Consider the following 92,379-nt stretch of genomic DNA (forward strand, 5'->3'; position numbering starts at 1 on the left):
CTGGTCACCGCCCGCCGCCGCTGGCCCGCCGTCCGGTTCGCCGTCCACCACAGCCTCGTGCAGGGGCCCTCGGCAGCGTCGTCGGTCATCGAGGGCCTGCAGCGGCTGGACCGGGACCCGGAGGTCGAGGTCATCGTCGTCGCCCGCGGCGGCGGCTCGGTCGAGGACCTGCTGCCCTTCTCCGACGAGGGGCTGGTCCGGGCGATCGCCGCGTGCCGCACACCCGTGGTGACCGCCGTCGGCCACGAGACCGACACGACGCTGGTCGACCACGCAGCCGACGTCCGGGCCGCCACCCCCACCGACGCCGCGCACCGCGTGGTGCCCGAGATCGGCGAGCAGCGCCGGCTGGTCGACGGGCTGCGTGCCCGGGCCCGCCACCTGGTCGGTGCCCGGCTGGAGCAGCAGGAGCGGTGGCTGGAGAGCGTCCGCAGCCGGCCGGTGCTGGCCGATCCGCAGCGGCTGCTGCACGGCCGGGGCGACGACGTCGAGCAGCTGCGCACCCGGGCCCGGCGGAGCCTGACCCACCGGCTGGAGGGCGCCGAGCGCGACCTGGAGCACGCGCGTGCCCGGGTCGCCGCGCTCTCCCCCGCCGCGACGCTGGAGCGCGGCTACGCCGTCGTGCAGCGGGCCGACGGCTCGCTGGTCCGCGAGCCGGGCGAGGTGGCCGACGGCGAGCGGCTGTCGGTGCGGGTGGCGGGTGGCCGGCTGCCGGTGCGCGTCGCCAGGGAGGATGGGCGCCCGTGAGCGGACAGGAACGTGAGCACCGCAGCGAGGAGCGGGGCGATCCGCGGCAGCAGCGAACCGAGGACACCATGAGCGAGAAGCCGGACGAGCAGCCGACGACCACCTACGAGCAGGCCCGCGAGGAGCTCGCCGACGTCGTCCGGCGGCTGGAGGCCGGCGGGCTGACCCTCGAGGAGTCGCTCGCCCTCTGGGAGCGCGGGGAGCAGCTGGCCGAGCTGTGCCGGCACTGGCTGGACCGGGCCCGCGAGCGCCTCGCCGCCGCGACCCCCGGCGATCAGCCCGAGTAGGGCCGCACCGCTCCGGCGACGGCCTCGAGCTCCTCGTCGGTCGCCGAGCCGGTGACCAGCACGGTGACGTCGCCATCGGTGCCGGAGAGCACGGTCTCGCCGCGCTCCGTCGTCCCCCGGGTCCAGGCCTGGCCGCCGAGGTCGACGGTGCCCTGCTCCTGCGCGCCGTCCAGGACGTCGTCCACCGCGCTCGCCCGGGCGTCGTCGCTGATCACGAAGCCGGCGTACTCCGACGAGGGCGTCAGGTAACCGATCTCCAGGGTGACCGGGTCGCCGGCCTCCGCGTCACCGGCGTCGGTGCGGGCACTCGTCGGGCGGTAGCCGTCGGGCAGGCCCGCCGGGGCGACCACCGGGTAGCCCGCACGGGCGGCGGCCAGCTGCACGGTGCTGGCCGGGTCGACCTCGCGGACGGTGTCGACGTCGGACTGCTTGAACGCCATCCAGCCCACCAGCGCCAGGCAGATCAGCACCAGCGGGAGCAGCGAGCGCAGCATGTTGGCCGCGCTCATCCGGTTGGCCCGCTCGATCGCCGGCGAGGGTGCCTGCGCGGGAGGCTGACTGGTCGGGCCGGCAGAGGTCACCCCCCTAGGATGACAGGACTGTCGCCCCACCCCGCCGCCCAGCGTCCGTGCGGCGGAACCAGGAGGTCCGCGTGTCCCTGCCCCTGCCCGACGGCTCCGCGACCCACGCCGGAGGCAGCTTCAGCCCCGACCGCCCGGCACCCGACCGCAACCTCGCCATGGAGCTGGTGCGGGTCACCGAGGCCGGCGCCATGGCCGCCGGTCTCTGGGTCGGTCGGGGCGACAAGAACGGTGGCGACGGCGCGGCGGTCGACGCGATGCGCTCGCTGATCGGCACGGTGAGCATGCGCGGCGTCGTCGTCATCGGGGAGGGCGAGAAGGACGAGGCCCCGATGCTGTTCAACGGCGAGGAGGTCGGCGACGGGACGGGCCCGGAGTGCGACGTCGCCGTGGACCCCGTCGACGGCACCACGCTGATGGCCAAGGGCATGCCCAACGCGATCGCGGTGATGGCGGTCGCCAACCGGGGCGCCATGTACGACCCGTCCGCGGTCTTCTACATGGACAAGATCGCGACGGGCCCGGCCGCAGCCGACGCCATCGACATCGCCGCACCGGTCGCCGAGAACATCCGCCGGGTGGCCAAGGCCAAGAAAAGCTCGGTCAGCGAGGTCACCGTCTGCATCCTCGACCGGCCGCGACACGATCAACTGGTCCAGGAGGTGCGCGAGGCCGGCGCCCGGATCAAGTTCATCACCGACGGCGACGTGGCCGGCGCGATCGCCGCCGCCCGGGAGGGCACCGGCGTCGACCTGCTGATGGGCATCGGCGGTACGCCGGAGGGGATCATCACCGCCTGCGCGCTCAAGTGCATGGGCGGTGCGCTGCAGGGCCGGCTGTGGCCCAAGGACGACGACGAGCGGCAGAAGGCGATCGACGCCGGCCACGACCTCGACCGGGTGCTGGGGATCGACGACCTCGTGCGTGGCGACGTCTTCTTCGTGGCCACCGGCATCACCGACGGCGAGCTGCTGCGCGGTGTGCAGTACCGGTCCGGCGGGTGCACGACCCAGTCGCTGGTGATGCGCTCGAAGTCGGGCACGATCCGGCTGATCGACAGCCTGCACTCGCTCGAGAAGCTGCGCGCCTACTCCGCGGTGCCGTTGGACCGCTGAGAGGACCGGATTCCTGCGGTCCTCCGGACCGCACCGCCCGACGGCGTCAGCGGATCGGCGGAGGCGGGGGGATCGGCGGCAGGGGCGGTGGAGGCGGCGGCAGGGGCCGGACGGCGAGGCGGTCGATCATCGCCCGCCACCGGCTCGCCGACTCCCCCGGCGCCAGGCTGCGCAGCCGCAGGTCGCCGAACACGCTGCGCGCGTGGACGACGATCCGCGGGGTCCCCGCCAGCCGCGGGACCGGCGCGAGCTGGGTCTTCCGGTCGCCGAAGACCGTCCGGCCGCGCAGCTCGGCGTCCACCCCCTCGGCGATGACCACGTCGACGTCGCCGAACACGGTGCCCAGGGTGATCTCGATGCGGTCGGCGTCGGTTCGCAGGCCGCGCAGGTCCAGCCGGACGTCGCCGAAGACGGTGGTGACCCGCTGCGGCGCGGTCGGCCCGGCGAGCTTCACGTCGCCGAACACGGTGCTGAGCTCCTCGGGGGCACGCGTGCCGACGATCTCGACCGGTGGCCGGGCGTCCGGGGGCAGGTCGGCGACGAGGGCGGCCAGGTCGTCGAGCGTGCCGGCGGCGTAGGCGGCCTCGACCCGGTCACCGAACTCCGACAGGTCGATCCGTCCCTCGGCGACGGCCCGCTGCAGGCGGGTCACGGTGGCCTCGCGGTCGGCGTCCGAGGCGCGCACGGCCGGTGGCCGGTCGGGGGCGGCGTCGGGGTCCACGCGGCCGACCGTAGTGGAGCCACTGCCTCCGGGCCCCGTCCCGGGACCGCCCCTCATCCGACCAGGACGGACGCCCCGTGCTGGGCCCACCGCGTTCGTCCGGGCCCCTCCTATCTCAGAGCGGTCCGGACCGTGACCCCGCGGGCATCTAGGGTCCTGAGTCGGAGCCCTGTCACCAACCACCACACCGGGAGCTGCAGCAATGCCCGCTGAGACCCAAGCCGCACAGCAGGACGGCACCGACTACCGCATCGAGCACGACTCCATGGGCGAGGTCCGGGTCCCCGCGTGGGCGAAGTGGCGGGCGCAGACCCAGCGCGCCGTCGAGAACTTCCCGATCTCCGGCACGCCGATCGAGCGGGAGCTGATCGGCGCGCTGGCCGCGATCAAGGGTGCCGCCGCCGCGGTGAACGCCTCCCTGGGCGTGCTGCCGCAGGAGACCGCCGACGCGATCGGCACCGCGGCCGCGTCCGTGGGCCGCGGTGAGTGGGACGAGCACTTCCCCATCGACGTCTTCCAGACCGGGTCCGGGACGTCGAGCAACATGAACACCAACGAGGTGATCGCCTCCCTCGCCACCGAGGCGCTCGGCTCGCCGGTGCACCCCAACGACCACGTCAACGCCTCGCAGTCGTCCAACGACGTCTTCCCGTCGGCCATCCACGTGGCCGCGACGCGGGCGATCGTCCGCGACCTGATCCCCGCGCTGCAGCACCTCGAGGCCTCGCTCTCCCGCAAGGCCGAGGAGTTCGCCGAGGTCGTGAAGAGCGGCCGCACCCACCTGATGGACGCCACCCCGGTCACCCTCGGCCAGGAGTTCGGCGGGTACGCCGCGGCAGTGCGCTACGGCGTCGAGCGGCTGCAGGCGTCGCTGCCGCGGATCGGCGAGCTGCCGCTGGGCGGCACCGCGGTCGGCACGGGCATCAACACCCCGCCCGGGTTCGCCGCCGCGATCATCGAGCGGCTGGCCGCCGAGCTGGACCTGCCGCTGTCCGAGGCGCGCGACCACTTCGAGGCGCAGAGCTCGCGCGACGCCCTGGTCGAGGGCTCCGGCCAGCTGAAGACGATCGCCGTCGGCCTGGTGAAGATCGCCAACGACCTGCGCTGGATGGGTTCCGGCCCGCGCACCGGCCTGGCCGAGATCCAGCTGCCCGACCTGCAGCCCGGCAGCTCGATCATGCCGGGCAAGGTGAACCCGGTGATCCCGGAGGCGGTCATCCAGGTGGGCGCCCAGGTGATCGGGAACGACGCCGCGGTGACCTTCGCCGGCACCACCGGCGTCTTCGAGCTCAACGTCACGCTGCCGCTGATGGCCCGCAACGTCCTCGAGTCCATCCGGCTGCTGGCCAACGTCAGCCGGATCCTGGCCGACCGCTGCGTCGACGGGATCGTCGCCAACGTCGACCGGTGCCGGGAGTACGCCGAGTCCTCGCCGTCCATCGTGACGCCGCTGAACAAGTACATCGGCTACGAGGAGGCGGCCAAGGTCGCCAAGCAGTCGCTGGCCGAGCAGAAGACGATCCGCCAGGTCGTGGTGGAGCGGGGCTTCGTCGAGCAGGGCAAGCTCACCGAGCAGCAGCTCGACGAGGCCCTCGACGTCCTCTCGATGACCCACCCGTGACGTCCGGCCGGGGCGTCTCCGGCAACGGATCCGCCCCGCTGATGGACGGGGGCGTGGTGCTACCCCCGGGAACATGAGTAGCGTCCCGAGTGATGAGCGAGACAGCGAGCGCACCCGCGGCCGGCAACGGCGACGTGGCCCTGCGCTATCCCGGTGGAGAACTGCCCCTGCGCGTGGTACCCGCCACGGAGGGGTCCGACGGACTCGACACGAGCAAGCTGCTGTCGACGACCGGACAGGTCGCGCTGGACATCGGCTTCGTCAACACCGCCGCGTGCACCTCGGCGATCACCTACATCGACGGTGACGCCGGGATCCTGCGCTACCGCGGCTATCCGATCGACCAGCTCGCCGGCAAGGCCAGCTTCGTCGAGGTCAGTTACCTGCTGATCTACGGCGAGCTGCCGACCGCCGACCAGCTGGCCGAGTTCGACGCCCGGCTGCGGCGGCACACGCTGCTGCACGAGGACCTCAAGCAGTTCTTCAGGGGTTTCCCCCGCGACGCGCACCCCATGCCGGTGCTCTCCTCCGCGGTCAGCGCCCTGTCGACCTTCTACCAGGACTCCCTCGACCCGTTCGACGAGCGGCACGTCGAGATCTCCACGGTGCGGCTGCTGGCCAAGTTGCCCACCATCGCCGCTTACGCGTACAAGAAGTCGGCGGGACAGCCGTTCCTCTACCCCGACAACTCGCTGGGCCTGACCGACAACTTCCTCCGGATGACCTTCGGCTTCCCCGCCGAGCCCTACGAGGTCGACCCGGACCTGGCCGCGGCGCTGGACATGCTGTTCGTGCTGCACGCCGACCACGAGCAGAACTGCTCGACGTCGACGGTGCGGCTGGTGGGCTCCTCCCAGGCCAACCTGTTCGCCTCCATCTCGGCCGGCATCAACGCGTTGTTCGGCCCGCTGCACGGTGGGGCGAACCAGTCGGTGCTGGAGATGCTCGAGTCCATCCAGCGCGAGGGCGGCGACATCCCGTCGTTCGTGAACCGGGTCAAGAACAGGGAGCCCGGCGTCAAGCTGATGGGCTTCGGGCACCGGGTCTACAAGAACTACGACCCCCGGGCGGCGATCGTGAAGCAGACCGCCGACACCGTGCTCGACAAGCTCGGCGGCGACAACGAGCTGCTGGACCTGGCCCGCCAGCTCGAGGAGATCGCGCTCTCCGACGACTACTTCGTCGAGCGCAAGCTCTACCCGAACGTCGACTTCTACACCGGGCTTATCTACCGGGCGATGGGCTTCCCGACACGGATGTTCACCGTGCTCTTCGCCCTCGGCCGGCTGCCCGGCTGGATCGCCCAGTGGCGCGAGATGATCAACGACCCGGCCACCAAGATCGGCCGACCGCGGCAGGTCTACACCGGGGCCACCGAGCGCCAATTCGTGCCGGTCGGCGACCGCTGATCCCGGCCCTGCAGGAGGGCCCGGCACCGACGGCCCTCCTGCAGGGTCCCGCCGCGAGCCTGCGAACGGTGGGGGCAGGAGGGTCCGTTCTGCCGTCGTCCGCCCCGGACGACGGGACCTCGGCGTCTCCGGCAGCATGGGTCCCGCCACGTCCGTCCGCGCGACCGCTCCGGGAGGGAGTCCCGTGTCCGAGTCCCCCTCCGAGGACGACCTGGTGCTGCCGCCCGTGCCGTTGGCGACGGGGGGCGTGGTCCAGGTCGACGGCACCGGCCGCCGGGTGAGCCAGATGGAGCTGGTCGTCTCCACCGAGGACGGCGCGGAGCTGCGCATCCCGCTCGAGCACCACCACGGCGCCTGGTGGCCGCCGACCGAGCGCACCGCACCCCCGGCGGGCGTGTCCGCCGATCGGGTGCCACCTGCGGATCACCCTCACCCGGAGGGGTGAGACCCCCTCCCCCCTCCCTCCGGGCGCCCCCGGCACCCGTCGATACGAGGTCTGAACGCACCGCGGAACACCGCGGCGCCGGCCACGTACGACGAGACCGCCCGGGGGACCCGCAGTGCCCGCACCACGCACGTCGGTCCGCACCGCCGCTGCCCGTCCCGTCCGGACCACCACTGCCCGGACCACCACTGCCCGGACCACCACCGCCCGCCCCCGCACCGCCGGCGTCCGCGCCGCCACCCAGCGCCCGCCGCTCACCGCGCAGGAGGCCCAGGCGCTGCGCGCCGTGCTGGCCGCCCGCGCCGCCGCGACCCTGGACCACACGAACGAGCCGTCCCGCCGCGTCTCCACCGGCCGGCCCTCCTCGGGACGCCGTCCGGCTCCCGGCACCCGGGCGCGCACCAGCCGGAAGCGCCGCCCGGCATCCGCCCGGCGGGCTCCGCTCCGCCGCTGGCTGCCCACCGCCGACGGCCGCCGCTGGCGGGTGCGGCTGTCCCTGGCCGCCCTCGGTCTCGTGCTGCCCGTGCTCGCCGGCCTGATGGCTCCCGGGACCCAGGCGACCAGCACCGCGGCCGAGCCGACCGACGCGACCGGTCTCGCCCTCGCGGCGCAGGGTTCGCTGCTCGACGCCGCGACCCGCTACCGCACCCTCGAGCGGGACCTCGCCGCCCGGCACGCCGAGCTGGCGTCGGCCCGTGCCGCCGAGCAGTCCGCGCAGCAGCAGGTGACGGCCGCGCGTACGACGGTCGGCACCGGCGCTGCTGACCTGTACCGGGCGTCGGCCGAGGCGCGGCACCCGCTGCTGCAGCTCGACGTCCGGGCGGCCGGCGCCACCGCCGACGTCCTCCACGGAACCGCGCTCGCCGAGCGGGCCGCGCAGCAACTCGAGGTCGACGTCGTGCAGGCCGAGCGCGGCGCGGTCGACCTGACCCTCGCCACCCGCCGCGTGGCGGTGGCCGAGGCCGCCCTCGGGACCGTGCAGGCGCAGGCCGCCGCCGTCCTGGACGAGGTGCGCGCCGAGGTGGGCGGACTGCGGACCGACGTCGCTGCCCAGCTAGCCGCGCTCGGCACCGCCCGGGCCGCGGCGGCGCAGCAGGACGCCAACCAGGCGGCGCTGCGCCGCTGGCAGGAGCACCTCGGCGTGCTGGCGGTCGCCGGCATCGAGTCGCCGACGGCGGCCGACCTCGCCGACCCCACGGCGCTGCCGGCCGGCCTCTCCCCCGCGCTGGACGGTGCGGGGCAGCCGATCCCGGGCGTCGCCTGGGCCGTGGCGGGCAACCGACCGGTCACCGTGCTGCCGGCCGAGACGGTGGTCGCGGTGAGCTCCGCGCTGGCCCAGGTCGGCAAGCCCTACGTGCCCGGCGGCACCGGCCCGGACGCCTACGACTGCGGCGGCCTGGCGGCTGCCTCCTGGCTGCTGGCCGGGTACGCGATCCCGACCGACGCCGGCGACCAGTGGACGCACGGCGCCGCCGTTCCGCTGTCGCAGCTGCAGATCGGCGACCTCGTCCTCGCCGACGGCGGGATCGACGTGGGCGTCTACGTGGGTGAGGGTCAGGTCGTGGCCGCGTCGGCCGCCGGCTACCAGGTCGGCGTCCACCCGGTCGGCGACGCGTCCGCCGCCGTGCGGGTCACCCTGCCCGCCCCGGCGCAACCGAACGCCGCACTGCCGGCCGGTACCGCCGGCCGCGGCGCCTGTGGCGCGCCGCCGGCGCCGGTCGGCCCGGTCAGCCCGGCCTGGGGCGGCTGGTCGAACGGCACCATCCCCGCGACCGCGCTGTGCTCGATCACCCGGGGCCACGCCCTGCGCTGCGACGCCGCTGCCGGCTACGCGGCCCTGGCCGACGCCTACCGCACGGCGTTCGGCGGCCCGCTGTGCATCACGGACTCCTACCGGTCGTTGGGTGCGCAGGTCACCGCCTTCCGCGCCAAGCCGGCGCTCGCCGCGGTGCCCGGGACGTCGAACCACGGGTGGGCCCTGGCGGTCGACCTGTGCGGCGGCATCAACATCGCGGGCACCGTGCAGTCGGCGTGGATGGCGGCCAACGCCGGTCGGTTCGGCTTCGTGCAGCCGGACTGGGCCCGGCAGGGCGGCGAGAAGCCGGAGCCCTGGCACTGGGAGTTCGGCCACCTGGCCTGAACCGGCGGTTGCGGCGGGCCATGATCAGGTGACCTGATCCCAGCGTGTCCTCCCCTACCGCGGAACGCGAGGGAGGACGCGCGATGATCAGGTCAGCTGATCATCGCGGCGCGGAAGCTCAGATCCAGCGCAGGCGGGCGAGCTGCCGCCAGGGCAGTCGCTGGCACGCCTCGCCGGTCTCCCCGGCGAGCCGCGCGGCCACGCCGGCGTCGGCGCAGGCCAGCGGCGAGGAGGGCGTGACGACGACGTGCGGGTCGTGCAGGTCGAGCCCGGCCGCGGCGATGCGGTCGAGCAGCAGCCCGGGGGCGACGAGGACGGCGGAGGCGAGCAGCGGCACCTCGGGGTGCGCCCACAGCGCCACCGGGCCCTCCACCCGCAGGGAGCCCCCGACCGCGGCGGCCCGCTCTCCGGCGACTGCGCGCACCCGGTCCACGGCGCGCCGGTCCAGCGCGGCCGACGGCGTCCACGGCAGTGCCCGGTCGCCGCGGCGGACGACGACCCGCCAGCCGACGGCGGTCTCGGTCCGGTCGGTCCAGTCGAGCACCGCGACGCCGTCCTCGGCGGCCACCGCGTCGGGAACAGGGCGGTCGTGCACCCAGGCCGTCAGCGCGGCCGCCAGCTCCTCGGGCGTCGAGCCGACGCGGGCGTCGGTCATGTCCTCGGCCAGGTCGCGCAACGGTGTGCGCACCCGCCGCTCGTGCTCCTCGAGAACCACGACGGGACCGTCGACCCGGTCCTCGACCAGGGAGATCTGCAGCCGCCCGGTCTCCAGCGGGGGCAGCACCTCCTCGGCGACCCGGCGCAGGTCGGCCACGCTGACGGGCACGGACCGCAGCCGCTGCAGCAACCCGGCGGCGCCGAACAGGCCGCCGCTCACGGACGGTCCTGGCACAGCGCGGTGCGCAGCCTCGGCGCGAGCTCGGGCAGGGTCAGCACGCTGGTCAGCTCCCGGGCGGAGAGCCGCACGGGCAGCACGTCGGCGCCCCAGCCGGTCACCCGGCGCACCCGCGCCGCCGAGCCCGGCCACATGGCCTCGCGGGCCGTGGCCACGTGCAGCTCGGTGAGCACGTCGGAGAGGTGGATGGCGGCCACCGGGTGCACCTCTTCGTCCTCCAGGGCACAGCGCACGAGCGCGCTCAGCTCCTCCCGCTCGGCGGCGGTCAGCCAGTGCGGGACCAGGACGTCGGGCGCGGGTCCGCCCGGGGCGAGGGCGCTCACCACGCACCCGCGGCGGCCGGGACGAGCGCCGCACCGCGGCTGCGGCGGGCTCCCGTGCGCTCTCTCACGACCTGGATATCGGCAGGCCGGAGCCGCGATGGACCCGTATCACGGCTGTTTCCCGCAGCTGGAACCGGTCAGTCGGCCAGCTCGGTCAGCCGCTGCTTGAGCGCGCGCTCGACCCGGTCGGCGTGCACGTTCATGTTCCGCACGGAGGTGCCCAGGTCGGCCGAGAGCTGCGTCTTGGTCCGGCCGCCCCAGGTGGTCAGGTACCAGGTCGCCCAGCCCAGGACGTTGGGCTGACCCGCCCGCTGGTCCGGCCGCGCGTCCGGGTCCGGCGCGCACGCCGCCGTCAGCGCGTGCGACAGCAGGGTCTGCTCCGCCTCACCCATGATCTCGTCCGGCGCCTCGTGCGCGTCCGGCAGCATGATCTCGGTCGCGTCCGGTCCGACGCCGTCCAGGGACTGCAGGTTGCGCAGCCCGTTGAGCGTGGCCACCGTCTGCGAGTTGCGCCGCAGCGTCGCGACGCTCTGCCCCATGTACGCGGCCAGCTCCTTCTCGCTGGGCCGCCGCTGGTGCTCGGCGAGGAACGCCGCGACCGCTTTCTGCTGCTTGTTCTCGGTGTCGGCGGCGGTGCGGCCGTGGGCGTTGCGGCCCAGGTCGTGCACCCACTTCGACAGCTGGGTGGCGAGGAAGGCGCCGAACGGGACGCCCTTGCCCTCGTCGAACTGCCCGACCGCCTTGAGGATCCACTCGCTGACCTGCTGGGTGAGGTCGTCGGGGTCGGGCACGTGCAGGCGCAGGGTGCTCGAGTTCCGCTGCAGCCGCTTGAGGCTGACCGGGAGGTAGTGCCGGCAGAGCTCGTCGAGGAACGCCGGCGGCAGGTCCCGCGGCGCCCGGCGACGGACGTCGGTCTCCGCCCGCAGCCCGACGGTCGCCGTCCCGTGCCGGGCGCACCACGCCTTGACCCACTCGGCGAGCACGGAGGCGGTGCCGCAGGCGCCGTCGACGCGGTACAGGCCCTCGCCCTCGTCGTAGCTGACCGTTCCGCCGTCGGGCAGCTCGCGGCGGAACTCCTCGAGCGGCAGCTCGCGGTCGGTCCGGAAGTGCACCCGGTCGCGCGGCGTGATGGGCGCGAGGACCCAGCCCTCGGCCTCGGGGATGCCGCCGAAGACCAGCGGCTCACGGCCGCGGGCGGCGCGGGTGTCGTCGACGGGGGTGGGGGTGGAGTGGTTCACCGGAACTCCTCGGCGCTGTGGGGAAGACGGCGCGGTGCGGTCGACGTGACCGCGACGGATGGCGGGGGTGGCCCCGTTCAGAGGCTCGCCGCGAGCGTGCGAGCGGTGAGGGGGACGGGGTCCTCCTCGTGCTCGACCCGAGCGGACGAACGGGGCGCGGGGACGACGAGCTCGGTCGCCGGGCCGGCCGCGAGGCCGGCCACGAGGTCGGCGGCCGCGGCGCGCTCGGCCTCGCCCGGCTCCACGGTGTAGACCGGCATGTGGTCGTACAGCGTGGTGAACACCGAGCTGACGAACGCGTAGGCGGCCTGCGCCTGCGGCGAGAAACGGGCGACGGCGGCCCGCGGGCCGAGCTCGACACCGACGGTCACGCGCACGACCCGGTCGTCCTTGCTCAGCCCGGTGAGGGTGACGGACACCGCGGGGTGCGCGCCGGCCAGCTCGGCCAGCGCCGCGAGGCACCGGCGGGTGGACCCGCGGCGCGGCCGCAGCTGCACGTGCACGACGACGGTGTCGGGCTCCGCGCCGGAGCCGATGACCGTGGCGACCTGGTCGCCGGACTCGGTGGTAACGGTGTGCTGCATCGTGATTGCCCCCTGTGACGTGCTTGGGGCAACTCTCGCGCATCTCCGACCCGGCGACCGCCACAACTCTCGCTGTGCCATACGCAATGTCAGGGCATCTCTTCGGCAGGTCTTGCCTGTGTCGATCGATGCCCGAACCCATCCGGTGCGGTGCTGGGCAGGAATTCACAAGGACCGAGGGGGTCACCCCGGTCAGTTCTGTCAGCCGGCGGAGCCCTCCGTGACCTGGCCGTGACCGACCGGGGCGGCGACCGGCTCGGCGGCCGGCTGCTGCGCGGCGGTTGCGGACTCCTCGGCGGCTGTGGGGGCGAAGGCGGCCAGCGCGCCGAGCGTGTCGGCGGTGACCTGAGCCGCCAGCAGGTTGGCCTCGGCGATCTGCCGGTAGACCTCCTCGCGGTGGATCGTCACCTCCCGCGGGGCCTTGAAACCGAGACGGACGGTGCCGCCGCGGACCTCGACGACGTGGACCTCGATGTCGTCGCCGATGCGGATGGTCTCGCCAACGCTGCGGGTGAGAGTGAGCACGGGTACCCCTCCATGGGTGTGTGGTGGCCGTCCTTGGCGGATGGGCGGGCAGCTCGTCGCTGCGCGCCGGGTGGCGGACTCGCGTCCACCGGTTCAGTTATCGGCGCAGGGGACGCCGGATGGGATGGGATCCGTCGAGCAGCACGACCTGGCTGGACCGCCAGTTGGCCGGGTTGACCACCAGCGGGGCCCGCAGGTTGGCCGTGGCCGCGGCCGGCCCCTCGGCCGGCACCGTCACCAGGCAGTACAGACGCGCCTGCGTGGGGTCGTCGAGCTCCAGGTCGGCGCACACCGCGGGGGGCAGCGCGGGTGCGTAGTCCGGGAAGTACCGGCCCGGGTCGATGGCGAGGAAGCGCGGACCCTCCGGCGCCATCGACTGCAGCCAGAACAGCCGGCCGTCCCCGTCGGCGGTGACCAGCACGTAGTCGCGGTGACCCGGGAACCCGGGCAGCGCCTCGGTCATCGACAGCAGGGGCAGGGTCGCGACGGCGGAGAGCGTCATCGCAGGAAGTCCACGAGCGTTGGCTGGATGACCTTGGCGGTGGCCTGCAGCGCCGCCTTGTAGCCGACCTCGGCCTGGCTGAGCTCCATGATCGTCCTGGCCAGGTCGATGTCCTCGACGTCCACGAGCTGGGAGGCCAGGGTCAGCTGCATGTCGGTGTTCACCTGGCCGGCGGCCTGCATCCGGGCCGAGCGGGCACCGACGGAGGAAGCGGCGCCGAGCAGCCGGTCGATCGCCACGTCGAGCTCCGCCAGGTCGTCCGACAGCGCGCCGGGGTTGCCCTGCACGTCAGCGGCGATCCGCCCGATGAGCGCGAACAGGCCGTCGGGGCCCGTGCCGAACGCCTCGGGGCCGGTGACGTCGATGCGGACCCGGTCGGCGTTCGACACGCGCCGGGTGATCCCCTCCCCCACGGGCGGCGCGCCGACGTAGCTGCCGTCGGCGTCGTACGCGGCCGAGCCCTGGGTCACGCCGCCGAACAGGGCGCGGTCGTTGATGCTCGAGTTCGCCACCCCCAGCAGGCTCTCGCGCAGCGCCGCCACCTCCACGGAGACGGCCTGCTGCGCGCTGGTCGAGGTGGCACCGGTGTTCAGCGCCTGCACGGTCAGCGCCCGGACCCGCTGGACCTGGTCGAGCGCCGTCGTCAGCGCGGTGTCGGTCGCGTCGAGCCAGCTCTGCCCGTCGGAGATGTTCTTCGCGAACTGCTCGACGGCGCTCTGGTCCTGACGGATCTGCAGAGCCTTGTTGGTGCCGGTCGGCGAGTCCGACGGCGAGCTGATCAGCTTTCCGGAGGTCAACTGCTGCTGCAGCTTCGCCACGGACGAGAGGTTGCTGTTCAGGCCGAGGAGCGCGGTCTGCGTGACGGCCCGGTGGGTGATCCGCATCAGGTCACCGCCCCACGACGCCGGTGCGGTTGATCAGGGTGTCCAGTGCCTCGTCGATGGCGGTCACCATGCGGGCGGCGGCGCTGTAGGCGTGCTGGAAGGACAGCATGTTGGTCATCTCCTCGTCGAGGTTGACGCCGGACACGGACTCGCGGGCGGCGTCCACCTGGGTGGAGATCACCTTCTGCACCTCGACGTCGCGGGCCGCGACAGAGGCCTCGACGCCGAGCGCGACGACCAGCGCCCGGTAGGTGGCGTCGACGCCACCGGCCTCGAGGCTGAGGTCGAAGAACGCGTCGGCGTTGCCACCGTCCGCCGAGGGTGCGCCGAGGACGCCGGGGGCGGTCGCCGCCGCGGCGATGAGCTCGGGCCTGGTGACGCGGACCCTGATGTTGCCGGCGTCGACGTTGGCCAGGTCCACGACGGGGTTGCCCGAGCCGTCGTCCATGAGCGGCTGGGCCGCCCCCGACGCGCCGGAGACGTCGTAGCCCTGGGCCTGGACCGCGTTGATCTTGCCCACCAGGTCGCGGGCGAGCCCGTCGAGCGCGTTCCGGTAGCTCGGCAGGGTCGTCGACAGCACGGCCACCTGGCCGCCGGCGGTGCCGCCGACCGCGAGGGTCGTCCCGCCCGGGGCCGTCACCAGCCGCGGGTCGTTGCCGGCGCCGACACCGTCCGGGTCGTCGACGCCGGCGACGCGCAGCCCCAGCGCGGAGCCGCCGGCGACGAGCGTCGTACCGCCGACGAGGACGTCGACCATGCCGTCCGACGCCGCCACGGACGTGGCGCCGACCTTCTCGGCCAGCTGCACGACCAGCAGGTCCCGGCGGTCGGAGAGCTCGTTGGTGGGCAGCCCCGACCGGGTGGCCTGGCGGATCTGGGTGTTGAGGTTCGCGATGGACGACGCCGTCGTGCTCACCTCGGCGGCGAGCGCCACGACGTTGTCGCGGGTCTGCTCCCACTGCTGGTCGAGGGTGGCCCGCGTGGTCCGCATGCCCGAGGCCAGGATGTCCAGCCGCTCCAGCACCTGGCTGCGCACCGCCGGCTCGGTCGGGTCCTGGGCGTTGGCCAGGGCGCTGAAGCCCGCCCACACGTCGTCCAGCATGCTGCGGATGCCGGTCTCCCCCGGCTCGCGGAAGGCGGCCTCGACCTGGGCCAGCGCCTCGTTACCGACGGTCAGCTGCGCGGTGCGCGCCGTCTCCACCTGGCCGCGCCGCTCCAGGAACACGTCGCGGATCCGGTTGACCTGGCTGGCGTCCACGCCGTTGCCGACCGGACTGCTCACCGAGTGGATCGCGGGGACGGCAGTGCCCCCCATGGCGCGCAGCTCGACCCGCTGCCGCGAGTAGCCGTCGGTGTTGATGTTGGCGATGTTCTGGCCGGTGACGTCCAGCCCGCGTTGCGACGCCCACAGCGCCGTCCGGGCCGTGTTCAGCCCGCCGAAGGTGGAACTCACTTGTACTCCTCGCTGACGCTCGTCGTCCGCGTTCGCGGCACGCCGGCTCCCCGCTGTGACCTCGCGAGCCCGGTCACAGAGCACCGTCCAGGGTGACCGCGCGGTGCGCGCGCTGGTCGCTGCGCCCGGTCGCCCCGTAGGTGCCGGCCGACGGCGCCTTGACCGACAGCAACGCGTCGCCGAAGGCGGCGAGACCGCCCTCGATCAGCTCGCGGTTGGCGTCGGACAGGCCGCGCAGTTCCGTCACGAGCACCAACAGCGTCTCGTGGTGCTTGGCGTACAGGTCGTTCCACGGGGCCGGGGCGGCCTCGGCGAGCTTGCGCAGCGACGGGTTCACGCCCACGCCCAGCCGCTCGGCGATGACCTCGGTGGCCGCCGCACGCTCCACCTCGATGGTGCGCAGCTGGTCGAGCACGACCTCGATCTCGTGCGCGATGCGTGACAGCCAGCGGGTCTTGCCCGTGACGATCAGGTACTGCTTCTCCTCCGCCTTGAACAGCAGCAGGTCCAGCAGCTCCTGCTCGCGCCACAGCAACGTCGACAGGTGCTGGTAGTCCACGCCCCTCACCGTCCCTCCGTACTCCCCGGGGCAGGCGTCGGTGCTGCCCGCGGGTTCTCAGGAGCAGCTTCGGCACCATCCGGGGGGCCTTGAGCCGAGGTGCTCAAGTCGGGACGCGTCCGTGCCGATCAGGGGGTGCCATCGGGGCCCGAGGCTGCCGAGAAGGGGGACGTGAGCCCATCGCGTGCACAGGCGACCCTGCGGTCCAGTGCCTCAGCCTCGCGCCTCCCCGTCGCCCCGGACGCCGGCCCCCCCGCCCGGCCACGCGCGGCCCGGGACACCTCGGCCCGGGACACCTCGACCCGCGACACCTCGACCCGCGACACCTCGACCCGCGACACCTCGACCCGCGACACCTCGACCCGCGACACCTCGACCCGGGACACCTCGACCCGGGACGTCGACGCCCTGGTGACCGAGCACCTGCCGCTGGCCGCCTTCGCGGTCAACGCGGTCGCGTCGCGCATCTCGCTGCCCGCGCACGTCAGCCGCGAGGACCTGCTGTCCTGCGCGCGCGTGGCGCTGGTCGAGGTCGCCCGGCGCTTCGACCCGTCCGCGGGGGCGTCGTTCGCCACGTACGCCCTGGCCCGGCTGCAGGGCGCCGTCCTCGACGAGTTGCGCTCCGGTGACTGGGCCAGCCGCTCCGTGCGGGCTGCCGCCCGGCGCACCGACGCGGCGGCCGACGCGCTGGCCATCCAGCTGGGCCGCCCGCCGACGCGCGGGGAGCTCGCCGCCAGCCTCGGCATGGCCACCAGTGACCTCGACTCCCTCCAGGTCGACGTCCACCGGGCGGTCATGGTGAGCATCGACGCCGAGACCGGTCCGGACGGCACCTCGCTCGACCTGCCCGACACGGGGGAGTCGCCGGAGCGGGCACTGCTGCGCAGCGAACGGTCCCGGTACCTGCACGAGGCGATCCGCCAGCTGCCCGACCGGCTCGACGAGGTCGTGGAGCGCAACTTCTTCGGAGGCGAGTCCCTCACCGACATCGCCGCCGACCTCGGCGTCACCCTCTCCCGCGTCTCGCAGATGCGCGCCCGCGCGCTCACCCTGCTGCACGCGGCGATGAGCGAGGTGTGGGAGGGCAAGGCCGTGCCGGCCGACGGCGGGGTGCGCGCCCGCAACCAGCAGCGCTCCTACGTCGACCGGGTGGCCGGCCGCAACGCCCCGCCGGCTGCGGCCCCGCCGCTCCCCCACTCGCGTCCCGTGACCGTTCCGCCGCACCGCAACCCGTGGGTGACGGCGACCGGCCGGAGCGCCTGAGCCCGGCCGGCCCGACCGACCGACCGACCGACCGCCGAGAGGGGACCACAGCAGACATGAGGTACTTCAACCTCACCCACCGGACCAGCGACTGGACGGTGCCCGCGTTCATGGAGCGGGTCTCCACGGTGCCCGTCGGCGAGGGCGTGACCGACCTCAGCGAGCGGTACCCCCACCTCCGCGACCGAGGTCCGGAGCTCAGTGAGTACGCCACCCTCTTCGCGATCCGACGCCTGCTCCAGGAGTCCTGGCCGGACGGCACCGCGCCGGAGGACGAGCCCATGGTGGGCATCTCCCACTACCGTCGCTACGCGGTCACCGAGCCCGTGGGCAAGCCCTCGTTCGTCTACGGCCTGGTGACCGCTGAGGAGTTCGAGCAGCTCCCGAACCAGCTCTTCGTCCCCCCGCCGAAGACGATCCTGATGCCGGCCCCGTTCGACCTCGGCATGCCGGTCGTCACCCAGTACGGCGTCGCACACGTGACCCGCGACCTGCTGCACTTCATGGGCATCGCCGTCGACCTCGGGGTCGTCGACGGCCGCGCCGTCAGCCACTTCCTGGGCCAGAACGTCATGATCGCCGCGCCGACCACCGGGGTCTTCCCGGCGGAGTGGCTCGTGCTGGTGCTCGAGGCGCTGGAGAGCGTGGTCGACGCGTTCGAGGCGACGGTCGCCGTTCCTCACGAGGGTTATCAGCGACGGGCTCTCGGCTTCTGTTGCGAGCGCCTGCACTCCCTGCTGACCGCCTCGCTGGTCGCCCGCTGGCCGGAGGACAAGCTCATCGCCACCCGCCCCGTCGTGGTGAGCGAGGAGGAGACCTACACCGACGGCGGCTGACGGGCCGGCCGCGCGGGTCAGGCCATCTGTGCGAGGACGGCGGCCAGTCCCTCGCGGAGGTCGACCGACGGCCGCCAGTCCGGCAGCGGCGGCGAGTACCGCCACGGCACCATCATCTCCCGCGGCCGGTAGGGACGGGCGCCCCACTGGACCGGCACCGCGGCGCCCAGCAGGTCGCCGACCAGCGCCACGAACTCCCGCAACGGCAGGGCCGTCCCGCTGACGGAGTAGGCCGGAGCGTCCGGGCCCGCCAGGTCGGGAGCCCGGAGCAGCGCCGACACCACGTCCGCGACGTGGGTGAGGTCGATCCACTGCTCCCCCGGCGAGAGGGACAGCAGCTCAGCGGTCCGGTGCGCCCGTACCAGCAGCTGGAGGAGCTTGGTCCGCCGGTCGTCGGGGCCGTAGGTGTCCGACAGTTCCAGGGTGACCACCCGAAGGGGCGTGCACTCGGCATAGAACTGCAGCACGTCGGCGAACGCCTGCTTGGTGGCCGCGTACAGGGAGGTGGGACCGTAGCGCCGGCTCTCGTGGTGCTGCCAGATGGTGCCGACGTTGACGAACGTGGCCCCGCGCTGCGCCGACAGGGCCTCGGCCAGCAGCGTCCCGAGCGTGAGGTTGGCGGCGATCAGCGGGTGGATGTCGGCGAGGTCGTGCACGCCCACGAAGTGGGTCGCGAGGTGGAAGCAGGTCCCAGGGGCGAACGCCTGGACGGCGTCGGTGAACGCCGCGGCCCCGGCGTCCGCGTGGAGGAGCGCAGTCCGGGGCAGGAGGTCCTCGGGCACCCGGGACGTCGACCGGGCGACGAGGGCGACCTCCCAGCCGTCGGCGAGGAGCCGACGGACGAGGTGCGGGGCGATGAACCCGCTCGCCCCGGTGACCAGTGCGCGCCGGTTCATGCCGTGAAGGGCGTGCGGTACTCGCCGAGCGGGGGGAGTTCCGCGTCGCGGGTCGAGACGACGGGGGCGTCGACCGGCCAGTCGACGCCGGCCGAGTCCCACCGGATCCCGCCGTCCGTGCCCGGCGCGTACTCGGCGGTGGCGAGGTAGGCCATGGTCGCCTGCTCGGAGACCGCGGCGAAGCCGTGGGCCAGGCCGACCGGGACGTAGAGCAGCTGCCAGGTCTCGGCGGTCAACGAGAAGGAGGCGTGTCGCCCGTACGTGGGCGAGCCCGCACGCAGGTCGACGACCACGTCGAAGACCTCGCCGGCGACGCAGCACACGAGCTTGTCCTGGGCGGCCGGCGGCAGCTGGACGTGCAGGCCACGCACCACGCCTCGACGCGAGCGGCTGTAGAACTGCTCCGGGAAGTGCGTCGGCAACCCTCGGTCCGCGAACGCCGACTCCAGGTAGGTCTTGACCAGCACCCCCCGGTCGTCGGCGTGCACGGTGGGGACGACGAGGTGGCACCCGGCGATCCCGGTCTCCCGGAACTCCACGGTCAGGCGGCCTCGGCCACGCGGGTGGTCCGATCGGCGAAGGCCAGCACCTGCTCGAGCGACACGTTCCGGACCGGCTCGCCGGCGGCCGTGCGCCGGGCCCAGTCGACGGTCCAGGCCAACGTCTCGTCGAGGTCCAGCAGGTTCCGCCAGCCGAGCTGGGTTCCCGCCTTGGCGGCGTCCAACGTCAGCGTCCCCGTCTCGACGGGGTGGTCGGTCTGCCCGTCCTGCTGCCAGGGAGCGCTGCCCTCCCACAGCGCCGCGACCGTGGAGGCGACGGTGCCGACGGACACGGCACTGGACGGCGGCGGGCCGAAGTTGAACGCCTCGCCGGAGGCCCGGCCGTCCAGCAGGGCGTCGACCAGCACGAGATAGCCGTGCAGGCAGTCGAGGACGTGCTGCCACGGGCGGATCGCCCCGGGGTTGCGCAACTGCGGCCGGACCCCGGCGGAGAAGCCGGCGATGAGGTCGACCAGGAGCCGGTCGGCACACACGTCACCGCCGCCGACGACGTTGCCGGCTCGCGCGATCGCGGTGGGGACGGCGCCGGGTGTGCTGACCATCCACGACTGGGTGACGATGTCGGCCGCGGCCTTCGACGCCGAGTAGGGGTCCCGGCCGCCGAGCGGGTCGTCCTCGTGGTAGCCCCTCGCCTGGTCGACGTCCCGGTAGACCTTGTCCGTCGTCACCACGACCTGGGCGCGGACGCTGCCGGTGGCCTGGGCCGCCTCGAGGACGTTGTAGGTACCCAGCACGTTGGTCTCGATGGTGAACCGGGGCTCGCGGTAGGACTCGCGGACCAGTGGCTGCGCGGCGAGGTGCAGGACCACGTCCGGCGCGGTACGAGCGACTGCCTGGCGGACGGCGTCCGCGTCGCGGACGTCGGCGCGCACGTCGCGAGCCACGAGCTCGGCGACCCGCGCCCGCTCGTAGAGCGACCCGGGCGCCGGGTCCAGGGCCAGACCGTGCACCTCGTGCCCCTGGGCCACGAGTCCGAGGACCAACCAGGCTCCCTTGAACCCGGTGTGCCCGGTGACGAGGAAGCGCACGTCAGGCCTTCCCGGCGCGGTCGCGCAGGTAACCGGTGAGGGTCTCGGCGACGTACTCGAGCATCGGCTCGGTGAGCCCCGGGTACACGCCGAGCCAGAACGAGCGGGTCATCACGACGTCGGAGGCGCGGAGGTCGCCCACCACGCGCGCCTCGATCCCCCGGTAGGCCGGTTGCCGCAGCAGATTGCCGGCGAAGACCAACCGAGTGCCGATCTTCTTGGCGTCCAGGTACCGCAGCAGGTCCTCGCGGTCGACCGGGTAGCCGGGTTCGAGGGTGATCGGGAAGCCGAACCACGAGGGCTGTGAGTGCTCCGTGGCACGCGGCAGGATCAACCCCTCCACGCCGTCGAGGAGCTTGTGCAGCAGCTCGAAGTTCTGGTTGCGCCGTTCGACGAACGTGTCGATCTTGCGCAGCTGGCTCACCCCGAGGGCGGCCTGCATGTCGGTGGCCTTGAGGTTGTAACCGATGTGGCTGTACGTGTACTTGTGGTCGTACCCCTCCGGGAGGTCCCCCAGCTGCCACTGGAAGCGCTTGCCGCAGGTGTCGTCCTTGCCCGTCTCGCAGTAGCAGTCCCGTCCCCAGTCCCGGAAGGACTCCACCTGTCGCCGGATCAGGGGCGACTTGGTGAAGACCGCACCGCCCTCCCCCGTCGTGATGTGGTGGGCGGGGTAGAACGACACCGTCGCGGTGTCCCCGAAGCTGCCCGTGCGCCGGCCCCGGTAGGTCGAGCCCAGGGCGTCGCAGCTGTCCTCCACCAGCCACAGGTCGTGCTCGCGGCAGAGTTCGGTGACGGTGTCGAGGTCGAACGGGTTGCCCAGCGTGTGCGCCATCATGATCGCCCGGGTGCGGGGACCGACGGCCTCACGCAGCTGCTCGGCGACGGCGTCGTAGGTGCCGATCTCGACGTCGACGAAGACCGGCTCGAGCCCGTTTTGCAGGATCGGGTTGACGGTGGTGGGGAACCCCGCGGCCACGGTGAGCACCTCGTCACCGGGACGCAGCCGGCGGAGCCCGATCTTGGGGCTGGTGAGCGCGGACAGCGCCGCCAGGTTGGCCGAGGAGCCGCTGTTGACGAACGTCGCCGACCGGGCGCCGACGTACTGCGCGAGAGCACGCTGGAACTCCGCCGTGAACCGGCCCGAGGTCAGCCACCCGTCGAGGGACGAGTCGACCAGGGAGGCGATGTCCTCGGCATCGAGCACCTTGCCCGACACGGGGATGGTGGTCTCGCCCGGCACGAAGGGCGCCGGGGCGAGGGACCCCTGCGCGTAGCCGCGCACCGCGGCCAGGATGTCGTCTCTGCTCACGGGTGCGTCGACGCTCAACGTTCTCCTCGGGTTCGGGGTGGCCCGCCGGCACGCGTGGCCGGCGACCGCGGTGCAGGAGGTCCTGCGCCGGGGGCGATGCGACTCGACCTCGAGCGCAGCTGGGACGAGCGGACTCGTGCCGCAGCGTGATGGTTCGCCCACTCACGATAACGGGAGTTCCCCGGCAACCCGCGACCCGGCGAGAACCCAGGGGCTGCCGTGACCAGCGGGACGCAGGCAGCGGCACGAGGCGCCGACGCGGCGGGGCGTACGGCCGGGAGCCAGGAGTCCCGTCCCGCGTCGGTACGTTGCGTCGCGAGGGCTCACCGCCCCTGTGACGGGTCCGCCGCGGTCGGCACACGACGCGGCCCCGCGCTCTCCTCAGTCACACCCTCGGGAAGAGGTGTCCACGTCATGAAGGTCGTGCTGCTCGCCGGCGGCTTGGGAACCCGGCTCAGGGAGGAGACGGAGTTCCGACCGAAGCCCATGGTCGAGATCGGCGGCAAGCCGGTGCTCTGGCACCTGATGAAGATCTTCGCGTCCCACGGACTGACCGACTTCGTGATCTGCGCGGGGTACAAGGGCGAGCACATCAAGGAGTACTTCCTCAACTACGCCGCCCACAACAACGACTTCACGGTCAACCTGGGCCGCCCGGAGGAGATCGTCTTCCACGACGCCCACCACGAGAGCGACTGGACGGTCACGGTCGCCGACACCGGGCCGACCACCATGACCGCAGGCCGCGTGGCGCGCATCGAGCGGTTCGTGCGGGGCGAGCGTTTCCTCGTGACCTACGGTGACGGCCTGGCCGACATCGAGGTCCCCGCGCTGCTCGACTTCCACACCGGGCACGGACTCGAGGCGACGTTGACCACCGTCCGGCCGATGTCCCGCTTCGGCCTGGTCGACACCAGCGCGAGCGGGGTCGTGACCCGCTTCCGCGAGAAGCCGCAGATGGACGGTCGCGTCAACGCCGGCTTCTTCGTCTTCGAGCCCTCGGTCTTCCGGTTCCTGCGGGACAGCGACCACCTGATGCTCGAGCAGGAGCCCCTGACGGCGATCGCCGCAGAGGGCCAGCTGGCCGCCTACCGTCACGACGGGTTCTGGCAGCCGATGGACACCTCCCGTGAGCACGTCCTGCTCAACCAGCTCTGGGACGCAGGCAGGGCTCCGTGGGCGGTGTGGGACCGCTCCCCCGACCCCGGCGGGTCCACCGACATCCCCGCGCCCCGCTCCGAGCGGGAGCAGCCGGCCCCCGTGCACTGACCTGGCTGTACGACACCAGACGGCGGAGGGGGCAGGACCAGCTGGTCCTGCCCCCTCCGCCGTCGCTGCGGTCAGGCGCCGAGGCGGTCGGCGCGCGTCCGGATGTCGCGCGCCCGCCGCCACGCCGCGGCCCAGAGCTCGGCGGTGTGCTCGGTGAGGTGGCGCGCGAGCACCTGCTCGCGGTTGGCCGCGGCCTGCTCGCGACGCCAGTCGGCGTCCTCGATGGCGCGGGTGAGCGCCGTGGCCCAGTCCCGGGGCCGCTTGGCGCGACAGCCCAGACCGAGCCGCTCGTACTCCGCACTGGGTGAGCGGACGGCGAACACCCCGCGCGCGGAGTACTCCAGCACCTTCAGCCAGCTCTTGCAGTTGTTGAACGTGTCGATGCGCAGCGGCGCGACACCGATGTCGAACCGCTCCCCGATCGCCGCGGCATAACCGTCGACGTCCAGGATCCAGGGGATCTCCACCGGGTCCTCGGCCAGCCGCAGCAGCTCGCGCGCGTTCGCGCCCTGCCCCAGGATCGCGAACCGGCTCCGGCCCCGGGTCCGGTCCAGCGCCTGCGGCAGCCCGGTGCCCATCTCCTGCAGGTCGTACGGGTGGGTGCCGACCGTGCCGGTCCAGCCGATGGTGAGCACCTCGGGGTCCCGCTCGTAGGCCGGCGGCAGCTCGGCGATCCGGCGGGGGATCGCGTTCGGGACCAGCATCCCGTGGCCTCCCCTCCCGTACAGCGCGAGCAGGTTGGGGGTGGACACCGTCACGAGGTCGGCCTCCCGGACGCACGCCTCGGCGATCCGCCCGACACCCTTCCGGACGAGGGCGTCGTGCCCCTGGTGGCCGGGCGGGAGGGCGGTCAGGTGGTCGTCGACCTCGACGACCACGGCGACGCCCTGGGCCTGCAGCAGCCGCAGGCAGGCGAGCATCTCCCGGGTCTTGGGCAGCTGGAGGACGACGACGTCGGCGCCCTGGGCATCGACCTCCCGGACGACGAGGGGACCGGCCGGGTCGTCCGGGTCGGGGGCCATGATCGTCTTGAGGCCGTGCTGGACGGTCACCTCGATGCCGAGGCCGGCCTCGGTGACCGCCCGCGCGGGCTCGGCGATGCGGTGGAACAGCGAGCCGGTGAACATCGTGTGGGACAGGAGCACGTTCATGGCAGCAGACGTCCTCACGGCGCTCGGACGGCGAGCGCCAGGTGCGTCGCCCTGCGGGATTGCCGCACGGGCGGTGGGATCAGGGGCGGGGGGGTGGGGTCAGCGGACGCTCCACCCGTCGGCTCACCATCCCGGCCGGCACCGGTCCCCGCCGTCCACCTGCCGGGGACACGCCGCCCCGCACCCCGTGCGCCCCAGGCGCCAGTCCCGCCCCAACGGCCGTGGGTGACCCGTCCGGCGGGGATCTGCGAGAAACATCCGCGGTTCGCCTCAAGATCGGCTCACGAGCGGCCGTAGACCCCTGTGCAAGGCCGCAGCACGGATGCAGCGGTTATCAGGAACGACCCGATTCCAAGGAGGAACACCATGGGTCTGCGCGTCAACAACAACATCGCCGCGTTCAACGCCTACCGCAACCTGAACGTGACCGATGGTGCGATGGGCAAGTCGCTGGAGAAGCTGTCCAGCGGTCTGCGCATCAACCGGGCCGCCGACGACGCCGCCGGCCTGGCCATCTCGGAGGGCCTGCGGGCGCAGATCGGTGGCCTCAAGGTCGCCGTCCGCAACGCGCAGGACGGCATCTCGGTCGTCCAGACCGCTGAGGGTGCCCTCACCGAGACGCACTCGATCCTGCAGCGCATGCGCGACCTCGCGGTGCAGGCGGCCAACGACGGTGCCCTGACGGACACCGACAAGGCCAAGGCCAACGAGGAGTTCCAGGCGCTGCAGTCCGAGCTGGACGACATCGCCGACCTCACCACGTTCAACGGCACCAACCTGCTGAGCGGCGGCTACACGGGGACGTTCCAGGTCGGGTCGAACGCCGGCGAGACGCTGTCCGTCAGCATCTCGAGCATGGCGGCGTCGTCCCTGGGCGCCAGCGGGAGCATCTCGTCCCTGGCGACCGCCTCCGCGGCGATCTCGGCGGTCAACGACGCCATCGGCAAGGTCTCCGAGCAGCGCGCCAAGCTCGGTGCGGTGCAGAACCGGCTCGAGCACAAGATCAACAACCTGAACGCCACCGTCGAGAACCTGACCGCGTCGGAGAGCCGCATCCGCGACACCGACATGGCCCAGGAGATGGTGTCCTTCACCCGGTCGCAGATCCTGTCGCAGGCCGGTACGGCGATGCTGGCCCAGGCGAACCAGAGCTCGCAGGGCGTCCTGCAGCTCCTCCGGTGACCTCGGTCCCTGAGCGCCTGAACCGCTAGCACCACCCGGTGAGGGGGGAGGCCCAGCCTCCCCCCTCACTGGCGTCCCCACCCCTGACCCCGCCTGGAGGAACCCATGGTCAGCCTGAGCGTCGACGGCCTGATCTCCGGCCTGGACACGACATCGCTCGTCTCCCAGCTCGTCGCGGCCGAGGCGCTGCCGCAGACCCGGCTGAAGACGCAGATGAGCGCCGCCCAGAAGGCGGCCGACGCCTACCGCGAGGTCAACACCAAGATCGACGCCGTGCGCACGGCCGCCGCGGCACTCACCGCTGACGGTCTCGCCGCGGCCCGGACGGCGAAGAGCAGCGCCACCTCGGTGACCGCGAGCGCCACGTCGACGTCCGTCCCCGGCAGCCGGTTGAGCTTCACGGTCCGCTCCCTCGCCTCGACCGCCAGTTTCGTCAGCGGCGTCACCTGGGAGTCGGCCAGCACGCCGGTCCGCACCGCCACCACCTCCGGCGGCACGGTCGCCGACCCGTGGCCGCTGACGATCAGCCGGCCGGACGGCACCGAGACGGTCCTGACCCCGCCCGCCGGCGCGACGCTGGCGCAGACGGTCGCGTACATCAACGGCCTGGAGGGCGCCGGCGTCCGCGCCACGGCCCTGAACACCGGCGACGGCTACCGTCTCCAGCTCACCAGCGCCGTCTCCGGCGAGGACGGCGACTTCTCCGTCCAGCCGACGGCGGGTGCCGCCTTCTCCCAGGTCTCCATCGCGGCGGACGCCGTGCTCGACCTGGGCGGCGACAACGTCACGGTCAGGTCGGCGACGAACACCTTCGCCGAGGTGATGACCGGCGTCTCGGTCACGGTCACGGAGAAGAACGCCAGCGGCGTCGTGGAGGTGGGCGAGGACCCGAAGTCCGTCGCCACCAAGATCAAGACGTTCGTCGACGCGGTGAACTCCGCGCTGAGCACCATCACGAAGCACGGCAACTCCGACAAGGGCAGCACCGCGGCGCTCAAGGGCGACTTCCAACTGCGCGCGCTGACCGGCCGGCTGCTGCAGAGCGTCTCCGACGCGGTGCGCGGTGCCGGTCCGAACGGCGCTGCCGGCTCACCCGGCGCCGTCGGCATCGAGCTGACCCGCAACGGCACCGTCACCTTCGACGAGACCACCTTCCTCGCGAAGCTCGCCGCCGACCCCGCCACGGTGCAGCGGGTGCTCGCCGGGGCGTCCGCCGACAACACGACGACGCCGCCCACCCCGGCCGTCGAGGGGATCAGCCAGCGCCTGGAGGCCCTGACCAAGCGGGTGACGAACTCGACCACGGGGACGCTGACCCTGCTGGCACAGGGCCGGGAGGCCCTGGTGAAGGACTTCCAGTCGCGGATCGCGGACTGGGACCAGCGCCTCGCCGTCCGCAAGGAGGCGCTGACCCGGCAGTTCAGCGCCATGGAGACCGCGCTCAGCTCGCTGAAGAACCAGTCCAGCTGGCTGGCCGGCCAGCTCGGTTCGCTGTCCGGCTGAAGCCGGGGCCCGCCCGGCCGATCCTGCTAGTACCCCCCGCTTCCCCCAGGAGACGCACCTGATGAGCACCGCCTCCCTCCGTTCCCGCTACCTCGGCGACTCCGTCGCGACGGCGTCCCCGCAGCGGATCCTCGTGATGCTCTACGACCGCCTCGTGCTCGACCTCGAGCGGGCCGAGGTCGCCCTGGACGCCGGGGACCGCACCGAGGCCGCCGCGCAGATCCAGCACGCGCAGGACATCGTCTTCGAGCTCCGCGAGAGCCTGCGGGTCGACGCCTGGGAGGGCGGGCCGCGCCTGGCCGCCCTCTACACCTGGATGATCACCGAGCTGGTCCAGGCCGGCGTCAAGCGCGACCGCAACCGCGTGTCCGCCTGCCGGCAGATCGCCGAGCCGCTCCGGGACGCGTGGCGGCAGGCCGCCGCCACGCTCACCGCCTCCCCCGCATGACCCCCGGTCGCCCCTCGTCGGCCGGCGGCGAGGCGTCCCGCGACTGGGCCGCGGTCCTCGACGAGCTCGAGGGCGAGGTGCTCGCCGCCGAGTCCGTCCTCCGGTCGGACCGGGAGGAACAGATCGCCGCCTGGGGTCGCCGGGCCGAGGACTGGGTCCCGCCCTCGTCGGCGCTGGGCCCGGTGCCCGAGGACCTCCGCGAGCGCGCCGCCCGGCTGCTCCAGCACCAGCTGGCGGTCGCCGAGGAGCTGGTCGAGCGGATCATCCAGTCCCGCAGGCAGCGCGACGTCGCCGCCCGGATGTCCTACGGCCCGCCCCGCCCGGTCGCCTCCTACATCGACCGGGCCCTGTAGCCCGGCCCCGTCCCCCACACCCCCGCCCCCCGCGGCGCCGCACCGGCGCCCCGGGGGGCGGCTGCGTTCCCGGGACCGTGACCCGCAGGGACGCACCGCGAGTCACAGTCGGCACGTCCACCCCACCGACGCACAGCCACCACTCCCGTGAGGTCCCACCGGTCAGGGGCCGCCGGGCCGGTGCCGATGACTGCAGAGCACGGAAAGCGCACCTCTCGCCACGGATCGGCGAACCACTCACTCGCTCGCGAGTGTCTCCTGCGTACCCGGAGGCCGATCGTGTCCTGCTGCCCTGCCCGAGGAACCGCCCTGTGATCGGGGACGTCACCTCGTCGGCCCTGCACTCCGCCCTGGGCGGGCTCGCCCAGCGGCAGCGGGTCACCGCCGACAACATCGCGAACCTGCAGACGCCTGGCTTCCTGGCCGGCCGCGTCGACTTCGAGACCGGCCTCCGCGGCGCCCTGAGCAGTGGCTCGACGCCGACCGCCACGACCGGCACGGTCCACCGCTCCCTGGAGCCGACCCGGATGGACGGGAACAACGTGAACCTCGACGCCGAGACGGTCATCGCCACCGAGACGGGGCTGCGCTACCAGCTGGCCCTCAACGCCCTCGACGGGAAGTACAACGTCATGCGCACCGCGCTGCGGACGGCGTGACCATGAGCGAGCTCGCGAGCGAATCGATGGACGGTGCCACCGTGCGAGTGCGGCCGACGAGCGCCAGCGAGGAGGAGGCATGAGCACGTTCGACTCCCTCGGCATCTCCGGCTCCGGGCTGCTCGTCCACCGCAAGTGGCTGGACGCCGTCTCGGACAACATCGCCAACATCAACAACGTCACCTCGACCGACCAGGACGCGTTCCAGGAGCGGCTGATCGTGGCGCAGGCCGTCGACTACGGCTCCGGCGAGGGCGGGGTCCGCGTGGCCCGGGCCGAGTACGGCAGCGCGGAGGGCCGGATGGTCCACGAGCCCGACCACCCGCTCGCCGATGCCAACGGCTACGTGCGGTACCCGGACATCGACCTGGGCGACCAGATGACCCAGCTGATCATGGCGCAGCGCGGCTACCAGGCGAACCTCGCCGTCGTCGAGCGCGCCACCACCGCCTACCAGGCCGCACTCCAGCTCGGGAAGGGCTGACCATGACGTCTCCGATCGGCGGCATCTCGTTCCCTCCGGCCATCACCGGCCTGTCCGGCGTCACCGGGGCGGCGGCTCCGCCGGACGTCGCGCCGACCACCGGGGCCGGCGACAACGGCTTCGCCTCGGTCCTGGTGTCCTCGGTGGAGGAGCTGCAGGCCAAGCAGTCGACCTCCGACGGTCTCGCCGTCCAGGCCGCCACCGGCGACCTGCGCGACGTGCACGACTACATGATCGCGGCCAATGAGGCCAAGCTCGCCACCGAGATGGTCGTGACCATCAAGAACAAGGCCGTCGAGGCCTTCAACGAGATCCTGAGGATGCCGGTCTGATGCCTGCTGCCCTCGCCGGTCCGCTGGAGCGGATCCGGTCCGCGCTCTCCACGATCAGCCTGGGCCAGAAGGTCGTCATCGGCCTGCTCGCCGCCGGGCTGGTCCTGGGCGGGTTCTTCTTCTACCGGTGGATCACCGCCCCCACCTACGCGCCGCTGTTCTCCAACCTGGCCTCGACCGACGCGTCGGCGATCGTCGACGAGCTCAACGCGGCCGGCGTCGCCTACGAGCTCGCCGACGGCGGTGGGACGATCATGGTCCCGAACGAGCAGGTCTACGACCTGCGGCTGTCGATGAGCGGCAAGGGCCTGCCCGCGGGCAACGACACCGGCTACACGCTGCTCGACGAGCAGGGCATCACCACCAGCGAGTTCCAGCAGCAGGTCACCTACCAGCGCGCCCTGCAGGACGAGCTGGCCCGGACCCTGGAGTCGCTGGAGGGCGTACGCACCGCCGTGGTGCACCTGGCGCTGCCCGAGGAGGAGGTGTTCGCCTCCGACGAGGCCGAGCCCACCGCCTCGGTGCTGCTGGACCTGGCGCCGGGCACCGCGCTGGACAGCGGCCAGGTCCAGGCGGTGACCAACCTGGTCTCCTCGAGCATCGAGGGCATGGACCCCGAGCAGGTCACCGTGGCCGACGCCAGCGGCGCGGTGCTCTCGGCGCCCGGCCAGGGCGTGACCACCGCCGCCGGCGACGCCCGCTCGCAGCTGGAGCAGGACTACGAGGACCGGCTGGCCGCCAACGCGCAGGCCGTCCTCGACCCCATCCTCGGCCCCGGCCGCGCCACGGTGTCGGTGCGGGCCGACGTGGACCTCGACCAGCGCAGCACCACCTCGGAGACGCACACCTACGACGAGGGCACCCCGCCGATCTCGGAGAGCACGACGACCGAGGAGTACACCGGCACCGGCGCCGCCGTCGGGGGCATCCTCGGCCCGGAGAACCAGGCCGACGCCGGGGCCGGCAACGGGGACTCCACGTACAACAAGGAGTCGACGACCGCGAACAACGCCGTCGGGACGACCGTCGAGACCGTCGAGGGCGCGCCCGGGCGGATCAACCGGCTCACCGTCTCCGTCGTCATGGACGACGCCGTCGCCGGCAACCTCAACCAGGCGCAGGTCCAGCAGCTCGTCGGCAACGCCGTCGGCCTCGACGTCGCGCGCGGCGACGACATCACCGTCGCCTCCATGGCCTTCGACACGACCGCCGCCGACGCCGCGGCCGCCGAGCTCGAGGCCGCCCGGGAGGCCGAGGAGCAGGCCCAGATGTGGTCGCTGATCCGCACCGGCGGCATCGCCCTCGGCATCGCCCTGCTGGTCCTCGTCGTCTGGCTGCGGTCGCGACGGCGTGGGGAGGACGAGGAGGAGGACTACGAGGCCCTCGAGCTCGCCGATGACGTGATGGCCGAGCTGGACCGGATCCGCATCGAGAGCACGCGGGCGGTGCCGGTCGTCGACAACGAGGCCCTGGAGCTGGAGGCCGCCGAGCGGGCCCGGGTCCGTGGCGAGATCGCCACGATGGTCAGTGAGAAGCCGGATGAGGTGGCCGCCATGCTGCGCGGCTGGCTGAGCGAGAGCGGTGCGAAGTGACACTGGCGTCCGTCGAGCAGATGGTCGGCATGGCCCCCGCGGCCGCGCAGACCGCCGTCCTCCCCGCCGTGCGGGAACGGTCGGACATGCCGGGCCTGCGCAAGGCCGCCGTCTTCCTCGCCCAGCTGTCCAAGGAGGAAGCCGGCGCGCTGCTGGCCAAGATGCGCCCGCGCGAGGTCGAGATGGTGACCCGCGAGCTGATGAAGATCGGCTCGGTCCAGCCCGCCGACGTCGACGGCGTCCTCGAGGAGTTCCACCACCTGATGACCGCCCAGCGGTTCGTGGGGCGCGGCGGTGTCGAGTTCGCCCGCGAGATCCTCGCGGCCGGCCTCGGCGAGGACAAGGCCGACGGCATCCTGTCCCGGCTGAACGTCGTCTACACCGAGGTGCCGTTCGCCTCGCTGCGCAACGCCGACGTCCGCCAGCTGGTCACCTTCCTCAAGGACGAGCACCCCCAGGTCATCGCCCTGGTGCTCGCCCACCTGACCGCCGCGCAGTCGGCCGAGGTGCTCTCCGGGTTCGCCCCCGAGCAGCAGGCCGCCGTCGCGCACCGCATCGCCACCATGGACCGCACCTCCCCGGAGATGGTCCGCCTGGTCGAGGAGGAGCTCGGCCGCCGGATGGGGTCGCTGCTGGCCAACCAGGACATGAGCACCGTCGGCGGCGTCGAGACCCTCGTCGAGATCATCAACCGCTCGCCGCGGCCGACCGAGCGCTCGATCCTCGAGTGGCTCGACAGCACCGACCCGGAGCTGGCCGAGCAGGTGCGCGCGCAGATGTTCGTCTTCGAGGACATCGTCACGATCGACGACCGCTCGGTGCAGCTGGTGCTGCGCGAGGTCGAGGCCAACGACCTGGCCACCGCGCTCAAGGGCGTGCGCCCCGACGTCCGCGACAAGGTCGTCCGGAACCTCTCCGAGCGCGCCGCGGAGAACCTCGCCGAGGAGATCGAGCTGCTCGGCCCGGTCCGCACCCGCACGGTCGAGGAGGCGCAGGCCAAGGTCGTCGGTGTCATCCGCACCCTTGAGGAGCAGGGCGTGCTGACCATCTCGCGGGGCGGTGAGGACGATTTCGTCGCGTGACGACAGCGCCGGGAGCATCGCAGCGAGGAACGAGCGAGGAGCGGACCGGCGCGCGGAGTCGCGCCAATGGACGTCGCCTGAGCGCACCGCACGGGAGTCCGCGCTGCTGCGGGGCGGCACCGCCGCGCAGGCCGCCCCGCGGGCGCCGTACACCCGCGCGGTACCGGTCCCGCCGCAGCCGACCGGCGAGCGACGGGCGACCGGCGAGCGGCGGTCGGCGGTGCGCCGGGCGGCCGACGTGCCGGTGGCCGGGAGCAGGCCGTCGTTCCGGCTCGGCGACGTCTACGCCGAGGAGCTGGCCCGGCTGCGCGAGCAGGCCCGCCAGGAGGGCTACGCCGTCGGCCACGCCGAGGGCTGCGAGGCCGCCGAGGCCGTGGTCGCCGAGGCCGAGCGGGCCGCCGAGGCGCGCCTGGCCGAGGTGCAGGCCCGCTGGGAGCGGCGGATGGTCTCGGCCACCGCTGCCCTCGGCGCGGCCGTCGCCCAGCTCGAGCAGGCCGCCCTCCCGGTCGCCGAGGACGTCCGCGACTCGGTCATCACGATCGTGCTCACGCTGGTCGAGGACGTGCTGTGCCGTGAGCTCGCGCTCGCCGGCACCCCCGTGGTGGACGCCGTCCGCCGCGCGCTGACGCTGTGCCCGGCCGACGCGCCCACCGTCGTCCGGCTGCACCCAGACGACCTCGCCGAGCTGCCCCCCGGGGCGCTGGCCGAGCTGCCGGACACGGTGCGCGTCGTCGGCGACCTCTCCGTCGAGCGCGCCGGGGCCGTCGCCGAGACCGGCCCCACCCGCGTCGACGCCCAGCTGGGCGCGGCCCTCGAGCGGGTCCGGGCGGTGCTCGCCCCGTGACGATGGGTCTGCTCGACCGCGCCCGCGCGGCGGCCCGCCCGCAGGTGACCGGCTCGGTCGTCGGCGCGATGGGCCTGACGCTCTCCGTCGAGGGGGTCCCCGCTGCCGTCGGCGACCTGGTGGAGGTCAACCCGTCGCCGCAGGGAGGGCTGCTGGCCGAGGTCGTCGCCGTCGCCCGCGAGCGGCTCACCTGCATGCCGCTCGGCGAGCTCTCCGGCGTGCACGCCGGCGCGCGCGTGCGTGCCACGGGCATGCCGCTGCAGGTGCCGGTGGGCGAGGCGCTGCTCGGCCGGGTGCTCGACGGCCTGGGCCGGCCGGTGGACGGCGGCCCGCCGCTGGACCCGCAGTCGCTGGAGTTCGTCGACCTGGCCAGCGAGACCCCGCACGCCCTCACCCGGACCCGCGTGGCGGAGCCGCTGACCTCCGGCGTCCGGGTGCTGGACACGATGGTTCCGCTCGGCAGGGGCCAGCGGCTCGGCATCTTCGCCGGCTCCGGCGTGGGCAAGTCGACGCTGCTGGCGCAGATCACCCGCGGCACCGACGCCGACGTCCGGGTCATCGGGCTGATCGGCGAGCGTGGCCGCGAGGTGCGCGAGTTCCTCGAGGAGAACCTCGGGGAGGAGGGGATGGCGCGCACCGTCGTCGTCGTCGCCACCTCCGACGAGCCGCCGCTGGTGCGGCTGAAGGCGGCGTTCGTCGCCACCCGCATCGCCGAGGGCTTCCGCGACCAGGGCCGCGACGTGCTGCTGACGATGGACTCGATCACCCGCACCGCGATGGCCCAGCGCGAGGTGGGCCTCTCGGCGGGCGAGCCCCCGGCGACCCGCGGTTACCCGCCGAGCGTCTTCGCGATGATGCCCAAGCTGCTGGAGAAGGCCGGGACGGCGTCGGTCGGGTCGATCACCGGCCTCTACACGGTGCTGGTCGACGGCGACGACCACAACGAGCCGATCGCCGACACCGCCCGCTCCATCCTCGACGGCCACGTGGTGCTGACCCGCAAGCTCGCCACCGCCGGCCACTTCCCGGCCATCGACGTGCTGGAGTCGATCTCCCGGGTGGCCACCGCGGTCGTGCCGCCGGCGCAGATGGCCGACGCCCGCGAGGTGCGCCGGCTCATGGGCGCGCTGCGCGACGTCAAGGAGCTCATCGAGATCGGCGCCTACCAGGCCGGCACCGACCCGCTGGTCGACCGCGCCCGCCAGCTGGCGCCGGCGATCGAGTCGTTCCTGCAGCAGCCGACCGGCGAGCTGACCCCGGCCGGCGACTCCTGGGCGTGGCTCAACCGGATCGTCCGCTCGTGAGGCGCGCCGCCTTCCGGCTGCAACCGGTCCTCGAGGTGCGCCGCACCGAGGAGCGGGCGGCCGCGCTCGCCGCCGCCGAGGCCGCCCGGGCCGCCGCCGACGCCGATCGCCGCGCCACCGAGGCCGAGGCCGCGGTCGCCGCCGTCCTGCCCACCGGCCCGGTCTCGCCCGGCGCCTTCGCCGCCGCGATGGTGCTCGGCCGGCTGGCCGCCGAGGACGCCGCCGCGGCCCGGTCGCTGGCGACCGCGTCGGCCGAGCAGGCCGAGCTGGTCCGCGCGGCGTGGACCGCGGCCGCGCAGCGCACCAAGGGCCTGGACCGGTTGCGAGAACGACACCTGCAGGCGGTGCGACTGGCCGAGCAGGCTGCCGAGGAGAGGACCGTGGACGACCTCGTCACCGGCCGCTCCGGCCGCCGCCGCACCCGCACCGACGGGGAGGCGGCGTGGACGGACTGACCGCGGTGCAGTCCCGGATCAGCGAGATCCAGGCCCGCTTCCTCACCGTGCCCCGCCCGGCGGTCTCCGCCGACTGGACCGCGGCCGCCAGCGCCGCCGGGCTCACCGGCACCGGCGCGACCTCCGCCGCGGCGGGCACCGCCCCCGCCGGCAGCGCCTCGGAGGCCGCCGTCGTCGCCGAGGCCCGCAAGTTCCTCGGCGTCCCGTACCTGTGGGGCGGCACCGACCCGGCCAAGGGCCTGGACTGCTCCGGCTTCACCAAGCTCGTGTACGGCAACCTCGGCATCGAGCTGCCGCGCACCTCCTCGCAGCAGGCCACCGCCGGCACCGCGGTCGCCTCGCTGGCCGACGCCCGCCCCGGCGACCTGGTGTTCTTCGACCACTCCCCCGGCCGCCCCGGGATCGACCACGTCGGTATCTACGTCGGCGACGGCAAGATGATCGCCGCCCCGCAGGCCGGCGAGGTGGTCAAGGTGCAGGACGTCGGCAACCCGGCGGTCATCCGGCGGGTGCTGCCCGCGGAGTCGGCGTCCGCCGTGCCTGCAACGGCGGCCGGCGCGTCGCTGTCCGGGGTTCCGTACGCCGACCTGTTCAGCCGGGCCGGCAGCCGGCACGGCGTCGACCCGGCGCTGCTCGCCGCCGTCGCGCAGCAGGAGTCCGGGTTCAACGCCTCCGCGGTCTCCCCCGCCGGCGCCCAGGGCCTCATGCAGTTCATGCCCGCCACCGCCCGGGGCCTCGGCGTCGACCCGCTCGACCCCGCCTCGGCCGTCGACGGCGCGGCCCGCTACCTGGCCGACCTGACCGAGCAGTTCGGCTCCACCGAGCTGGGCCTGGCCGCCTACAACGCCGGGCCCGGCACCGTCCGCCGCTACGGCGGCATCCCGCCGTACGCCGAGACGCAGAACTACGTCCGCAGCGTGATGAGCAAGGCGGAGGCCCTCAGGTGACCGAGCTCGCGTGGGAACCCCGGGACACAGCACAGCCTGTCGTGGGAACGACGAGCGTCAGCGAGGAGAGACCATGACAGCTCCCCTGGCACCGGCCGCGCCGGCGCCCGCCCCGGCCGCCGCGAGCCCGGCCGCGACCGATTCGCCCGGCGGGGCCGAGCGCTTCGCGTCCGCCCTGGACGACGCGGTCGCCGGCGAGCAGAGCGGCCCCCGTGGCCAGGAACGGGCCGCGGAGACCGACGGCGCCCCGGCCGGGCCGGCTCCGGAGGTCCCGGCCGGTGACCAGCCCCCCGCCGAGCAGCCCGTCGCCGGACAGCCCGCCCTCTCCGGCGCCGGCATGCCACCGGGCCTGTGGGCGCTGCTCACCGGCATCGGCCCGGCAGCGGCCGGACCGGCGATCGCCGTCGACCCCGCGGCCGCCGGCTCGGCGGTCGGAACGGTGGCCTCCGCCGTCGCGACCGGCACCGCGGTCCTGCCGTCCGTCGCGCTGCCCGTCGTCCCGGACGGCGTCCCCGCGGCGGTGCCGCCCGCCGGCATCCCCGCGCCCGCTCCCACCGGGCTCCCCGCGGGCGCGGTCCCCGTCCCGGACGCGCCGGCAGCCGACGCCGTCCTGCCCACCACCCCCGGACCGGTCCCGGCGACCGCCACGGTCGACCCGCTCCCCGGGATCACCGTCGTGCTCGCCGGTGCGGACGCGCCCGGCACCCCGACGGCGCCGGAGCTCGTGACCCCGGACAGCGTCGTACCGCTCCCCCGGCCGGCCGCCGCCCCGGCTCCGGCGCAGGGCCCGGGCGCCGATCCCGGCTCCGCCCCCGACCAGGACGCCCCGGTGCCTGCCCTGGCTCCGGCCGCGGGCGGGAACCCCGCCGTGGTCGCCGCGCCCGCCGTCCCGACGACGGCACCGGCGCCGACCGCCGGTCCGGCCGCTCCGGCCGCTCCGGCACCGCCGGTCTCCGGTCAGGTCGCGCAGCAGGTCGCCGTCCTGCGCTCCGCCCCGGACGGCACGCACACCATGACCCTGGTGCTCACCCCCGAGACCCTCGGACCGGTCGAGGTCCAGGTGACCCTGAGCCAGGGCTCGGTCGACCTCGCCCTGAAGAGCGCCACGGAGGCCGGCCGCGCCGCCCTGCTCGAGGCCCTGCCGGACCTCCGTCGCGACCTGGCGAGCGCCGGGCTCACCTGCACCAACGCCTCGGTGGACCGCGATGCCGGCGGCGCCTGGGCGTCGACCCAGCAGCAGGCGACCGGCGACCGCGCCGGCCAGCAGGGGCAGCCCGACGGCCGCAGCCGGCCGTGGCTGCGCGGCGCCGACGCCGACCCGGGCCGCCCCGACCCCACCGCCACCCCGTCGTCCGGCCTGGACGTCCGGGTCTGAGAGGAGCGACCGATGACCAGTCCCGTCTCCGGGGTGGGCGGCGCCGCCGCCACCTCCGCCACCAGCACGGTGACCCGCGCCGACCAGATGGGCAAGGACGTGTTCCTGCAGCTGCTGGTCGCCCAGATGCGCTACCAGGACCCGAACAGCCCGGCCAGCACCACCGAGTTCATGTCGCAGACCGCGACGTTCACCCAGGTGGAGAAGCTGGAGGAGATCGCCGCGCAGAACGCCTCCCTGGTGGCACTGCAGCGCTCGCTCTCCGCCGGCGCGCTCGTCGGCCACACGGTGAGCTACACCGACGAGAAGGGTGCCACCGTCACCGGCACCGTCGGCTCGGTGAAGATCACCGGCGACGAGCCCAGCGCCGTCGTCGACGGCGTCGACGTCCCGATGGGCCGGCTCACCGAGGTCTCGCTGCCCGGCACGCGCTGAGTAAGGACCCCCTTGCCCCCCACCGTTCGCACGCTCACGGCGGGGCCCTGCAAGGGGGCCACCCCTGATCACCCTGTTGAGAGGAGCACCCCGTGCTGCGTTCCATGAACTCCGCGATCTCCGGTCTGCGCGCGCACCAGACCAAGCTCGACGTCACCGGCAACAACATCGCCAACGTCAACACCGTCGGTTACAAGGCCTCCCAGACCGTCTTCGAGGACACGCTGTCCCAGGTCATGCGCAACGGCTCGGCGCCGACGGCGCAGTCGGGTGGCACCAACCCGGCCCAGGTGGGCCTCGGCGTGAAGGTCGCCGGCATCACCACGAACTTCGAGCAGGGCTCGGCCCAGAACACCGGCCGCTCGACCGACTTCATGATCAGCGGCGACGGCTTCTTCGTCACCCGTGCCGGTAACGAGCAGCTCTACACGCGCGCCGGGTCGTTCAACTACGACGCGTTCGGGAACCTGGTGACCCCGGACGGCGCCCAGCTGCAGGGCTGGATGGCGACCGCCGGCGTCGTCGACACGAACCGGCCGATCGGCCCCCTGTCCGTCCCCTTCGGCGGGGTCATGCAGCCGACGCGCACCGAGAACGGGCAGGTCGCGGGCAACCTGTCCAGCGGCGCGGCGGTCGGCACCGGCTCGGCGGTCCAGACGCAGTTCACGGTGTACGACGCCCTGGGGACCGCGCAGCAGATCAACGTCACGTTCACCAAGACCGGCGCCAACCAGTGGGACGTCGTCACCCGCGACGGCAACGGCGCCACCCTGACCACCGGGCTGACCTTCAGCACGGCCCCGGGCAGCGAGGGTCAGCCCACGGCGGGCGGGACGGTCTCCTTCACCCCGTCGACCGGCACCTGGCCCGGGCCGATCACCATCGACCTCACCGAGATGCGCCAGTTCGGCGGGGCCTCCGCGCCCGTGCCGGGTGACGTCGACGGCAACGCGATGGGCACCCTGCAGTCCATCTCGCTCAGCGGCGACGGCACCGTCATGGGCGTCTACTCGAACAACCTGCGCGAGCCGATCGGCAAGCTGGCCCTGGCCACCTTCGCCAACCCGGGCGGCCTGGCGAAGGCCGGCAACAGCTCCTTCCGGATCGGCGACAACTCCGGGCAGCCGGCGATCGGCGAGCCCGGTGCCGGTGGCCGCGGCACCCTCATCGCCGGCGCGCTGGAGATGTCCAACGTCGACCTGGCCGAGGAGTTCACCGGGCTGATCGTCGCCCAGCGCGGCTTCCAGGCCAACAGCCGCGTCATCTCCAGCTCCGACGAGGTCCTGCAGGACCTGGTCAACCTCAAGCGGTAAAGGACCTCTCCGTCCGCGGCCCTGCCGCAGGGGCCCGCCGCGAGCCTGCGAGTGGCGGGGGGCGGCGGGGTCCTTCCCCGTTCCAGCACGTCACCGTGGCCCGGTTCCTCGTCCGCGAGGGGCCGGGCCGCCGTCGTCCGGGCACCTCGGCGTCTCCGCAGGTCACCCCCCTCACCCGCGGGGGTGAGGGGGCCTGTTCGGCTCAAGGCGGGCCCGCGCCACGCCGATGACAACTGCAGACCGGCAGCCTGCGCGAGCGGTCGCCGCCACCCCTCCCCGATCGAGCAAGAGGACCCCTCGTGATCCGTGTGACGCGCCTGAACGGAGAGCGGTTCGCGCTCAACCCCGACCTCGTCGAACGGGTCGAGGGCCACCCCGACACCGTCGTCTTCCTGGTCGACGGCACCAAGTACATCGTCTCGGAGAGCGTGGACGACGTGCTCGTGGAGATCCGCGAGTACCGCGCCAGCATCCTCGCCACCGCCTACGAGATGGACCGTGGCACCTACCGCTCGCCGTCCCGGACGGAGGAGGTCGACGGGAACGCCGCCGTCGTCCCCTTCCCGGCCCGCGAGGAGCGCTGACCCGTGGACCCCGCCACCCTGATCGGGTTCGTCGTCTCGATGGTCGCCCTGCTGATCTTCATGGTCATGGAGGGCGCCGACCCGACGTCGCTGCTCTTCATCCCCGCCATCATCCTGGTCATCGTCGCCACCTTCGGCGCGGCGATGTCCGGCCAGACGATGGACGACCTGAAGAAGATGCCCGGCTGGTTCAAGCTGGCCCTCACGCCGGCCAAGGTGCCGCCGGCGACCGAGCAGATCGCGACCCTGGTGAGCCTGGCGGAGAAGGCCCGCAAGGAGGGCCTGCTCGCGCTCGAGGCCCAGGTCAAGACCATCGAGGACCCGTTCCTCAAGCGCGGCCTGCAGATGGGCATCGACGGCACCGACCCCGAGGACCTGCGCGCCGTCCTGGAGAGCGAGATCGCCGCTCGGAAGGCGGAGGACAAGGTCGCCGCCAAGTTCATGACCACGATGGGTGGCTACGCGCCGACCATCGGCATCGTCGGCTGCATCGTCGGCCTGATGAACGTGATGGGCAACCTCAGCAACCCGGAGGCGCTGGGCCCGATGATCGCCGCGGCGTTCGTGGCCACGCTGTGGGGCGTCATGGCCGCCAACTTCTGGTTCCTGCCGATGGGCGCCAAGATCCTGCGGGTCAGCGAGCTGCAGGCCGCGCAGATGGAGCTGCTGGTCGAGGGCATCGCCGAGATCCAGGCCGGCACCAGCCCGCGTGCCGTCCGGCTCAAGCTCACCTCCCTCATCCCGCCCAGCGAGCTCGCCAAGGAAGCGGCATGAGCGAGCCGGCGCACCTCTCCGTGGGGGTGCTGTGAGTTCCGGCGGCCACGGCGGCCGCCGGCGCGGCAAGAAGCACGAGGAGGAGGAGCACGAGAACCACGAGCGGTGGCTGGTGTCCTACGCGGACATGATGACGCTGCTCCTCGTGCTGTTCGTGGTGCTCTTCGCGATGAGCCAGGTGGACAAGGACAAGTTCGCCGCCCTGGCCAAGGGTCTGTCCGCGAGCTTCGGCGGGCCGATCACCGTGCAACCCGGACCGACGCCGGAGGGCTCGGTGCTCGACGGGCTCCCCGGCGCGGTCGACATCGCCTCGGCCATCGTCCCGGAGCAGACCGTGGAGCAGGCGGAGGTGGACGCCGCCGCCGCGCAGGCCGCGCTCGCCGAGGCTCGGCAGGTCGCCGCGGAGGCCCGGGCCGAGTACGAGGACCTCTCCGAGGTGCGGGCGCAGATCGAGGCCGCGCTGGCCGCCGCCGGCCACGCCGGTGCGGCCCGCTTCGAGATCGACGAGCGCGGCCTGGTCGTGCACATCGTGGCCGACCAGGTCCTGTTCGACGCCGAGCAGGCGGTGCTGCGACCCGAGGGCCGGCAGATCCTCACCGCGATCGCCCCCACGCTGCGCGGGCTGCCCAACTCCCTCGGGGTCGAGGGCCACGCCAACCACCTGCCGGTCACGCCGGGCGGGATCTGGCCGTCGAACTGGGAGCTGTCGGCCTACCGCGCGACGACCGTCGTCCGGTACCTGACGACCGACGGGGTCCCGGGCGCCCGGATGGTCGCCAACGGCTACTCCGACACCCGGCCGCTGGTCCCGACGACGGACCCGAACTCCATCTCCGTCAACCGCCGCGTGGACGTGGTGGTCCTGTCCGATGCCTCCGCGGAGGCCAAGGAACTGCTCCCCGGCCTCGACGCCGGGACGACCGCCGCCGGCACCCCCCAGGAGGACACCCATGGCTGACAAGAAGAGCACGAAGGACGAGACGCCCGAGGGCGACGTGGCGAAGGGCGGCGGCAAGAAGAAGCTGCTCGTCGTCGGCCTCGTGGCGGTGCTCGCGCTCGCCGGCGCGGCGTACTTCTTCCTGTTCGCGAGCAGCGGCGAGGCCGAGGCGGCCCCCGAGCCCGAGCACGGCGGGTACACCGCCCTGGAGCCGATCGCGGTCAACCTCGCCGGCGGCGGCTTCCTGAAGATCGGTATCACCCTGGAGTACACCGCGGCGGCCGCCGCCGGCGGGCACGGCAGCGGCGGCGTCGACGGCGCCAAGGCCCTCGACCTGGTGATCGCCACCTACTCGCAGGCCCAGCCGGCGGACGTCGTGGGCGCCCGGGACGCGCTCAAGGAGGCCCTGGAGCACAAGATCGTCGAGGCCTACACCGAGGACGGCGTGCCGATGGTCATGCACGTCTACCTCACGGAGTACGTCACCCAGTGACCATGGGGGGCGAACCGTCGGGGAGCCCCTCGCGCACCACCCGTCACACCCGTCCGCCCTGACCGGCCGCGCCCCGCGCCGCCGGTCAGGGCGGACCCGTTCCCCGCCGATGAACCAGTGCGTGACCCGCCCCGAGAACGGACCCGCCCGCACCGGGCGCAGCCGCCGCGGCGAACCCCGCACCTACGACTTCCGCCGCCCCACCAAGCTCTCCCGGGAGCACGTGCGGGTCCTGCAGATCGCCCAGGAGGCGTTCGCCCGGCAGACGACGACGGTCCTCACGACGATGCTGCGGGCCGGCGCGCGGCTGGACCTGCTGGGCATCGAGCAGCACTCCTACGACGACTACGTCGCCTCCCTCCCGGACCCCTGCTTCCTCGCGACCTTCACCATCGAGCCGCTGGCCGGCAAGGGCGTGCTGGCGTACCCGCTGGACATCGCGATGGCCGCCGTCGACCACATGCTCGGCGGCTCCGGCTCCGCCGACCAACCGGACCGGCCGATGACGGTCATGGAGACGGCGATCACCAACCACCTGCTCGGCCGCCTGCTGCAGGAGTTCGCCGGCTCCTTCTCGCACATCATCGAGCTGCAGCCCGAACTCAGCGAGATCGAGTACAACCCGCAGCTGGCCCAGGCCGCGTCCGGCTCGGACACCGTGATGGTGGCCTCGTTCACCATCGGGATCGGCGGCCGCAGCGGCGAGGCCACGTTGGTGCTGCCCTTCTCCTCCTTCCAGGTGCCGCTGAACAACGCCGCCTCCCCGCAGCTGTCGGAGTCCGCGCAGGCCAAGCGCCGCCGCGCGTTCGAGGCGCTCAACGAGCGGCTCACCCAGGTGCCGGTCGACGTCGGCGTGCGGTTCGCCCCGCTCGAGGTGTCGTCGGAGGACCTGCTCTCCCTCGCCGTCGGTGACGTGCTGCTGCTGCGCCACCCGCAGGACGCGCCGCTCGAGGTCACCACCAACGAGGTCACCTTCGCCTACGCGATCGCCAGCAACCACCGACGCCGGCTCGCCGCCGCCATCGTCCCGACCCCGGCCACTCCGCAGAACCGAGCCCAGAAGGACACCGCATGACCGCCACCGTGGAGCACTCCCAGGCCTCCGAGACCGTGATCGCCGTCGTGGCCTCCGCCGCCCGGGCCGCGGCCGCGCTGGTGCCGGCGACGGCCGAGCTCGTCCCCGGCGTCCCGGTCAGCGACCCCGACGCCGTCCTCGTCCCGGCCACGGCCGCCACCGCGGTCGCGGCGAGGCTCTCCGGCGAGGTGAGCGGCGACGTCGTCCTCGTCGTCTCCGCCGAGGTCGTCGACGCCCTCGCCAACTCCCCCGTCGGCCCGATGGACGTCGCCACGGCGCTGCGCCCGGCCCTCGAGGCCGCCGCGGCCACGCTGGGCCGGGTGCGCGTCGACGCCGAGCGCACCGAGGACCCGGACACCGCGATGGACGGCCTGCGGGACAAGGGCATGTTCGTCGCCGTCCCGCTGCTGGCCGACGGCGCCACCGTCGAGGCGGTCCTCGCCCTGCAGGTGACGCTGCCGCAGGCCCGCATCCAGCGCGGCAGCCTGGACCTGCTGCGGCACGTGGCCATGGAGGTCACCGTCGAGATCGGCCGCACCCGGATGACCGTCGGTGAGCTGCTCTCGCTGCACCCCGGCGAGGTGGTCGAGCTCGACCGCGCCGCCAGCGCCCCGGCCGACCTGCTGGTCAACGGCACGCTGATCGCCCGGGGCGAGGTCGTCGTCGTCGACGAGGACTTCGGCCTGCGGATCAGCGAGATCATCACCGACGCCGCTGCGTCCGAGATCGGGGCGCAGCAGCGGTGAGCGAGGTGGCGGGCCCCGCCATGAGCGGAGCGACGTACGTCGTGCGGTCACCGGGCGCCGGCGAGGTGACGGCATGACGTGGATGGTCATCCGGCTGGTGCTCTCGCTGGTCTTCATCGGCGGCGTCCTGTGGTTCGCCGCGCGGGTCGCGAAGAAACGCGGCATCGGTCAGGGCAACGGCCTCATCGAGGTGGTCGCCCGGCAGCGCATGGGCCGGGCCAGCAGCGTCAGCGTCGTCCGCATCGCCGACCGCGTGCTGGTGGTCGGCTCCACCGAGGAGCAGGTCACCCTGCTCGCCGAGGTGGACGGCGACGTCGTCGAGGAGGCCATCGCCGAGCGGCGGCTGGCCGCCGCCCAGCCCGCGCTGAGCGGCGGGCCCGCTGGGCCCGGCGCGCTCGCCGGCTCGGTGTTCGACCGCAACGGCTGGACGACGTTCGTCAGCCAGCTGCGGGAGCGGACGGTCCGCCGCTGATGACCTCCTCCCCCGCTCCCGTCCGGGGCGTCCCGGTCGCCCGGCGCGTGGGGCTGGTCCTGCTGCTCGCGGCGCTGCTCGGTGTGGTGCTCGCGCTGCTGGCCGGCCCGGCGTCCGCCGCCCCCACCGCGCCCGTCGAGCCCACGGCCCCGACCGCTCCCGTCGTCCCCGGCGTCGACGGCGGTGTGGACATCTCGATCGGCGGCGGCAGCCCCAGCACGTCGATCACGCTGATCCTCGCGATCACCGTGCTCTCGGTCGCGCCGGCGGTGCTGCTGCTGGCCACCTCGTTCACCAAGATCATCGTGGTGCTGTCGCTGACCAGGAACGCGCTGGGCATGCAGATGTCGCCGCCGAACACGGTGCTCACCGGCATCGCCCTGTTCCTGACGCTGTTCGTCATGGGGCCGGTGTTCTCCGAGATCAACGGGATCGCCGTCCAGCCGTACCTCAACGGCGCCATGACGGTGTCGCAGGCCTACGACGTCGGCGTCGTCCCGCTGCGGGAGTTCCTGCTCGACAACACCCGCGAGGACGAGCTGTCGCTCATGGTCGGGCTCTCCGGCGAGGAGGCCCCGACCGACGCCGCGGCGGTGAGCATGACGACGCTCGTCCCGGCCTTCGTGCTGTCCGAGCTGAAGAGCGCGTTCATCATCGGGCTGGTCGTCTTCATCCCGTTCCTGGTGCTGGACATGCTGGTCAGCGCCGCGCTCATGTCGATGGGCATGATGATGGTGCCGCCGGTGATCGTGTCCCTGCCGTTCAAGCTGCTGCTGTTCGTGGTGGTCGACGGGTGGGCGCTGATCACGACGGCGCTGGTGGGGAGCTACGGATGAGCGAGCTCGCGAGCTCGTCGATGAGCACAGCAGCGCCGCGAACGGCCGCGACGGGCGCCGGCGAGGAGTCCTCGTGAGCGACGCCGACGTCACCGAGATCGCCGTCGCGACCATGCTGGTCGCCGCCAAGGTCGCCGCACCCGTGCTGCTGACCGCGCTGCTGGTCGGGTTCCTCATCTCGCTGTTCCAGGCGGCGACGCAGATCCAGGAGCCGACCCTCTCCTTCGTGCCGAAGATCATCGCGGTCGCGATCGCGCTGCTGGTCACGGGCAACTGGGTGCTCTCCGAGCTGGTCACCTTCACCCAGGGCCTGTTCGACTCGCTGCCCCGCCTGCTCGACCGGACGTAGCGGCCGTGGACCTCGAGGTCCCGGCGGGCACGATGGCGGCGCTGCTCCTCGGCACCGCCCGCGCCACCGGCTTCGTCCTGCTGGCCCCGCCGTTCAACTCCAGGAGCATCCCGGCCCCGGTGAAGGGGGCGCTGGCGCTGGCGCTGTCGGTCGCGCTGATGACCCGCATCGCCCCGGAGCTGCCGGACCCGACCACCGGCTTCCTGGTCGTCGGCGCGGTCACCGAGGTCGCCATCGGCGCGGCGCTGGGCTTCGTCGTCCACGTGCTGTTCGCCGCCGTCCAGTACGCCGGCGACCTCATCGACCTCACCGGCGGCTTCTCGCTGCAGCCGGCCTACGACCCGCTGTCGATGACGACCAGCTCCTCGGTCGGCCGGCTGCACTACCTGCTGGCGACCACGCTGCTGTTCACCAGCGGCGGCCACCTGCTCGTCGTGCGCGGCTTCGCCACCTCCTACGAGGGGCTGCCGGTCGGCGGGTCGGTGCCCACCGAGCAGCTGGCCTCGGTGCTCATCACCGCGCTGTCGATGATGTTCCTGGCCGCGCTGCAGATCGCCGGGCCGATGGTGGCGGTGCTGCTGCTCGCCGACGTCGCGCTCGCCCTGCTGTCGCGCGCCGCACCCGCGCTCAACATCTTCTCCTTCGGCTTCCCGGTGAAGATCATGCTGACGATGGCCCTGCTCGGCCTGACCTTCCCGCTGCTGCCCCCCGCCCTGGACGCGCTGCTCGAGCACGCGGTCCGGGCGATGGTCTCCCTGCGGAGCGGGTGATGGGCGAGACGACGTCCCCCCGGCACGGAGGGGGGTGAGCGGTGGCCAAGGACGGGCCGGGTGGGGAGAAGACAGAGGATCCCACCCCGCAGCGCCTCAAGAAGGCGCGCAAGGAAGGCCAGATCCCTCGGACCCAGGAACTGGGCACCTGGGTCGGTGCCGCGGTGGCCAGCTTCCTGCTGCCGATGCTGGTGCGCAACGCGTTCGACGAGGTCGGCGCGATGTTCGTGCAGGTCGGCGTCGTCGTCGAGACCCCCGAGGTGGAGGCGGTCACGGCCCTGCTCGGGCAGGCGCTGAGCACCTTCGTCACCGTCGCGCTGCCGATGGCGGTGGCCCTCATGGTCGTCGGCGTCGCCGCGTCCGCCGCGCAGGGCGGGGTCGCGGTCAGCGGCAAGCCGATGAAGCCGACGCTGAAGAAGCTCAACCCGTTCCCGGGGATGAAACGGATGTTCGGCGGCCAGGGGCTGTGGGAGGCGGCCAAGGCGGTCATCAAGACCGCGGCGCTGGGCACCGTCGTCGTCGTGACCAGCGACCGCGCCCAGCAGCTGGTGTCGTCCTCCGGCGCGCTGCCGCTGTCGGCGATCACCGCGACGTTCACCGACTCCGCCGTCCTGATGTTCCGCGTCGTCGCGGTCACCGGCCTGGTCATCGCGGTCGCGGACTACGTCATCGTCCGCAAGCGGACGATGAAGGAGCTGAAGATGAGCAAGTACGAGATCCAGCAGGAGCACAAGAACTCCGAGGGCGACCCGCACGTGAAGGCCCAGCGCCGGGCCACGCAGATGGCGATGTCGCGCAACCGGATGATGGCCGAGGTCGCCGACGCCGACGTCCTGCTGGTCAACCCCACCCACGTCGCCGTCGCGCTGAAGTACGAGCCCGACCGCGGCGCGCCCCGCGTCGTCGCGAAGGGCGCCGACGAGGTCGCCGCCAAGCTCCGCGAGCGCGCCGCCGAGGCGCGGGTGCCGATGGTGCAGGACGTGCCGCTGGCCCGGGCGCTGCACGCCTCCTGCGAGATCGGCCAGGAGGTGCCCGCGCAGCTGTTCACCGCCGTGGCGCGGGTGCTGGCGTTCGTGATGCAGCTGTCGGCCCGCGGCGTGCGCGGCGGCTTCCACCGGCCCGGCTTCGCCGCACCGGACGTCGAGGACCTGCCCCGGGCGGGTGCCCGCCGCTGAAAGAGGACCCTCCTGCCCCCGCGCCTCGGCCCCCTCGCAGGTAGGGGGACCCCGTCCTCCTCACCGTGGAAGGACCCCGTCCTCCCCACCCTTCGCAGGCTCAGGGCGGGTCCCGGGACGGGGCCTGCGGCGAGCCTCTGGACGGGGCCTGGCGCGAGCTTGCGAGTGGCGGGGGCAAGGGGGTCCTTCCCCTGCAGGAGGGCCGGCGGTGCCGCTGGGACGCCAGTGACGGCTGGGGTGGACGGCGGTGCCCCGGGGGAGGCGCTCTGCCGATGAGTCCTCCGTGCAGAAGCTGACGAAGGCCGCCGTCCCCGTCGGCGTGGTGGCCATCGTCCTCATGCTGGTCGTGCCACTGCCGGCCGCGGTGCTGGACCTGCTGCTGGGGCTGAACATCACCGCGTCGCTGCTGATCCTGCTGGTCGCCATGCAGATCAGGCGGCCGCTGGACTTCGCCGTCTTCCCCTCGCTGCTCCTCATCGCGACGCTGTTCCGGCTGGCGCTCAACGTCTCCTCGACGCGGCTGGTGCTGAGCGACGGCTACGCCGGCAAGGTCATCGAGGCCTTCGGGCACTTCGTGATCGGCGGCTCGCTGATCGTCGGTCTGGTCGTCTTCCTGATCCTGACGATCGTCCAGTTCGTCGTCATCACCAACGGCGCCGGTCGCGTCGCCGAGGTCGGCGCCCGCTTCACCCTCGACGCGATGCCCGGCAAGCAGATGGCCATCGACGCCGACCTCAACGCCGGGCTGATCAACGAGAAGCAGGCCCGCAGGCGGCGGACCGAGGTCACCGCCGAGGCCGACTTCTACGGCTCGATGGACGGCGCCTCGAAGTTCGTCAAGGGCGACGCCATCGCGGGCATCATCGTCACGCTGGTCAACCTGATCGGCGGGATGGCGATCGGCGTCATGCAGATGGGCATGGCCCCGGGCGACGCCGTCTCGACCTACTCGCTGCTGACCGTCGGCGACGGACTGGTCTCGATGATCCCGGCCCTGCTGCTGTCCACCGCGACCGGCATCATCGTCACCCGCTCGGCGTCCGACGGGGACATGGGCAGCGACCTTATCGCCCAGCTCGGCCGCTTCAAGCAGCCGGTGCGGATCGCCGGCGGCGCCGCTCTGGCGCTGTGCCTGATCCCCGGCCTGCCCAAGCTGCCGTTCCTGGTCATCGGCGGGCTCTTCCTGCTCATGGCCGCCCGCATGCAGGAGACCCCGGACGTCGACGAGGACGCCGACCCGCAGGCCACCGCGGACGACGAGCCCAAGCCCGACTCCCCCGAGGCGATCGCCGACAAGATGCGCGTCGACCCGCTGGAGCTCGAGGTGGCCTTCGACCTGGTCGACCTGGTGGACGCCTCCCGCGGCGGCGACCTGCTCGACCGCGTGAAGGCGCTGCGCCGGAAGGTCGCCATGGAGACCGGCCTGGTCATCCCGCTGGTGCGCACCCGCGACAACCTCGACCTGCCCGCCTCCCAGTACGTCATCTGGCTCAACGGCGTCCCCGCGGCCAAGGGCACCTCGCCTGCCGGCACCGTCCTGGCGATCGGCGACATGCTCGACGGGCTGCCCGGCCGGGCCACCCGCGAGCCGGTGTTCGGCCTTCCCGCCAAGTGGGTGCCGGTCGAGCTGCAGCGGCAGGCCGAGATGGCCGGCGCCACCGTCGTCGACCGCTCGTCGGTCATCACCACGCACCTGGCCGAGGTCGTCCGGCAGAACGCTGCCGACCTGCTCGGCCGGGAGGACGTGCGGCTGCTGGTCGAGATGGTCAAGCGGACCCACCCGATCGTCGTCGAGGAGCTCACCCCGACGCTGCTCACGCTGGGGGAGATCCAGCGGGTGCTGCACGGGCTGCTCGCCGAGAACGTCTCCATCCGCGACCTGGTGCGCATCTTCGAGGCGCTCTCGGTCCGGGCGAAGGTGTCCACCGACGTCGACGGCCTGGTCGAGGCCGCCCGGACGGCACTCGGGGCGGCGATCAGCCACCCCTACGTCACGCCCGACGAGCGGCTGCACGTCATGACCCTCGATCCGGCGTTCGAGCAGCGCCTGCTGGAGGCCGTGCGGCAGAGCGAGGCCGGTCAGGTCCTCGCCCTGGACGCCGGCACGGTCGACGCGCTGGTCAACGGGTGCACCGGCCTGCTGACCGACGCCGAGCGGCTGGGCCTGTCCCCCGTGCTGGTGTGCTCGCCGCAGGTGCGGGCCGCCCTGTCCCGCCTGATGCGTCAGATCCTGCCCCGCCTGCCGGTGATCTCCTACACGGAGGTCTCCCGCACGGCCCAGATCGAGTCACTGGGAGTGGTGAACGGTGCCGTTGCCGTCCGTTGAGGCCGCGTCCCGCGAGGGCGCCATCGCCGCCGCGCGGGAGAAGTACGGCTCGTCCGTGCGGATCGTCGGAATCCGCCGCATCCGCACGGGCGGGGTGATGGGCTTCTTCACCACCGAGCGCTTCGTCGCCGAGGTCGAGGAGGCCGCCCCGCCGCCCGCCGTCGAGCGCCGCCCGGCGTCGAAGGCCGAGTCGATGGCCCGCATCGAGGCCGCGCTGCGCCGCGACCCGGTGCTGCCCGACCCGGTCGACGAGGTGGCCGACCTGCTCGGCGGCGGCGCCGGCCAGCCCGCCGTGGGGCTGTACTCGCGGACCTCCGCGCCGCGCGCCGCCCGTCCGGGTGCGGCAAGGGGCTTCTGCAAGCCCCCGGCTGCGGCTCCCCCCGCGCCGGCCCCGGCGCCGGCCCCGGCGGCTCCGGTGGCGGCCGACGCCGCGCTGCCGCCGTCGCCGTTCACCGCCGCGCTCGCCCAGATGGTGGCCCGCGACGTCGACGTGCGGGAGGCCGTGGACGGGGCGGTCGCCGCCGTCGCGGCTGCCGCTCCCGCTGCTGCCCCGGCTGCCGCTCCGCCCGCGCCCGCTCCGGCTCCCCGTCCCGCTCCCGCCGCCGCTGCACCGAGGCCCGCCCCGGCGCCCGTCGCCGCCCCCGCCCCGGCGGTGGCCGCCGGCTCCGACGACCTCTCCGACGACCTCTCCGACGACCTGGACGCCGGGCTGGACATCCTCTGGGGCTCGGCTCCCGCGCCCGCTCCCGCTCCGCAGCCGGCCGCCGTTCCGCGGGCCACCCCCGCTCCGGAGGCGGTCGCCGCCGTCGTCCCGCCGGCACCCGTCGCCCCGCCGGCACCGGCTCCCCAGCCGGGGCCGGTCGCGGTGCCCGAGTGGGTGCACGAGCCGGACTTCAGCACCGGGCCGATCACCTCCCGCGAGGAGGCGGTCGCCGAGGTCCTGCGCGCGGCCCTGGCGCACGACACGTCCGACGCGGCGCTGACCCAGCTGCTGCGCGGCGTGCTCGCCGGCTCCTCGCCGGCCGAGCACGAGGCCGCCCGGACCGACGACGCGTGGGGCGAGGCCTCCGCCGAGGCGCACACCGCCGAGATCCCGGTGTGGGTCGACGCGACCGCCGAGGCCGACGAGTGGGAGGTGGAGGCCGAGGTCCTGGCGCCGACCGCCAGCGACCCGGCGCCGCTGCCGCTGCCCGCCGACGCCACCACGATCCTGCCGCCGCTGTCGCTGCTGCCCCCGCCGGCGCCGGGCACCGCGCTGGCGGTGCCGTCGCTGCTGGGCCGCCCGCCGGTGCCCCCGGCGATCGGCCGCGCACCGGGTCGGTCGGTTGCCCGCGTGGCGCCGCCGACCGCAGCGGCCCGGCTGGCGACCGTGACCCGGCTGCCCGTGGACAAGCGCGCGGCCGCCTGGCGCCGCTCCGCGCCGATGGTGGTGCCGTCGGTGCGCGGGCGGTCGACGTCCGGCGGCTCCACCGGTCCGCTGCCCGGCGCGGCCGAGGACGCCCTCATCGGCCGGCTGGTGGAACTCGGCGTGCCCGAGCGGCTGCTCGGCGAGGACTTCGCCGTCGAGGTCGCCCGAGGGGGGGCCTACGCCGCACTGACCCGCGCGCTGGCCGCCGGTCTGCCGGCCGCGCCGGCGCTGCCCTCGGGGGCGGGCGAGGTGCTGCTGGTCGTCGGGCCCGGCGTCGAGACCCTCGCCGCCGCGCGCTCGCTGGCCGCCTCGCTGCGGCTGGACGGCGAGCAGCTGCAGTGGGCCTCCCGCGGCGACCTGGCGGCGCTGACTCCGCGCGACAACCGGATCACCAGCATCGACACGGCCCTCGAGCGCAAGCAGGAGGCCGACCGGTCGAGCGCGCTGACGATCGTGGCGGTCGACGTCCCGCTGCGCTCCGGTGGCAGCGCCTGGCTGGAGCAGATGGTCGCCGTCTTCGCGCCGGTCGGCGTGTGGGCGGTCGTCGAGGCCACCCGCAAGCCCGAGGACCTCGGCCCGTGGCTGGACGCGCTGGCCCGCGTGGACGCGCTCATGGTCCAGGACACCGACCTCACCGCCGACCCGGCCGCGGTGCTCGGGCGCACCTCCACGCCCGTGGCCCTCCTCGACGGTGCCCGGGCGACCGCCCACCGCTGGGCCTCGCTGCTGTGCGAGCGGCTGGAGGGCGCGGGGGCATGAGCCCGCTGCGCTGGGACGTGCTCGCGGTCTCGTTCCTGCTGGCCCTACCACTGCTCGCCCTGGGCCTGCGCGGTGACCTGAGCGCGCACGACGTCGTCACCCGGCTGCCGTGGTGCCTGGCGGCCGGCTGGGGCGTGGTGGCGCTGCTGCGCTGGGCAGCCACCCCCCGCCCGTCGGCTCCCTCCTCCCCCGCCGCCGAGGACGCCGACCCCGGGGCGCCCTGACCCTCCGGATCCCCTCCGCGGCCACTCCCGCGCGGTTCCTGCAGCGCACGCGCTGGTGCAGCAGCGCCATCGCGCGGGGAACCGCGCGGGAGTGGACGCCGTCCACAGATCCGGTCGAGCGCTCCCCCGGCCCCGGTGCGGCCGCCAGGCTGGGTGCATGACGGTCCCGGACCCCGACCCACCGTTCCTCCTGCGCCGCGCCGACGCGCTGGACCGGGGCTTCGACGACGCGGAGCTCGCCCGGATGGTGCGCCGCGGCGAGCTGCGCCGGCTGCAGCGGGGCACGTACGCGCACAGCCCTGCGGAACTCCCCACGGACGCCGGCGTGCGTCACCGCCTCGCGGTGCTCGCGACGGTCCCCGGACTCCGCTCCCCGGCCGTGGTGAGCCACCTCTCGGCCGCGGTCCTGCACGGCCTGCCCGTCTGGGGCGTGCCCCTGCACCGGGTCCACGTGACTCGCCGCCCGCCGACGAGCGGCTCCGGCAGCATGCGCCTCCACCAGCACGTGGGCCGGGTGCCCGACGAGCACCTCACCGTGGTCGACGGCCTCGTCGCCACCGGCGTCACCCGGACCGTGGTGGACGTCGCCCGCTCCACGCCCTTCGAGTCCGCCGTCGTGGTCGCCGACCGCGCGCTCCGGACGGGCGGGACCACCCGGGAGGACCTGGTCGGCTGCATCCTGGACATGGGGCGGGTCCCCGGGATCCGTGCCGCCGCTCGCGTCGTCGACTTCGCCGACCCGTTGAGCGAGAGCGTCGGCGAGAGCCGCAGCAGGGTGTTGATCCGCCGGCTCGGGCTCGCCGTCCCCGACCTGCAGGTACGGGTCCGCCGCCGCGACGGCAGCGTCATGGCGCGGTGCGACTTCGGCTGGGAAGGGCACCGCACGGTCGGGGAGTTCGACGGCCGGGTCAAGTACGGCCGCCTGCTCCGGCCGGGGCAGCAAACGGGCGAGATCGTCTTCCAGGAGAAGCGTCGGGAGGACGAGTTGCGCGATCACCGCTGGCAGGTCGCCCGCTGGACGTGGGACGACCTGGACCGCCCTCGCACCGTGGGGGACCGCCTCCTGCGAGCCTTCGCCCGCGGCGACCGCTGACTCTCGCGCGGTTCCCCCTGTCGCCGCGCCGGTGCGACGGCGCGAGGACGAGCGGAAGCGCGCGGGAGTGGGGCCGGACCGGGTCAGCGCGGGAGGTCCTCCAGCATCTCGGTGACCAGCGCGGCGATCGGCGAGCGCTCCGACCGGGTCAGCGTCACGTGCGCGAAGAGCGGGTGCCCCTTGAGCTGCTCGACCACCGCCGCGATGCCGTCGTGCCGGCCCACCCGCAGGTTGTCCCGCTGGGCCACGTCGTGGGTGAGCACCACGCGCGAGCCCGAGCCCAGCCGCGACAGCACGGTCAGCAGCACCCCGCGCTCCAGCGACTGCGCCTCGTCGACGATCACGAAGGAATCGTGCAGCGACCGCCCGCGGATGTGGGTCAGCGGCAGCACCTCGATGACGTCGCGGGCGGCGATCTCGTCCAGCACGGCCTTCGAGACCAGCGCACCGAGGGTGTCGTAGACCGCCTGCGCCCAGGGCGACATCTTCTCGCCCTCGCCACCGGGCAGGTACCCGAGCTCCTGGCCCCCGACGGCGTAGAGCGGCCGGAAGACGACGACCTTGGCGTGCGCCCGCCGCTCCAGCACCGACTCCAGGCCCGCGCACAGCGCCAGCGCCGACTTGCCGGTGCCGGCCCGCCCGCCGAGCGAGACGATGCCGATCTCCGGGTCGAGCAGCAGGTCCAGCGCGATCCGCTGCTCCGCGGAGCGGCCGTGCAGCCCGAAGGCCTCGCGGTCGCCGCGCACCAGCCGCACGTGCTTGTCCGGCGTGACCCGCCCCAGCGCGGACCCGCGCGAGGAGAGCAGCACCAGGCCGGTGTGCGGGGGCAGCTCGGCGGCGGCCGGCGCGTACACCTCGCCCTCGCCGTACAGGGCGGCCAGCTCGGTGTCGTCGAGCGAGAGCTCCGCCATCCCGGTCCAGCCGGCGTCGACGGCGTCCAGCGCCCGGTACTCGTCGGTGTCCAGCCCCACCGCCGCGGCCTTGACCCGCAGCGGCACGTCCTTGGTGACCAGGCAGACGTCGGCGCCCTCGGCGCGCAGGTTGAGCGCGACCACCATGATCCGGCTGTCGTTGCTGTCGTTGCGGAACCCGGCCGGCAGCACCGCGGGGTCGCTGTGGTTGAGCTCGACGTGCAGCGTGCCGCCGTCGTCGCCGACCGGGACCGGGGCGTCGAGGCGGCCGTGCTGCACCCGCAGGTCGTCGAGCAGCCGCAGCGCCTGCCGGGCGAACCAGCCCAGCTCCGGGTGGTTGCGCTTGTCCTCGAGCTCCCCGATCACGACGAGCGGGAGGACCACGTCGTGCGCGCCCAGGCGCAGCAGCGCACCGGGGTCGGAGAGCAGGACGGAGGTGTCGAGGACGAACGTGCGGCGAGGGTTCACGAGTCGACTCCCGTGGGGCGCCACCCTGATGACAAGGCGCGCCCCGGCTCGAAGGTGACCGGGCCCCGGCCGAGGAGCCGGGCGCCGGCCCCCCTGGTCGACGAGATCGTCAGCACCAACCGGGCCTCCCGTGGACGGCGAGGTGAGCTCGCCCTCCACCGCGGACGGTAGGCCGGAGAAGTGACAGGAACACGTCGAAGCGGTGGCGTGTCCCTCCTTCGGGGCACCAGCGGCCCCGACCGTCTCAGCGAGGACGGCGGGGCCGGACGGCGACCAGCACCCAGACCAGCGGCACCAGCAGGACCGGCCACTGCAGGCTCAGGTCGCCGAGCCACCACAACCCGCCGACCAGCAGCACGGCCAGCCACCCCGCCGTCCACAGGCCCAGGTCCCGGGCCTCCTCCGGGGTGTGCCGCGCCATGTCACCTCCCGCCACGTCATCCCACCCGCCTGCTCAACCGGCCCGCAGTTCGCCGGCGACGGTGGCCGGGGTGAGGGGCTCGTCGAGCAGGCGGCCGAAGCGGTCGGCGACCGGCTGCTCGGCCGGGCGGGCGTCCAGCCACCGCGAGAGCAGGTCGAAGCCCTCGACGTAGCTGGTGGTGTAGGCCCGCCACAGCGGGTGGGTGAGGAAGCGCAGCTGCTGGCGGGCCCGGTCAGCGCTCACCAGCGACCAGCGCTGGATGTAGGCCGCCACCTCGTCGGCGTCGGCGCCGCGGTCGTGCAGCAGGACGGCGGCGTCCTGGCGCACCCGGTTGAGCGGCGCGGCCGCCGCCGCGACGCGCTCGGCGAGGTGCCCGTCGAAGTGCAGCCCGAGGTCACCGAGCACCTCGGCGGCCCACGGTCCCCAGCCGGCCCCGATCGCGGCCTGGACGCCGAGGTCGGCCAGCCCCTCGGCCATCAGGCACTCGGGGGTGTTGACCAGGAAGACCGTGTGCTCGAGCCGGGCACCGCGCTCGACCAGGCCGAGCTCCTTGCGGCAGTGCTCGGTGTGGTGCCCCGGGTAGGCCTCGTGGGCCACCAGGTGGGGCAGCTGGCCCAGCCGGTGCGGCAGGTCGGCGTTGATCGCCACGCGGGAGCGGTAGTCGCCCTCGTAGTAGTTGAAGCCCGACCACGGCTTGTCGGTGACCACCTCGTAGCGCACCGTCTCGACCTCGGGCAGCCCGTAGTCGGCGCGCACCCGGTCGCGCAGCGCGCTGGACAGGGCGTGCACCGCCTCGGCCAGCCGCTCGGGCGGGCACTCCTCGCGGCGGCGGTGCGCGGCGTAGCGCTCGGCCAGCGCTCCGCTGCCGGGCAGCAGGGCGTCGAGCTCGGCGTGCGCGGCGGCGTAGCCGGCCGGGTCGCCGAGGGTGAGGTCGACCTGGAAGTAGCTGCGCACCTCCTCGAGGAAGGGCACCGGCTCGCCGGCCATCTTCCGGGCGGTGCACTCCAGCCCGGTCAGCTGACCGCGGAGGAACCCGGCGCGGTCGGCGGGCAGGCCGGCCGCGTCCAGCTCGCCGAGCAGCGCGCGGGCCCGGTCGCGCAGCCCCTGCGGGGTGGGCGCCGGCTCGTCCTCCACCGCGGCCCGCACCCGCCGGTCACCGGTGTAGGCGTCGACGAAACCGGGCTCCAGCCGGTCGAAGCGCAGCCCGAGCCGCACGTACTCCAGGGGGACGTCGAGCGAAGGCGCCATGACCAGCAGTTTCTCAGCCGCCGAAGCGACGGTGCCGGGCGGCGTAGGCGCGCAGCGCCCGCAGGAAGTCGACGCGGCGGAAGTCGGGCCAGTAGACGTCGGTGAAGTGGAACTCCGAGTGCGCGGTCTGCCAGAGCAGGAACCCCGAGAGCCGCTGCTCCCCGCTGGTGCGGATCACCAGATCGGGGTCGGGCTGCCCGCGCGTGTAGAGGTGCTCGGCGATGTGCTCGACGTCGAGCTCGCTCACCAGCTCGTCCAGCGTCGTCCCCCGTTCGGCGTGCTCGGCCAGCAGGGAACGGACGGCGTCGGCGATCTCCCGCCGGCCGCCGTAGCCGACGGCGAGGTTGACCGTCGCGCCCGGCCGGTCGCGGGTGTCCTCGGCGGCCTGCTTGAGGACGGCGACCGTCTCGGCCGGCAGCAGCTCCAGGGCACCCACGGGGCGCAGCTGCCACCGCCGGTCCGGGGCGGCGAGGTCCTCGGCGACGCCCTCGATGATCCGCAGCAGCGGCAGCAGCTCGGGCTCGGGGCGGGACAGGTTGTCGGTGGAGAGCAGGAAGAGCGTGACGACCTCGACGCCGGCCTCGTCGCACCACCCGAGGAACCCGGCGATCTTGTCCGCGCCGCGGCGGTGACCGGCGTTGGGGTCCTCCAGCCCGATGGCCCGCGCCCACCGCCGGTTGCCGTCGACGATCACCCCGACGTGCCGTGGGATCGCCGCGCCCTCCAGCGCCCGGGCGAGCCGGTGTTCGTACACCTGGGTGAGGACGTCGCGAGCCCACTGCCGCATCCCCACGGTGGGTCACAGTAGGCCCACTCCACGAGTCCACGTGCACCCCTTCCCGACCTGCACGAAGGTCTCGGCGGCTGCCGGGGAGATCACGGTCGGGTCCCGTCGCCGCACTCCCTACGGGTGCGTAACCTCGGCGCATGAGCGTCCCCAACCGGAAGGGCGAGACCGTCCGCGTCGAGGCCGACGGCGCCCAGATCGAAGCCCCTCCGGGCCCGGCGGTGGCCACCGTCCTCCAGGAGGGCGAGCAGGTCGAGCGGACCTGGACCGCGGAGGACTTCGGCGACCGCGACTGGGACCACCCCGACACCCGGCCGCGGATGCGCGGCTGGCTGCACCTGTTCTCCTTCTTCGGCGCGATCGTCGCCGGGGCCGTGCTCGTCCCGCTGGGCTTCGTGCTCGGCGCCCGCGCCGGCGTCTCGGTGACCGTCTACTGCGTGACCATCTGCGGCCTGTTCGGCATCAGCGCGCTGTACCACCGGCGGCGCTGGTCACCGCGCGGCTGGAAGATCATGAAGCGGCTCGACCACTCGATGATCTTCCTGTTCATCGCGGGGACGTACACCCCCTTCGCCCTGCTGGCGGTCGACCAGCCGACCGGCTACTGGGTGCTCGCCGGCGTCTGGGCCGGTGCGCTGGCCGGTGTCCTCCTCAAGCTCACCTGGCCGACCGCGCCGCGGTGGGTCGGCGTGCCCCTCTACATCGGGCTGGGCTGGGTCGCGGTCTTCGTCCTCACCGACATCCTGCACATCGCCGGCGTGACCTCGCTGGTGCTGCTCGCCGTCGGCGGCGTGCTCTACACGCTCGGCGGGGTGGCCTACGCGATGAAGAAGCCCAACCCCTGGCCCGGCGTCTTCGGCTACCACGAGGTCTTCCACGCGATGACCGTCGTGGCCGCCATCTGCCACTACATCGCCGTCTACTTCGCGATGTACAACTCCCCCTTCGTGTGACCTCCGGTCAGACACCGCGGCGATGACACCGCCGTCCTACCGGACGGCACCGCGGCCACGTGCCGTTCCCGACTGCGTCGAGCCGCTGCGTCCCTCGATCGCGGAGGCCTCCGGCCCCCACTCCTCAGGACTGCGGCTGCGCCGCAGATCCCCTCCTCGACCCACCTCCCGTCCGTTCTCGGGGGAGCCTCCGGCCCCCGCTCGGACGAACGCGGCTGCGCCGCGCCCCGCTCAGCTGAAGGGCCGGCGCTCGTCCATCCGGTTGGACAGCCGGCCGGCGGTGCGCCAGGTGCGGGCGACGAGGTCGCGATCCTCGTCGGTGACCAGGTTGCCCATCACCCGCAGCGCGACGGTCATCAGTGGCCGCGAGCGCATGCCCACCGGGCCGGCCGCGGGCAGGAACCGCGGGACGGTGAGCAGCCCGGCCAGCCGGCGGGCGATGGAGAACGCCTCTCCGTAGTGCCGGCGCAGGGTGGCCGGCCAGGCGTGCGTCCAGTCGTCCTCGCCGAACAGCTCCAGCACGGTGCGGCCGGTCTCCAGGCCGTAGTCGATGCCCTCGCCGTTGAGCGGGTTGACGCACCCGGCTGCGTCGCCGACGAGCGCCCAGTTGCGACCGGCCACGCCGGAGACCGCCCCGCCCATGGGCAGCAGCGCCGACGCCGGCGCCTCCACCGGCCCGTCGAGCCGCCAGTCCTCACGGCGGGCGTCGGCGTAGACCTCGATCAGCGCCTTGAGCTGCACCCCGGCCGGACGGCGGGCGGTGGCCAGCGTGCCGACGCCGATGTTCACCTGCCCGGCCTCCGCGCCGAGCGGGAACACCCAGCCGTAGCCGGAGAGCAGCTCCCCCTCGGCACCGCGCAGCTCCAGGTGCGAGGAGATCCACTCGTCGTCCGCCCGCCCGGAGCGCACGTAGCCGCGCGCGGCGACGCCGTAGGCGGTGTCGCGGTGCCACTCGCGGCCGAGCACCCGGCCCAGCGGTGAGCGGACGCCGTCGGCCACGACCAGCCGCCGGCAGCCGACGGTGACCGCCTCGTCGTCCGCCGTCTCGAAGACGACGCCGGTCACCCGGTTCCCGTCCCGCTCGACGTCGACTGCCCGCGCCCCCTCCAGCGGGACGGCGCCGCCGGCCAGTGCCACGTCGCGGATCCGGGCGTCGAGCTCGGTGCGCGGCACCGCGCTGCCGTGGTCGGGGAACGCGCCGCCGGGCCAGGGCAGCTCCCACGTCCGGCCGAAACCGGCGGCGCGCAGGCCGCGGTTGCGCGCCCGTGAACGCGCCCAGTTCCCCAGGCCCAGCAGGTCGAGCTCCGCGATCGCCCGCGGGGTCAGCCCGTCGCCGCAGGGCTTGTCGCGGGGGAAGACGGCCGCGTCGGCGAGGACGACGTCGTGCCCGGCCCGGGCGGCCCAGGCGGCGGCCGCTGCGCCCGCCGGGCCGGCTCCCACCACGAGGACGTCGGTGTCGGTCGGGACGGCGGCACTGGCTGGCACTCCCCCAGTGTCCCCGGCTCAGGCGCTCGCGCCGCGTCCCCCTCAGCCGAAGACCGGGAACCGCTCGGCGGACGACCCCAGGACGGCGCGGTCGGCGTCGTCCAGCGGTTCCCGGCCGGTGCCGCGCCGGGCCGCGGTCCCGTCGTCCCACGCGACCGGCAGCGGGCCGCCGAGCAGGCCCTCGAGCACGCGGCGCACCTCGGCCAGGGCCTCGGGTGCCGGGCCGGGCCGGTCCAGGTGCGCCACCAGGTCGAGGTGGTGCACCGCGGCCTCCACGGCCAGCGTGGACAGCAGGTCGTCGGCGCGCAGGACGTGTCCCTGGGTGCCGACCAGGTCGTCGGGCGCGATCCGCTCGCCGAGCACGGTCACGGCGGCGACGAGTTCCGCGTACACCGCGGACAGCTCCGCGAGCCCACCCGTGACGCTGGCGCGGACGCGGGTGCGCCAGGCGACGTCCTCGTCCTGCGCCGCGGTCGGCTGCCAGGCCCGCCAGTAGGCGACCGCGTCGCTGGTGGCCGGCGGCTCCGCCGGGGTGGCCAGCGCGACCAGGCCCCGGCGGACGTCGTCGACCAGGTGCAGGGTCAGGTCCAGGACCGCCCACCCGGAGCACCCGGTCGGCTGCCAGGCCTCCTCCGGCCGCAGGTCCGCGACCAGCGCGGACAGCGACCGGTAGGTGGCGGTGAGCAGCTCCGTCGGCGAGGGCACCCGGGCAGCCTGGCAGGCCTCAGTCGACCTGCGGGCCGCGGGCCCGGACCTCCTCGACCGACGCCATCGCGGCGCGCAGCTCACCGAGCCACTCGTCGGTGTGCTGCGCGACCAGCCGGACGGCCCAGGCCAGCGCCTCGGACCGGGACCGGGCGACCCCGGCGTCCACGAGGGTGTCGAGCACCAGCCGGTCGGGCTGGCGCAGCCGGGTCATCACCGGCACCGACAGGTTGGTGAAGACCTCCCGGACGTCGCCGCAGGCCGCGCCCCAGGCGACCGAACGGCCGTAGCGGGCCTGCGCGGCGTCGGCGACGGCCATGCGCTGCTCGCGGGTCTCCTCGCGGAAGCGGGCGATCCGCCCGGCCCGCGCGGCTGCGGCGTCGCCCTCCCCGGCCTCCGGCTCGGCCAGGGTGCCGACGACGGTGATCTCGTCGCGGTCGACGGTCAGCTCGACCGGCCCGGTGAACCAGTCGTCGGGTAGCCGCCCGGCGAACCAGCCGGCGACCTCGGCGCGCTCGACCGAGGGCGGCGCGTCCGGGCCCCGGCCACGGCCGCCGGGACCGCGACCGCGTGGGCCGCGGAACCCGCCGCGCATGCCGGCGAAGGGGTTCTCGGAGGAGAAACGGTGGTGGTGTCCGTGCACGACGGCCTCCCGAGTAGGTGATTACACACTTACACGGTAAGCCGAAGCGGTACGGTCAGGAAGGGGCCATCGCTACGCGGAGAGCGGACACGTCGGAAACCGGGGCGGCGCAGACGAAGCCCCGACACACGTAGGCGGCCGGTCGGCCACCGACCAGCGGCCGGCCGGCCAGCAGCGGGACCCCGGGAGCGTCCGGCTCGCCGACCACCACCACCGCGCCCGGGCTGGTCGATGCGCGGGCGACAGCCGCGAGGGCGTCGCGCGCCGGCCCGGCCGGTCCGCTGACCGCGACCTCGAGCGGGCCGGCCAGCAGCGCCTCACCGACCGCCATCGCCCAGCCGACCGCCTGCGGCGCGCGCTCGGCCAGCCGGGTCAGCGAGCCGACGGCCGCCTCGCCGAGCTCCCGGTGCCGCGGCGCGCCGGCCAGCGCGGCGTAGCTGACGGCGGCACCGGCCACCGCGGCCAGCCCCGACGGCGTCGGCCCGTCGGCCGGGTCGAACGGCCGGTGGACCAGCGCCTCGGCGTCGGCGGCGGTGTCGTGCCAGCCGTCGGCGTCCACGAACTGCTCGGCGACGACGTCCAGCAGGTCGCCGGCCAGCTCCAGCCAGCGCCCCTCCCCGGTGGCCTGGTGCAGCACGAGCAGCCCCTCGGCCAGGTCGCCGTAGTCCTCGAGCACCCCCGCCGGGGCCCCGGCGACGCCCTGCCGCGATGCCCGGCGCAGCCGCCCGTCCACCCGGTGGACGTCGGCGAGCAGCTCCGCCGCCCGGCGGGCGGCCTCGACCGAGGACGGCGACCCGGTGAGGACCCCGTGCTCGGCCAGCGCGGCGATCGCCAACCCGTTCCAGGCGGTCACCACCTTGTCGTCGCGCGCCGGCTGCGGGCGCCGTGCCCGCGCCGCGCCCAGCCGCTCCCGCACCGAGGCGAGCCGACCGGGGTCGTCGGGGTCGCGCAGCAGCTGCAGCGTCGAGGTGCCGTGCTCGAAGGTCCCGGCGTCGGTCACCTCGAACACCGCGGCCGCCCACCGGCCGTCGTCCTCCCCGAGCACCTCGACCAGCTGCGCGGGCGTCCACACGTAGGTGAGCCCTTCGACGCCCTCGGTGTCGGCGTCCAGCGCGGAGGCGAAGCCGCCCTCCGGCGTGCCGAGGTCGCGGACCAGGAAGGCCGCCGTGGCATCGGCCACCCGGCGGGCCCACTCGTCCCCGGTCGCCCGCCACAGGTGCAGGTACACCCGCAGCAGCAGGGCGTTGTCGTAGAGCATCTTCTCGAAGTGCGGCACGACCCACCGCGCGTCGACGGAGTAGCGCGCGAAGCCGCCGGCGAGCTGGTCGTGGATGCCGCCGCGCGCCATCGCCTCGAGCGTGCCGCGTGCCATCCGCAGCGCCCGGTCGTCGCCGGTGCGCGCGGCGGAGCGGAGCAGGAACTCCAGCACCATGGACGGCGGGAACTTCGGGGCGCCGCCGAACCCACCCCACCGCTCGTCGTACCCCCCGGCCAGGGCGGCGACGGCGCGGTCGAGCACCTCGGCCGCGAGCGGGGTCGGCGGCCCGAGGTCGAGCCGGGAGGAGATGCCCTCGGCGATCCGCGTGCCGGCCGTCTCCAGGTCCTCGCGCCGCGTCCGCCAGGCGTCGGAGACGGCGGCGAGCAGCTGCCGGAACGACGGCATGCCGTGCGCGGGCCGCGGCGGGAAGTAGGTGCCGCAGTAGAACGGCCGGCCGTCGGGCGTGGTGAACACGGTCATCGGCCAGCCGCCGGAGCCGGTCAGCGCCTGGGTCGCGGCCATGTAGACGCTGTCGACGTCCGGCCGCTCCTCGCGGTCGACCTTCACGCAGACGAAGCCGGCGTTCATCCGCGCCGCCGTCGGCTCGTCCTCGAAGGACTCGTGCGCCATCACGTGGCACCAGTGGCAGGCGGCGTAGCCGACGCTGAGCAGGACGGGCACGTCCCGGCGGCGCGCCTCGGCGAAGGCCTCCTCGCCCCACTCCCACCAATCGACCGGGTTCTCCGCGTGTTGCAGCAGGTAGGGGCTGGTGGCGGCGGCCAGGCGGTTTGTCACAGCCGTCCTCCTCTCACATCGAATGACGGGCCCGGTGGCGCGGACACCGTGGTCCGCTCACGTCAGGCGCTCGCACGAACAGGCGCCTGTGACGCAGGTCTTGCATGGCGGGACCGGAGAAGTACCTCGATGAGGCCCGGCAGCGGGCCATCCGCCCGGTGCGGGAGCTCGCCGCGGACGGCGTCACGGTGACCGCCCGCCGGCGGGTCGGCCAGCAGCTGGGCATCGACACCGACACGCTGCGCTGTTCGGCGAGTCGTCAGCCCATCCGCACCTCGGGGGCGCGGCGGGAGTGCTCGTCAGGGCGTCACCGGTTCCAGTCCATCGCGCTCGGGATGTTCTCCTCCCCCAGCGACCACCACGCGAGCTGTCCCGGGGCCAGGGTCAGATAAGCGAACTCGGGCTGGCCCGGAAGGCGCGCCATCAGCGTCAAGAACTGGTTGCTCGCTCGTGCTGTCGAGATCTCCTTCGCACGACTGGCCAGATCGACGGAGTCCTCCAGTTCCCAGATGAGATCGGTCCCGGCCATCCGCAGCATCTTCGGCATGGCTCAGCCAATCAGTCGCGGAGCTGGACGGGCCACTTGACCGACGCCATCGCCGCCGGCAGGGGCGACCGGAGAGCTCAGCCGCGACCGACTCGCCCGGCTGCGCGCAGCCGGCATCTGCGCAGCCCGGGGCACGGTCGTGGCCGCACGAGTCCGTTCGGCGCGGCCGGACCGTGAGCCGTATCGTGGCCGGTACGTCCGCCGAATGCGGACCCTGCCCCGGACCCGGCAGCGACACGCTCCACTGCTCAGGGGACGAGGGCGTCGCATGCCTGGACGATCACGACACGGCCTGCACGTGGTTCGGGACGGCGACGCGCCGGCCGGACCCGGCGACTTCACCGTTGTGGGGAGTTGGGTCGGTGCGTCTCACTCTGCCAACTGAAGCGGGACACATCACCGACCCTGGCCGTGGTCCGCGCCGTGCCGGCGCCGGACGACTGCGCTCGGAGCCGCCGCCACCGTCCTGCGCCGGGCACTGGATGCCTTTCGCCGCGAGTCCGACCTGAGCGAGGACGAGCGCTACGACCTGCTCCTGGCCGCCTGCGAGGCCATCAGCGATGCGATCGAGCACGCCAGGAATCCGACCGAGCCGTTCTTCGAGGTCCTGGCCGAGATCGGCGACGCCCAGGTCACGATCACCGTCTGCGACCACGGCCGCTGGCGGGATGCGTTCGCCGGCACCGACCGGGGGCGGGGGCTGCGGGTGATGTGGCTCCTGACCGACACCACGGTCGCCGCCGGACGAGACGGGACGACGGTGACGATCCGCAGCAGTCCTCGGCACGGTCGGCACCTGGTCGCCCCGTACGGCGAGCGCGGAGCCGGGAACGGCAGCCGTACGTCACCCGGGGTGGGACAGCGGCCCGCGCCTGCGGCGGCGCCGGGGAGGGGCACATGGAGTCGAGAGCGGTGAGGGAGATCCTGTCCGCGGTCTAGACCGGCTCCCGCGACGGGGAGGACCTGCCCGACGGCCTGGTGCGCCTGTCCGCCCGGACCCTGCCGGTGAGCGGCGTGGGGATGGCGTTGATGACCGATGAGGGTCCGGCCGGCACGGTGGCCGCCAGCGACGACGGGGCGCTGCAACTGGAGGAACTGCAGTTCACCCTCGGCCAGGGGCCGTGCGTGGACGCCTCGCGCACCGGCCGCCCGGTCCTCGCGCCCGATCTGGCAGTCACCTCGCGGCAGACCTGGCCGCAGTTCGGCGCCGGCGCCGACGCCGCCGGACTCCGGGCGGTCTTCGCCTTACCCCTCCAGGTAGGCGGCATCCGCCTCGGCGTGCTCGACCTCTACCGGGACACCGCCGGCGAGCTCTCCCGGGAGGAACTCACCGGCGCGCTGTCGTTCGCCGACGCCGCCACCCACCTCCTGCTGGACCTGCAGGCCCAGGACACCGCGCGGCGGATGCCGCCCCCGCACGCGCTGGAGGTCCTGGACGACCGGGCCGAGGTGCACCAGGCGACCGGGGTCGTCTCCGTGCGCGCCGGAGTGAGCCCGGCCCAGGCGCTGGCGCTGTTGCGCGCCCGGGCGTACGCCGAGGGACGCCCGATCGGGCACCTGGCGGGCGACGTCCTCGACGGGGTGGTCGCGCTCGGCGGGGACGACGACCATGACTGACCGACGCCGCAGCACGGCAAGGAGCCACGGTAGCCGGCCACCGGGTGGAGGAATGCATGGTGCGCGAGCAGCGCCTGATCGAGGTCTTCGTCGAGCTGGCCGACACCTTGGTCGAGCAGTTCGACGTGGTGGGCCTGCTGCAGACCCTCACCGAGCGCTGCGTGGACCTGGTCGACACCGACGCCGCGGGGCTGCTGCTCGACGACCAACGCGGCAACCTGCGACTGATCGCGCACACCCACGAGTCCGCGCGACTGCTGGAGCTCTTCGAGCTGCAGCAGCAGGAGGGACCCTGCCTCGACTACTTCGCCACCGGCCAGGTCATCGCCAACATCGACCTCGCCACCGCCACGGACCGGTGGCCGGTGTTCACGCGAGCTGCACGCGAGGTCGGATTCGGCACCTCCCACGCGGTGCCCCTGCGGCTGCGGCAGCAGGTGATCGGCGCCCTGAACCTGTTCAGGGCCGAACGGCGACCGCTCAGCGACAACGATCTCGCCGTCGCCCAGGGACTCGCCGGCATCGCCACGATCGGCCTGCTGCACGAGCGCGCGTCCGCGACCAGGTCATGCTCTCCGAGCAGCTGCAAACCGCCCTGCACAGCCGGATCCTCATCGAGCAGGCGAAAGGCGTCCTGTCGGCCCAGACCGGAACAAGCGTGGAGGCGGCCTTCGCCCTCATGCGCACCCACGCCCGCCGCACCGGACAACCGCTGACCGCGCTCGCCGGCCCCGTCGTCGCGAGGCGAGTTGCCGGCAGCGCCCTGCAGCAGGCAGCGGCATCCGTCGAGGACCATTGCGCCACCTGATCGACAGCCGCGGGGCCCACGACGACCATCCCGTGCCTGCGGCCTGACAGCGGTTCTCAGGTGGGTCGGCGGGCCGGCTGGTGCCCGGGGGCGTTCGACGCGTTCCCGGTGACGCGTCGAACGGAGGGGACTCCGCCGACGAGCAGCCCCATGCCACTCATCCCGACCCAGCGCCGTGGGTCGGGCACCGCGGGGCCCGCCGACAAGCCCGCCGGGATGCACGATCTCCGTGCACGCTTCACCCCTGCTTCTCCCTGTAAGCAGGGGTGGAGGCCTCCGCAGGGAGTGGACGGCCGCGCCTTCGACAGGCGGTCCGCGTCGGTGGCCTCGGCCCGGCACCGGTCGAGCACCGCCCCGCCCGAGTGCCGCCCCGCCCGAGTGCCGCCGGCCGCCTCGCCCGCACCGGTTCCCCCGGCCTCGTCAAGCAACACGAACACCGCTGTGACTGCCCAGCCCATGAGCGCCGGGGGCGGAACCTGCTCGAACGTCCGGTCGGGGACCGTGGGCACGCCGACGTCGGTGGGCACGGGCCCGCGGCGAGCCCACACGGTCACCGTGCGGTAGACCGGCGCGAACCTCCGGAGCACGGTGAGCACTGCAGCGGGCCGACCAGGTCCAGCACGGTCAGCCCGGGGTGGAGCACGAAGGCGATGAGACGCTACTCCGGCACGGGTCGGCCGGGAGGGACACTGCCGGGGTCGCGCAGCGTCCGGGCGATCTCGTCGTCGGCGAGGCCCGGCCCCACCCCGCCGAGCAGCGGCTGCGGGTCGTACTCCGCGGCCAGCTGCCACGCGAACGGGGACCTCGCGTCCACTTCAGGCCGGCCTGTCGCGGCGCGGCCGGGCCGAGGCCAGCGCGGCGACCAGCCCCCTGCTCACCGGCGAGGCGAAGGGCGCCACCACGGTGGAGAGGGCGCGCCGACCCGGCCAGACCCGCGCCTCCATCTCGGTCGGCCCTCCGGTGCAGACGTCCCTGAACGCGGTCGACTCACCGGCGAAGCGGTCGGCGTAGTCGACCATCGCGAGGATCCCCGGCACGTGGGCGCGGTACCGCTCGTCGTGGGCGGTCTTGAGGTGGAACGCGCCGCCTCCGGCGTGGACCGCCATCTCCATCGCCACGGGGCCGTCGGGGACGTCCAGCGAGCGCAGCTCGAGGCGACCGGTCGCACCGAACCGGCGGCACACCTCGCGGAAGAAGGCCGTGGTCGCCGGATCGCAGGCCATGGCGGTGCCGGCTCTCCCCTTCCACCCGGAGGCCTCCATCTGCAGGAAGAGCTCCACGGCTCCCGGGTCGGCCGACCGGTCGACCGAGCTCACCGGGCCGGCCTGCCGCTCCAGCCCGCGTCGAGCGCGCCGCCGCCGCTCGCGGCGGTCGTCCCCCAGGAGGGCGCCGTCCTCGGTGCGCGCGAGCACGGCCAGCTCGTAGCCGTTCCGCCGCCGGACGTCGATGCCCAGGGACGCCGCGGCCTCGTCCAGCGCAGCAGCGACGGGTCCTCCGTCGCCGAGGTCCTCGATCTCGAGCAGCACAGCCCCCTGCCGCACCCGCCACGGGGCCTGCAGGAGCGCGCAGAGGGACCGGGTCGCGCGATCGGCGTCGACCAGCGGTGTCCCCAGCACCTGGAAGTCGTGCGTCCAGGACACCAGCGCCGGCACCGGCGCACGGTTGCGCCACCGCCGGACGGCGAGCACGGGCAGGACGGCGTCGAGCCGGTCCCCGTCGGCGACCACGAGGAGCCGCGCGCGTCGCCCGTCAGGCAGGTGGCGCATCGCCGGCAGGAGCATGTCGGGCTCGTTGCACGGGTTGGGCTCTGCAGCACGCTCGGCCAGGTCGCGCCAGGCCGCCTCGACGGAAGGGCTGATGTCCTCCGGGCCCAGCAGGCACACCGCTGCCTCAGCTCGCACTGGTTCCGACTCCGATCGCTCGTGATCGGTCGGCCGCAGGCCCCGGCAACGCCCCTCCCCGTGACCGCCGTCGATGACGACGGGTCGCGGACCGAGCCCCCGCTGGCCGTCCTCGGCCGGGATGGTGCCAGCTCAGCGTGGTGATCCGGACGCCCGAGGAGGATCAGTCGCCCGAACGGACGACGCCGCCGCCGGCCGGGCGCCCGCACACCGGCGGACGATCGACGGCAGTCCCGGCTGGGCGCGAGACGCCTCGTTCCGCGCCTGCGCCGTGGGGCGTGTGGCGACCGTCCGTGGACGCCGCGTCACCCGAACGGGCTCGTAGCACGAGCTGCCCGGACCGACCGGGAGGCTCGCCGGGATTGTTCGTCATCTCCTGTCGTGAGGTCCGCTGGAGGTTCGTCAACTCGACATGTCGACACCCATGGCACCGGAGGCCGGGCTCGGCAGATCCTGCCGTCGGCACCGATTCCTCGAGGAGGCCCGCCGTGAACCGATCCCGGTTCCTCACCCTCGCCGTCTCCGCCCTCGCCGCGCTGGGGGTCGCCGCACCCGCCACGGCGGGTGCGGCCCCCTACTGCGGCATCACCTGGGGCTCCCAACCGGAGGTGACCGGCCGCGCCGACCCCGGGGACGACCTGGTCCAGAACGTCCGCGCCGGGCGGCACGAGTGCTTCGACCGGGTCGTCGTCGACGTGGCCGAGGTGTCCGGCTTCGACTCCTGGTCGGTCCGCTACGTGCCCTCGGTGCGCGAGGACGGCAGCGGAACGGCGGTGCCGCTGCGCGGTGGCGCCGACCTGCAGGTCACGCTCGGCGCGGTGGCCTCCGACGACCGGGGCCGCCCGACCTACGCCCCGGCGAACCGGCGGGAGGTCGTCGACGTGAGCGGCTACCGCACGCTGCGGCAGGTGGCCTGGCTCGGCTCGTTCGAGGGCCACACCGGCATCGGCATCGGCACCCGCGCCCGGCTGCCGTTCCGCGTCTTCGTCCTCGAGGGCTCGTCCGCCGGCGTCGACCGGCTGGTCGTCGACGTCGCCCACCGCTGGTAGCCCGCAGCGGCGGCGGCCGGCCGGTCAGCCCCCAGCGGGGCCCGGCCGGTCGTCGTCCCGGCGCGGCGCCTCGATCGCCCGAGGTGCCCGCCGCAGCGTGTCCAGCAGCTCCTGCCCCGGCTCGGGTCGCGGGTCGACCAGCTCGGCCGGGGTGTCGGGGACGATCACCTGCGGCCCGTCGTCCCCGGCGTCGAAGCTGCGGGGCACCCGCTTGAGGTGGGTGGTCATCGACCGCACCAGCAGCAGGATGGCGAGGAAGAGCAGCACGGTCAGCAGGGCACCGATGGGGCCGGCCTTGCCGACGTCCTCGGGCAGCTGCTGGTCGGCCGCCAGGAGCACGAACCCGGTCATCGGGCGACCACCTCACTGCGGACCCCGGCGAAGAGGTCGTCCTCGGGCACCGGCGAGTCGACGACCGACCGGGCCAGCTCGTAGTCCTCGGTCGGCCAGATCCGCTGCTGGACCTCCAGCGGGCAGGCGAACCAGCGGCCGTCCGGGTCGATCTGGGTGGCGTGCGCGATCAGCGCGGCGTCCCGGACGGCGAAGTACTCGGCGCACGGCACCCTGGTGGTGACCCGGTGCGACATGTCCCGCTCGGGGTCCCAGTTCTCCAGCCACTCCGCGTAGGGGGACTCCTTGCCCGAGGCCAGGATCGCCTCGTGCAGCGCTCGCGTCCGGGGCAGCGTGAAGCCCATCTGGTAGTAGAGCTTGAGCGGCTGCCACGGCTCCCCGAGCTCGGGGTAGCGGTCGGGGTCGCCGGCGGCGTCGAAGGCGTGCACCGAGACCTCGTGGGTCTTGATGTGGTCCGGGTGCGGGTAGCCGCCGCGCTCGTCGTAGGTGGTGATCACGTGCGGCTTGAACCGGCGGATCAGCTCGACCAGCGGGGCCGCCGCCTCCTCGATCGGCACCAGCGCGAAGCAGCCCTCGGGCAGTGGCGGCAGCGGATCCCCTTCCGGCAGGCCGGAGTCCACGAAGCCGAGGAACTCCTGCTCGATGCCGAGGATCTCGCGGGCGCGGGCCATCTCCTCCCGGCGGATCTCCGGCAGGCGCTCCCAGACGTCGGGCCGGTCCAACGCCGGGTTGAGCACCGAGCCGCGCTCACCTCCGGTGCAGGTCGCCACCATGACGCGGACACCCTCCGCGACGTACTTGGCCATGGTCGCGGCGCCCTTGCTCGACTCGTCGTCGGGATGGGCGTGCACGGCGAGCAGGCGCAACGGGTCTGCTTCGGTCACCGGTCCATCATCCACCGGCTCCACCGGGTGCCGCCGCCGTCCGGGCCCACGATCGGGTGTTCGTGGCGCTCGTCACGCTGCGGTCCGCTAGCGTTCCGCATCCCGGAGGCGGGGTGCGGGCGGAACACCGACCCCGGCCGACGGTGTTACGTTGGCCGTTCTGAACGCGGCCGTTCCCCGGACGGGGAGCGGCCACCGACATTTCAGGAGCACTACCGTGTCCACCCCCACTGACGAGCAGAACCAGGGCGTCTGGCTGACCCAGGAGGCCCACGACCGGCTGCGGGCCGAGCTCGACCAGCTGGTGGCGGGCCGCCCGGCCATGGCCGCCGAGATCAACGCCCGCCGCGAGGAGGGCGACCTCCGTGAGAACGGCGGCTACCACGCCGCCAAGGACGAGCAGGGCAAGCAGGAGGCCCGCATCCGCCAGCTGGAGGACCTGCTGCGGAAGGCCCGCGTCGGCGACGCGCCCACGACGGCGACGCACGCTGCCACCGGCACCGTGATCACCATCCGCTTCCGGGGCGACGACGACACCGAGAAGTTCCTCCTCGGCTCGCGCGAGATCGCCGGGACGACGGGTCTGCAGGTCTACTCCCCCGAGTCGGCGCTCGGTTCGGCCATCCTCGGCGCGGAGCCGGGGACGACGGTCACCTACCAGGCACCCAACGGCCGCGACATCACCGTCGACGTCGTCGCCATCGAGCCCTTCGTCCCCTGACCGGGGTCCCCTCGTGACCGAGCTCGCGAGGTCACGCAGGCACGCAGCGCCCGGGGGCACCGGGCCGACGAGCGCCAGCGAGGAGGACCGGTGACCCGTCCTGCGCGCTCCCGGCGGACGGAGAACACTGGGTTCGCCTGCGTCCACTGCGGGTCGGCGGTGCCGGCGAACACCGACGGGCACTACCGCAACCACTGCCCGGTGTGCCTGTGGTCGCTGCACGTCGACGACCTCCCCGGCGACCGGGCGAGTGCGTGCCGGGCGCCGATGGAGCCGATCGGCCTGGTGGAGAAGTCGGGCAAGGGCTGGCAGGTGGTCCACCGCTGCACGGCGTGCGGCCACCGCCAGCCCAACCGGCTGGTCCGCGAGGGCGACCTCCCCGACGACCTCGACGTCGTCCTCTCGCTACCCTGGTTGTAGCGAGGCCGACCGCGCCGCCCGGCTCCAGCTCTCAGCCGGCCGGCAGCAACCCCCGGCGGCGCAGCAACGGGGTGGGGTCGGCGTCCCGGCCGCGGACGGCGCGGAAGGCCTCCAGCGGGTCGACCGACCCGCCGACGGCGAGCAGCCGCGACCGGAACACCTCGCCGTTCTCCCGCCGCAGGCCACCGTTCTCCTTGAACCACTCCACGGTGTCGGCGTCGAGCACCTCCGACCAGATGTAGGAGTAGTAGCCGGCCGCGTAGCCCCCGGCGAAGACGTGCTGGAAGTACGTCGTCCGGTAGCGCGGCGGCACCAGGTCGTGGGCGACGCCGGCCGCCTCCAGCGCGACCCGCTCGAACTCCTGGGGGTTCCCCACCTCCGTCTCCGGCGTGATCCGGTGCCAGGCCTGGTCGAGCAGCGTCGCCGCCAGGTACTCCAGCGTCGCGAAGCCCTCGCCCCACAGCTGCGCGGCCTCGATCGCCTCGACCACGCTGGCCGGCAACGGCTCGCCGGTGTCCACGTGCCGGGCGTAACCGGCCAGGACCTCCGGCCACAGCGCCCACATCTCGTTGACCTGGCTCGGGAACTCGACGAAGTCCCGCGGCACGCTGGTGCCGGCGAACCGCGGGTAGGTGACGGCGGAGCTCAGGCCGTGCAGCGTGTGGCCGAACTCGTGGAACAGCGTGTTGACCTCGTCGAGGGTGAGCAGGGTGGGCTGCCCGTCGGCGCCCCGGGTGACGTTGAGGTCGTTCACGACGACCGGCCGGGTGCCCAGCAGGCGCGACTGGGTGACGAACGAGCTCATCCAGGCGCCGCCGCGCTTGCCCTCGCGGGCGTAGAAGTCGCCGAGGTAGAGGCCGACCGTCTCGCCCGCCGCGTCGGTGACCTCCCAGACCCGGACGTCGGGGTGGTAGCCGACGAGGTCCGGCCGGGGCGTGAAGCGGTAGCCGTAGAGGCGTTCCGCGGTGGCGAAGACGCCGTCGACGAGCACCCGGTCCAGCTCGAACCACGGCCGCAGCGCCGTGGTGTCCACCGAGTACCGCTCGGCGCGCACCCGTTCGCTGTAGAACGCCCAGTCCCAGGGCGCCAGCTCCGTCACGCCGTCGGTGGCGGCGACCTCGGCCAGCGCGGCGGCCTCCGCCTGCGCGTTGGCCATCGACGGGCCCACCATCCGGGCGAGCATCGCGTCGACCGCCTCGGTGCTGCCCGCGGTCTGGTCGGCCAGCACCAGGTCGGCGTGGGTGTCGAAGCCCAGCAGCCGGGCCCGCTCGGCGCGCGTCCGGGCGATGCGGACGGCGACCGGCCCGTTGTCGTGCTCGCCGCCCGACGCCCGGCCCACCGACGCCTCGAAGACGCGGCGACGCAGCTCCCGGTTCCGCAGCTTGGCCAGCACCGGCTGGCCGGTGGGCAGCAGCAGCGGGATGAGGAACCCGGGAACCCCGCGGTCGGCGGCGGCACGGGCCGCCGCGGCGACCTCCTCGGCCCTGAGCCCGTCGAGCTCCGCGGCGTCGGCGACGACGACGGCGGCGGCCTCGGTGGCCAGCTGCAGGTTCTGCCCGAACGTCGTCGACAACTCCGACAGCTCGCGGTTCAGCTCGGTCAGCCGGGCCCGGCCGGCCTCGTCGAGGCGCGCGCCGGCGAGCACGAAGTCCAGGTGGTAGCGCTCCACCAGCCGCACCGCCTCGGCGTCCAGGCCGCTGTCGTGCCGCTGCACGTGCACGGCGTCGATGCGGGCGAAGAGCGCGGGGTCCAGCCGCAGGGCGTCGGCGTGCGCGGACTCCAGCGGGGCCAGCTCCCGCTCGATCTCCCGCAGCTGGTCGGTCGCGACCGACGAGGCGAGGTTGTGGAAGACCGCGCCGGCGCGGCGGTACAGCCGTCCGGACCGCTCCAGCGCGACGACGGTGTTCTCGAACGCCGGCGGCTCGGGCGACCCGACGATGGCAGCGACCTCGGCGCGCTGCTCGGCCATCCCGGCCAGCACCGCCTCGCGGCAGTGCTCCAGGGTGATCTCCGCGAAGGGCGGCAGCTGCAGCGGCAACGGCGACGGCTCGAGCAACGGGTTGTCGGCGGACGGGGCGGCGGAGGCGGGAACGGCGCTCATCGCCGCCCATCCTGCGCCCGACCGCACGAGTGCACCCGGGTGGCCCGGAACCGACCCCGGTCCGGACCACCCGGGGCCGGGCCCCCAGCGGAGCTGCTCCGCGCGGGTCGGGACCGCTCCTGGCGCGGTGTCGGCGGTTCCCGGGAGCCGGGGTCCTGCAGGTGCTCCCCGTCAGCCGGTGGTCACCGTGTACCCGGCCCGGTCGAGCCGGGCCAGCAGCTCCTCGGCGTGCTCGGGCCCGCGGGTCTCCAGGACGACGAACACCTCCACCTCGCCGAGGCCCAGCCGGGTCGCCGTCCGCTCGTGCTCGACCTCCAGCACGTTGGCGCCGACCTGGGCCAGCTCCGTGAGCACCGCGGCCAGCGACCCCGGTCGGTCGGGCACCCGCAGCCGCAGCGACTGGTAGCGCCCGGCCGCGGCCATGCCGTGCTGCACCACCTTGAGCAGCAGCACCGGGTCGATGTTGCCGCCGGAGACGACCGCGACGACGGGCGGCGGGAAGGCGGCCGGGTCAGCGAGCACGGCGGCGACGGCGGCCACCCCGGCCGGCTCGACGACGAGCTTCGCCCGCTCCAGGCAGAACAGCAGCGCCTGCGAGAGGTCCTCCTCGCTGACCGTGCGCACCTCGTCGACCAGGTCGCGGACGTGCGCGAACGTCAACTCCCCGGGCGAGCCGACGGCGATGCCGTCGGCCATCGTGGTCATCCCCGTCAGCGCCACCGGCCGGCCGGCTGCCAGCGACCCGGGGAAGGCGGCGGCCGCCGCGGCCTGCACGCCGACCACCCGCACGTCGGGACGGCGGGCCCGCACCGCGGCCGCGACACCGGAGACCAGGCCCCCGCCCCCGGTGCAGACGACGACGGTGGCCACGTCGGGGCACTGGTCGAGGACCTCCAGGCCGACCGTGCCCTGCCCGGCGATCACGTCGGGGTGGTCGAACGGGTGGACGAACACCGCGCCGGTGCGCTGCGCGTGCTCGGCGGCGGCCGCCAGGGCCTCGGTCAGCGAGGCGCCGCCCAGCCGGGCCTCGGCGCCGTAGCCGCGGGTGGCCGCCACCTTGGGCAGCGGCGCGCTCTCCGGCATGAACACCGTCGCCCGGATGCCCAGCAGCTGCGCGGCCAGCGCCACCCCCTGCGCGTGGTTGCCGGCGCTGGCCGCGACGACGCCCCGCGCCCGTTCCTCGGGCGACAACCGCGCCAGCCGCGTGTAGGCACCGCGGATCTTGAACGAGCCGGCGCGCTGCAGGTTCTCGCACTTCAGCCACACCGGGCCGCCGACCCGCTCGGCCAGCGCCCGCGAGTGCTCCAGCGGCGTGCGCCGGACGACGCCGTCCAGCAGCGCCGCCGCGGCCTCGACGTCCGCTCCCCCGACCAGCGCGACGCCGTCCCGCCGCGGCTCTCCCGCCACCATGGGTCGATCTTCGCAGCACGGAGGCCCAGGTGGCAGCGACGGACGGGTGCCCGTGCCGCCGGTCGCGTCGTACCGTGGCTGGGGTGACGGACCCCGGCGTTCCCGCCTCCGCTCCCCCTGCACCCACGACCCTCGGCGAGCTCCGCGACAGCGGGGCCACCCCCCGGCCGGTCAAGGCCGAGATCCGCGCCAACCTGCTCGCCCGCCTGGCCGCCGGCGAGCCGTCCCTGCCCGGCATCGTCGGCTTCGAGGACACCGTCGTCCCCGAGGTCGAGCGCGCCCTCATCGCCGGCCACGACCTCGTCCTGCTGGGCGAGCGCGGCCAGGGCAAGACCCGGCTGATCCGCACCCTGGTGGGCCTGCTCGACGAGTGGACGCCGGTGCTCACCGGCAGCGAGCTCAACGAGCACCCGCTGGCCCCGATCAGCGTGTGGGCCCACCGGCAGATCGCCGAGCACGGCGACGCCACGCCCGTCGGCTGGCTGCACCGCAGCGAGCGCTTCGGCGAGAAGCTGGCCACCCCGGACACCAGCGTCGGCGACCTCATCGGCGACGTCGACCCGATCAAGGTGGCCGAGGGCCGCACCCTGGGCGACCCCGAGACGGTGCACTACGGCCTGGTGCCGCGCACGAACCGGGGCATCTTCAGCGTCAACGAGCTGCCCGACCTCGCCGAGCGGATCCAGGTCTCGCTGCTCAACGTGCTGGAGGAGCGCGACATCCAGATCCGCGGCTACCGGGTGCGGCTGCCGCTGGACCTGCTGCTGGTGGCCAGCGCCAACCCCGAGGACTACACCAACCGCGGCCGGATCATCACCCCGCTCAAGGACCGCTTCGGCGCCGAGGTGCGCACCCACTACCCGATCGAGCTGGCCGACGAGGTGCGCCTGCTGACCCAGGAGGCGCACACCAGTTGGCCGGGGTGGGCGGGCGGCAGCGACGCAGCCGGCCGGGCGGGGGCCGGCCTCGCCCGTGGTGAGCAGCTGGAGACGCCGCTGGTGCCCGAGCACCTGGTGGAGATCGTCGCCCGCTTCACCCGGCTGGTCCGCGACTCCAACCACGTCGACCAGCGCTCCGGCGTCAGCGCCCGGTTCGCCATCGCCGGGCTGGAGACGGTGGCCGCCTCCGCCGTCCGCCGGGCCGCCCTCGCCGGGGAGACCCGGCCGGTCGCCCGCGTCGTCGACCTGCCCAGCATCGTCCCGGCCAGCCGGGGCAAGGTCGAGTTCGCCGACTCCGGCTCCGACCCGGACGACGAGCGCGAGACCGAGGTGCTCGAGCACCTGCTGCGCCAGGCGACCGCGCAGACCTTCCGGGCCCGCTGCGCCGGGCTGGACCTGACCGGACTGCAGGAGCACTTCACCGGCGGGGAGACCGTGGAGTCCGGCGAGCTGGTGCCGGCCGCCGCGCTCCTCGGCCAGCTGGGCACCATCCCGAAGCTGGCCGAGCTGCTGGGCCGGCTGGGCGTGCCGGAGGGCGAGCAGTCCGCCGAGCAGGCCGCCGCCGCGGTGGAGTTCGCCCTGGAGGGCCTTTACCTGACCCGGAGACTGGCCAAGGACACCGACGGCGTGCGCACCGTCTACGGAGCCTGACGTGAGCGAGCGTGCGAGCTCACGCATGAGCACAGCGTCCAGGGCCACTGGGCCGACGAGCGTCAGCGAGGAGGGCTAGTGGTCAGGAGGCCCGGCAGGGGCCACCGGTACGGGCGCTGGCGGGGCGGGCCCGACCCGCTGGCCCCGCCCTACGACCTGGGCAGCGCGGTCGACGAGATCGGCGACTCGGTGCTCGGCGGCAGCGGCGTGCGCGAGGCGCTGCGCGAGCTGCTGCGCCGCGGCATGGACGGCCGGCGCGGGCTGGACGAGCTGCGCCGGTCGGTCCGCGAGCGGCTGCGGCAGGCGCGCAACGCGGGGCGGATGGACGGCACCCTGCAGGAGGTCCGGGAGCTGCTCGACCGCGCCGTCGAGGCCGAGCGGCGGGAGCTGTTCCCCGACCCGGACGACATGGCGCGGCTGGCGGAGGCCGAGCTCGACGCGCTGCCCGAGGACACCGCGGGCGCCGTCCGGGCGCTCAAGGAGTACGACTGGCGCTCCGCGGAGGCCCGGCAGGCCTACGAGCAGATCCAGGACCTGCTGCGGCGCGAGGTGCTCGACAGCTCCTTCGCCTCGATGAAGCAGGCGCTGGAGAACGCCACCGAGGGCGACGTGCAGGCGGTCAAGGACATGGTCGCCGACCTCTCGCAGCTCATCGACGCGCACAACCGCGGGGAGGACACCGACGAGCAGTTCCAGGAGTTCATGGAGAAGCACGGGCAGTTCTTCCCCGACGACCCGCAGTCGGTCGAGGAGCTGATCGACTCCCTCGCCCGCCGGGCGGCCGCGCAGGAGCGGATGATGGCCGGCCTCTCCCCCGAGCAGCGCGCCGAGCTGGCCGACCTGATGGCCCAGACGATGCAGGACATGGGGCTGGCCAGCGAGATGGCCCACCTGCAGGACGCCCTCCGCCAGGCCCGGCCCGACCTGCCCTGGGGGCAGCGCGGGCAGGTGCCCGACGGCGAGCAGTCCCTCGGCATGGGCGACGCCACCAGCGCCGTCGCCGAGCTGGCCGACCTGGAGGCGCTGTCCAACCAGCTGTCCCAGGGCTACGCCGGGGCCTCGCTGGCCGACGTCGACGAGGAGCTGCTCGAGCGGGCGCTGGGCCGGCCCGCGGTCGACGACCTCGCCGCACTGCGCCAGATGGAGCGCGAGCTGGAGCGGCAGGGCTACCTCAACCGCTCGGACGGGAAGCTCGAGCTCTCGCCCAAGGCCGTCCGCCGGCTGGGCGCGACCGCGCTGCGCCGGGTGTTCGCCCAGCTCGACGCCACCGGCCGCGGCGAGCACGACGTCGCCGACGCCGGCGCCGCCGGGGAGCTGACCGGCAGCTCCCGGGAGTGGCGGTTCGGCGACGAGCAGCCGCTGGACGTCGTGCGGACGGTGAAGAACGCCGTCCTGCGCACCGCGCACGAGCCCCGCGCGGACGACGACCGGCGCGTGCGCATCGCCGTCGAGGACTTCGAGGTGGTCGAGACCGAGCGGCGCACCGGGGCCGCGGTCGCACTGCTGGTCGACCTCTCCTACTCCATGGCGCTGCGCGGCACCTGGGGTGCGGCCAAGTCGACGGCGATGGCGCTGCACTCGCTGGTGACCACCCGGTTCCCGCAGGACGCCATCCAGATCATCGGCTTCTCCTCCACCGCCCAGGTGCTGCGCCCGGAGACCCTCGCCGAGCTGAGCGTGGACACGCTGCAGGGCACCAACCTGCAGCACGGGCTGATGCTGGCCCGGCGCTTCCTCGCCCGGCACAAGGACGCCGAGCCGGTGGTGCTCGTGGTCACCGACGGCGAGCCGACCGCTCACCTGGAGGACGACGGGACGCCGTTCTTCTGCTGGCCGCCGATGCCGGAGACCATCGCCCGCACCGTCGCCGAGGTGGAGCGGGTGGCCCGGTCGGGGGCGACGATGAACGTCTTCGCCCTCGATCCCGAGCCCGGGCTGGTGCGCTTCGTCCACGACATCACCCAGCGGGCCGGCGGGCGGGTGTTCACCCCCGACAGCGAGCGGCTCGGCGAGTACGTCGTGGCTGACTACCTGCGCACGAGGCGGGGACGCCGGGCCCGCTGACGGAGGACCCTGTCGCCCACCGGAGAAGGACCCCGTCCTCCTCATCCCTCGCACGCTCGGGACGAGCCTCTGGACGCGGCCGGCGGCGGGACCCTGCAGAGGGGCCGCCGTCCACCGGCAGACTGGGCCGGTGACCGCCGAGCCGAGCGCCGTGACCGTCGAGGAGGTATCCGCCGAGGCGACCTACGACCTGCGGCGCGCGGTCCTGCGGCCGGAGGGCGGGGAGGTCGTCTGGGCAGGCGACGACGACCCGGCCACCGTGCACCTCGCCGCCCGCACGCCCGACCGCCGAGTGGTCGGCGTGGCCCGGCTGAGCCCCGCCCCCTGCCCCTGGCGCCCGGAGGCACGGGCGCCGTGGCAGCTGCGCGGCATGGCCACCGACCCCGCGGTGCGCGGGGCGGGCGCCGGCCGGGCGCTGCTGGGGGCCTGCCTCGCGGCAGTGGCACAGCGCGGCGGCGACCTGGTCTGGTGCGACGCCCGCACGACCGCGGCCCGGTTCTACGAGCGGGCCGGCTTCACCGTGGTCACCGGCGAGTACGACAAGCCGGGCATCGGCCCGCACGTCGGCATGGTCATCCCCGTAGCGGGTGCGTCCCGCTCGAGCTGATCCCCGGGATCCGCCCGGTGCGGAAGGCGTCCACGAACATCCGGAAGTCGTCCTGCGTGCGGTGGGCGTAGTCGTGCGCGAAGTCGACCAGGTCGGCGATGAACTCCTCGCGCCGGTCCCCGACCATCGCGGTGACCGCCTCCTCGGTCTGGAACGGCACCAGCGTGTGGTCGCTGTCGGCGTCGCCGACGCAGTGCACCTTCGCCGTCGCCCGCCCCAGCTGGGCCAGCACCGGGGCGATCTGCTCCGGCTCGGTGAGGTCGTCCCAGTCCAGGTCCGTCTCGTAGGGCGAGAGCTCCTGGACGACGAAGCCGACGCCGTCGATCTCGGTGTGGCCGAGGAACTGGGAGGCGTTGGCCTGCAAGGCGCGCTGGGAGATCGCGGTCCGGTGGCCCTCGTGCTCGAAGGACGCCCGGATGTCGGCATCCCGCACGATCCGGCTGGGCGCCGGCACGTTGCCCTGCTTGAGGGAGAGCACGACGTCGTTCTCCAGCGCCTGGTCGTAGCCCTCGATGAGCACGTTGTAGGCGGGCAGCCCGGCGCTGCCGATGCCGAAGCCGCCGGTCCCGATCACGTCCTTGACGTCGTAGGTCACGTCGCGGCGCCGGCGCGGCGGGTGCACCGTCTGCTTCCAGCGGTCGAGGGCGGCGAGCACCTCCTCGCGCTCGCCGTCGTCCAGCCGGCGGTTGCGGGGGCCGTCGGCGAAGCGCCGCTCGTGGTTCTCGACGACGGTCATCCGGTCCAGCAGGCCCCGGCGGGTGTGCGCCGTCGTCCGCAGGATCGCGTCGTGCACCGCCCCCTCGGTGTTCTCCTTGACGAGGGCGAAGGTCTTGTCGTCGTCGAGGCGGGTGAACGCCGCCACCTGGTCGAGGTAGGCGGTGAGGTAGCCGCGCAGCAGGTCGGAGATGACCTCGTCGCCGAATGCCTTGCGCCAGGACAGCAGCGCGAAGCTGGCCGCGAACCGGCGCAGGTCCCAGCACACGTGCCCGACGTAGGCCTCGTCGAAGTCGTTGACGTCGAAGACGATCCGCCCCGCCCCGTCCATGTAGGTGCCGAAGTTCTCCGCGTGCAGGTCGCCCTGGATCCACACCCGGCCGGTGCGCTCGTCGCACCAGCGGTCCTGCAGCTGCGCCATGTCGGCGTAGAAGAGGCAGGCGGTGCCCCGGTAGAAGGCGAACGGGTCGGCCGCCATCTTGCGGAACTTGGTGCGGAACGCGTCCGCGTCGGCGGTCATGAGCTCGGAGAAGGCGTCGACGAGCACGTCGACGATCTGTTGAGCGCGGTCACCGTGAGTGACCCCTGCGGGGGATTCGGCCACGGAACGACCGTAGGCGGCGGTTAGCCTGCAGGGACAGGTGTCCACCACTTCCGAGGGGACGAGGGCGGCGGTGACTCGAGCGACCACGGCATGGCGGCTGGCCACGGGGGCCGCCTACGGCGGCGGCGGGCTGGGCCTGGCCGGGGCCGGGGTGCTCGCCCTTCTCCGCCAGCAGGCCCGGTCGGCCCGGCGCCACGTGGAGTCGCGGACCGTCAAGGTCGCCCCGCCCCCCGGCGACGGGGTGTACGGCCGCGGGCGCGGCCGGCCGATCGTCCTCGCCGTCCTGGGTGACTCCACCGCGGCCGGCCTGGGCGTCGACCGCGCCGCCCAGACCCCCGGGGTGCTGCTCGCCGCGGCGCTGGCCGAGCTGGCCGAGCGCCCCGTACGGCTGGTGCGGCTCGCGGTGTCCGGCGCCCGGTCCTGGCACCTCGACGAGCAGGTCGACAAGGCACTCCGGGAGCACCCCGACGTCGCGCTCATCATGATCGGCGCGAACGACGTCACCAGCCGCACCGCGCCCGAGGTCTCCGTCCGGCACCTGCACGACGCCGTCGGCCGGCTCACCGAGGCCGGCACACAGGTCGTCGTCGGCACCTGCCCGGACCTCGGCACCGTGCGCCCGATCGGCCGGCCGCTGCGCTGGCTGGCCCGCCGGTGGAGCCGGCAGCTGGCCGCCGCCCAGACCATCGCGGTCGTCGAGGCCGGCGGGCGCAGCGTGTCGCTGGGATCGGTGCTCGGCCCGTCGTTCGCCGAGGACCAGGACCTGTTCAGCATCGACGAGTTCCACCCCAGCGCGGCCGGTTACGCCGCCGCGGCCGCCGTCCTGCTGCCCTCGATCGCCGATTCGCTCGGTGTCTGGCCGGCCGCGGCCGACCGGGGGCTGCGCAACCTGCGACGCGACACCGTCCGCCCGGTCGCGACGGCTGCCGCGCGGGCCGCAGGGCGGACCGGCACCGAGGTCCAGGCGACCGCGGTCCGCGGCTCGGACACCGGCCCCCGGGGTCCGTGGGCCCGGCTGCGCCGCCGCCGGCCACCGGACCTGCCGACGCCTGAGCAGGCCGAGCGCGCCGCGGAGGCGACACCGCTCGCCTGAGGGCGGAGCGGCCCCTACCGGGGAGTAGGTTCGGGGGCGACCCGACGTCCGGCGGCGACCCGTCGTCGGATCCCCGAATCGTGGAGGACCCATGCCCGAAGCCGTCATCGTCGCGACCACGCGCTCCCCCATCGGCCGCGCGTTCAAGGGCTCGCTGAAGGACCTGCGGCCCGACGACCTCACCGCGACCATCGTGCGTGCGGCCCTCGACAAGGTGCCCGCGCTCGACCCCACCGACATCGACGACCTGATCCTCGGCTGCGGCCTGCCCGGCGGGGAGCAGGGCCACAACATGGGCCGCGTCGTCAGCGTCCTGCTCGGCATGGACCACCTGCCGGGGACGACGATCACCCGCTACTGCTCGTCGTCGCTGCAGACCACCCGCATGGCCATGCACGCGATCAAGGCCGGCGAGGGCGACGTCTTCATCTCGGCCGGCGTCGAGATGGTGTCGCGCTTCGTGAAGGGCAACAGCGACTCGCTGCCCGACACCCAGAACCCGGCGTTCGCCGACGCTCAGGCCCGGGTCGCCAAGACCGCCGAGAGCGGCGCGGACTCCTGGACCGACCCCCGGGACAACGGCGAGGTCCCGGACATCTACGTCGCGATGGGGCAGACCGCGGAGAACCTGGCGCTGCTCAAGGACGTCTCCCGCCAGGAGATGGACGAGTTCGCCGTCCGCAGCCAGAACCTGGCCGAGCAGGCCATCGCCGACGGCTTCTGGGAGCGGGAGATCACCCCGGTCACCACGCCCGACGGCACGGTGGTCAGCACGGACGACAGCCCGCGCGCGGGCACCACGCTGGAGGGCATCTCCGGCCTCAAGCCGGTCTTCCGCCCCGACGGGCGGGTCACCGCGGGCAACGCCTGCCCGCTCAACGACGGCGCCGCCGCGGTCGTGGTCATGAGCGACACCAAGGCCCGCGACCTGGGGCTGACCCCGCTGGCGCGCATCGTCTCCACCGCGGTCACCGGCCTCTCGCCGGAGATCATGGGCTACGGCCCGGTGGACGCCTCGAAGCTCGCGCTGCAGCGGGCCGGGATGAGCATCGGTGACATCGACCTGGTCGAGATCAACGAGGCCTTCGCGGCGCAGGTCATCCCGAGCTACCGCGACCTGGACATCGACATCGACAAGCTGAACGTGCACGGCGGCGCCATCGCCGTCGGCCACCCCTTCGGCATGACCGGCGCCCGCATCACCGGCACGCTGATCAACGGCCTGCAGACCGAGGACAAGACCTTCGGCCTGGAGACGATGTGCGTCGGCGGCGGCATGGGCATGGCGATGGTCCTGGAGCGTCTGTCCTGAAGAAGGACCCGGCGAGATCGGCGGTCTCGCACGCTGCCCACCCCGGAGCCGTGCGAGACCGCCGATCCCACCCCAGGGGGAGCGGCCCCCGGAGCTGCCAGTGGCCCGGCCCCCTCGCGGGGACCGGGCCACTGGTGTTCACGGCCCCGTCCCGGGCCCACCCTGAGCCTGCGAAGGGTGGGGAGGACGGGGTCCTTCTTCAGTCGCCGCTCTGCAGGTAGGACAGCAGCCGCAGGATCTCCAGGTACAGCCAGACGACCGTGATGAGCAGGCCGAAGGCGATGTACCAGGCGAACTTCGCGGGGGCGCCGCGGCGTATCGCCTCGTCGGCCATGTCGAAGTCGAGCAGCAGCGAGAACGCCGCGACACCGATCACGACCAGGCTGAAGATGATGGACAGGGTGCCGCCGTCACGCAGACCCAGGCCGCCGGGGACGAAGAAGCCGGCCACCAGGTTGACCAGGACCAGCGCCAGCACACCGAACATCGCGCCGACGATCCAGCGGGTCAGCTTGGGGGTGACCCGGATGGCGCCGGTCTTGTAGACGACGAGCATGCCGGCGAAGACACCGAAGGTGCCGACCAGCGCCTGCATCACGATGCCGGGGTAGATCGCGTTGAACGCCTCGCTGATGGCACCGAGGGCGATGCCGTACAGCGCGCCGTAGGACAGCGTGGCGACCGGGTTGGCGATCTGCTTGAACGCGATCACCAGACCGAGCACCAGGGCCACGAGGACCGCGGGCAGGGCCAGGCCGAACGCCAGCGCCTGCGGGAGCAGCGCCCAGGTGACGGCGGCCGAGAGGACGGTGACCAGGAAGGACAGGCCCGTCTTCTGGACGACGTCGTCCATCGTCATGTAGCGGGTGGTCGGCGGCGCGTACGGCGACTGCGCGGCGTACGGGTCCTGCGTCCCGTAGCCGGACTTCGGGGCCCCGTACTGCGGGGCCCCGTACTGCGGAGCCCCGTACTGCGGAGCGCCACCCCACGGGGTGGACTGCTGGCCGTAGCCAGGGCCCGTGTTCTGCAGGCCCCGGCCGAAGACCGGGTTGGAGCTGGGCATCGTCATCTCCTCGAGGTGACCGGCTGTCGTGGGGCCCACGGTCCTGCACCCCACTCGTCCAGGTCAACGCCTCAGGAGGCCCGCGCGTTCCTGGGTGTCTGCTGGACACCCGGACGGGGGGTGCGGACGTGCCGCGGGGGCCGGTGGCCGGCCGCCACCGGCCCCCGCGGGCTCCTGTCTCATATCTCGTCGCCGTCGTGGTCGTGGTCGGAGCTCAGGCCGCCGCCGCCGGCCTTCTGCTCCGCCGTCACCCGGAACTGGCGGTCGGTCGGGTCCTCCTCGAACGTGCCGCCCGGCACCGGCGTGCCGGTGTCGCCGTTCACCCTGGCCGTGTCGTAGGACAGCGTCAGCACGGCATAGGCGATGGCGTCGGAGTTCTGGTCCAGCGCCGTCTCGCTGATGTTGCCGATGTCGTCCCCGGCCTGGTGGTAGTTCGCGTCGTAGGCGACGCCGGCAGTGCCGCCGTACAGCGGGACCTGGTACTCCTGCTTCAGCACCTCGGCGCCGGTGAAGAGACCACCGGAGGGGATGCCCGCCCGGATGAACGCCTGGTAGTCGCTGCGACCGCTGAACTCGGTGCCCTCGTACCACAGGTCCTGCGCCTCGTAGTAGTCCTCGAGGACGTACTCGATCTGGTCCGAGCCCGCCGGCACCGGCGTGCCCGTCGGGGCCGGGAAGTCGGACTGGTCACCGTCGTAGATGAACCGGGCGAAGTTCGGCGAGCCGACCATGTCGAAGTTCAGGTACAGGCCGATCCGGTCCTTCTCCGCCTGCGGCAGGGTCGACACGTAGTGGTTCGAACCCAGCAGGCCGAGCTCCTCCGCGCCCCACCAGGCGAAGCGCACGGTGTTCTCCGGCTTCACCTCGGTGAGGTTCTCGGCGACCTCGACCAGCGCCGCGCTGCCACTGCCGTTGTCGTTGATGCCCGGGCCCTGCAGCACCGAGTCGAGGTGGGCGCCGGCCATGACGACGTTGTCCGAGGTCCGGCCGGGCAGCTCGGCGATGACGTTCTCGGTCGTGCGGGTCTCACTGGTCGAGTCGACGGCGAGGTTGACCGTCGTGCCCGCTGCGGCGAGCTCCTGGCCGAGGGCCGTCGGGACCCCGATGACCGGGATGCCGACCCCGGGAGCGCCCAGCGTGCCGTTGACCGGCCCCTCCGCGTTGTTGGAGACGATGACCGCGGAGGCGCCGGCGGTCTCGGCGTTCTGCGCCTTCACGCCGAAGGCGCAGCCGCCCCGTTGGACGAGGGCCACCGACCCGGAGGTGAAGCCGGTGAAGTCGGTGGCCTCACAGCCGCTGCCGAGCTCCGTGGCCGGGAGGTCGACCGGGCTGACGGCGCCGTTGTCGACCGTCCCGGCGCCGGTGTAGGTCATCGGCGTGTAGTCGGTGCCCACCGTGTAGGTGGTCGCCGTGGGCGTGACCCGATTGAACGAGCTGCTCCGCAGCTCGAAGAACGGGAAGTCGAACGACTGGGTCGTGACCGACCAGCCCGCCCCCTTGAGCCGCTGCTCCACGTAGTCGACGGAGGCGTCGTAGCCCGGCGTCCCGGAGGCACGGTTGCCGCCGTTGTCCTCGGCGATGCCCTGGAAGGCCTCCAGGTGCTCCATGACCCCGTCCAGGGTCACGCAGTCGGTCAGCTTGGCGACGGTGTTGTTGGTCCGCTGCTCGCACGCCTGCGCGGCGCCGGCCGGCGCGGCCACCGCCACGGTGCCCGCCAGTGCCATCGCGCCGGCGGCACCCAACGCCACCATCCGTGCCCGGCGGGAGTCGGTTCGGGTCATGCAGGGTTCCCCTCCGCTCGCGAGGTGCCTCAACGCTGGGACACCGTGTGTGACCTGTGTGACTCTGCGTGGGGTCACGGTGCGCAGTCAAGCCTTGACTTGTCCGTACCGGCCCCTGGGTGCCCCCGGTCGGGTTCGAACCGACACTGGGACCCTTTTAAGGGGCCTGCCTCTGCCAGTTGGGCTACGGGGGCCGCCGAGCACGCCAGCCCGGCGGTCAGCTCGCCCGGAGGGAGCCCGACTGGGCCTTGTCCTCCGCCGAGGGCGGCGGCAGCGACCCGGTGCGGCCGGTGTTGGCCGCCTCGACGAACTCGCGGCGCGGGTCCTGCAGCTGGCCCAGCGAGATGACCTCGCGCCGGAACACCGCAGCCAGCGTCCAGTCCGCGACGACCCGGGCCTTGCGGTTGAAGGTGGGCACCCGGCTGACGTGGTAGGTGCGGTGCATGAACCAGGCCGGCCAGCCCTTGAGTTTGACGCCGTAGACCTGCGCGACGCCCTTGTGCAGGCCCAGGCTGGCCACCGAGCCCGCGTAGGAGTGCCGGTAGGGCTCCGGCTCGTGGCCCTCGAGCACCGCCACGATGTTGTCGGCCAGCCGCTTGGCCTGCCGGACGGCGTGCTGCGCGTTGGGCGCGGTGGTCGCGCCGGGGCTCTCCTTGGTGAGGTCCGGGACGGCGGCCAGGTCGCCGGCCGACCACGCGTCGGGCAGCCCGCGCACCTGCAGGGTGGGCTCGCAGACCACCCGCCCGCGCTCGTCCACCGGCAGGTCGGTCTCCTTCAGCATCGGGTTGGGCTTGGTGCCCGCCGTCCACACCAGGGTGTCGCTGTTGAACTCATCGCCATCGCTGAGCCGGACGTGGCAGTCGGTGACGGACTCCAGCCTGGTGTTGAGCCGCACGTCCATCCCGCGCGCGGTGAGCTGCTTGACCGTCCAGGCGGCCATGTCCAGGTCGACCTCGGGCAGGATCCGGCCCATCGCCTCGACCAGCACCCAGCGCATGTCGGCCGTCGAGAGCCGCGGGTAGTAGTGGGTGATCGCGTAGCGAGCCATGTCCTCGAGCTCGGCGAAGGCCTCCACCCCCGCGTAGCCGCCGCCGACGAAGGTGAAGGTCAGCGCGCGGCGGCGGACCTCCGGGTCGTCGGTCGAGCTGGCCGCGTCCAGCCGGGCCAGCACGTGGTTGCGCAGGTAGATGGCCTCGCCGACGTTCTTGAACCCGATGCCGTGCTCGGCCAGCCCGGGGATGGGCAGCGTGCGGGCCACCGACCCGGCGGCCATCACCAGGACGTCGTAGCGGAGCTCGTAGGGCTCACCCTCGAGGGGGGCGATCCGCGCCCGCTTCTCGGCGTGGCTCAGTCCCGTGACGGCCCCGGTGACCACGCGGCAGCGCGGCAGCGTCCGGCGCAGCGGCACCACGACGTGCCGCGGCTCCACCGAGCCGGCCGCGGCCTCGGGCAGGAAGGGCTGGTAGGTCATGTGCGGCTGCGGGTCCACGACGACGATCTCCGCTCGCCCGCGGGACAACTTCTTCTGCAGCCGCAGGGCGGTGTAGAGGCCGACGTAGCCGCCGCCGACGACGAGGACCACGGGTCGTTGCGCCATGGGTGCGAGCCTAGGGCCGGAGAGGGGGTCCCGGCAGGGTCGCGGCCAGTTCGGTGGCCCGGGCGAGGACGGCGTCCAGCATCGGCTCGGTGAGCTTGCCGGTGAAGGTGTTCTGCTGGCTGACGTGGTAGCTGCCCAGCAGGGTCAGCGGCCCGCGCGGCCCCTCCAGCGACACCTCCACGCCGTGCCCGAACGCCGGCCGCGGCCGGGGCAGCGGGTAGCCGGCCTCGGCCAGCACCGGCCACAGCGCCGTCCAGCCGAACCCGCCGAGGACGACGGCGACCCGCAGCCGCGGCAGCAGCGCCAGCTCACGCGCCAGCCACGGTGAGCAGGTGTCCCGCTCCTCCGGCGTGGGGGCGTTCGCCGGCGGCGCGCAGCGGACCGCCGCGGCGACCCGCACGTCGGTGAGCTGCAGCCCGTCACCGATGCGCGTGGACGTCGGCTGGTTGGCCAGGCCGGCCCGCCACAGCGCGGCGAAGATCCAGTCCCCGCTGCGGTCGCCGGTGAACACCCGACCGGTGCGGTTGCCGCCGTGCGCGGCCGGCGCCAGGCCGACGACGGCGATCCGGGCGTCGGCCGGGCCGAGCCCCGGCACCGGGCGGCCCCAGTACTCCTCGTCCCGGAAGGAGGCCCGCTTGACGCGGGCGACCTCCTCCCGCCAGGCCACCAGGCGCGGGCAGGCACGGCAGCCGGAGATCCGGGCGTCGAGGACGGCGAGGTCGCGGGTGCTCCGCGCCGAGCGGACGACGCCGGCCGGGCTGCGGGTGACCGGGAAGCCGGCCGCGTCGCCCGGGTGGCCCCGCTGCAGGATCCCATCGCGAGCCTCGATCGACCTCCCTGCAGCAGAAGGACCTCCCTGCCCCCCACCGCTCGCAAGCTCGCGGCGGGCCCCTGCAGGGAGGCCGTGGGGACAGGGGGGTCCTGCACGGGGGGCAGTGGGGTCCTCCATGGATCCAGCAGACCACCCCGGGCGAGCGCGGGTGCGCCGCGGGGCGGCATGATCGCGGCGTGGCCCGGACGAAGAAGCAGAAGGCACCGCTGACCTGGAAGCTGCTGGGCGCCGGTATGGCCGTCCCCGCGGGGATCGCCGTCCGGAAGCTCAGCGACGCCGCCTGGTACGCCGTCCGCGGCACCCAGCCGCCCAAGAACCCGGCCGCGCCGGGCGTCGGCTGGGGCGAGGCCCTGGCCTGGGCCGCGGTGTCCGGGGTCGCCGTGGCGGCCGGCCGGCTCGTCGCCGCCCGCGGCGCGGCGGCGGCCTACCAGTCGCTGACCGGCAAGCTGCCGCCCGGCCTCAACGAGGGCTCCCCCTGACCGCTCCGCGGGCCAGCTGCAGCGCGATGCCGTCGAGGATGTCGTGCTCGCTGACCACGACGTCGTCCAGCGCGAAGGCGTCCATGAGCACCCGCAGGACGAGCGAACCGGCACCGATGACGTCGACCCGCCCCGGGTGCATGACCGGGTAGGACGCACGCCGCTCGCGACTGGCGGTGAGCAGCCCGGCGGTCACCGCGCGGACGGCCGACACCGGGATGCGCGAGCCGTGGATGGTCATCGGGTCGTAGGCCGGCAGACCGAGGGCGAGCGCGGCGACGGTGGTCACCGAGCCGGCCAGGCCGACGAGGGTCGCGGCCTCCCCCACCGGGACGGCGGCGGCCACGTCGGCCAGCGCGGCGCGGATGTCGGCCTCGGCGCGCTGGATCTCGTCGGCCGAGGGCGGGTCGCCGTGCAGGTGCCGCTCGGTGAGGCGCACGCAGCCGACGTCGACCGACCGGGCCGCGCGCACCCCGCCGGTGTCGCCGAGCACGAACTCGGTGGACCCACCGCCGATGTCGACCACCAGGTACGGCGGGCGCGGTCGCGGCTGGCCGTGTGCGGCGACGGCGGCGTCCAGCGAGGCGGTGGCCCCGAGGAAGGACAGCCGCGCCTCCTCGTTCCCGGGGACGACGTCGGGCAGCCGGCCGAGGGTGGCCAGCACCATCCCCTCGAAGTCCGCGCGGTTGGCGGCGTCCCGGCTGGCACTGGTGGCGACCATGCGGACCGCGGTCGCGCCGAGCTCGCTGGCCTGCGCGGCGTACTGCGCCAGCACCACCCGGGTGCGCTCGATCGCCTCCGGCGCCAGCCGGCCGGTGGCGTCGACGCCCTGCCCCAGCCGGACGACCTCCATCCGGCGCAGCAGGTCGGTGTGCGGCCCCTCCGGCGGGACGTCGGCCACCAGCAGGCGGATGGAGTTGGTGCCGCAGTCGATGGCGGCGACGCGGGTCATCGGTCGTCCTCGTCCCCGGCTCGACTCCGGCCTCGTTCCGCTCCTCGGTCCACGTCGTCAGTCGCCTCCGCGGTCGCTCCTGTCCTCGCTCGCTGGCGCTCGCTGCGATGCTCACTCCCTGTCGGCGACGGGCATCTCCCTGCGATGCTCGCTCGGCCGTCGTCTCCGGGGGTCCGGGCGCAGGGGCCGTTGGCCCACCACTCCCCCATCTCGGCCACGGCGCGGTCGCCGACCGGGTTGACCCCCGGGCCGGCGGCGAGCGCGTGCGCGGCCAGGGCGTGCAAGCACTTCACCCGGTCGGGCATCCCACCGGCGGTGGTGCGGGTGGGCAGCTCACCCAACGCGTTCCGCTCGGCCAGGTAGGCCTCGTGGGCGGCGCGGTAGCCCGCGGCCAGCTGCGGGTCGGCGCCCAGGTCGGCCTGCCACGCCCGCATCCGGCCGGTGGACTCCAGCCGGCTGGCCGCAGCGCTCGCCCGCGGGCAGGTCAGGTAGTACAGCGTCGGGAACGGGGTGCCGTCCTCCAGCCGCGGGGAGGTCTGCACGACGTCGGGCTGGCCGCAGGGGCAGCGGTGCGCCACCGCGCGCAGGGCACGCGGCGGCCGGCCGAGCTGGCGGGCCACGACCTCCCGCTCCTCCGGCGTGATCGGTTCGGTCACGCGACCTCCTCGCCGGCGCTCGTCGGCCGCGTCCGCGTCGGTGCCGCACACGTGGGTGAGCTCGCGAGCTCGGTCACCCGTCGGGCTCCTCGTCGCCGTCGGCCACCGCGACCGACTGCAGCAGCGCCTCGTACCAGGGCAGCTCGCCGTCCACGGGCTCCGGCACCGTGCCGGCGTCCCCCTCGACGGCCTCGCCGTCGACCACGACCACCAGCCGGTCACCGGGCAGCACGTAGGCCAGCCGCTCGCGGGCCTGGCGCGCGGTGTAGGCCGGGTCGGCCTGCCGCTCCAGCTCCTCCTCGAGCTGCTCGGCCCGCTGGTCCAGGGCGGTGCCCTCCGCGGCCAGCCGGGTCAGCTCGGCGCGGCCGGCCAGGAACTGGCGCAGCGGGCCGGCCAGGGTCAGCAGCAGCACCAGGACCAACCCGGCCAGCAGCACCGCGCGGCCGGTGACCAGGGGCCGGCGGGGGGTGCCCGAGGCCGCCGCCCGCGGCGTGCGGCGGACGGCGCGGCGCGGCTCCGGCCGGCTACCCGCACCCGAGCGGGAGCCGGCCGGGACCGGACGGGACGGCGCACCCGACAGCGGCCGCCCCGTGGAGCGCCGCCGGCCCGACGGTGCCGCGCCCGACCTGTTCCGGCGGCCGCGCGCCGCGCTCATCGGCGGGCGCGGCCGGTCACTCGCCGGCCGCCGCGCCCAGCCTCGGGAAGGCGGCCGCACCGGCGTACCGGGCGGCGTCGTCCAGCTCCTCCTCGATCCGCAGCAGCTGGTTGTACTTGGCGACGCGCTCGCTGCGCGCCGGCGCACCGGTCTTGATCTGCCCGCAGTCCGTGGCGACGGCGAGGTCGGCGATCGTGGTGTCCTCGGTCTCGCCGGAGCGGTGGCTCATCATGCAGCGGTAGCCGCTGCGGTGGGCCAGGTTGACCGCGTCGAGGGTCTCGGTGAGCGTGCCGATCTGGTTGACCTTGACCAGCAGCGCGTTCGCGGCGTTGCGGGCGATGCCGTCGGCCAGCCGGGACGGGTTGGTCACGAACAGGTCGTCGCCCACGATCTGCACCCGGCCACCGAGCGCGGCGGTGAGCGCGACCCAGCCGTCCCAGTCCTCCTCCGACAGCGGGTCCTCGATCGAGACGATCGGGAAGGCGTCGACCAGCTCGGTGTAGTACGCGGTCATCTCCTCCGCCGACAGCTTCTTGCCCTCGAAGGCGTACGCGCCGTCCGCGTGGAACTCGGTGGCCGCGACGTCGAGGGCGAAAGCGATGTCGGTGCCCACGGAGTAACCGGCAGACTCGACAGCCCGGACGATCAGGTCGAGCGCTGCCCGGTTGCTGGACAGGTTCGGCGCGAAGCCGCCCTCGTCGCCCAGCCCGGTGGACAGACCGTCCTTCTTCAGGACCGACTTGAGCGCGTGGTAGGTCTCGGTACCCATGGCCAGCGCCTCGGCGAAGGTCGGCGCGCCGATCGGGGCGATCATGAACTCCTGCACGTCGACGTTGCTGTCGGCGTGGGCGCCACCGTTGAGGATGTTCATCATCGGCACCGGCAGCACGTGCGCCGACGGCCCGCCGACGTAGCGGAACAGCGGCAGGCCGGCGGACTCGGCGGCGGCCTTGGCCACCGCGAGGCTGACGCCGAGGATCGCGTTGGCGCCCAGGCGGGACTTGTCGGGCGTCCCGTCGAGGTCCAGCAGCCGCTGGTCGACCAGCCGCTGCTCGCTGGCGTCGTAGCCGACCAGCTCGGGGCCGATGACGTCCAGGACGCCGTCGACGGCCTTGGTCACGCCCTTGCCGCCGTAGCGCTCGCCGCCGTCCCGGAGCTCCACCGCCTCGAAGGCGCCGGTCGAGGCGCCGCTGGGCACGGCGGCCCGCGTGATCGTCCCGTCGTCGAGGGCGACCTCGACCTCCACGGTGGGGTTTCCGCGCGAGTCGAGGATCTCCCGCGCGCCTACGGCGTCGATGCTGGGCACGGGGATCAGCCTAGCGACGCCCGGGCCAGCCGCTTGCCCACCGCGGCGGGCGTTGGCGAGAAGTCCGAGCGCAGCCGAGCCGAAGACGGACCCACCGCGCTCCCGATCGACCGATGGCGTCGGTCCGACGCGCTCGCCCTGAAGGGGGCTTCAGGGACAGCTGCACTACGGCAGGTCTGGGCCAGGCCGCTACAACTTATTGCTCAGCTCACGGTCGGTTCGGTCAAGTCAGTCAGGTCGGAAAGGGTGACTGCGACGCCCACCCCCTCTACGGCGTCGAACACCTCCAGTTCGCCTACTCGACCGTGCGTGACATGGAGCACGACGTTCACGAACTGCTGCTCCGGACGGCGGCCGGTGGCCTCCACGGCGAAGTAGTCGTCGCGGCCCGTGCTGGACAGTTGAGTGATCCTCTCGGCAAGAATCGGCTGCCTCACGCTGCGCAGGCGCACAGAGGAACAGCCGCAGCGGCAGACCGCATCCACAACGACCGCTGCGATCTGGTCGCGCAGCAGCGGTTCATCCACCGCAGCAGCCAAGGCCATGAGCAGCCGACGCTCAGCCTCGATCCGCCGATGATCTTGGCCAATTGATCATCGAGTAGAGACGAATGCCCCTGTCGCCAGGGAGGATGGGACTTGCGACGGTTCCATCGGCTGGCAGGCAGGGGCATCCGGTAAATGCGAGTCTTCCACAAGCTCAGCGCGGTTTTCGATGACCCGAACCTGATCTCGGTCGCCGGTCTGGCGCCGGTGATGGCGCTGGCCGAACGGGCCGGACTGCAGGAGTTGGTCGCCGAGCACGTCACGGTGCCGGGCTCGGCCGGAGCGAACGCCGCGGTCAAGGTGCCGGCGCTGGTCGCCGGGATGGTCGCCGGCGCGGACTCGATCAGTGACCTGGATCTGCTGCGCCACGGCGGGAT

Annotated in this window: 96 protein-coding genes, 1 tRNA gene and 1 pseudogene (1 of these 98 running past the window's edge); 56 read left to right on the forward strand and 42 right to left on the reverse strand. The window is 73.9% G+C overall.

The features are described from left to right. Positions 1-747, forward strand: partial view of an exodeoxyribonuclease VII large subunit gene (xseA, locus tag BUB17_RS06190; RefSeq protein ID WP_072915066.1) — the 3' portion only. Its footprint begins 474 nt before the window's first position; the window shows 747 of its 1,221 coding nt (coding positions 475-1,221); the start codon falls outside the window, past its left edge; its stop codon occupies positions 745-747. Then, a complete protein-coding gene (locus BUB17_RS06195) occupies positions 744-1,034 on the forward strand; it encodes an exodeoxyribonuclease VII small subunit (protein WP_244276967.1) in 291 nt (96 codons plus the stop codon). The genes xseA and BUB17_RS06195 overlap by 4 nt, the downstream gene beginning before the upstream one ends. Here BUB17_RS06195 and BUB17_RS06200 read toward each other — a convergent pair. After that, complete coding sequence (locus BUB17_RS06200; RefSeq protein ID WP_072915069.1) at positions 1,022-1,615, reverse strand: DUF4245 domain-containing protein; 594 nt, start codon at positions 1,613-1,615, stop codon at positions 1,022-1,024. The two genes, BUB17_RS06195 and BUB17_RS06200, sit on opposite strands and share 13 nt — an antisense overlap. Positions 1,616-1,686: 71 nt before the next feature. On the opposite strand from BUB17_RS06200, the gene glpX reads away from it, so the two are divergent. After that, positions 1,687-2,730, forward strand: a complete 1,044-nt coding sequence (glpX, locus tag BUB17_RS06205) for a class II fructose-bisphosphatase (RefSeq protein WP_072915330.1) — start codon at positions 1,687-1,689, stop codon at positions 2,728-2,730. Positions 2,731-2,776: 46 nt separating this feature from the next. Here glpX and BUB17_RS06210 read toward each other — a convergent pair whose 3' ends face one another. Next, entirely contained in the window at positions 2,777-3,451 is a 675-nt protein-coding gene (locus BUB17_RS06210; RefSeq protein ID WP_072915072.1) for a DUF1707 SHOCT-like domain-containing protein, read from the reverse strand. A gap of 202 nt (positions 3,452-3,653) precedes the next feature. Here BUB17_RS06210 and BUB17_RS06215 point away from each other — a divergent pair, with 202 nt between their 5' ends. From BUB17_RS06215 to BUB17_RS06230, 4 genes are all read left to right on the forward strand, one after another. Next, positions 3,654-5,072, forward strand: a complete 1,419-nt coding sequence (locus BUB17_RS06215; RefSeq protein ID WP_072915074.1) for a class II fumarate hydratase — start codon at positions 3,654-3,656, stop codon at positions 5,070-5,072. Positions 5,073-5,164: 92 nt separating this feature from the next. Next, positions 5,165-6,481, forward strand: a complete 1,317-nt coding sequence (locus BUB17_RS06220) for a citrate synthase (RefSeq protein ID WP_072915077.1) — start codon at positions 5,165-5,167, stop codon at positions 6,479-6,481. 184 nt (positions 6,482-6,665) lie between these two features. Further along, positions 6,666-6,926, forward strand: a complete 261-nt coding sequence (locus BUB17_RS06225) for a hypothetical protein (RefSeq protein ID WP_072915079.1) — start codon at positions 6,666-6,668, stop codon at positions 6,924-6,926. Between the two features lie 115 nt (positions 6,927-7,041). After that, the gene (locus tag BUB17_RS06230) at positions 7,042-9,066 is read left to right on the forward strand and encodes an NlpC/P60 family protein (RefSeq protein ID WP_072915085.1); all 2,025 of its coding nucleotides are present in this window, start codon (positions 7,042-7,044) and stop codon (positions 9,064-9,066) included. A 118-nt stretch (positions 9,067-9,184) separates the two neighbouring features. On the opposite strand, the gene BUB17_RS06235 is transcribed toward BUB17_RS06230, so the two are convergent. From BUB17_RS06235 to BUB17_RS06275, 9 genes are all read right to left on the reverse strand, one after another. Beyond that, positions 9,185-9,943, reverse strand: a complete 759-nt coding sequence (locus tag BUB17_RS06235; protein WP_072915091.1) for a hypothetical protein — start codon at positions 9,941-9,943, stop codon at positions 9,185-9,187. After that, entirely contained in the window at positions 9,940-10,284 is a 345-nt protein-coding gene (locus tag BUB17_RS06240; protein WP_244276969.1) for a hypothetical protein, read from the reverse strand. Before BUB17_RS06240 ends, BUB17_RS06235 begins: the two co-directional genes overlap by 4 nt. 137 nt (positions 10,285-10,421) lie before the next feature. Then, a complete protein-coding gene (locus BUB17_RS06245) occupies positions 10,422-11,522 on the reverse strand; it encodes a sigma-70 family RNA polymerase sigma factor (RefSeq protein WP_072915099.1) in 1,101 nt (366 codons plus the stop codon). 77 nt (positions 11,523-11,599) lie between these two features. Then, the gene (locus BUB17_RS06250; protein WP_072915101.1) at positions 11,600-12,106 is read right to left on the reverse strand and encodes a hypothetical protein; all 507 of its coding nucleotides are present in this window, start codon (positions 12,104-12,106) and stop codon (positions 11,600-11,602) included. A gap of 201 nt (positions 12,107-12,307) precedes the next feature. After that, positions 12,308-12,631 (reverse strand): carbon storage regulator CsrA, encoded by a 324-nt coding sequence (gene csrA / locus BUB17_RS28525; protein WP_072915104.1) that lies wholly within the window; start codon positions 12,629-12,631, stop codon positions 12,308-12,310. A 97-nt stretch (positions 12,632-12,728) separates the two neighbouring features. Beyond that, complete coding sequence (gene fliW / locus BUB17_RS06260; protein WP_072915107.1) at positions 12,729-13,133, reverse strand: flagellar assembly protein FliW; 405 nt, start codon at positions 13,131-13,133, stop codon at positions 12,729-12,731. Next, on the reverse strand, positions 13,130-14,017 hold the full coding sequence (gene flgL, locus BUB17_RS06265) for a flagellar hook-associated protein FlgL (protein WP_072915110.1): 888 nt from the start codon (positions 14,015-14,017) through the stop codon (positions 13,130-13,132). Before flgL ends, fliW begins: the two co-directional genes overlap by 4 nt. 4 nt (positions 14,018-14,021) lie before the next feature. After that, positions 14,022-15,470: a flagellar hook-associated protein FlgK gene (gene flgK, locus BUB17_RS06270; RefSeq protein ID WP_072915113.1), complete on the reverse strand. Its 1,449-nt coding sequence runs from the start codon at positions 15,468-15,470 to the stop codon at positions 14,022-14,024. A gap of 73 nt (positions 15,471-15,543) precedes the next feature. Continuing rightward, a complete protein-coding gene (locus BUB17_RS06275) occupies positions 15,544-16,029 on the reverse strand; it encodes a flagellar protein FlgN (protein ID WP_072915115.1) in 486 nt (161 codons plus the stop codon). A 171-nt stretch (positions 16,030-16,200) separates the two neighbouring features. Between BUB17_RS06275 and BUB17_RS06280 the strand changes: the two genes are divergently transcribed. Together BUB17_RS06280 and BUB17_RS06285 are read left to right on the forward strand one after the other, a co-directional pair. After that, a complete protein-coding gene (locus BUB17_RS06280; protein ID WP_072915118.1) occupies positions 16,201-17,292 on the forward strand; it encodes a sigma-70 family RNA polymerase sigma factor in 1,092 nt (363 codons plus the stop codon). 56 nt (positions 17,293-17,348) lie between these two features. Then, positions 17,349-18,128 carry a hypothetical protein gene (locus tag BUB17_RS06285; RefSeq protein ID WP_141242923.1) on the forward strand — a complete coding sequence of 260 codons (780 nt, stop codon included), beginning with the start codon at positions 17,349-17,351 and terminating at the stop codon, positions 18,126-18,128. 17 nt (positions 18,129-18,145) lie between these two features. On the opposite strand, the gene BUB17_RS06290 is transcribed toward BUB17_RS06285, so the two are convergent. The 4 genes from BUB17_RS06290 to rfbH are packed head-to-tail and all read right to left on the reverse strand — an operon-like array spanning position 18,146 to position 21,921. Further along, positions 18,146-19,024 (reverse strand): NAD-dependent epimerase/dehydratase family protein, encoded by an 879-nt coding sequence (locus BUB17_RS06290; RefSeq protein WP_072915123.1) that lies wholly within the window; start codon positions 19,022-19,024, stop codon positions 18,146-18,148. Further along, the gene (gene rfbC / locus BUB17_RS06295) at positions 19,021-19,563 is read right to left on the reverse strand and encodes a dTDP-4-dehydrorhamnose 3,5-epimerase (RefSeq protein ID WP_083606092.1); all 543 of its coding nucleotides are present in this window, start codon (positions 19,561-19,563) and stop codon (positions 19,021-19,023) included. The genes BUB17_RS06290 and rfbC overlap by 4 nt, the downstream gene beginning before the upstream one ends. Before the next feature lie 2 nt (positions 19,564-19,565). Continuing rightward, positions 19,566-20,612 carry a CDP-glucose 4,6-dehydratase gene (gene rfbG, locus BUB17_RS06300; RefSeq protein WP_072915127.1) on the reverse strand — a complete coding sequence of 349 codons (1,047 nt, stop codon included), beginning with the start codon at positions 20,610-20,612 and terminating at the stop codon, positions 19,566-19,568. Between the two features lies 1 nt (position 20,613). Next, the gene (gene rfbH, locus BUB17_RS06305; protein WP_244276971.1) at positions 20,614-21,921 is read right to left on the reverse strand and encodes a lipopolysaccharide biosynthesis protein RfbH; all 1,308 of its coding nucleotides are present in this window, start codon (positions 21,919-21,921) and stop codon (positions 20,614-20,616) included. 414 nt (positions 21,922-22,335) lie between these two features. Here rfbH and rfbF point away from each other — a divergent pair, with 414 nt between their 5' ends. Next, positions 22,336-23,190: a glucose-1-phosphate cytidylyltransferase gene (gene rfbF / locus BUB17_RS06310; protein WP_072915132.1), complete on the forward strand. Its 855-nt coding sequence runs from the start codon at positions 22,336-22,338 to the stop codon at positions 23,188-23,190. 71 nt (positions 23,191-23,261) lie between these two features. Here the strand turns inward: rfbF and BUB17_RS06315 are convergent, their stop codons facing one another. Then, positions 23,262-24,341, reverse strand: a complete 1,080-nt coding sequence (locus tag BUB17_RS06315) for a glycosyltransferase family protein (protein ID WP_072915134.1) — start codon at positions 24,339-24,341, stop codon at positions 23,262-23,264. A gap of 366 nt (positions 24,342-24,707) precedes the next feature. Here BUB17_RS06315 and BUB17_RS06320 point away from each other — a divergent pair, with 366 nt between their 5' ends. The 31 genes from BUB17_RS06320 (at position 24,708) to BUB17_RS06470 (ending at position 52,670) form a co-directional block, all read left to right on the forward strand. Then, on the forward strand, positions 24,708-25,523 hold the full coding sequence (locus BUB17_RS06320; RefSeq protein ID WP_072915137.1) for a flagellin N-terminal helical domain-containing protein: 816 nt from the start codon (positions 24,708-24,710) through the stop codon (positions 25,521-25,523). 105 nt (positions 25,524-25,628) lie between these two features. Continuing rightward, complete coding sequence (gene fliD / locus BUB17_RS06325) at positions 25,629-27,026, forward strand: flagellar filament capping protein FliD (protein WP_072915139.1); 1,398 nt, start codon at positions 25,629-25,631, stop codon at positions 27,024-27,026. 61 nt (positions 27,027-27,087) lie between these two features. After that, positions 27,088-27,474: a flagellar export chaperone FliS gene (gene fliS / locus BUB17_RS06330; protein ID WP_072915142.1), complete on the forward strand. Its 387-nt coding sequence runs from the start codon at positions 27,088-27,090 to the stop codon at positions 27,472-27,474. Next, positions 27,471-27,827, forward strand: a complete 357-nt coding sequence (locus BUB17_RS06335) for a hypothetical protein (protein WP_072915335.1) — start codon at positions 27,471-27,473, stop codon at positions 27,825-27,827. Before fliS ends, BUB17_RS06335 begins: the two co-directional genes overlap by 4 nt. A gap of 311 nt (positions 27,828-28,138) precedes the next feature. Continuing rightward, positions 28,139-28,486: a flagellar basal body rod protein FlgB gene (locus tag BUB17_RS06340; RefSeq protein WP_072915145.1), complete on the forward strand. Its 348-nt coding sequence runs from the start codon at positions 28,139-28,141 to the stop codon at positions 28,484-28,486. Positions 28,487-28,565: 79 nt separating this feature from the next. Beyond that, complete coding sequence (locus BUB17_RS06345) at positions 28,566-28,970, forward strand: flagellar basal body rod protein FlgC (RefSeq protein WP_012947182.1); 405 nt, start codon at positions 28,566-28,568, stop codon at positions 28,968-28,970. Between the two features lie 2 nt (positions 28,971-28,972). Beyond that, complete coding sequence (fliE, locus tag BUB17_RS06350) at positions 28,973-29,302, forward strand: flagellar hook-basal body complex protein FliE (RefSeq protein WP_072915147.1); 330 nt, start codon at positions 28,973-28,975, stop codon at positions 29,300-29,302. Continuing rightward, on the forward strand, positions 29,302-30,894 hold the full coding sequence (gene fliF, locus BUB17_RS06355) for a flagellar basal-body MS-ring/collar protein FliF (protein WP_072915149.1): 1,593 nt from the start codon (positions 29,302-29,304) through the stop codon (positions 30,892-30,894). The genes fliE and fliF overlap by 1 nt, the downstream gene beginning before the upstream one ends. Next, positions 30,891-31,976 (forward strand): flagellar motor switch protein FliG, encoded by a 1,086-nt coding sequence (fliG, locus tag BUB17_RS06360; RefSeq protein WP_208983324.1) that lies wholly within the window; start codon positions 30,891-30,893, stop codon positions 31,974-31,976. Before fliF ends, fliG begins: the two co-directional genes overlap by 4 nt. Further along, positions 31,954-32,820: a FliH/SctL family protein gene (locus tag BUB17_RS06365; protein ID WP_244276973.1), complete on the forward strand. Its 867-nt coding sequence runs from the start codon at positions 31,954-31,956 to the stop codon at positions 32,818-32,820. The genes fliG and BUB17_RS06365 overlap by 23 nt, the downstream gene beginning before the upstream one ends. Before the next feature lie 2 nt (positions 32,821-32,822). Next, positions 32,823-34,124: a FliI/YscN family ATPase gene (locus tag BUB17_RS06370; RefSeq protein ID WP_072915152.1), complete on the forward strand. Its 1,302-nt coding sequence runs from the start codon at positions 32,823-32,825 to the stop codon at positions 34,122-34,124. Beyond that, a complete protein-coding gene (locus tag BUB17_RS06375) occupies positions 34,121-34,579 on the forward strand; it encodes a flagellar export protein FliJ (RefSeq protein WP_072915154.1) in 459 nt (152 codons plus the stop codon). The genes BUB17_RS06370 and BUB17_RS06375 overlap by 4 nt, the downstream gene beginning before the upstream one ends. Beyond that, positions 34,567-35,526, forward strand: a complete 960-nt coding sequence (locus BUB17_RS06380; protein ID WP_072915157.1) for a lytic transglycosylase domain-containing protein — start codon at positions 34,567-34,569, stop codon at positions 35,524-35,526. The genes BUB17_RS06375 and BUB17_RS06380 overlap by 13 nt, the downstream gene beginning before the upstream one ends. A gap of 73 nt (positions 35,527-35,599) precedes the next feature. Beyond that, positions 35,600-36,901, forward strand: coding sequence for a flagellar hook-length control protein FliK (locus BUB17_RS06385; RefSeq protein ID WP_072915160.1), 1,302 nt, complete (start codon positions 35,600-35,602; stop codon positions 36,899-36,901). Between the two features lie 12 nt (positions 36,902-36,913). Further along, positions 36,914-37,336, forward strand: a complete 423-nt coding sequence (locus BUB17_RS06390) for a flagellar hook capping FlgD N-terminal domain-containing protein (protein ID WP_072915163.1) — start codon at positions 36,914-36,916, stop codon at positions 37,334-37,336. A 92-nt stretch (positions 37,337-37,428) separates the two neighbouring features. Then, positions 37,429-38,649, forward strand: a complete 1,221-nt coding sequence (locus BUB17_RS06395; protein ID WP_072915166.1) for a flagellar hook protein FlgE — start codon at positions 37,429-37,431, stop codon at positions 38,647-38,649. Between the two features lie 299 nt (positions 38,650-38,948). Further along, complete coding sequence (locus BUB17_RS06400; RefSeq protein ID WP_072915168.1) at positions 38,949-39,233, forward strand: flagellar FlbD family protein; 285 nt, start codon at positions 38,949-38,951, stop codon at positions 39,231-39,233. 3 nt (positions 39,234-39,236) lie between these two features. Next, positions 39,237-40,007 (forward strand): motility protein A, encoded by a 771-nt coding sequence (locus BUB17_RS06405; RefSeq protein ID WP_072915171.1) that lies wholly within the window; start codon positions 39,237-39,239, stop codon positions 40,005-40,007. A gap of 31 nt (positions 40,008-40,038) precedes the next feature. Continuing rightward, the gene (locus tag BUB17_RS06410; RefSeq protein WP_072915174.1) at positions 40,039-40,965 is read left to right on the forward strand and encodes an OmpA/MotB family protein; all 927 of its coding nucleotides are present in this window, start codon (positions 40,039-40,041) and stop codon (positions 40,963-40,965) included. Then, positions 40,958-41,437 (forward strand): flagellar basal body-associated FliL family protein, encoded by a 480-nt coding sequence (locus tag BUB17_RS06415; RefSeq protein WP_072915176.1) that lies wholly within the window; start codon positions 40,958-40,960, stop codon positions 41,435-41,437. Before BUB17_RS06410 ends, BUB17_RS06415 begins: the two co-directional genes overlap by 8 nt. Positions 41,438-41,558: 121 nt before the next feature. Beyond that, positions 41,559-42,512: a flagellar motor switch protein FliM gene (locus BUB17_RS06420; RefSeq protein ID WP_244276975.1), complete on the forward strand. Its 954-nt coding sequence runs from the start codon at positions 41,559-41,561 to the stop codon at positions 42,510-42,512. Then, entirely contained in the window at positions 42,509-43,258 is a 750-nt protein-coding gene (gene fliN, locus BUB17_RS06425; RefSeq protein ID WP_072915181.1) for a flagellar motor switch protein FliN, read from the forward strand. Before BUB17_RS06420 ends, fliN begins: the two co-directional genes overlap by 4 nt. A 73-nt stretch (positions 43,259-43,331) precedes the next feature. Beyond that, complete coding sequence (gene fliO, locus BUB17_RS06430; RefSeq protein WP_072915183.1) at positions 43,332-43,730, forward strand: flagellar biosynthetic protein FliO; 399 nt, start codon at positions 43,332-43,334, stop codon at positions 43,728-43,730. Next, the gene (gene fliP / locus BUB17_RS06435) at positions 43,730-44,566 is read left to right on the forward strand and encodes a flagellar type III secretion system pore protein FliP (protein WP_072915185.1); all 837 of its coding nucleotides are present in this window, start codon (positions 43,730-43,732) and stop codon (positions 44,564-44,566) included. The genes fliO and fliP overlap by 1 nt, the downstream gene beginning before the upstream one ends. A 73-nt stretch (positions 44,567-44,639) precedes the next feature. Further along, positions 44,640-44,915 carry a flagellar biosynthesis protein FliQ gene (gene fliQ, locus BUB17_RS06440; RefSeq protein ID WP_072915187.1) on the forward strand — a complete coding sequence of 92 codons (276 nt, stop codon included), beginning with the start codon at positions 44,640-44,642 and terminating at the stop codon, positions 44,913-44,915. Positions 44,916-44,920: 5 nt separating this feature from the next. Continuing rightward, positions 44,921-45,685, forward strand: coding sequence for a flagellar biosynthetic protein FliR (gene fliR, locus BUB17_RS06445; protein WP_072915189.1), 765 nt, complete (start codon positions 44,921-44,923; stop codon positions 45,683-45,685). Positions 45,686-45,726: 41 nt separating this feature from the next. Continuing rightward, entirely contained in the window at positions 45,727-46,860 is a 1,134-nt protein-coding gene (locus BUB17_RS06450; protein ID WP_072915192.1) for an EscU/YscU/HrcU family type III secretion system export apparatus switch protein, read from the forward strand. Between the two features lie 283 nt (positions 46,861-47,143). Then, the gene (gene flhA, locus BUB17_RS06455; protein ID WP_072915195.1) at positions 47,144-49,186 is read left to right on the forward strand and encodes a flagellar biosynthesis protein FlhA; all 2,043 of its coding nucleotides are present in this window, start codon (positions 47,144-47,146) and stop codon (positions 49,184-49,186) included. Continuing rightward, positions 49,167-51,353: a hypothetical protein gene (locus BUB17_RS26680; RefSeq protein WP_072915197.1), complete on the forward strand. Its 2,187-nt coding sequence runs from the start codon at positions 49,167-49,169 to the stop codon at positions 51,351-51,353. Before flhA ends, BUB17_RS26680 begins: the two co-directional genes overlap by 20 nt. Beyond that, complete coding sequence (locus BUB17_RS06465; RefSeq protein ID WP_072915200.1) at positions 51,350-51,577, forward strand: hypothetical protein; 228 nt, start codon at positions 51,350-51,352, stop codon at positions 51,575-51,577. The genes BUB17_RS26680 and BUB17_RS06465 overlap by 4 nt, the downstream gene beginning before the upstream one ends. Before the next feature lie 157 nt (positions 51,578-51,734). Further along, positions 51,735-52,670 carry a type IV toxin-antitoxin system AbiEi family antitoxin domain-containing protein gene (locus tag BUB17_RS06470; RefSeq protein ID WP_072915202.1) on the forward strand — a complete coding sequence of 312 codons (936 nt, stop codon included), beginning with the start codon at positions 51,735-51,737 and terminating at the stop codon, positions 52,668-52,670. Positions 52,671-52,753: 83 nt separating this feature from the next. Here BUB17_RS06470 and BUB17_RS06475 read toward each other — a convergent pair whose 3' ends face one another. The 4 genes from BUB17_RS06475 to BUB17_RS06485 all read right to left on the reverse strand — a co-directional run bounded on the left by BUB17_RS06475 (position 52,754) and on the right by BUB17_RS06485 (position 56,505). Next, positions 52,754-54,049, reverse strand: coding sequence for a PhoH family protein (locus tag BUB17_RS06475; protein WP_072915205.1), 1,296 nt, complete (start codon positions 54,047-54,049; stop codon positions 52,754-52,756). Positions 54,050-54,293: 244 nt separating this feature from the next. Then, positions 54,294-54,470 carry a hypothetical protein gene (locus BUB17_RS26685; RefSeq protein WP_175561296.1) on the reverse strand — a complete coding sequence of 59 codons (177 nt, stop codon included), beginning with the start codon at positions 54,468-54,470 and terminating at the stop codon, positions 54,294-54,296. Between the two features lie 33 nt (positions 54,471-54,503). Continuing rightward, positions 54,504-55,718, reverse strand: a complete 1,215-nt coding sequence (locus tag BUB17_RS06480) for a DUF885 domain-containing protein (RefSeq protein WP_072915207.1) — start codon at positions 55,716-55,718, stop codon at positions 54,504-54,506. A 13-nt stretch (positions 55,719-55,731) separates the two neighbouring features. Further along, the gene (locus tag BUB17_RS06485) at positions 55,732-56,505 is read right to left on the reverse strand and encodes an isoprenyl transferase (protein ID WP_175561305.1); all 774 of its coding nucleotides are present in this window, start codon (positions 56,503-56,505) and stop codon (positions 55,732-55,734) included. 140 nt (positions 56,506-56,645) lie between these two features. Here BUB17_RS06485 and trhA point away from each other — a divergent pair, with 140 nt between their 5' ends. Next, positions 56,646-57,458 carry a PAQR family membrane homeostasis protein TrhA gene (gene trhA, locus BUB17_RS06490; protein ID WP_175561297.1) on the forward strand — a complete coding sequence of 271 codons (813 nt, stop codon included), beginning with the start codon at positions 56,646-56,648 and terminating at the stop codon, positions 57,456-57,458. 231 nt (positions 57,459-57,689) lie between these two features. Here trhA and BUB17_RS06495 read toward each other — a convergent pair whose 3' ends face one another. The 5 genes from BUB17_RS06495 to BUB17_RS06515 all read right to left on the reverse strand — a co-directional run bounded on the left by BUB17_RS06495 (position 57,690) and on the right by BUB17_RS06515 (position 62,891). Further along, positions 57,690-58,943, reverse strand: a complete 1,254-nt coding sequence (locus BUB17_RS06495) for a geranylgeranyl reductase family protein (RefSeq protein WP_072915213.1) — start codon at positions 58,941-58,943, stop codon at positions 57,690-57,692. 42 nt (positions 58,944-58,985) lie between these two features. Continuing rightward, positions 58,986-59,648 (reverse strand): maleylpyruvate isomerase N-terminal domain-containing protein, encoded by a 663-nt coding sequence (locus BUB17_RS06500; protein ID WP_072915215.1) that lies wholly within the window; start codon positions 59,646-59,648, stop codon positions 58,986-58,988. Between the two features lie 19 nt (positions 59,649-59,667). Beyond that, positions 59,668-60,291 (reverse strand): hypothetical protein, encoded by a 624-nt coding sequence (locus BUB17_RS06505; RefSeq protein ID WP_141242924.1) that lies wholly within the window; start codon positions 60,289-60,291, stop codon positions 59,668-59,670. 55 nt (positions 60,292-60,346) lie between these two features. Beyond that, positions 60,347-62,344, reverse strand: coding sequence for a thioredoxin domain-containing protein (locus BUB17_RS06510; protein ID WP_072915218.1), 1,998 nt, complete (start codon positions 62,342-62,344; stop codon positions 60,347-60,349). Between the two features lie 307 nt (positions 62,345-62,651). Continuing rightward, complete coding sequence (locus BUB17_RS06515; protein ID WP_072915221.1) at positions 62,652-62,891, reverse strand: hypothetical protein; 240 nt, start codon at positions 62,889-62,891, stop codon at positions 62,652-62,654. A gap of 466 nt (positions 62,892-63,357) precedes the next feature. Between BUB17_RS06515 and BUB17_RS28530 the strand changes: the two genes are divergently transcribed. The 4 genes from BUB17_RS28530 to BUB17_RS28535 all read left to right on the forward strand — a co-directional run bounded on the left by BUB17_RS28530 (position 63,358) and on the right by BUB17_RS28535 (position 65,316). Continuing rightward, positions 63,358-63,807 carry an ATP-binding protein gene (locus BUB17_RS28530; protein ID WP_083606093.1) on the forward strand — a complete coding sequence of 150 codons (450 nt, stop codon included), beginning with the start codon at positions 63,358-63,360 and terminating at the stop codon, positions 63,805-63,807. Positions 63,808-63,869: 62 nt separating this feature from the next. Next, positions 63,870-64,508, forward strand: coding sequence for a GAF and ANTAR domain-containing protein (locus tag BUB17_RS06525; protein ID WP_083606094.1), 639 nt, complete (start codon positions 63,870-63,872; stop codon positions 64,506-64,508). Between the two features lie 56 nt (positions 64,509-64,564). Further along, positions 64,565-65,224 carry a GAF domain-containing protein gene (locus tag BUB17_RS06530; protein WP_208983325.1) on the forward strand — a complete coding sequence of 220 codons (660 nt, stop codon included), beginning with the start codon at positions 64,565-64,567 and terminating at the stop codon, positions 65,222-65,224. Next, complete coding sequence (locus BUB17_RS28535; protein ID WP_432416379.1) at positions 65,143-65,316, forward strand: hypothetical protein; 174 nt, start codon at positions 65,143-65,145, stop codon at positions 65,314-65,316. The genes BUB17_RS06530 and BUB17_RS28535 overlap by 82 nt, the downstream gene beginning before the upstream one ends. Before the next feature lie 658 nt (positions 65,317-65,974). Here the strand turns inward: BUB17_RS28535 and BUB17_RS26690 are convergent. Together BUB17_RS26690 and BUB17_RS06540 are read right to left on the reverse strand one after the other, a co-directional pair. Beyond that, a complete protein-coding gene (locus BUB17_RS26690) occupies positions 65,975-66,130 on the reverse strand; it encodes a hypothetical protein (RefSeq protein WP_175561299.1) in 156 nt (51 codons plus the stop codon). A gap of 1 nt (position 66,131) precedes the next feature. Beyond that, positions 66,132-67,217 carry a GNAT family N-acetyltransferase gene (locus tag BUB17_RS06540; protein ID WP_141242926.1) on the reverse strand — a complete coding sequence of 362 codons (1,086 nt, stop codon included), beginning with the start codon at positions 67,215-67,217 and terminating at the stop codon, positions 66,132-66,134. Positions 67,218-67,705: 488 nt separating this feature from the next. On the opposite strand from BUB17_RS06540, the gene BUB17_RS06545 reads away from it, so the two are divergent. Continuing rightward, positions 67,706-68,266 (forward strand): AMIN-like domain-containing (lipo)protein, encoded by a 561-nt coding sequence (locus BUB17_RS06545; protein WP_072915234.1) that lies wholly within the window; start codon positions 67,706-67,708, stop codon positions 68,264-68,266. 24 nt (positions 68,267-68,290) lie between these two features. On the opposite strand, the gene BUB17_RS06550 is transcribed toward BUB17_RS06545, so the two are convergent. Both BUB17_RS06550 and mca read right to left on the reverse strand, forming a co-directional pair. Continuing rightward, positions 68,291-68,617: a hypothetical protein gene (locus tag BUB17_RS06550; RefSeq protein ID WP_072915237.1), complete on the reverse strand. Its 327-nt coding sequence runs from the start codon at positions 68,615-68,617 to the stop codon at positions 68,291-68,293. After that, the gene (gene mca, locus BUB17_RS06555) at positions 68,614-69,501 is read right to left on the reverse strand and encodes a mycothiol conjugate amidase Mca (protein WP_072915239.1); all 888 of its coding nucleotides are present in this window, start codon (positions 69,499-69,501) and stop codon (positions 68,614-68,616) included. Before mca ends, BUB17_RS06550 begins: the two co-directional genes overlap by 4 nt. 217 nt (positions 69,502-69,718) lie before the next feature. On the opposite strand from mca, the gene greA reads away from it, so the two are divergent. Together greA and BUB17_RS06565 are read left to right on the forward strand one after the other, a co-directional pair. Then, entirely contained in the window at positions 69,719-70,222 is a 504-nt protein-coding gene (greA, locus tag BUB17_RS06560) for a transcription elongation factor GreA (RefSeq protein ID WP_072915242.1), read from the forward strand. Positions 70,223-70,312: 90 nt separating this feature from the next. Continuing rightward, positions 70,313-70,642, forward strand: a complete 330-nt coding sequence (locus tag BUB17_RS06565) for an RNHCP domain-containing protein (protein WP_072915246.1) — start codon at positions 70,313-70,315, stop codon at positions 70,640-70,642. A 31-nt stretch (positions 70,643-70,673) separates the two neighbouring features. On the opposite strand, the gene BUB17_RS06570 is transcribed toward BUB17_RS06565, so the two are convergent. Then, positions 70,674-72,743 (reverse strand): M3 family metallopeptidase, encoded by a 2,070-nt coding sequence (locus tag BUB17_RS06570; RefSeq protein WP_072915249.1) that lies wholly within the window; start codon positions 72,741-72,743, stop codon positions 70,674-70,676. Between the two features lie 171 nt (positions 72,744-72,914). Then, the gene (ilvA, locus tag BUB17_RS06575) at positions 72,915-74,153 is read right to left on the reverse strand and encodes a threonine ammonia-lyase (protein WP_175561300.1); all 1,239 of its coding nucleotides are present in this window, start codon (positions 74,151-74,153) and stop codon (positions 72,915-72,917) included. 83 nt (positions 74,154-74,236) lie between these two features. Here ilvA and BUB17_RS06580 point away from each other — a divergent pair, with 83 nt between their 5' ends. From BUB17_RS06580 to BUB17_RS06590, 3 genes are all read left to right on the forward strand, one after another. Beyond that, positions 74,237-75,742: a sigma 54-interacting transcriptional regulator gene (locus BUB17_RS06580; protein ID WP_244276977.1), complete on the forward strand. Its 1,506-nt coding sequence runs from the start codon at positions 74,237-74,239 to the stop codon at positions 75,740-75,742. Between the two features lie 78 nt (positions 75,743-75,820). After that, positions 75,821-77,806, forward strand: coding sequence for a VWA domain-containing protein (locus BUB17_RS06585; RefSeq protein ID WP_072915254.1), 1,986 nt, complete (start codon positions 75,821-75,823; stop codon positions 77,804-77,806). 130 nt (positions 77,807-77,936) lie between these two features. Further along, positions 77,937-78,413, forward strand: coding sequence for a GNAT family N-acetyltransferase (locus BUB17_RS06590; protein WP_072915258.1), 477 nt, complete (start codon positions 77,937-77,939; stop codon positions 78,411-78,413). Here BUB17_RS06590 and BUB17_RS06595 read toward each other — a convergent pair. Next, a complete protein-coding gene (locus BUB17_RS06595) occupies positions 78,379-79,731 on the reverse strand; it encodes a DUF2252 domain-containing protein (protein ID WP_072915261.1) in 1,353 nt (450 codons plus the stop codon). The genes BUB17_RS06590 and BUB17_RS06595 overlap by 35 nt on opposite strands. Before the next feature lie 70 nt (positions 79,732-79,801). On the opposite strand from BUB17_RS06595, the gene BUB17_RS06600 reads away from it, so the two are divergent. Then, positions 79,802-80,824 (forward strand): SGNH/GDSL hydrolase family protein, encoded by a 1,023-nt coding sequence (locus BUB17_RS06600; protein WP_072915264.1) that lies wholly within the window; start codon positions 79,802-79,804, stop codon positions 80,822-80,824. 91 nt (positions 80,825-80,915) lie between these two features. After that, positions 80,916-82,136, forward strand: a complete 1,221-nt coding sequence (locus BUB17_RS06605) for an acetyl-CoA C-acetyltransferase (RefSeq protein WP_072915268.1) — start codon at positions 80,916-80,918, stop codon at positions 82,134-82,136. Between the two features lie 199 nt (positions 82,137-82,335). On the opposite strand, the gene BUB17_RS06610 is transcribed toward BUB17_RS06605, so the two are convergent. The 5 genes from BUB17_RS06610 to BUB17_RS06630 form a co-directional block, all read right to left on the reverse strand. Beyond that, the gene (locus BUB17_RS06610) at positions 82,336-83,199 is read right to left on the reverse strand and encodes a Bax inhibitor-1/YccA family protein (protein WP_072915270.1); all 864 of its coding nucleotides are present in this window, start codon (positions 83,197-83,199) and stop codon (positions 82,336-82,338) included. 179 nt (positions 83,200-83,378) lie between these two features. Next, a complete protein-coding gene (locus tag BUB17_RS06615) occupies positions 83,379-84,980 on the reverse strand; it encodes a M28 family metallopeptidase (protein WP_072915273.1) in 1,602 nt (533 codons plus the stop codon). 120 nt (positions 84,981-85,100) lie between these two features. Continuing rightward, positions 85,101-85,174: transfer RNA gene (locus BUB17_RS06620), tRNA-Leu, on the reverse strand. Positions 85,175-85,197: 23 nt separating this feature from the next. Next, positions 85,198-86,577: an NAD(P)/FAD-dependent oxidoreductase gene (locus tag BUB17_RS06625; protein ID WP_072915275.1), complete on the reverse strand. Its 1,380-nt coding sequence runs from the start codon at positions 86,575-86,577 to the stop codon at positions 85,198-85,200. A gap of 10 nt (positions 86,578-86,587) precedes the next feature. Continuing rightward, on the reverse strand, positions 86,588-87,244 hold the full coding sequence (locus tag BUB17_RS06630; RefSeq protein ID WP_280173853.1) for a uracil-DNA glycosylase: 657 nt from the start codon (positions 87,242-87,244) through the stop codon (positions 86,588-86,590). A 341-nt stretch (positions 87,245-87,585) separates the two neighbouring features. Here BUB17_RS06630 and BUB17_RS06635 point away from each other — a divergent pair, with 341 nt between their 5' ends. Further along, the gene (locus BUB17_RS06635; protein WP_072915277.1) at positions 87,586-87,888 is read left to right on the forward strand and encodes a DUF4235 domain-containing protein; all 303 of its coding nucleotides are present in this window, start codon (positions 87,586-87,588) and stop codon (positions 87,886-87,888) included. On the opposite strand, the gene BUB17_RS06640 is transcribed toward BUB17_RS06635, so the two are convergent. The 5 genes from BUB17_RS06640 to BUB17_RS06660 all read right to left on the reverse strand — a co-directional run bounded on the left by BUB17_RS06640 (position 87,869) and on the right by BUB17_RS06660 (position 91,984). After that, positions 87,869-88,840, reverse strand: coding sequence for a Ppx/GppA phosphatase family protein (locus BUB17_RS06640; protein ID WP_072915280.1), 972 nt, complete (start codon positions 88,838-88,840; stop codon positions 87,869-87,871). The two genes, BUB17_RS06635 and BUB17_RS06640, sit on opposite strands and share 20 nt — an antisense overlap. Further along, positions 88,837-89,496: a DUF501 domain-containing protein gene (locus BUB17_RS06645; RefSeq protein ID WP_072915369.1), complete on the reverse strand. Its 660-nt coding sequence runs from the start codon at positions 89,494-89,496 to the stop codon at positions 88,837-88,839. Before BUB17_RS06645 ends, BUB17_RS06640 begins: the two co-directional genes overlap by 4 nt. 73 nt (positions 89,497-89,569) lie before the next feature. Beyond that, a complete protein-coding gene (locus BUB17_RS06650; RefSeq protein WP_072915370.1) occupies positions 89,570-90,151 on the reverse strand; it encodes a septum formation initiator family protein in 582 nt (193 codons plus the stop codon). A 16-nt stretch (positions 90,152-90,167) separates the two neighbouring features. Beyond that, on the reverse strand, positions 90,168-91,457 hold the full coding sequence (eno, locus tag BUB17_RS06655; RefSeq protein ID WP_072915282.1) for a phosphopyruvate hydratase: 1,290 nt from the start codon (positions 91,455-91,457) through the stop codon (positions 90,168-90,170). Between the two features lie 203 nt (positions 91,458-91,660). After that, positions 91,661-91,984: a hypothetical protein gene (locus BUB17_RS06660; RefSeq protein WP_141242927.1), complete on the reverse strand. Its 324-nt coding sequence runs from the start codon at positions 91,982-91,984 to the stop codon at positions 91,661-91,663. Positions 91,985-92,137: 153 nt separating this feature from the next. Here BUB17_RS06660 and BUB17_RS06665 point away from each other — a divergent pair. Beyond that, positions 92,138-92,379: pseudogene (locus BUB17_RS06665) on the forward strand (IS1380 family transposase); the annotation flags it as partial.

Origin of the sequence: Geodermatophilus obscurus, from assembly GCF_900143215.1 — a bacterium.
Taxonomy (GTDB): domain Bacteria; phylum Actinomycetota; class Actinomycetes; order Mycobacteriales; family Geodermatophilaceae; genus Geodermatophilus; species Geodermatophilus obscurus_A.

Bases quoted from the DNA above. Each gene is read 5' to 3' on its own strand.
- BUB17_RS06215 (WP_072915074.1), top strand. From the start codon at position 3,654: ATGCCCGCTGAGACCCAAGCCGCACAGCAGGACGGCACCGACTACCGC.
- BUB17_RS06220 (WP_072915077.1), top strand. From the start codon at position 5,165: ATGAGCGAGACAGCGAGCGCACCCGCGGCCGGCAACGGCGACGTGGCC.
- BUB17_RS06250 (WP_072915101.1), bottom strand. From the start codon at position 12,106: ATGCAGCACACCGTTACCACCGAGTCCGGCGACCAGGTCGCCACGGTC.
- fliW (WP_072915107.1), bottom strand. From the start codon at position 13,133: ATGACGCTCTCCGCCGTCGCGACCCTGCCCCTGCTGTCGATGACCGAG.
- flgL (WP_072915110.1), bottom strand. From the start codon at position 14,017: ATGCGGATCACCCACCGGGCCGTCACGCAGACCGCGCTCCTCGGCCTG.
- BUB17_RS06285 (WP_141242923.1), top strand. From the start codon at position 17,349: ATGAGGTACTTCAACCTCACCCACCGGACCAGCGACTGGACGGTGCCC.
- BUB17_RS06290 (WP_072915123.1), bottom strand. From the start codon at position 19,024: ATGAACCGGCGCGCACTGGTCACCGGGGCGAGCGGGTTCATCGCCCCG.
- rfbF (WP_072915132.1), top strand. From the start codon at position 22,336: ATGAAGGTCGTGCTGCTCGCCGGCGGCTTGGGAACCCGGCTCAGGGAG.
- BUB17_RS06315 (WP_072915134.1), bottom strand. From the start codon at position 24,341: ATGAACGTGCTCCTGTCCCACACGATGTTCACCGGCTCGCTGTTCCAC.
- BUB17_RS06320 (WP_072915137.1), top strand. From the start codon at position 24,708: ATGGGTCTGCGCGTCAACAACAACATCGCCGCGTTCAACGCCTACCGC.
- fliD (WP_072915139.1), top strand. From the start codon at position 25,629: ATGGTCAGCCTGAGCGTCGACGGCCTGATCTCCGGCCTGGACACGACA.
- fliS (WP_072915142.1), top strand. From the start codon at position 27,088: ATGAGCACCGCCTCCCTCCGTTCCCGCTACCTCGGCGACTCCGTCGCG.
- BUB17_RS06335 (WP_072915335.1), top strand. From the start codon at position 27,471: ATGACCCCCGGTCGCCCCTCGTCGGCCGGCGGCGAGGCGTCCCGCGAC.
- BUB17_RS06345 (WP_012947182.1), top strand. From the start codon at position 28,566: ATGAGCACGTTCGACTCCCTCGGCATCTCCGGCTCCGGGCTGCTCGTC.
- fliE (WP_072915147.1), top strand. From the start codon at position 28,973: ATGACGTCTCCGATCGGCGGCATCTCGTTCCCTCCGGCCATCACCGGC.
- fliF (WP_072915149.1), top strand. From the start codon at position 29,302: ATGCCTGCTGCCCTCGCCGGTCCGCTGGAGCGGATCCGGTCCGCGCTC.
- BUB17_RS06370 (WP_072915152.1), top strand. From the start codon at position 32,823: ATGGGTCTGCTCGACCGCGCCCGCGCGGCGGCCCGCCCGCAGGTGACC.
- BUB17_RS06385 (WP_072915160.1), top strand. From the start codon at position 35,600: ATGACAGCTCCCCTGGCACCGGCCGCGCCGGCGCCCGCCCCGGCCGCC.
- BUB17_RS06390 (WP_072915163.1), top strand. From the start codon at position 36,914: ATGACCAGTCCCGTCTCCGGGGTGGGCGGCGCCGCCGCCACCTCCGCC.
- BUB17_RS06415 (WP_072915176.1), top strand. From the start codon at position 40,958: ATGGCTGACAAGAAGAGCACGAAGGACGAGACGCCCGAGGGCGACGTG.
- fliN (WP_072915181.1), top strand. From the start codon at position 42,509: ATGACCGCCACCGTGGAGCACTCCCAGGCCTCCGAGACCGTGATCGCC.
- fliO (WP_072915183.1), top strand. From the start codon at position 43,332: ATGACGTGGATGGTCATCCGGCTGGTGCTCTCGCTGGTCTTCATCGGC.
- fliP (WP_072915185.1), top strand. From the start codon at position 43,730: ATGACCTCCTCCCCCGCTCCCGTCCGGGGCGTCCCGGTCGCCCGGCGC.
- BUB17_RS06465 (WP_072915200.1), top strand. From the start codon at position 51,350: ATGAGCCCGCTGCGCTGGGACGTGCTCGCGGTCTCGTTCCTGCTGGCC.
- BUB17_RS06470 (WP_072915202.1), top strand. From the start codon at position 51,735: ATGACGGTCCCGGACCCCGACCCACCGTTCCTCCTGCGCCGCGCCGAC.
- BUB17_RS26685 (WP_175561296.1), bottom strand. From the start codon at position 54,470: ATGGCGCGGCACACCCCGGAGGAGGCCCGGGACCTGGGCCTGTGGACG.
- BUB17_RS06480 (WP_072915207.1), bottom strand. From the start codon at position 55,718: ATGGCGCCTTCGCTCGACGTCCCCCTGGAGTACGTGCGGCTCGGGCTG.
- BUB17_RS06485 (WP_175561305.1), bottom strand. From the start codon at position 56,505: ATGCGGCAGTGGGCTCGCGACGTCCTCACCCAGGTGTACGAACACCGG.
- trhA (WP_175561297.1), top strand. From the start codon at position 56,646: ATGAGCGTCCCCAACCGGAAGGGCGAGACCGTCCGCGTCGAGGCCGAC.
- BUB17_RS06515 (WP_072915221.1), bottom strand. From the start codon at position 62,891: ATGCCGAAGATGCTGCGGATGGCCGGGACCGATCTCATCTGGGAACTG.
- BUB17_RS06530 (WP_208983325.1), top strand. From the start codon at position 64,565: ATGGTGCGCGAGCAGCGCCTGATCGAGGTCTTCGTCGAGCTGGCCGAC.
- BUB17_RS06550 (WP_072915237.1), bottom strand. From the start codon at position 68,617: ATGACCGGGTTCGTGCTCCTGGCGGCCGACCAGCAGCTGCCCGAGGAC.
- BUB17_RS06570 (WP_072915249.1), bottom strand. From the start codon at position 72,743: ATGAGCGCCGTTCCCGCCTCCGCCGCCCCGTCCGCCGACAACCCGTTG.
- ilvA (WP_175561300.1), bottom strand. From the start codon at position 74,153: ATGGTGGCGGGAGAGCCGCGGCGGGACGGCGTCGCGCTGGTCGGGGGA.
- BUB17_RS06605 (WP_072915268.1), top strand. From the start codon at position 80,916: ATGCCCGAAGCCGTCATCGTCGCGACCACGCGCTCCCCCATCGGCCGC.
- BUB17_RS06610 (WP_072915270.1), bottom strand. From the start codon at position 83,199: ATGCCCAGCTCCAACCCGGTCTTCGGCCGGGGCCTGCAGAACACGGGC.
- BUB17_RS06615 (WP_072915273.1), bottom strand. From the start codon at position 84,980: ATGACCCGAACCGACTCCCGCCGGGCACGGATGGTGGCGTTGGGTGCC.
- BUB17_RS06625 (WP_072915275.1), bottom strand. From the start codon at position 86,577: ATGGCGCAACGACCCGTGGTCCTCGTCGTCGGCGGCGGCTACGTCGGC.
- BUB17_RS06640 (WP_072915280.1), bottom strand. From the start codon at position 88,840: ATGACCCGCGTCGCCGCCATCGACTGCGGCACCAACTCCATCCGCCTG.
- BUB17_RS06650 (WP_072915370.1), bottom strand. From the start codon at position 90,151: ATGAGCGCGGCGCGCGGCCGCCGGAACAGGTCGGGCGCGGCACCGTCG.